Source organism: Bacillus ndiopicus (assembly GCF_000612805.1).
Taxonomy (GTDB): domain Bacteria; phylum Bacillota; class Bacilli; order Bacillales_A; family Planococcaceae; genus Metasolibacillus; species Metasolibacillus ndiopicus.
In genome coordinates, this window is sequence record NZ_HG964408.1 from 57,672 (window position 1) to 173,014 (window position 115,343).

Annotated in this window: 123 protein-coding genes and 2 other annotated features (1 of these 125 only partly in view); of the genes, 102 read left to right on the top strand and 21 right to left on the bottom strand. The window is 38.0% G+C overall.

What is annotated here, in order from left to right; genetic code table 11:
- Positions 1-209: 209 nt before the first annotated feature.
- The 25 genes from folE (at position 210) to TY13_RS15565 (ending at position 19,024) form a co-directional block, all read left to right on the top strand.
- Positions 210-779 carry a GTP cyclohydrolase I FolE gene (gene folE, locus TY13_RS15445; protein WP_042477972.1) on the top strand — a complete coding sequence of 190 codons (570 nt, stop codon included), beginning with the start codon at positions 210-212 and terminating at the stop codon, positions 777-779.
- 55 nt (positions 780-834) lie between these two features.
- Complete coding sequence (gene mtrB / locus TY13_RS15450; RefSeq protein ID WP_042477974.1) at positions 835-1,056, top strand: trp RNA-binding attenuation protein MtrB; 222 nt, start codon at positions 835-837, stop codon at positions 1,054-1,056.
- A 53-nt stretch (positions 1,057-1,109) separates the two neighbouring features.
- Positions 1,110-1,856 (top strand): heptaprenyl diphosphate synthase component 1, encoded by a 747-nt coding sequence (locus TY13_RS15455; protein ID WP_052344360.1) that lies wholly within the window; start codon positions 1,110-1,112, stop codon positions 1,854-1,856.
- A gap of 15 nt (positions 1,857-1,871) precedes the next feature.
- Entirely contained in the window at positions 1,872-2,576 is a 705-nt protein-coding gene (locus tag TY13_RS15460) for a demethylmenaquinone methyltransferase (RefSeq protein ID WP_042477976.1), read from the top strand.
- Positions 2,577-2,595: 19 nt separating this feature from the next.
- Entirely contained in the window at positions 2,596-3,570 is a 975-nt protein-coding gene (gene hepT / locus TY13_RS15465) for a heptaprenyl diphosphate synthase component II (RefSeq protein ID WP_042477978.1), read from the top strand.
- An 85-nt stretch (positions 3,571-3,655) separates the two neighbouring features.
- The gene (ndk, locus tag TY13_RS15470; RefSeq protein WP_042477979.1) at positions 3,656-4,072 is read left to right on the top strand and encodes a nucleoside-diphosphate kinase; all 417 of its coding nucleotides are present in this window, start codon (positions 3,656-3,658) and stop codon (positions 4,070-4,072) included.
- Positions 4,073-4,226: 154 nt separating this feature from the next.
- Positions 4,227-4,436 (top strand): hypothetical protein, encoded by a 210-nt coding sequence (locus TY13_RS15475; protein ID WP_042477981.1) that lies wholly within the window; start codon positions 4,227-4,229, stop codon positions 4,434-4,436.
- Between the two features lie 11 nt (positions 4,437-4,447).
- Positions 4,448-4,675, top strand: coding sequence for a hypothetical protein (locus TY13_RS15480; protein WP_230199459.1), 228 nt, complete (start codon positions 4,448-4,450; stop codon positions 4,673-4,675).
- 12 nt (positions 4,676-4,687) lie between these two features.
- Complete coding sequence (locus tag TY13_RS15485) at positions 4,688-4,921, top strand: hypothetical protein (protein ID WP_052344361.1); 234 nt, start codon at positions 4,688-4,690, stop codon at positions 4,919-4,921.
- A 103-nt stretch (positions 4,922-5,024) separates the two neighbouring features.
- Positions 5,025-5,795, top strand: a complete 771-nt coding sequence (locus tag TY13_RS15490) for a CheR family methyltransferase (RefSeq protein ID WP_042477983.1) — start codon at positions 5,025-5,027, stop codon at positions 5,793-5,795.
- A 257-nt stretch (positions 5,796-6,052) separates the two neighbouring features.
- Positions 6,053-7,234, top strand: a complete 1,182-nt coding sequence (aroC, locus tag TY13_RS15495; RefSeq protein WP_042477984.1) for a chorismate synthase — start codon at positions 6,053-6,055, stop codon at positions 7,232-7,234.
- A 1-nt stretch (position 7,235) separates the two neighbouring features.
- Complete coding sequence (gene aroB, locus TY13_RS15500) at positions 7,236-8,324, top strand: 3-dehydroquinate synthase (RefSeq protein WP_042477986.1); 1,089 nt, start codon at positions 7,236-7,238, stop codon at positions 8,322-8,324.
- Complete coding sequence (aroH, locus tag TY13_RS15505) at positions 8,321-8,683, top strand: chorismate mutase (RefSeq protein ID WP_042477987.1); 363 nt, start codon at positions 8,321-8,323, stop codon at positions 8,681-8,683. Before aroB ends, aroH begins: the two co-directional genes overlap by 4 nt.
- A 20-nt stretch (positions 8,684-8,703) precedes the next feature.
- Positions 8,704-9,804, top strand: coding sequence for a histidinol-phosphate transaminase (gene hisC, locus TY13_RS15510; RefSeq protein ID WP_042478315.1), 1,101 nt, complete (start codon positions 8,704-8,706; stop codon positions 9,802-9,804).
- Complete coding sequence (locus TY13_RS15515; RefSeq protein WP_042477989.1) at positions 9,801-10,898, top strand: prephenate dehydrogenase; 1,098 nt, start codon at positions 9,801-9,803, stop codon at positions 10,896-10,898. The genes hisC and TY13_RS15515 overlap by 4 nt, the downstream gene beginning before the upstream one ends.
- Positions 10,899-10,921: 23 nt before the next feature.
- On the top strand, positions 10,922-11,128 hold the full coding sequence (locus TY13_RS15520) for a hypothetical protein (RefSeq protein ID WP_154661624.1): 207 nt from the start codon (positions 10,922-10,924) through the stop codon (positions 11,126-11,128).
- A gap of 133 nt (positions 11,129-11,261) precedes the next feature.
- The gene (aroA, locus tag TY13_RS15525; RefSeq protein ID WP_042477991.1) at positions 11,262-12,548 is read left to right on the top strand and encodes a 3-phosphoshikimate 1-carboxyvinyltransferase; all 1,287 of its coding nucleotides are present in this window, start codon (positions 11,262-11,264) and stop codon (positions 12,546-12,548) included.
- Positions 12,549-12,846: 298 nt separating this feature from the next.
- Positions 12,847-14,070, top strand: a complete 1,224-nt coding sequence (locus TY13_RS15530; RefSeq protein ID WP_081797031.1) for a tetratricopeptide repeat protein — start codon at positions 12,847-12,849, stop codon at positions 14,068-14,070.
- Positions 14,071-14,085: 15 nt separating this feature from the next.
- Positions 14,086-14,637, top strand: a complete 552-nt coding sequence (locus TY13_RS15535) for a ReoY family proteolytic degradation factor (RefSeq protein ID WP_042477994.1) — start codon at positions 14,086-14,088, stop codon at positions 14,635-14,637.
- A gap of 99 nt (positions 14,638-14,736) precedes the next feature.
- Complete coding sequence (locus TY13_RS15540) at positions 14,737-15,186, top strand: DUF2487 family protein (RefSeq protein WP_042477996.1); 450 nt, start codon at positions 14,737-14,739, stop codon at positions 15,184-15,186.
- Positions 15,187-15,568: 382 nt separating this feature from the next.
- Positions 15,569-16,072 carry a ubiquinol-cytochrome c reductase iron-sulfur subunit gene (locus TY13_RS15545; protein ID WP_042477998.1) on the top strand — a complete coding sequence of 168 codons (504 nt, stop codon included), beginning with the start codon at positions 15,569-15,571 and terminating at the stop codon, positions 16,070-16,072.
- Positions 16,073-16,095: 23 nt separating this feature from the next.
- Positions 16,096-16,770: a menaquinol-cytochrome c reductase cytochrome b subunit gene (gene qcrB, locus TY13_RS15550; protein WP_042478000.1), complete on the top strand. Its 675-nt coding sequence runs from the start codon at positions 16,096-16,098 to the stop codon at positions 16,768-16,770.
- A 39-nt stretch (positions 16,771-16,809) separates the two neighbouring features.
- Entirely contained in the window at positions 16,810-17,607 is a 798-nt protein-coding gene (locus tag TY13_RS15555; protein ID WP_042478001.1) for a menaquinol-cytochrome c reductase cytochrome b/c subunit, read from the top strand.
- Positions 17,608-17,688: 81 nt separating this feature from the next.
- Positions 17,689-18,288: a lipoprotein heptaprenylglyceryl N-acetyltransferase LhaT gene (gene lhaT, locus TY13_RS15560; RefSeq protein WP_042478004.1), complete on the top strand. Its 600-nt coding sequence runs from the start codon at positions 17,689-17,691 to the stop codon at positions 18,286-18,288.
- Between the two features lie 55 nt (positions 18,289-18,343).
- Positions 18,344-19,024: a zinc metallopeptidase gene (locus TY13_RS15565; RefSeq protein ID WP_042478006.1), complete on the top strand. Its 681-nt coding sequence runs from the start codon at positions 18,344-18,346 to the stop codon at positions 19,022-19,024.
- 37 nt (positions 19,025-19,061) lie between these two features.
- Here TY13_RS15565 and TY13_RS15570 read toward each other — a convergent pair whose 3' ends face one another.
- The gene (locus tag TY13_RS15570; protein WP_042478007.1) at positions 19,062-19,928 is read right to left on the bottom strand and encodes a YitT family protein; all 867 of its coding nucleotides are present in this window, start codon (positions 19,926-19,928) and stop codon (positions 19,062-19,064) included.
- Between the two features lie 230 nt (positions 19,929-20,158).
- Between TY13_RS15570 and TY13_RS15575 the strand changes: the two genes are divergently transcribed.
- From TY13_RS15575 to panD, 9 genes are all read left to right on the top strand, one after another.
- Entirely contained in the window at positions 20,159-20,491 is a 333-nt protein-coding gene (locus TY13_RS15575; protein WP_042478009.1) for a nucleotide pyrophosphohydrolase, read from the top strand.
- Positions 20,492-20,493: 2 nt separating this feature from the next.
- Positions 20,494-21,288 (top strand): 4-hydroxy-tetrahydrodipicolinate reductase, encoded by a 795-nt coding sequence (gene dapB, locus TY13_RS15580; protein WP_042478010.1) that lies wholly within the window; start codon positions 20,494-20,496, stop codon positions 21,286-21,288.
- Positions 21,289-21,305: 17 nt separating this feature from the next.
- Positions 21,306-21,710 carry a methylglyoxal synthase gene (gene mgsA / locus TY13_RS15585; RefSeq protein ID WP_042478012.1) on the top strand — a complete coding sequence of 135 codons (405 nt, stop codon included), beginning with the start codon at positions 21,306-21,308 and terminating at the stop codon, positions 21,708-21,710.
- A 25-nt stretch (positions 21,711-21,735) separates the two neighbouring features.
- The gene (gene bshA, locus TY13_RS15590) at positions 21,736-22,872 is read left to right on the top strand and encodes an N-acetyl-alpha-D-glucosaminyl L-malate synthase BshA (protein ID WP_042478014.1); all 1,137 of its coding nucleotides are present in this window, start codon (positions 21,736-21,738) and stop codon (positions 22,870-22,872) included.
- Positions 22,869-24,023 carry a CCA tRNA nucleotidyltransferase gene (locus tag TY13_RS15595; RefSeq protein WP_042478016.1) on the top strand — a complete coding sequence of 385 codons (1,155 nt, stop codon included), beginning with the start codon at positions 22,869-22,871 and terminating at the stop codon, positions 24,021-24,023. The genes bshA and TY13_RS15595 overlap by 4 nt, the downstream gene beginning before the upstream one ends.
- The gene (locus TY13_RS15600; RefSeq protein WP_042478018.1) at positions 24,004-24,984 is read left to right on the top strand and encodes a biotin--[acetyl-CoA-carboxylase] ligase; all 981 of its coding nucleotides are present in this window, start codon (positions 24,004-24,006) and stop codon (positions 24,982-24,984) included. The genes TY13_RS15595 and TY13_RS15600 overlap by 20 nt, the downstream gene beginning before the upstream one ends.
- Positions 24,985-25,467: 483 nt before the next feature.
- Positions 25,468-26,304 carry a 3-methyl-2-oxobutanoate hydroxymethyltransferase gene (panB, locus tag TY13_RS15605; protein ID WP_042478021.1) on the top strand — a complete coding sequence of 279 codons (837 nt, stop codon included), beginning with the start codon at positions 25,468-25,470 and terminating at the stop codon, positions 26,302-26,304.
- On the top strand, positions 26,305-27,156 hold the full coding sequence (gene panC / locus TY13_RS15610; RefSeq protein WP_042478023.1) for a pantoate--beta-alanine ligase: 852 nt from the start codon (positions 26,305-26,307) through the stop codon (positions 27,154-27,156). It abuts the gene before it with no gap.
- Between the two features lie 3 nt (positions 27,157-27,159).
- Positions 27,160-27,543, top strand: coding sequence for an aspartate 1-decarboxylase (panD, locus tag TY13_RS15615; RefSeq protein ID WP_042478024.1), 384 nt, complete (start codon positions 27,160-27,162; stop codon positions 27,541-27,543).
- Positions 27,544-27,610: 67 nt separating this feature from the next.
- On the opposite strand, the gene TY13_RS15620 is transcribed toward panD, so the two are convergent.
- A complete protein-coding gene (locus TY13_RS15620) occupies positions 27,611-28,009 on the bottom strand; it encodes a RidA family protein (protein ID WP_042478316.1) in 399 nt (132 codons plus the stop codon).
- 301 nt (positions 28,010-28,310) lie between these two features.
- Between TY13_RS15620 and TY13_RS20905 the strand changes: the two genes are divergently transcribed.
- The 6 genes from TY13_RS20905 to TY13_RS15645 all read left to right on the top strand — a co-directional run bounded on the left by TY13_RS20905 (position 28,311) and on the right by TY13_RS15645 (position 33,194).
- Entirely contained in the window at positions 28,311-28,451 is a 141-nt protein-coding gene (locus TY13_RS20905) for an RAxF-45 family protein (RefSeq protein WP_195891708.1), read from the top strand.
- A gap of 100 nt (positions 28,452-28,551) precedes the next feature.
- Positions 28,552-30,336 (top strand): ribosomal protection-like ABC-F family protein, encoded by a 1,785-nt coding sequence (abc-f, locus tag TY13_RS15625; protein ID WP_042478026.1) that lies wholly within the window; start codon positions 28,552-28,554, stop codon positions 30,334-30,336.
- 115 nt (positions 30,337-30,451) lie between these two features.
- A complete protein-coding gene (gene abc-f / locus TY13_RS15630) occupies positions 30,452-31,906 on the top strand; it encodes a ribosomal protection-like ABC-F family protein (RefSeq protein ID WP_042478028.1) in 1,455 nt (484 codons plus the stop codon).
- 196 nt (positions 31,907-32,102) lie between these two features.
- The gene (locus TY13_RS15635; RefSeq protein WP_230199460.1) at positions 32,103-32,360 is read left to right on the top strand and encodes a hypothetical protein; all 258 of its coding nucleotides are present in this window, start codon (positions 32,103-32,105) and stop codon (positions 32,358-32,360) included.
- A complete protein-coding gene (locus tag TY13_RS15640; protein WP_042478031.1) occupies positions 32,357-32,743 on the top strand; it encodes a hypothetical protein in 387 nt (128 codons plus the stop codon). Before TY13_RS15635 ends, TY13_RS15640 begins: the two co-directional genes overlap by 4 nt.
- Before the next feature lies 1 nt (position 32,744).
- A complete protein-coding gene (locus TY13_RS15645) occupies positions 32,745-33,194 on the top strand; it encodes an NUDIX hydrolase (RefSeq protein ID WP_042478032.1) in 450 nt (149 codons plus the stop codon).
- Positions 33,195-33,224: 30 nt separating this feature from the next.
- Here TY13_RS15645 and TY13_RS15650 read toward each other — a convergent pair whose 3' ends face one another.
- The 3 genes from TY13_RS15650 to TY13_RS15660 form a co-directional block, all read right to left on the bottom strand.
- A complete protein-coding gene (locus TY13_RS15650; RefSeq protein WP_052344363.1) occupies positions 33,225-34,055 on the bottom strand; it encodes a class I SAM-dependent methyltransferase in 831 nt (276 codons plus the stop codon).
- Between the two features lie 15 nt (positions 34,056-34,070).
- Positions 34,071-34,763 carry an AIM24 family protein gene (locus TY13_RS15655; RefSeq protein WP_042478320.1) on the bottom strand — a complete coding sequence of 231 codons (693 nt, stop codon included), beginning with the start codon at positions 34,761-34,763 and terminating at the stop codon, positions 34,071-34,073.
- A gap of 63 nt (positions 34,764-34,826) precedes the next feature.
- Positions 34,827-35,465, bottom strand: a complete 639-nt coding sequence (locus tag TY13_RS15660) for a hypothetical protein (RefSeq protein ID WP_042478034.1) — start codon at positions 35,463-35,465, stop codon at positions 34,827-34,829.
- Between the two features lie 152 nt (positions 35,466-35,617).
- Between TY13_RS15660 and TY13_RS15665 the strand changes: the two genes are divergently transcribed.
- Positions 35,618-36,058, top strand: a complete 441-nt coding sequence (locus tag TY13_RS15665; protein ID WP_042478035.1) for a MerR family transcriptional regulator — start codon at positions 35,618-35,620, stop codon at positions 36,056-36,058.
- Positions 36,045-36,398, top strand: coding sequence for a DUF4260 domain-containing protein (locus TY13_RS15670; RefSeq protein ID WP_042478037.1), 354 nt, complete (start codon positions 36,045-36,047; stop codon positions 36,396-36,398). Before TY13_RS15665 ends, TY13_RS15670 begins: the two co-directional genes overlap by 14 nt.
- Positions 36,399-36,534: 136 nt before the next feature.
- On the opposite strand, the gene TY13_RS15675 is transcribed toward TY13_RS15670, so the two are convergent.
- Positions 36,535-36,951: a universal stress protein gene (locus TY13_RS15675; protein WP_042478038.1), complete on the bottom strand. Its 417-nt coding sequence runs from the start codon at positions 36,949-36,951 to the stop codon at positions 36,535-36,537.
- A gap of 12 nt (positions 36,952-36,963) precedes the next feature.
- Positions 36,964-38,382: a SulP family inorganic anion transporter gene (locus tag TY13_RS15680; protein ID WP_042478039.1), complete on the bottom strand. Its 1,419-nt coding sequence runs from the start codon at positions 38,380-38,382 to the stop codon at positions 36,964-36,966.
- 242 nt (positions 38,383-38,624) lie between these two features.
- Between TY13_RS15680 and TY13_RS15685 the strand changes: the two genes are divergently transcribed.
- The 8 genes from TY13_RS15685 (at position 38,625) to TY13_RS15715 (ending at position 48,489) form a co-directional block, all read left to right on the top strand.
- On the top strand, positions 38,625-39,140 hold the full coding sequence (locus TY13_RS15685; protein ID WP_042478040.1) for a DUF2179 domain-containing protein: 516 nt from the start codon (positions 38,625-38,627) through the stop codon (positions 39,138-39,140).
- A gap of 106 nt (positions 39,141-39,246) precedes the next feature.
- Positions 39,247-40,341, top strand: a complete 1,095-nt coding sequence (locus TY13_RS19925; RefSeq protein WP_052344364.1) for a sensor histidine kinase — start codon at positions 39,247-39,249, stop codon at positions 40,339-40,341.
- The gene (locus TY13_RS15695; RefSeq protein ID WP_042478041.1) at positions 40,341-40,979 is read left to right on the top strand and encodes a response regulator; all 639 of its coding nucleotides are present in this window, start codon (positions 40,341-40,343) and stop codon (positions 40,977-40,979) included. The genes TY13_RS19925 and TY13_RS15695 overlap by 1 nt, the downstream gene beginning before the upstream one ends.
- A gap of 56 nt (positions 40,980-41,035) precedes the next feature.
- Positions 41,036-41,218: a hypothetical protein gene (locus TY13_RS20910; RefSeq protein ID WP_195891709.1), complete on the top strand. Its 183-nt coding sequence runs from the start codon at positions 41,036-41,038 to the stop codon at positions 41,216-41,218.
- A gap of 199 nt (positions 41,219-41,417) precedes the next feature.
- Entirely contained in the window at positions 41,418-45,023 is a 3,606-nt protein-coding gene (locus TY13_RS20450) for an InlB B-repeat-containing protein (RefSeq protein WP_081797020.1), read from the top strand.
- A 234-nt stretch (positions 45,024-45,257) separates the two neighbouring features.
- Positions 45,258-46,190 carry an ABC transporter ATP-binding protein gene (locus TY13_RS15705; RefSeq protein WP_042478043.1) on the top strand — a complete coding sequence of 311 codons (933 nt, stop codon included), beginning with the start codon at positions 45,258-45,260 and terminating at the stop codon, positions 46,188-46,190.
- 11 nt (positions 46,191-46,201) lie between these two features.
- Positions 46,202-47,407, top strand: a complete 1,206-nt coding sequence (locus TY13_RS15710) for an ABC transporter permease (protein ID WP_042478045.1) — start codon at positions 46,202-46,204, stop codon at positions 47,405-47,407.
- The gene (locus TY13_RS15715) at positions 47,404-48,489 is read left to right on the top strand and encodes an ABC transporter permease (RefSeq protein ID WP_042478046.1); all 1,086 of its coding nucleotides are present in this window, start codon (positions 47,404-47,406) and stop codon (positions 48,487-48,489) included. Before TY13_RS15710 ends, TY13_RS15715 begins: the two co-directional genes overlap by 4 nt.
- 157 nt (positions 48,490-48,646) lie before the next feature.
- On the opposite strand, the gene TY13_RS15720 is transcribed toward TY13_RS15715, so the two are convergent.
- Together TY13_RS15720 and TY13_RS15725 are read right to left on the bottom strand one after the other, a co-directional pair.
- Complete coding sequence (locus TY13_RS15720) at positions 48,647-49,036, bottom strand: GyrI-like domain-containing protein (RefSeq protein ID WP_042478048.1); 390 nt, start codon at positions 49,034-49,036, stop codon at positions 48,647-48,649.
- 58 nt (positions 49,037-49,094) lie between these two features.
- Positions 49,095-49,985: a helix-turn-helix transcriptional regulator gene (locus TY13_RS15725; protein WP_042478049.1), complete on the bottom strand. Its 891-nt coding sequence runs from the start codon at positions 49,983-49,985 to the stop codon at positions 49,095-49,097.
- Between the two features lie 111 nt (positions 49,986-50,096).
- Here TY13_RS15725 and TY13_RS15730 point away from each other — a divergent pair, with 111 nt between their 5' ends.
- The 10 genes from TY13_RS15730 to TY13_RS15775 all read left to right on the top strand — a co-directional run bounded on the left by TY13_RS15730 (position 50,097) and on the right by TY13_RS15775 (position 60,541).
- The gene (locus TY13_RS15730) at positions 50,097-50,987 is read left to right on the top strand and encodes an acetamidase/formamidase family protein (protein WP_042478051.1); all 891 of its coding nucleotides are present in this window, start codon (positions 50,097-50,099) and stop codon (positions 50,985-50,987) included.
- Positions 50,988-51,208: 221 nt separating this feature from the next.
- Complete coding sequence (locus TY13_RS15735; protein WP_042478053.1) at positions 51,209-54,250, top strand: ATP-binding protein; 3,042 nt, start codon at positions 51,209-51,211, stop codon at positions 54,248-54,250.
- Positions 54,247-55,341, top strand: coding sequence for a response regulator (locus TY13_RS15740; protein WP_042478055.1), 1,095 nt, complete (start codon positions 54,247-54,249; stop codon positions 55,339-55,341). Before TY13_RS15735 ends, TY13_RS15740 begins: the two co-directional genes overlap by 4 nt.
- 61 nt (positions 55,342-55,402) lie before the next feature.
- Positions 55,403-55,619, top strand: a binding site (T-box leader).
- A 108-nt stretch (positions 55,620-55,727) separates the two neighbouring features.
- Positions 55,728-57,149 (top strand): proline--tRNA ligase, encoded by a 1,422-nt coding sequence (gene proS / locus TY13_RS15745; protein WP_042478057.1) that lies wholly within the window; start codon positions 55,728-55,730, stop codon positions 57,147-57,149.
- A 66-nt stretch (positions 57,150-57,215) separates the two neighbouring features.
- Positions 57,216-57,782 (top strand): SH3 domain-containing protein, encoded by a 567-nt coding sequence (locus TY13_RS15750; RefSeq protein ID WP_042478059.1) that lies wholly within the window; start codon positions 57,216-57,218, stop codon positions 57,780-57,782.
- Between the two features lie 145 nt (positions 57,783-57,927).
- Positions 57,928-58,647, top strand: coding sequence for an ATP-binding cassette domain-containing protein (locus TY13_RS15755; RefSeq protein ID WP_042478060.1), 720 nt, complete (start codon positions 57,928-57,930; stop codon positions 58,645-58,647).
- Positions 58,644-59,390, top strand: coding sequence for an ABC transporter permease (locus TY13_RS15760; protein ID WP_042478063.1), 747 nt, complete (start codon positions 58,644-58,646; stop codon positions 59,388-59,390). The genes TY13_RS15755 and TY13_RS15760 overlap by 4 nt, the downstream gene beginning before the upstream one ends.
- A 12-nt stretch (positions 59,391-59,402) precedes the next feature.
- Positions 59,403-59,783 (top strand): hypothetical protein, encoded by a 381-nt coding sequence (locus TY13_RS15765; protein WP_042478064.1) that lies wholly within the window; start codon positions 59,403-59,405, stop codon positions 59,781-59,783.
- Between the two features lie 7 nt (positions 59,784-59,790).
- Positions 59,791-60,297: an RNA polymerase sigma factor gene (locus TY13_RS15770; RefSeq protein ID WP_042478327.1), complete on the top strand. Its 507-nt coding sequence runs from the start codon at positions 59,791-59,793 to the stop codon at positions 60,295-60,297.
- Positions 60,287-60,541 (top strand): hypothetical protein, encoded by a 255-nt coding sequence (locus tag TY13_RS15775; protein WP_042478066.1) that lies wholly within the window; start codon positions 60,287-60,289, stop codon positions 60,539-60,541. The genes TY13_RS15770 and TY13_RS15775 overlap by 11 nt, the downstream gene beginning before the upstream one ends.
- Before the next feature lie 39 nt (positions 60,542-60,580).
- Here TY13_RS15775 and TY13_RS15780 read toward each other — a convergent pair whose 3' ends face one another.
- Both TY13_RS15780 and TY13_RS15785 read right to left on the bottom strand, forming a co-directional pair.
- A complete protein-coding gene (locus TY13_RS15780; RefSeq protein WP_042478068.1) occupies positions 60,581-61,375 on the bottom strand; it encodes a GNAT family N-acetyltransferase in 795 nt (264 codons plus the stop codon).
- A 200-nt stretch (positions 61,376-61,575) separates the two neighbouring features.
- The gene (locus TY13_RS15785) at positions 61,576-62,739 is read right to left on the bottom strand and encodes an aminotransferase-like domain-containing protein (RefSeq protein ID WP_042478070.1); all 1,164 of its coding nucleotides are present in this window, start codon (positions 62,737-62,739) and stop codon (positions 61,576-61,578) included.
- Between the two features lie 158 nt (positions 62,740-62,897).
- On the opposite strand from TY13_RS15785, the gene TY13_RS15790 reads away from it, so the two are divergent.
- From TY13_RS15790 to TY13_RS15805, 4 genes are all read left to right on the top strand, one after another.
- Positions 62,898-63,269, top strand: coding sequence for a DUF423 domain-containing protein (locus TY13_RS15790; RefSeq protein WP_042478071.1), 372 nt, complete (start codon positions 62,898-62,900; stop codon positions 63,267-63,269).
- A gap of 181 nt (positions 63,270-63,450) precedes the next feature.
- Positions 63,451-63,978 (top strand): sigma-70 family RNA polymerase sigma factor, encoded by a 528-nt coding sequence (locus tag TY13_RS15795; RefSeq protein WP_052344365.1) that lies wholly within the window; start codon positions 63,451-63,453, stop codon positions 63,976-63,978.
- Positions 63,959-65,062: a hypothetical protein gene (locus TY13_RS15800; RefSeq protein ID WP_042478073.1), complete on the top strand. Its 1,104-nt coding sequence runs from the start codon at positions 63,959-63,961 to the stop codon at positions 65,060-65,062. Before TY13_RS15795 ends, TY13_RS15800 begins: the two co-directional genes overlap by 20 nt.
- Positions 65,055-65,585 (top strand): hypothetical protein, encoded by a 531-nt coding sequence (locus TY13_RS15805; protein WP_042478075.1) that lies wholly within the window; start codon positions 65,055-65,057, stop codon positions 65,583-65,585. Before TY13_RS15800 ends, TY13_RS15805 begins: the two co-directional genes overlap by 8 nt.
- Positions 65,586-65,663: 78 nt before the next feature.
- Here TY13_RS15805 and TY13_RS15810 read toward each other — a convergent pair whose 3' ends face one another.
- Positions 65,664-66,653, bottom strand: a complete 990-nt coding sequence (locus TY13_RS15810; RefSeq protein WP_042478077.1) for a M23 family metallopeptidase — start codon at positions 66,651-66,653, stop codon at positions 65,664-65,666.
- 259 nt (positions 66,654-66,912) lie between these two features.
- Here TY13_RS15810 and TY13_RS15815 point away from each other — a divergent pair, with 259 nt between their 5' ends.
- The 4 genes from TY13_RS15815 to TY13_RS15830 are packed head-to-tail and all read left to right on the top strand — an operon-like array spanning position 66,913 to position 73,407.
- Entirely contained in the window at positions 66,913-67,776 is an 864-nt protein-coding gene (locus TY13_RS15815; protein WP_230199462.1) for a response regulator, read from the top strand.
- Positions 67,773-68,822, top strand: coding sequence for a HEAT repeat domain-containing protein (locus TY13_RS15820; RefSeq protein WP_230199463.1), 1,050 nt, complete (start codon positions 67,773-67,775; stop codon positions 68,820-68,822). Before TY13_RS15815 ends, TY13_RS15820 begins: the two co-directional genes overlap by 4 nt.
- Before the next feature lie 2 nt (positions 68,823-68,824).
- A complete protein-coding gene (locus TY13_RS15825) occupies positions 68,825-70,240 on the top strand; it encodes a glycosyltransferase family 2 protein (RefSeq protein ID WP_195891710.1) in 1,416 nt (471 codons plus the stop codon).
- Positions 70,237-73,407: a hypothetical protein gene (locus tag TY13_RS15830; RefSeq protein ID WP_042478080.1), complete on the top strand. Its 3,171-nt coding sequence runs from the start codon at positions 70,237-70,239 to the stop codon at positions 73,405-73,407. The genes TY13_RS15825 and TY13_RS15830 overlap by 4 nt, the downstream gene beginning before the upstream one ends.
- A gap of 228 nt (positions 73,408-73,635) precedes the next feature.
- Here TY13_RS15830 and TY13_RS15835 read toward each other — a convergent pair whose 3' ends face one another.
- A complete protein-coding gene (locus tag TY13_RS15835; protein WP_042478082.1) occupies positions 73,636-74,193 on the bottom strand; it encodes a flavodoxin family protein in 558 nt (185 codons plus the stop codon).
- Positions 74,194-74,327: 134 nt separating this feature from the next.
- Here TY13_RS15835 and TY13_RS15840 point away from each other — a divergent pair, with 134 nt between their 5' ends.
- Complete coding sequence (locus tag TY13_RS15840) at positions 74,328-75,497, top strand: MDR family MFS transporter (protein ID WP_042478083.1); 1,170 nt, start codon at positions 74,328-74,330, stop codon at positions 75,495-75,497.
- Positions 75,498-75,607: 110 nt separating this feature from the next.
- Here the strand turns inward: TY13_RS15840 and TY13_RS15845 are convergent, their stop codons facing one another.
- Positions 75,608-76,441 (bottom strand): TetR/AcrR family transcriptional regulator, encoded by an 834-nt coding sequence (locus tag TY13_RS15845; RefSeq protein WP_042478085.1) that lies wholly within the window; start codon positions 76,439-76,441, stop codon positions 75,608-75,610.
- Between the two features lie 92 nt (positions 76,442-76,533).
- On the opposite strand from TY13_RS15845, the gene TY13_RS15850 reads away from it, so the two are divergent.
- Positions 76,534-79,623, top strand: coding sequence for an efflux RND transporter permease subunit (locus TY13_RS15850; protein WP_042478087.1), 3,090 nt, complete (start codon positions 76,534-76,536; stop codon positions 79,621-79,623).
- 73 nt (positions 79,624-79,696) lie between these two features.
- On the opposite strand, the gene TY13_RS15855 is transcribed toward TY13_RS15850, so the two are convergent.
- A complete protein-coding gene (locus TY13_RS15855) occupies positions 79,697-80,983 on the bottom strand; it encodes a leucine-rich repeat domain-containing protein (RefSeq protein ID WP_042478088.1) in 1,287 nt (428 codons plus the stop codon).
- 223 nt (positions 80,984-81,206) lie between these two features.
- On the opposite strand from TY13_RS15855, the gene lpdA reads away from it, so the two are divergent.
- Both lpdA and TY13_RS20915 read left to right on the top strand, forming a co-directional pair.
- Entirely contained in the window at positions 81,207-82,544 is a 1,338-nt protein-coding gene (gene lpdA, locus TY13_RS15860) for a dihydrolipoyl dehydrogenase (RefSeq protein WP_042478091.1), read from the top strand.
- A 544-nt stretch (positions 82,545-83,088) separates the two neighbouring features.
- On the top strand, positions 83,089-83,235 hold the full coding sequence (locus TY13_RS20915) for a hypothetical protein (RefSeq protein ID WP_195891711.1): 147 nt from the start codon (positions 83,089-83,091) through the stop codon (positions 83,233-83,235).
- A gap of 244 nt (positions 83,236-83,479) precedes the next feature.
- Here TY13_RS20915 and TY13_RS15870 read toward each other — a convergent pair whose 3' ends face one another.
- Positions 83,480-84,766, bottom strand: a complete 1,287-nt coding sequence (locus TY13_RS15870; RefSeq protein WP_042478094.1) for a replication-associated recombination protein A — start codon at positions 84,764-84,766, stop codon at positions 83,480-83,482.
- 73 nt (positions 84,767-84,839) lie between these two features.
- Entirely contained in the window at positions 84,840-85,259 is a 420-nt protein-coding gene (locus TY13_RS15875) for a DUF3995 domain-containing protein (RefSeq protein WP_042478095.1), read from the bottom strand.
- 195 nt (positions 85,260-85,454) lie between these two features.
- Here TY13_RS15875 and cymR point away from each other — a divergent pair, with 195 nt between their 5' ends.
- The 5 genes from cymR (at position 85,455) to TY13_RS15900 (ending at position 89,527) form a co-directional block, all read left to right on the top strand.
- Positions 85,455-85,874, top strand: coding sequence for a cysteine metabolism transcriptional regulator CymR (gene cymR, locus TY13_RS15880; protein WP_042478097.1), 420 nt, complete (start codon positions 85,455-85,457; stop codon positions 85,872-85,874).
- 12 nt (positions 85,875-85,886) lie between these two features.
- Positions 85,887-87,026 (top strand): cysteine desulfurase family protein, encoded by a 1,140-nt coding sequence (locus TY13_RS15885; protein WP_042478099.1) that lies wholly within the window; start codon positions 85,887-85,889, stop codon positions 87,024-87,026.
- Between the two features lie 95 nt (positions 87,027-87,121).
- The gene (gene mnmA, locus TY13_RS15890) at positions 87,122-88,243 is read left to right on the top strand and encodes a tRNA 2-thiouridine(34) synthase MnmA (RefSeq protein WP_042478101.1); all 1,122 of its coding nucleotides are present in this window, start codon (positions 87,122-87,124) and stop codon (positions 88,241-88,243) included.
- Between the two features lie 44 nt (positions 88,244-88,287).
- Positions 88,288-88,953 carry a tetratricopeptide repeat protein gene (locus TY13_RS15895; RefSeq protein WP_042478103.1) on the top strand — a complete coding sequence of 222 codons (666 nt, stop codon included), beginning with the start codon at positions 88,288-88,290 and terminating at the stop codon, positions 88,951-88,953.
- Positions 88,954-89,011: 58 nt separating this feature from the next.
- Positions 89,012-89,527 carry a TraR/DksA C4-type zinc finger protein gene (locus tag TY13_RS15900; RefSeq protein WP_042478105.1) on the top strand — a complete coding sequence of 172 codons (516 nt, stop codon included), beginning with the start codon at positions 89,012-89,014 and terminating at the stop codon, positions 89,525-89,527.
- A gap of 58 nt (positions 89,528-89,585) precedes the next feature.
- Here TY13_RS15900 and TY13_RS15905 read toward each other — a convergent pair whose 3' ends face one another.
- Positions 89,586-89,876 carry a hypothetical protein gene (locus tag TY13_RS15905; RefSeq protein ID WP_042478334.1) on the bottom strand — a complete coding sequence of 97 codons (291 nt, stop codon included), beginning with the start codon at positions 89,874-89,876 and terminating at the stop codon, positions 89,586-89,588.
- 17 nt (positions 89,877-89,893) lie between these two features.
- Entirely contained in the window at positions 89,894-90,655 is a 762-nt protein-coding gene (hisA, locus tag TY13_RS15910) for a phosphoribosylformimino-5-aminoimidazole carboxamide ribotide isomerase (RefSeq protein ID WP_042478107.1), read from the bottom strand.
- Positions 90,656-90,894: 239 nt separating this feature from the next.
- Between hisA and recD2 the strand changes: the two genes are divergently transcribed.
- From recD2 to mtnN, 14 genes are all read left to right on the top strand, one after another.
- Entirely contained in the window at positions 90,895-93,321 is a 2,427-nt protein-coding gene (gene recD2, locus TY13_RS15915; protein ID WP_042478335.1) for an SF1B family DNA helicase RecD2, read from the top strand.
- 59 nt (positions 93,322-93,380) lie between these two features.
- Positions 93,381-93,590, top strand: a binding site (T-box leader).
- A 79-nt stretch (positions 93,591-93,669) separates the two neighbouring features.
- Positions 93,670-96,330, top strand: coding sequence for an alanine--tRNA ligase (gene alaS / locus TY13_RS15920; RefSeq protein WP_042478108.1), 2,661 nt, complete (start codon positions 93,670-93,672; stop codon positions 96,328-96,330).
- Positions 96,331-96,414: 84 nt separating this feature from the next.
- Positions 96,415-96,687: an IreB family regulatory phosphoprotein gene (locus TY13_RS15925; protein WP_042478110.1), complete on the top strand. Its 273-nt coding sequence runs from the start codon at positions 96,415-96,417 to the stop codon at positions 96,685-96,687.
- On the top strand, positions 96,684-97,100 hold the full coding sequence (gene ruvX / locus TY13_RS15930) for a Holliday junction resolvase RuvX (protein ID WP_042478112.1): 417 nt from the start codon (positions 96,684-96,686) through the stop codon (positions 97,098-97,100). Before TY13_RS15925 ends, ruvX begins: the two co-directional genes overlap by 4 nt.
- Before the next feature lie 189 nt (positions 97,101-97,289).
- Entirely contained in the window at positions 97,290-97,580 is a 291-nt protein-coding gene (locus TY13_RS15935) for a DUF1292 domain-containing protein (RefSeq protein WP_042478113.1), read from the top strand.
- Between the two features lie 77 nt (positions 97,581-97,657).
- The gene (locus TY13_RS15940; protein WP_230199464.1) at positions 97,658-98,176 is read left to right on the top strand and encodes a DUF1292 domain-containing protein; all 519 of its coding nucleotides are present in this window, start codon (positions 97,658-97,660) and stop codon (positions 98,174-98,176) included.
- 469 nt (positions 98,177-98,645) lie between these two features.
- Positions 98,646-99,764: an endolytic transglycosylase MltG gene (gene mltG, locus TY13_RS15945; RefSeq protein WP_042478117.1), complete on the top strand. Its 1,119-nt coding sequence runs from the start codon at positions 98,646-98,648 to the stop codon at positions 99,762-99,764.
- Between the two features lie 444 nt (positions 99,765-100,208).
- Complete coding sequence (locus TY13_RS15950; RefSeq protein ID WP_042478118.1) at positions 100,209-100,841, top strand: O-methyltransferase; 633 nt, start codon at positions 100,209-100,211, stop codon at positions 100,839-100,841.
- Positions 100,842-100,846: 5 nt separating this feature from the next.
- Entirely contained in the window at positions 100,847-101,779 is a 933-nt protein-coding gene (locus TY13_RS15955; RefSeq protein ID WP_042478119.1) for a peptidase U32 family protein, read from the top strand.
- Between the two features lie 18 nt (positions 101,780-101,797).
- Positions 101,798-103,075, top strand: coding sequence for a peptidase U32 family protein (locus TY13_RS15960; RefSeq protein ID WP_042478121.1), 1,278 nt, complete (start codon positions 101,798-101,800; stop codon positions 103,073-103,075).
- Positions 103,076-103,711, top strand: a complete 636-nt coding sequence (udk, locus tag TY13_RS15965; protein WP_042478123.1) for a uridine kinase — start codon at positions 103,076-103,078, stop codon at positions 103,709-103,711.
- Positions 103,712-104,331: 620 nt separating this feature from the next.
- Positions 104,332-104,823: a transcription elongation factor GreA gene (gene greA, locus TY13_RS15970; protein ID WP_042478125.1), complete on the top strand. Its 492-nt coding sequence runs from the start codon at positions 104,332-104,334 to the stop codon at positions 104,821-104,823.
- 225 nt (positions 104,824-105,048) lie between these two features.
- Complete coding sequence (locus tag TY13_RS15975) at positions 105,049-105,750, top strand: YrrS family protein (protein ID WP_042478128.1); 702 nt, start codon at positions 105,049-105,051, stop codon at positions 105,748-105,750.
- Positions 105,751-105,830: 80 nt separating this feature from the next.
- On the top strand, positions 105,831-106,523 hold the full coding sequence (gene mtnN, locus TY13_RS15980) for a 5'-methylthioadenosine/S-adenosylhomocysteine nucleosidase (RefSeq protein WP_042478130.1): 693 nt from the start codon (positions 105,831-105,833) through the stop codon (positions 106,521-106,523).
- Between the two features lie 237 nt (positions 106,524-106,760).
- Here the strand turns inward: mtnN and sigK are convergent, their stop codons facing one another.
- Both sigK and pssA read right to left on the bottom strand, forming a co-directional pair.
- Complete coding sequence (sigK, locus tag TY13_RS15985) at positions 106,761-107,462, bottom strand: RNA polymerase sporulation sigma factor SigK (protein WP_042478132.1); 702 nt, start codon at positions 107,460-107,462, stop codon at positions 106,761-106,763.
- A gap of 163 nt (positions 107,463-107,625) precedes the next feature.
- Complete coding sequence (gene pssA / locus TY13_RS15990) at positions 107,626-108,165, bottom strand: CDP-diacylglycerol--serine O-phosphatidyltransferase (protein ID WP_042478134.1); 540 nt, start codon at positions 108,163-108,165, stop codon at positions 107,626-107,628.
- A gap of 233 nt (positions 108,166-108,398) precedes the next feature.
- On the opposite strand from pssA, the gene TY13_RS15995 reads away from it, so the two are divergent.
- From TY13_RS15995 to TY13_RS16045, 11 genes are all read left to right on the top strand, one after another.
- Complete coding sequence (locus tag TY13_RS15995; RefSeq protein WP_042478136.1) at positions 108,399-109,181, top strand: phosphatidylserine decarboxylase; 783 nt, start codon at positions 108,399-108,401, stop codon at positions 109,179-109,181.
- Positions 109,182-109,239: 58 nt separating this feature from the next.
- On the top strand, positions 109,240-109,758 hold the full coding sequence (locus TY13_RS16000) for a YqeG family HAD IIIA-type phosphatase (protein ID WP_042478138.1): 519 nt from the start codon (positions 109,240-109,242) through the stop codon (positions 109,756-109,758).
- Complete coding sequence (gene yqeH / locus TY13_RS16005; protein WP_042478140.1) at positions 109,758-110,861, top strand: ribosome biogenesis GTPase YqeH; 1,104 nt, start codon at positions 109,758-109,760, stop codon at positions 110,859-110,861. The genes TY13_RS16000 and yqeH overlap by 1 nt, the downstream gene beginning before the upstream one ends.
- A gap of 19 nt (positions 110,862-110,880) precedes the next feature.
- Positions 110,881-111,705: a shikimate dehydrogenase gene (aroE, locus tag TY13_RS16010; RefSeq protein WP_042478142.1), complete on the top strand. Its 825-nt coding sequence runs from the start codon at positions 110,881-110,883 to the stop codon at positions 111,703-111,705.
- A 121-nt stretch (positions 111,706-111,826) separates the two neighbouring features.
- Complete coding sequence (gene yhbY / locus TY13_RS16015) at positions 111,827-112,132, top strand: ribosome assembly RNA-binding protein YhbY (protein WP_042478145.1); 306 nt, start codon at positions 111,827-111,829, stop codon at positions 112,130-112,132.
- 12 nt (positions 112,133-112,144) lie between these two features.
- Positions 112,145-112,726 carry a nicotinate-nucleotide adenylyltransferase gene (locus TY13_RS16020; protein ID WP_042478146.1) on the top strand — a complete coding sequence of 194 codons (582 nt, stop codon included), beginning with the start codon at positions 112,145-112,147 and terminating at the stop codon, positions 112,724-112,726.
- Positions 112,704-113,264, top strand: a complete 561-nt coding sequence (gene yqeK / locus TY13_RS16025; RefSeq protein WP_042478148.1) for a bis(5'-nucleosyl)-tetraphosphatase (symmetrical) YqeK — start codon at positions 112,704-112,706, stop codon at positions 113,262-113,264. The genes TY13_RS16020 and yqeK overlap by 23 nt, the downstream gene beginning before the upstream one ends.
- Before the next feature lie 7 nt (positions 113,265-113,271).
- Positions 113,272-113,616 (top strand): ribosome silencing factor, encoded by a 345-nt coding sequence (gene rsfS / locus TY13_RS16030; RefSeq protein ID WP_042478337.1) that lies wholly within the window; start codon positions 113,272-113,274, stop codon positions 113,614-113,616.
- A complete protein-coding gene (locus TY13_RS16035) occupies positions 113,616-114,353 on the top strand; it encodes a class I SAM-dependent DNA methyltransferase (RefSeq protein ID WP_042478149.1) in 738 nt (245 codons plus the stop codon). The genes rsfS and TY13_RS16035 overlap by 1 nt, the downstream gene beginning before the upstream one ends.
- A gap of 125 nt (positions 114,354-114,478) precedes the next feature.
- Entirely contained in the window at positions 114,479-115,084 is a 606-nt protein-coding gene (locus TY13_RS16040) for a helix-hairpin-helix domain-containing protein (RefSeq protein WP_042478151.1), read from the top strand.
- A 100-nt stretch (positions 115,085-115,184) separates the two neighbouring features.
- Positions 115,185-115,343 carry the 5' portion of a ComE operon protein 2 gene (locus tag TY13_RS16045; RefSeq protein ID WP_042478153.1) on the top strand. 417 nt of this gene lie beyond the right edge of the window, so only the first 159 of its 576 coding nucleotides appear in the window; its start codon is at positions 115,185-115,187; its stop codon lies off the right edge, out of view.

The window sequence follows — 115,343 nt, forward strand, 5'->3', positions numbered from 1 at the left end:
TGAGATGAATATGTTTAATTTGGCGGAGAACAGTGGAACCGCTGAATCCAAATAAAGCCCTTGGTAGATATCACAGATTTTGAAGAGGAGTAGGTCTGCAAAATGCAGATTAGTTAATCATTGACGCTTGGCGTAGTGAAGTCCTCTTATATTAAATGAAAAAACTGGATGAGAGTTAGCAGAGGCGTAATTGATGATGGAGGCTATATATGTCGAATGTTGATTTAAAGAAAATTGAAGAAGCAGTAAAAATGATTTTAAAAGCGGTAGGGGAAGATGTAGAGCGTGAGGGGCTTCTTGATACACCAAAGCGCGTGGCGAAAATGTATGCCGAAATGTTTAGTGGCTTAGAGCAAGACCCACGCGAGTATTTTAGTACAGTATTTCATGAGGAACATGAAGAGCTAGTGCTAGTAAAAGATATTCCATTTTATTCGATGTGTGAGCATCATCTTGTACCGTTCTATGGCAAAGCGCATATTGCGTATATACCAAAGGATGGCAAGGTAGCAGGCCTTAGTAAATTAGGTCGTTGTGTTGAATCTGTGGCACGCAGACCACAGCTACAAGAGCGTATTACTTCAACAGTGGCAGATACAATGATGGAAATGCTACAGCCTAAAGGTGTTTACGTTGTTATTGAGGCGGAGCATATGTGTATGACTATGCGCGGTTTAAAAAAGCCAGGTTCAAAAACAGTAACATCTGTAGCACGTGGAATTTACGAGGAAGACGAAGTAAAGCGTAGAGAGGTTATTTCGTTTATTCAAATGTCTTAATTTCTGTTATTTTGTGATATGATAGATAGAGAAAATCTTGGTGGGGGAAAAACAAATGACACAACCAGAATATATTGTTATTGAGGCGCAGGAAGACGGTGTACATGTAATCGGTTTAACACGTGGTTCTGATACAAAATTTCATCATTCAGAAAAGCTTGATGCTGGGGAAGTGATGATTGCTCAATTTACAGAGCACACATCTGCAATGAAAATTCGCGGAAAAGCAAAAATCCACTCTGCGCACGGAATGATTGAGAGTGGCTCGAAAAAATAATAGGCACCGTATAGCGGGGCTTAGCTACTTTAATGAAATGGAGTAAGAGATCTATGCATGCAACAAATATTCAAAAAGCAATACAACAACTAAAAGAGTCTATTTTCGTGCGTGTTCGTCATAGAGCTTTACTGCAATATACGGGAGCCCCAGTCGTTGATGAAAATCAGCTATTTTTCTTACTTTTACCATTTTTAAACGGAGAACCATGGCATGAAGGTCTACAGGAAAGTGCAACAACTGTAGGAATCGTTCAAGCCTCTTTGTTTGAACATGATAAAATTAAAGAAAAAGATGCTATATCGAAGGAGCAACAATTAACGGTATTATCAGGTGATTATTATAGTGGGCGCTATTATGAAATATTGGCTCATACAGGAAATATAGTACTCATTCAAAAATTAGCACAAGGAATTGTTGAGCGCTGTGAGCAGGAAATTGCCGCATATGAGCATACATATCGAACGATGGAACAGTGGGTTAATAATTTATCTCTAATTGAAACCGCTATAATACGCAAATTTTATGAAGCACATGGCTTTAACAAATACAGTGCAGTTATGGTACACGCTTTAACGATTCAGCGTTTACAGAACGAAATGGACGCTTTCCATAGGTATGCACTAACAGCAGTAGGACGAGCTATGGAAAAATGCTTTGGTCAGCAAGAGCTTAAGCATTTATTGACAGTTGCGATTGAGGAGCAGCAAAAGTTATTAACAGCGGAGCTTGCTGCTTTACAATTATCAGATGAATTACAGCAATTTATTTGGCGAATAGTGAAAGTTGAAACGAGATAGAAAGGTTTTGAAAAAATGGCGAAGTCGAAAGAGGAACGTGTGCACGAAGTATTTGAAAGCATTTCAGAAGGCTATGATAAAATGAATTCTGTAATTAGCTTTCAATTGCATGTGAAATGGCGTAAAGACACGATGAAACGAATGAATGTGAAGCCAGGAGCAAAATGTTTGGATGTTTGCTGTGGGACGGCAGATTGGACAATTGCGCTTGCAGAGGCTGTAGGAGAAAAAGGTATCGTAAAAGGCTTAGACTTTAGTGAAAATATGTTAAAAGTCGGAGCAGCAAAAGTGGAGCCTTACCCACAAATAGAGCTTTTACAAGGCAATGCGATGGAGCTTCCATTTGAGGATAATACATTCGATTATGTAACGATTGGTTTTGGGCTGCGTAATGTACCAGACTATATGCAGGTATTGCGAGAAATGAATCGTGTATTAAAGCCAGGTGGTATGGCGGTTTGTTTAGAAACATCACAATCTGAAATCCCAGGTTATCGTCAACTTTTCCGTTTCTATTTCAAATATATTATGCCGCTTTTTGGAAAACTATTTGCAAAGAGCTATAAAGAATATTCGTGGCTACAAGAATCTGCAAATGATTTTCCAGGAATGAGACAGCTCGCGTTTATGTTTAAGAGTGCAGGGTTTGAAGGAATTGAGTACAAAGGCTATAGTGGCGGCGCAGCAGCGATGCATAAAGGTGTGAAAAAAGAAATTTAGTGGGAGAAGGTTTGTTCAAGTGGAAAAGATGAAGTTAAAATTACTCTATGCTGATTTAAAATCAGATATAGAAATCATCGAAACAGAATTAGAAAAAGCGTTGAACTCGTCTTCACACTTGCTAAACGAGGCTTCACTACATTTGTTGCAGGCGGGAGGTAAGCGCATCCGCCCAGTATTTGTCTTGCTTAGTGCGAAATTTGGCGATTATCAAATTGAGCGGATGAAGCATATCGCTGTTCCTTTGGAGTTAATTCATATGGCTTCACTTGTGCATGATGATGTCATCGATGATTCGAATATGAGAAGAGGTAGACATACTGTGAAGGCACAGTGGAACAATCGTGTTGCGATGTTTACTGGCGATTTTATTTTTGCACGTGCTTTAGAGTATGTAACAGTAATTGACAATCCACGTGCTCATCAAATATTGGCACGTACGATGGTGGAAATTTGTAATGGTGAAATTATTCAAATTGAAGACAAATTTCGTATGAATCAACATATAAAAGACTATTTTAGACGTATTAAACGGAAAACAGCATTGCTAATTGAATCAAGCTGTGAGCTTGGTGCGGTAGTAGGTGGAGTAGATGAACAAAATATTCGCCGTTTAAAGCGTTACGGTTATTTTGTCGGTATGAGCTTCCAAATTATCGACGATATATTGGATTTTACAGCAACTGATAAAGAGCTTGGAAAACCAGCCGGTAGTGATTTATTGCAAGGTAATATTACGTTGCCAATGCTATTGTTAAAAGATGATGCACCAATGCAGCCATATCTCGAAAAAATTATTGCAGGTACGTTAACGGAAGAAGAGCGCATGAAAATGCTACAGTATGTCCGTCATTCAGATGCAATTAAGCAAGCAACAGCGATAAGTGATAAATATTTGCAAAAGGCTTTAAAGGAAGTAGAGGCATTGCCAAAACATCCAATGAAGAAAAAGCTGCGCGATGTTGCTCTCTTTATTGGTAAGCGTAAATTTTAGAAATAGTTGCGTTTACAAGCTTATTTTGGTACTATTTATCGGTAAGTGTAAAACTTTTTTACTCAAGATTAAGGAGTGTTTTATGATGGCAATCGAAAGAACTTTTTTAATGGTTAAACCTGATGGCGTTGAGCGTCAAGTAATTGGCGATATCATCGACCGTTTAGAACGTCGCGGCTTCGAAATGAAAGGCGCTAAATTAATGAACGTATCTCGTGACTTAGCTGAGAAGCACTATGCAGAACATTCAGAACGCCCATTCTTCGGCGAATTAGTAGACTTCATCACTTCTGGACCAGTTTTCGCAATGGTATGGGAAGGCGAGTCTGTAATATCTTTAGCTCGTATTATGATTGGTGCTACAAAACCATCTGAATCTCAACCAGGTACAATCCGTGGTGACTACGCTGTAACAGTATCACACAACGTAATTCACGGTTCTGATTCATTAGCTTCTGCAGAGCGCGAAATCGCACTTTGGTTCGAAGGCGAGTTAGTATAATTAAATTGTAAAAAAGGGCTGTGGGAAAGCAAAATTGCTTCTTCCGCAGTCCTTTTTTCATATATTTTTCCTAATTAACTTACACAAAAGTGAAACGTTTAGTGAGAAATAACGTATAATCAAGTAGTATACTAGTTAGGAAGGATGAGGGGCTATGTGGATTGCAATTGTAGCAATTGTTATAACTGCAATAATAACAGATACGTTTGTAAAAAATAAAAGGCTCGATTTAAAAAGAATAGACAAGGAAATTGAGCTAGAAAAGCTACGTTTAAAAGCATTTGAAAAAGAGACAGAAAAGTTAAAATTGGAATTACAGCATGAGAAGCAAGCCTTGTTGGAAATGAAACGTGAAAATGAGTAAGGAGGAACAAAATGCAAGAATTGATGATTGTTTTGGGCAGCCTAGGATTGCTTGTATCTATCCCCTTAGTAGCCATTGTTACAGCGCATAAGCGAGCAGCAATGAAGCTACAAATCAAAATGATAGAAAAGGAAACAGAGCTTGAGAAATTAAAAATGGAAAATTACACATTCGAAACAGAACGTTTACGATTGGAGTTAGAGCAAGAAAAACAAGTCTTATTAGATATGAAGCGATAGGGGAGAATAGATATGATAGGTATGATTATTGCATTGACTGCTATTATTTTTGGCACGGGCATACCACTAACGGCGATTATAACAACTCATAATCGCTCTAAGTTACGAATGCAATTGGACTTAGCAGACAAAGAAATTGAATTAGAGAAATTACGTTTAGCTACATTTGAACGAGAAACCGAAAAACTACGTTTAGAGTTAAACTACGAAAAGCAAGCATTGTTAGAAATGGAAGACAAAAATTAATAATTTGCTGTGTGTCTAAATAGATTTCGCAATTTATATTTCAGTTGCATAAAAATTCAGTTATAATAAAGAGCACAAAGGTTTGTTGGGGGGCGATGGAGCTATGGCGGATTATGAGCAATTTATTGAAGGTATTAAACGAAAAACTGGTATTGATTTAGCGCTATATAAAGAAGCGCAAATGAAACGGCGTTTAACATCTTTATATGAGAAAAAGGGATTTCGTAATTTTGTAGATTTTTTAGGAGCGTTAGAAAAGGATCGCGATTTAATGAATGAGTTTTTAGATCGCATGACGATAAATGTTTCTGAATTTTACCGCAACGGCAAACGTTGGGAAGTATTGCAAAATAAAATTTTTCCGATGCTACTACAAAGCAATAAGCGCCCAAAGATTTGGAGTGCAGCCTGTTCTACAGGAGAAGAGCCTTATAGCTTAGCAATGGTATTATCACATCATATTCCATTATCCCAAATCGGCATTTTGGCTACGGATTTAGATGAAAATGTTATACAAAAAGCGAAATTGGGCTTATACCCAGAGCGCTCGTTAGCAGAAGTACCAAAAGATGTACAAGCAAAATATTTTGAAAAAGAAGGACAATTTTATAAAGTAAAGGATGAGATTAAACGTACTGTAACGTTTAAGAAGCATAATTTACTTAAAGATCAGTATGAATCAAATTTTGATTTGATTGTTTGTCGTAATGTGATGATTTATTTCACTGAGGAAGCGAAGGATGAAATCTATGCGAACTTTAGTAAAGCGTTGCGTCCAGGCGGTATTTTATTTGTTGGTTCAACCGAGCAAATTTTTAATCCAGCTCGTTATGATTTTGAGGTAGAGGATACATTTTTCTATCGTAAAAAATAATAATCAAGCGAGGGTACATATTTTGAATGTACAATGTACTAGCGTAAACAATTAATTGATAAACCAAACGCTTTTCGTGCATTAAACGAAAAGCGTATTTTTGTATCATTACTTGAAAAATGAAGTACTTATGTCAAAAAAACATTCCGAATTTTCAATGAAAAGGCTTACTTCGGAATTCGTACTGTTATTTTACTGAAAATATGTTATAGTGAAAAATACATATACTTTAGCGAGTTGAAGGGAGAAAGTGTTTTATGCGTTACTTAACAGCAGGAGAGTCACACGGACCACAATTAACAACTATTATTGAAGGGTTACCATCATTGTTGCCATTAACAGCCGAGCATATAAATCATGATTTAAAGCGTCGTCAAGGTGGGCATGGTCGTGGTCGTCGTATGCAAATCGAAACAGATACAGTCGAAATCGTAGCAGGTGTACGTCATGGGAAAACGCTTGGTTCACCCGTTGCATTAGTAGTAACAAATGATGATTGGAAGCATTGGACGAAAATTATGGGAGCAGAGCCGTTGTCAGAAGACGTGGATCCAGATGAAATTAAACGCCAAATTTCTAGACCTCGTCCAGGTCATGCAGATTTAGTCGGTGGGATGAAATATGGACACCGTGATTTACGCAATGTTTTAGAGCGCTCGAGTGCACGTGAAACAACTGTGCGTGTAGCAGCAGGTTCTGTAGCAAAAGCATTATTAAAGGAGCTAGGTATTTCAATTGTTGCGCATGTTACAGAAATTGCAGGTATTAAAGCTGATGCTTCTTTACTTGAAGGAAAAACAGCTAATGAAATTCGTGCAATTATTGAAGAGGATGCATGCTATTGCGTCGATCCAGTAGCATCAGCAAAAATGGTTGAAGTAATCGATGCAACGAAAAAAGCTGGTGATTCAATTGGTGGTGTTGTAGAGGTTATTGTAGAGGGCTTACCAGCAGGTATAGGCTCATATGTACATTATGACCGTAAGCTAGATAGCAAATTAGCAGCTGCAATGCTTTCAATCAATGCGTTTAAAGGTGTGGAATTTGGTATTGGCTTTGAGGCAGCACGATTACCAGGCTCGCAAGTACATGACGAAATTATTTGGGATGAGGAAAACGGCTATACACGCGTAACGAATCGTTTAGGCGGTTTAGAAGGCGGTATGTCAACAGGCATGCCAATCGTTGTACGTGGAGTTATGAAACCAATTCCAACTTTATATAAACCATTGCAAAGTGTTGATATTGAGACAAAAGAGCCATTTAAAGCGAGTGTAGAGCGCTCAGATAGCTGTGCAGTACCAGCTGCATCAGTTGTTGCAGAGCATGTTATTGCCTGGGAAATTGCCAAGGTTATTGTTGAACAATTTCATAGTGACCAGTTGCCACAATTAAAGGCGCAGCTAGATGAAATGAGACGCTACACAAAGGAGTTTTAATATGAATATTTCTGTCAAAACAGCATCGCATACGTATGAAGTTATCATTGGTCACCGTATTTTAGCAGAAGCATTTGCTAAATATGAGCAATTATTTGATAAAGCTGATCAAATAATTGTTTTAACAGATAAGCATGTTTGGCAGGCACAGGAGAAGTATTTTACAGACAATGCATCATTTTCATTTAAAACATATATTATGCCAGCAGGTGAAAGCTGTAAAAGCTTTGAAAACTATGAGGCTGTGCAAACATTTTTACTTGAGCAAAGATCCACAAGAAAATCGTTAATTATTGCATTTGGTGGTGGAGCTGTTGGAGATTTAGCAGGCTTTGTTGCCGCAACCTATATGCGAGGTATTCCATTTATCCAAGTACCAACAACGATTTTAGCACATGATTCGGCTGTCGGTGGCAAAACAGCAATCAATCATAAGCTAGGAAAAAATATGATTGGTGCATTTTATCAGCCACAGGCAGTTTTATATGATACAATGCTTCTTTCAAGCTTACCAGAACGTGAAGTGCTATCAGGCATGGCTGAAGTAGTAAAGCATGCAATGATTTCAGATGCACAGTGGCTAGAGGAAATGCTGGAAGGTGATTTAGTTCACCTTCCTGAACAATTACTAGCGCAATACTTGGCTTCTGGTATTCGTGTTAAAGCAAATATTGTAGAGCAAGATGAAACAGAGCAATCTGTTCGTAAATATTTAAACTTAGGTCATACGTATGGGCATGCCATTGAAGCAGCCGCTGGTTATGGTCGACTAGCACATGGAGAAGCGGTGATGATCGGCTTAGTGTACTGCTTGTTGCTAAGTGAACGTTACGGGAAAATAACACGTAATTTTACGAAGCGATTTTTACATTTTGCTGTGGCGAATGGTTACCCATTTGCAACTGTAAAAGATTATTCATTTGATGAGTTAACAACATATTTACTAAAAGATAAAAAGGCTGAGTATGGTGAGTTGCAATTTGTATTGTTAAAAACAATTGGTGAGCCATTCATGCAAAAAGTAGAGTTAACAGTCTGCCAAGAGGTAGATAATGAGCTGAGAAATTTAATAGCGGAGGTAGTTTCATGATTCGGGGAGTAAGAGGAGCAACAACGATTGAAGTAGACCAGCAAGAGCTGGTGTGGGAAGCGACTGCGCAATTAGTGCAAGAAATGGTAAAAGCAAATAATATTGATATTGAGCATATCGCCTCTGTAACGGTTTCAACAACAACAGATATTACATCAGCATTTCCTGCAAAAGCGGTGCGTACATTAGAAGGTTGGCAATATGTACCGATTATGTGTATGCATGAAATGGATGTGGCAGGTGCTTTGCCGCTATGTATTCGTGTGCTAATGCTTGTGAATACAACGGTTGCACAAAAGGATGTTCAGCATATTTATTTAAATGATGCGGTTAGCCTGCGCCCAGATTTAGTACGTTAGAGAGGAGAATGAAAGCGATGATGAAGTGGAAACAACAAATTTATGATATGAAACCATATCAACCAGGAAAGCCAATCGATGAAGTAAAGAGAGAATACGGGTTAGAGGAAGTAGTAAAATTAGCATCTAATGAAAATCCATTTGGAAGCTCGCCAAAAGTGGCTGAATTTTTAAAGGCGAGTGAAATTAATTATGCGATTTATCCAGATGGCTACGCACAAAATTTACGTACAGCTGTTGCAAATCATTTGGGTGTGAAAGAAACTGAGCTTATTTTCGGTAATGGCTCGGATGATTTAATCGCGATTATTACACGTGCACTTTTATATCCTGGTGTCAACACTGTCATGGCTGATCCATCGTTTTCTCAATACTGGCATAATGCAGATGTTGAAGGGGCAGAGGTGCGTAAAGTTCCGACAGTTGACGGGCGCCATGACTTAGCTGCGATGCTTTCGCAAATCGATGAGCAGACTTCTGTTATATGGATTTGTAGCCCAAACAATCCAACTGGAACGGTTGTTACGGATGATGAATTACAGCAATTTTTAGCGCAAGTACCATCACATGTGCTTGTTGTGCTAGATGAGGCATATATCGAGTATGTTCATGACCCTGCTCATAAAAATACGCTACCATACTATCGTCAATATAATAATCTTATTTTATTACGTACATTTTCTAAAGCATATGGCTTGGCGGCATTCCGTGTTGGATATGGTATTGCACAGGAGGATATTATTGCAAAGCTGGATGCAGTGCGAGGTCCATTTAACAATACTGTGATAAGTCAAGAAGTAGCAGCGCTTGCTTTACAGGATCAAGCATTTATTGAAAATTGTCGTGCAGCGAATGAAAAAGGAAAGGCACAATATGTAGAATTTTGTCAGCGCCATAATTTGAATTTCTATCCATCACAAACGAATTTCATTTTATTTGAAGTGAAAATGGATAGCAATGTAGTATTCCAAGAAATGATGAAGCGCGGCTTTATTATCAGAAGTGGTGCAGCACTTGGAGCACCAGGCTATATTCGAGTTACAATCGGTACAGAGAAACAAAATAGCAAATTTTTAGCACTACTTGAAGAAGTGCTACAGGAACAAGGTGTGTTAGTGTGACGAAAAATGTATTAGTTATTGGGCTGGGGCTGATTGGTGGTTCGGTCGCCCTTGCTATGCAAAAAGCTCCACAAGTGAAGGTGTTTGGTTATGATGCATTTATTCAAACTCGAGCAATGGCTAAAACGCTGCAAGTAGTACATGAAGTTGTAGATGACGTACAGCAAGCGGCTGAGAAGGCAGACCTTATTATTTTCGGCACACCAGTTAATGCGACGCTTGATTGGATGGACAAGATGCAAGCGTGGACACTGAAAGACAATGTGATTGTGACGGACACAGGAAGTACCAAAAGCTTGATTATGGATAAAGCACAGCTACTACAGGCTAAAGGGATTACATTTATCGGTGGACATCCAATGGCAGGTTCACATAAAAGCGGTATTACAGCAGCAAAGCCACATTTATTTGAAAATGCTTATTATATGTTAACGCCATTAGCGAATGAGCAAGAGGCAAACATAGAAAAATTAGAGGCAATGTTAAAATATACACATGGCAAATTAGTGCGAGTGGATGCGAAGGAGCATGACCATATGACCGCTGTTGTTAGCCATTTCCCACATATTGTAGCAGCTTCTCTAGTACATCAACTATATCAGGAAAATGCGCAGTTCCCAATGACAAGCTCCATTGCGGCAGGAGGTTTCCGAGATATTACACGCATTGCTTCAAGCAACCCATTACTATGGCGCGATATTACTGTGCAAAATCGCGAGGAGCTTATTGGACAGCTTGAGCAATGGCTGAAAGAAATGGATGCTGTTAAAAACTTATTAGAAGAAGGCGACATTTCACTAATTGAGCAATATTTCGCAATGGCAAAGGAAGTACGGGATGAGCTACCGATTTCAGCAGGAGCCTTTTACACGTCATTTGATTTGTATGTCGATGTGCCTGACTATCCAGGGGTTATTTCTGAAATAACTGGCTATCTCGCAGAAGATAGTATTAGCATTACAAACATTCGTATTGTGGAGGCTCGTGAAGATATATTTGGTATTTTAGTGATTAGCTTCCAAAACGAAGAGGACCGTGAGCGTGCAGTGAAGTGTATCGCACGTCATGCGAATTTTGAAACATTTATCTCTTAAGCAAAGGGGGCGTCAAACAAGCCGTGCAGTTGCCGACTTGTTTGACGCTGGCGGGTGGTGCTTTATTATTGCATTTCGTTGATGCACAATATGAGCGCTACCTTCAAGCTCTAGAACATATCCTGAAGCAGAAATACATAGAGCGTTTTATTACATTGGATAATCGAGGACATATTTGGAAAGATAAAATGTATGAGGATTGGGTTTGCTCTAGAAAATATAAAGGCTGAACAGCTCTTAGATAATTATGTAACAAATTTCAGTAATCATTGTATACCATTTCCCTATGTTCATGAAATATTGCAATAGTTGACAGAACGACATTTTAATTAGGCTAAATTAAAATACTTAGGAGGGTCCTAGATGGAAGCTACAAAATTACATTATAAAAAGCCGAGCTTGCAAGGAACAATTACTGTACCTGGCGATAAATCAGTATCGCACCGTTCAGTGATGTTTGGTGCGATTGCACAAGGAACAACAACAGTAGAAGGCTTTTTATTAGGAGAAGATTGCTTAAGCACGATTGATTGCTTCCGAAAGCTTGGTGTGCAAATTGAAGTAGAGGGTACAAATGTAACAATTACAAGCGAGGGTATTGATGCATGGCAGGAGCCAACTGAAGTACTTTATACAGGTAACTCAGGTACGACAACGCGTTTAATGCTTGGTTTACTTGCGGGGACAAAGCTTCATACAGTTATGACAGGTGACGCCTCTATTGCAAAACGTCCGATGCGTCGTGTAGCAGATCCGCTACGTTTAATGGGAGCACATATTACGGGACGTGAAAACGGGCAATATACACCTGTTGCGATTCAAGGCAAAGAGCTGACAGCGATTGATTACACGATGCCTGTTGCGAGCGCGCAAGTAAAATCAGCTATATTGTTAGCCGGCTTAAGCGCACAAGGCACGACAATTGTGCGTGAAAGCGAAGTATCACGTGATCATACAGAGCGCATGCTACGTCAATTTGGCGCACAAGTTGATGTGGAGGATGGAGTTGTCTCCTTTGCAGGCGGTCAAAAGCTTACTGCAACACATGTAAAAGTGCCTGGTGATATTTCTTCTGCTGCCTTCTTCCTTGTAGCAGGAGCGATTGCTAAAGATAGCCGTATTGTACTACAAAATGTCGGAATCAACCCAACGCGTGATGGCATAATTAGTGTGTTAGCAGAAATGGGTGCAAATATGTCAATAAAAGTAGAAGATGAATTGGCGGCTGAGCCGACAGCAGAAGTGACTATTGAAAGCTCAATACTTAAAGGCATCACTGTTGAAGGTGAGCTGATTCCTCGTTTAATTGATGAAATTCCGATAATTGCCTTGCTTGCGACACAAGCGCACGGTTCAACAGTTATTAAAGATGCTGAGGAGCTAAAAGTAAAAGAAACTGATCGAATTACCGCCGTTGTAACAGAGCTAAAAAAGCTTGGTGCCAATATTGAAGCGACGGATGATGGCATGATTATCCATGGCCCAACTACCTTGCATGGTGCAGCTTTACAATCTTACGGAGACCATCGTATCGGCATGATGGCAGCAATCGCATCACTTATTACAGAAGGCGAAGTAACGTTAGATGATGCTGATTGTATTGCGGTGTCGTACCCAACATTTTTCGAGCATATAGATACACTGCGCTAAAAATAAAAAGAGGCTGTAGAGAAAGTAGGCTAACTCCTACATTTTCCTACAGCCTTTTACACTTAAAGGAGTAGCTTATTTTCTCATCGTTCTTGTTTTTTTGAAAAATATACCAACATATTAGAAACTACAAAGTATGGAAATACTACTAAAAAAGTTTTTTCATTTACCTGAAACATTCTTTCTACTATGTAAGCATTTTTTCTTGTTAGATGGCTACTTGTCATGTAGCATAGGGAATGACTTAAGAAAGAAAAGGTGAAGTACTGTGGCAAACATTAATCAATTACAACAAGCAATGCAAGATGGGGATTTGCAGAAAATTGACCAGCTGCTAGAGCCGTTTCTAATGAATGCTGAGCCGAATGAGCAATACGAAATGGCTGAGCTGTTTATGCAGTATGGTTATTTACAGCAGGCAAACAAAGCGTTATCGCATTTGCAATTTTTATTTCCAGAAGAAGCGCAGCTAACAATTGATCGTGCAAATGTGATGATGGAAATTGGCGAGGAAGATGAGGCGCTTGAGTTGCTTTTATCTGTCGACACAGAAGCAGCAGAATATCCGCAAGCCTTGCTCGCTTTAGCCGATTATTATCAGATGCAAGGTTTATTTGAAGTTGCTGAAAAACGCATTAATGAAGCTGTATCGCTGCTTCCTAGTGAGCCATTGTTACAATTTGCAAAGGCAGAACTATTGTTTGAAACAGGTCGTTTTACTGAGGCAGCACGTATTTATGAAGAGTTATATACGACAGATAAAGTGTTTGCGGGTGTTTCGTTAGCAGCACGTTTGGCCGAAGTATACCGTGCGGGTGCAGGCTATGAAAGAGCGCTTGATTATTACATGGAGGCGCTTGAGGATGAGGTTTCACCAGATATGTTATTTGGCTCAGCATATGCCGCGTTCCAAACCGAAAAATATGAGCTTGCAACGAAGCAGCTTGAAGATTTAAAAGAGCTTGATCCAGATTATTTTTCTGCGTATTTATTGTTAGCAGAGAGTTATGCTATGTTAGAGGATAATAAACGCGCTTATAAAGCGATTCAAGAAGGGCTAGCGCGCGATGAATATGACAAGGCACTGTTTTTATTTGCAGGTAAAATCGCCTTGAAAAACCATTTACCGAATGAAGCAATTGAACATTTACAGCAGGCGATTGCATTAGACCCTGAATATATGGAAGCAATTTTAGTGCTGATGTCGATTTATAGTAAAGAAGAGCAATATGAAGCCATTATCGATTTATATGAGCAACTAGAAAAGGAACAATTTGATTGGACAGCTTTAGCTCCATATGTAGCGGAAGCTTACAATCAGGATGAACAGTTTGAAAAAGCATACGTTATTTATAAGAAAGCATATAATGATTTTAAGGATGATGAAGCGTTTTTAGAAGCGTATAGTTATTTTCTAATTGAAGATGGAAAACGTGATGAAGCGAAAGAAGTTGTGATGAAATTAATGACATTACAGCCTACAGAGCAACAATGGATAGATTTATACGATAGCTTTGAGTAAAGGGGGCATTGCAGCATGGCATCATCCGTCCCAATTGCAGATAAAAAGATATTTGTGAGATGGTTTTTAAAAAATTATCAATTGAAGCGCAGGGAATGTGTGTGGATTTTAAATTACTTATTGAGTGATGAAAAATTGTTAGAAAATGTATGCTTTGTAGAAGAAGCACATTACTGCCCACGCGCGATTGTAATGTCCTCTGTTGAAAGTAACGGCGTACCGTTTCGCTTTTATAAAGGCAATATTATGACGGCAGATGCAGAAAAATCATTTCATGACTTACGGTTAAATCCAGAAGAGGTGATGTATATTCAAATCAACTTTCCAAATATTCCGCCTCACCAAGTATATTTAGCCGTGTTAGAGGAAAATCCTTATATGCCGAAGTATTTGCATATTAGCGAAAAAGACCGCATTTTAGCAGAGCAATTATTAAAAGATAGTATGCGTGCCTTTCAAGAGGAAAAGCTCTTAAAGGAAATTGACGAGGCGCTTGACCAAGGAGATAAGAATCGCTTTTTTGAATTATCAAGCTTATTACAAGCACTGCAGCATGTACAGAAGTAATGAATAATATGTCTGCATACGTGCAGACATATTATTTGCGCCAAAGAGGGTGGCATGTCAATACGACCGCCTTAAGTTTGGATTATAGGAGGAAGTAAAGTGTTTTTCAATGTGAAGGATGTAGAACAATTTCAAGCACAAAAGCAATTTATTGATACAGTAGTTGTACCGGTATTAAATATAGGTTTAGAACAGGAAAAAATAAGACATAGTAGTTCACAGGCGGAATTTTTAATGTCTTTAACATCATTTATTGAGCAGCAATTTAGAGGAAGATTAATGCTTATCCCACCAATCACTTATTTACAGCAGATGCCACAACAGGTTGATCTTGCTGTTTGGAAAGAATCGCTTGAAAATGCAGGCTTTAAACATATTTTCTTTGTTACCTGTGACCATCATTGGACAAGCATGCAAACTGACTACAATATCATTTGGCTACCAGCTATTCCTTTAGAATCGATGGATGCTAGTATGAAGCAAAAAATTCTAGAGGATCAGCTAAAACAGGTGATTCCAAACTTAACAGCTGAGTGGACGAAACAGTAATTAATTTGCTTCAGTAGTTATTTATGGTGTGAATACAGGAATCTTCTAATATAGAGCATCTCAGCCTAAAAGCACCACATAGGCGCAACGATTAAATGATTATGAAAGCCTCTAAAATATTTTGAAGGGTGCACGAAGATGTATATTTAACTGCCATCAAAGGATAAGATGTTTTTTAAGTTAACTTTCTCTTCCGCTCAGTAGGAAAAAATCAGGATGATAGTTATTTGAGGTGTAATTGATTTGCTTCATGAAATGTTCACAAACTGTCGAAAACGACCGAATGCTGTATTGACCAACTTATTTTATTGATATATCATAGATATGTCCTAGTATTACTATTTGTAAAAGTATTGACCTTTTAGTTAGAGGGGGGAAAAGAGTGAGTAATAATCGAGTAACGCGACGTCAATTTTTAAACTACACTTTAACTGGTGTTGGTGGATTTATGGCGGCGGGAATGGTATTGCCGATGGTACGTTTTGCTATTGATCCGGTATTACAAACAAAAGCAGAAGGCGACTTTATTTTAACAAGTCAAAAAGTGGCTGATATTACAGAAGAGCCTGTTAGTGTTAACTTTACATTTGAACAAGTGGATGCTTGGTATAAATCAGATGTAACAGAGGCGGCTTGGGTATATAAGAGCGGTGATCAAATTGTCGCACTTTCGCCTGTATGTAAACACTTAGGTTGTACAGTAAACTGGGCTGGTGATTCAGAACACCCAGAGCAGTTCTTCTGTCCATGTCACCTTGGTCGTTATGAGAAGAACGGTCAAAACGTAGCAGGTACACCACCTCTTGGCCCATTAGACCAATATGAAGTGGCAGAAAAAGATGGTTTCTTAATGATCGGGAAGAAAATCCCGAATACTTTCAGTTAATTTAGTTAGGGGGTACGATATCAGTGCTAAACAAAATTTATGATTGGGTCGATGAGCGCTTAGATATTACACCTATTTGGCGTGATATTGCCGACCACGAAGTGCCAGAGCACGTAAACCCTGCCCATCACTTTTCAGCATTTGTTTACTGTTTTGGTGGATTAACATTCTTCATTACAGTAATTCAAGTTTTATCTGGTATGTTCTTAACAATGTATTATGTACCAGACGTAGAAAATGCTTGGAAATCAGTTTATTATTTACAAAACGAAGTAGCGTTTGGTGAAATCGTTCGTGGTATGCACCATTGGGGAGCTTCATTAGTTATCGTAATGATGTTCTTACATACGCTTCGTGTATTCTTCACAGGTTCTTATAAAAAGCCTCGTGAATTGAACTGGATTGTTGGTGTAGGTATTTTTGGTGTAATGCTTGGGTTAGGTTTCACAGGATATTTACTTCCTTGGGACATGAAAGCATTGTTTGCAACAAAAGTAGGTATTGAAATCGCAGCATCTGTACCATTTATTGGTGAAATGATTAAGGTTTTATTAGCAGGTGATGCTGAAATTCTAGGTGCAGCAACGTTAACTCGTTTCTTCGCGATTCATGTATTCTTCTTACCTGCTGTATTATTTGCTTTACTTGCAGCACACTTTATCATGATTCGTCGTCAAGGTATTTCAGGACCACTTTGATTTAACAATGTTTTGATGATTTTTTAAGGAGGGGACACTATGCAACGCGGAAAAGGTATGAAGTTCGTTGGTGATTCGCGTATTAAATCGAATAACCGTATGCCGAACAAGCCTAAAGATTATTCCGAGTATCCAGGGAAGACAGAAGCTTTTTGGCCTGATTTCTTATTAAAAGAATGGATGGTAGGGGCTGTATTCTTAATTGGTTACCTATTATTAACTGTCGCTCACCCTTCACCACTTGAAGGACCGGCAGATCCAACTAATGCTTCTTATATTCCGTTACCGGACTGGTACTTCTTATTCATGTACCAATTATTAAAATACACTTATGCTTCAGGTCCATACAATGTGATTGGAGCTATCATTATCCCAGGTTTAGCATTCGGTGCTTTAGCGCTTGTACCATTCTTAGATACAACGCCAGAGCGTCGTCCATCTAAACGTCCATTACCAACAGCATTTATGTTATTAGCTGTTGCGTCAATGATTTATTTAACATGGGAGTCTGTAGCAAACCATGACTGGGAAGCTGCAAAAGCTCAAGGTGTTATTACAGATAAAGATTTAGGATTATTACCTAATGTAGAGATTGATGAAAGCTCTCCAGGTTATGAGATTTTCCAATCACAAGCATCTTGTATTGGTTGTCACGGTGGTGACTTAACTGGTGGTACTGGTGCACCAATGCTTTTAGGTAATGAATTAACTGCTGAAGAAGTAAAAGAAATCGTAATCAATGGTCGTGGCGGTATGCCAGCTGGCGCATTTGATGGTACAGACGAAGAACTTGACCAATTAGCAGAGTTTATCGCAAGCTTAAAAGAAGAGAAATAATTCCAAAAGAGAGTCAGTATCCTGACTCTCTTTTTTAGTTAAACTAAATACATACTTATCAATCGATGAAAGGAGCTTTTTATGCAGCAGTTATTTATTCAATGTTGGCACATACTGACAAATAAAGCATTTTTAATTTTGTTGCTTATTATTAATATAGCTGGGACAATTTATGGTTATTATTGGTATGGCTATCAGCTATCAACTACTGATCCAATCTTTTATATTTTTGTGCCTGACAGCCCTACTGCTAGCTTATTTTTCTGTTTTGCAATTATCGGTTGGCTATTAGGAAAAAATTTCAAATTGATGGAAGTGTTAGCGCTTATAACATTAATAAAATATGGTCTATGGGCAGTCGTTATGAATTTATTAACATTAATTGAAACAGGCTATATTGGTTCTGCTGGTTGGATGCTCGTATTTTCACATTTTATGATGGCTGTCCAAGCTGTTCTTTATTTACCAAAATATCGCTTTGAATTTTGGCATATTGCAGTGGCGGCAATTTGGACATTGCACAATGATATCATAGATTATGTATTTGGTCAGATGCCTTATTACGGTATTTTAGATCAATTTGCGAATGAAATTGGTTATTTCACGTTCTGGTTATCAATTATTTGTATTACAATCGCTTACTTCACATATCAAAGGCGCGATTATTTGCATCAATTGTAAAAACTATTTAAAATAGTATATGGAAATAAGGATAGAGGGGAAGAGAACAAAAAATATGGCAATGTATATAATTTATTTTGCGATTGTGTTAATTTTACCAATCTATGCACAAATGAAAGTTAAAAGCACTTACAAAAAATTTGCTCAAGTACCTGCAGCTAAAGGAATGACTGGTGCTCAAGTGGCACGTTTAATTTTAGATCATCATGGTTTAACAGATGTGCGAGTAGTTCCAACACAAGGCGTTTTATCAGATCACTACAACCCAGCAACAAAAACAGTAGCACTATCAGAGGATAATTACTACAATACATCAATTGCTGGTACTGCTGTTGCAGCACATGAAGTAGGTCATGCGATTCAGCATAAAGAGGCTTACTCATTTTTAACAATGCGTGCGAAACTAGTGCCAGTAGCAAACATTTCTTCAAATGCTTCTTGGATATTTGTTATGATTGGTATTTTTGCACAGCAATCAGGTTTATTATTATTAGGTATTACATTATTAGCAGCTGGAGTATTATTCCAAATTGTTACTTTACCAGTGGAGTTTGATGCATCAAAGCGGGCAATGAATGAGGTTGTTGGGCTTGGCATTATTGGAAATAATGAAGAACGCTCTGCGAAAAAAGTATTAAATGCAGCAGCGATGACATATGTAGCAGCCGCGGCAGTAGCTGTATTAGAGTTACTACGTTTAGTATTAATTTATACAGGCATGCGTTCAGATGACTAATAAAAAGATGTAGGTGCTTTACGCACCTACATCTTTTTTAATGAATCGGTTGCTTTTTATCATCTAATGTAAAGCCTTCACCAGCAACATCGAGTACATCTAAAATGGATACGAACGCATGTGGATCAACTTCGTGAATAATGGATTTTAAACGAACAATTTCATTGCGCCCGACAACGCAATAAATAACATCTTTATGCTCCTTCGTAAAATAACCATGCCCTTCAAAAAATGTGACACCACGCTCCATTTTTTCTGCAATAATAGCGGCAATATCATTAGAATGAGGTGAAATAATAATAGCTCCCTTGGCAGAATATGCCCCATCCTGCACAAAATCAATGACACGTCCCCCAACATAAACGGCAACAAGCGTATACATCATGGAATGAGCATCTAAAAACGTTAGCCAAGATAATAAAATAACAACCGCATCGAAGGCGAACATCGTTTTCCCCATTGACCAGCCCATATATTTATTGATAAGCCTTGCTACAATATCGACACCGCCTGTTGTTCCACCAAAACGGAAGACGATACCTAATCCTAATCCGACAAACACCCCAGCGAAAAGTGAAACAAGAAGTAAATCATCTTGTAAGTTCATTTGGAATTCGTATATTTGGAAAATCTTTAAAAACAACGAAACAGATACAGTACCAACCAAAGTATAAACTAAAGACTTTTTCCCAAGTAAACGCCAGCCTATAATAAACATAGGAATATTTAATAGCAAGTTTAATAAAGCAGGGTCCCAATTTAACATAAAATATAAAATAAGTGTAATACCGCTAAAGCCACCTTCTCCTAATTGGTTTTGCATATTAAAATGAACAAAACCAAAGCTGAAAATGGCGGTTCCTAACATAATCCCGATGATGTTTCGAATCTTGATGCCTTTCATTGTGTTCCCCCGTTGCATATATAATTTTTCAGTAGTTAGCCTTAATATTTGTTTGCTAATCACTAATGAATAAGTTGCTAGGCTCTGCGGAAAGCGCTAACATTGGCGCAAGCAAGCTGCCTACAAAAACCTTTCAGACAGCTTGTTTGCATACCTTTTATTATGTTTCATTTTTGATGTTTTGACAATACGAAGTGAAATCTATAAATTAAAGAGTAGGGAGTGATATGATGACAACAGAAATAACTATGCAGCAATTACAACAGCGTGTTGATGATTATATCGGGCAATTCAAGGAAGGCTATTTTCCTCCTTTTGAGCTATTAGCACGATTAACGGAAGAGTTAGGTGAATTATCACGTGAAGTGCAAGATGTTTATGGACAGAAAAAGAAGAAAGCGACAGAGGATTTAGGAAGCATTGAAGAAGAGCTAGGGGACTTCTTTTTCGTTCTCGTATGCTTTGCAAATGCACAAGGAATAAAACTTGATGAAGCACTTTTACGCGTTCTTCACAAATTTGAAACACGCGATAAAGATCGATGGACAAGAAAGGACGAATAAGCATGATTAAAGTAGCGATTGCAGGTGCACGTGGGAAAATGGGAATAGAGGCTGTACACACAGTAATGAAGCGCGAAAGCCTAGAGTTAGTAGCAGCGCTTGATTACAAGGAAGTTGGCTCAACTCTAGGAGAGCTAGAGCAATTTCCTAACGACTATAAAGTACCGATTTTCACTAGCTTTGAGGAGCTTGTAGCACAAACGAAGCCAGATGTATTAATTGATTTAACGAATCCACAGTCAGTATATGAGCATACGAAACAAGCATTATTACATAAAGTACGCCCTGTTATAGGTACCACAGGCTTTACAGATGAGCAATTAGAGGAGCTAACACAGCTTGCACAGGAACAAAAAGTGGGCTGTATTATCGCGCCGAACTTTGCCTTAGGAGCAGTATTAATGATGAAGTTTGCAAAGGAGGCAGCAAAATATTTCGATGATGTTGAAATTATCGAAATGCATCATGACAAAAAGCTGGATGCTCCAAGTGGTACGGGTGTAAAAACGGCACAAATGATTGCTGAAGTACGTCGAGCGAAAGTGCAGGGCCATCCAGATGAGCACGAGACGATTGCAGGTGCACGCGGTGGAGATTTTGATGGAATGCGCATCCACTCTGTACGTTTACCAGGGCTTGTAGCACATCAACAAGTTTTATTCGGTGGAGAAGGGCAGCTTCTGACGATTCGCCATGATTCATTAAACCGTGAATCATTTATGAATGGCGTTGTGTTTTGTGTTGAAACAGTAGTAGGTATTGAGCACCTTGTATATGGGCTTGAAAATATTCTTTAGAATGGACTGACCAAAAAATGAAAATAGCATTAATTGCACATGACAGAAAAAAAGATGATTTAGTTCAGTTTGCGGTTGCATATAGTGATATATTGGCACAGCATGATTTATATGCTACAGGTACAACGGGAGCACGTATTCAAGAAGCAACAGGATTAGCAATTAAATGCTTCCGTTCAGGTCCTCTCGGTGGTGATCAGCAAATTGGTGCAATGATAGCGAACAACGATATGGATATGGTGTTTTTCTTCCGTGACCCATTGACAGCACAACCACATGAACCAGATGTAACAGCACTCGTTCGCTTATGTGATGTATACCATATCCCACTTGCCACGAATATGGGAACAGCTGAAATTTTATTAAAGGGCTTGCAGGAAGGGCTAGTAGATTGGCGTTTAATCGCAGAACGTAGACAATAGTTTAGATAGATAATGGAGGGGTACAATGAAAAAACTAAAAATTGGTATTACGTGTTATCCAACGGTTGGAGGTTCTGGTGTAATAGCGACAGAACTTGGTAAAATGCTTGCGGAGCGTGGCCATGAAATTCATTTTATTACATCAAGCGTACCTTTTCGTTTAAATAAAATTTACCCGAATATTTTTTTCCACGAAGTTGAAGTAAATAATTATTCTGTTTTTCAATATTCACCGTATGATATAGCACTAGCAAGTAAGATGGCGGATGTAATACAGAATGAAGGGTTAGATATTTTACATGTACACTATGCAGTTCCACATGCTGTATGTGCTGTACTAGCAAAAGCGATGTCGAAAAAAGATGTACGTATTATTACCACATTACATGGAACAGATATTACGGTTTTAGGACAGGATTCGGGTCTGACACAAGCAATTAAATATGGCATTGAACAATCGGATATTGTGACAGCTGTTTCCAATGCACTAAAGGAACAAACATATGAGCTAATCGATACGACAAAGCCAATTGAAACGGTATATAATTTTGTCGATGAAAATATTTTTAAACCAATGAATGCGGAATACTTAAAAGAACAGTTTGGCATTAAGCCACATGAAAAAGTGCTTATTCACGTTTCAAACTTCAGAAAAATCAAAAATTTGCCAGATGTAATTGAAGCATTTATGAAAGTGCGTGTGCAAATAGAGGCAAAGCTAATCCTTGTGGGAGATGGGCCTGAAAAACATCGCGTCATGGAGCAAGTGAAATGCTCACCATATAGCGAGGATATTTTATTTTTAGGAAAGCAGGAAAATATTGCAGAGCTATATGCGATTAGTGATCTTAAGCTACTATTATCGGAAAAGGAATCGTTTGGCTTAGTTTTATTAGAAGCAATGGCATGTGGTGTCCCTGGTATCGGCACGACAATTGGCGGTATACCAGAAGTAATTGAGCATGGTAAAAACGGCTATCTTGTCGCACCACATGATACGGATGCAGTAGCAGCTTATGCACTTTCATTATTACAAGATGACGCTAAGCTTCAACAATTCCGAGATGCCGCTATTCAAACAGCACAAATTAAATTCCAGTCTAACAAAATTATTGAGCATTATGAAAGCTTATATGAACGCTTGTTAGGGATGGAATCATGATGTGGGAAGCGGCAAAGCGTGTTATTGAGAAAATCGAGCAAGCAGGCTTTGAAGCCGTTTTTGTCGGAGGGGCGGTTCGTGATTTTATAATTGGACAGCCAAATCATGATGTCGATATTGCGACAAGTGCTTTACCATCAGAAATTAAAGCCATTTTTAGCGAGACGATTGATGTTGGTATTGAGCATGGAACTGTATTAGTTTTAGATGAGGGTGAGCCAATAGAGGTCACAACTTACCGTACAGATGGACTCTATACAGATCACCGTAGACCAGATGCAGTTACATTTGTTCGCTCTTTAGATGAAGACCTAGCGCGGCGTGATTTTACGATGAATGCAATGGCAATGACGCGAAGTGGCGCGATTATTGATTTATATAATGGGCAAGAGGATATTAACAAAAAAGTGATTCGTGCTGTAGGGCATGCCGAAAAGCGTTTCCAAGAGGATGCGTTACGCATGATACGAGCAATTCGCTTTAGTGCGCAGCTAGGCTTTACAATTGAGGCTACTACATTATCCGCAATTAAATCTTTAGCCGAGCAAATTCAATATGTTGCGAAGGAGCGCATTCATGCTGAATTTAATAAAGTTTGGATAAGCCGTTTCCCAGCACAAGGCATTGCCATGCTAGAACAAACGACATTAAGTCATTTTTTACAAGGCTCATTTACAGCGGCTGATTGGGAGAAATTCCAAACAACAAATCCACTTGTAGGCTGGGCGTATTTTTACGTTTTAAATGAGCAAGAATCTTTTTTCTCCAATTATAAATGCTCAAATAAAGAAAAAATATTTGCCAAGCAAGTGGCAGAGGCCCATGGCAAGCTGCAAGAAGGCTGGCAAGTGCTGGATTACTTCCATTATGATATCGATGTGCTTTATACAGCGTATGATATCGCGAGATGGCGAGAACAGGCAATTGCTTTCTCAAGAGATGAAATTGAAACAAGAAAAGCAGAATTGCCAATAGCTACTACACAGCAGCTTGCAATTAGCGGTAGTGACGTAATAGAATGGGCGCAAAAAAAGGGCGGACCATGGCTAAAAGAGGCATTAGCTGCCGCATTATTAGCTGTACTAACAAAGCAAGTAGAAAACGATAAAGAGCAATTAAAGGAATGGTTTCATGACATCTATAAAGGATAAAATATTGCAACGCTTTTTAGCGGCAGATGGTGAGCCGATTAGTGGGCAACAATTAGCGGATGAGCTGCTTGTATCAAGAACGGCCATTTGGAAGCATATGCAAGCTCTCCAACAGGATGGTTATACATTTGAAGTAGTGAAGAAAAAGGGCTACAAGTTACTTGCTAAATCAAATAAGCTTGATGAGATGCAAATTGCTGCCCATTTGACGACAGCACGCTACGGTCACAAAATTCATCATTATGATGAGGTAGATTCAACACAAATTTTGGCACATGAATTTATTCGTAACGGCGCAGCAGACGGCACTGTAATCATTGCTGAGAAGCAAACAGCAGGGCGTGGTCGTATGCAGCGTCCATGGGATTCAGCTGAAGGACATGGCGTTTGGATGACGACAATTATTCGCCCCAATGTTCTACCACATCAAGCACCACAATTTACACTTGTGACAGCCGTAGCACTTGTTCATGCAATAAGTGATGTATGTCAGAACTTCAAGCCATCGATTAAATGGCCAAACGATATTTTAATTAACGGTAAAAAATGTGCAGGTATTTTAACGGAAATGGTTGCAGAGGCTGATCGTATACAAGCATTGCTAGTCGGAACAGGCATTAACGTCAATCAGCAGCAAGAGGATTTTCCAGAGGAGTTACATAGCATTGCAACTTCGATGGCAATTGAAGAAGGACAAAAAATCGATCGAGCTGTATTTGTAGCAAAATTCCTCGGTCATTTAGAGCATTTTAATGATATTTATGTCAAAGAAGGCTTTGCCCCAATAAAAACACTATGGGAAGCAGCCTCAGGTACTATCGGCAAACATGTGCGTGCAACGACATTGCGTGAAGTAATTGAAGGTCAAGCAATCGGCATCACAGAAGCAGGCGTACTAGAAATTCGCACAGCAAATGGCGAAATAAAAAGCGTATACTCGGCTGATATAGAAGTAAAGTAGTGTTAGGCACAGATAGTTTCCACACAATTCTTTGTAATTCGCAGATAAATGGTGAAAACCGCAGATAACTCAGTGAAATTCGCAGGTAAATGGTGAAAACCGCAGATAACTCAGTGAAATTCGCAGATAAATGGTGAAAACCGCAGATAACTCAGTGAAATTCGCAGATAAATGGTGAAAACCGTAGATAACTCAGTGAAATTCGCAGATAAATCACGAAAATCACAAATAACCCCAAAAAATATCAAAACGTTGTACTGTACGTTTTCGTTAAAACTTGTTATAGTATGCTTGAGGACAGTATCTGTATAGAACTGTACCAGCAATGCAAAAGAATGAGAACAGTCTGCCTTGATCTAATTTGACAGGGACGGAAGAAAACGGAAGCGTGCACAACTTTTAATGTACAACGCAACCCTTCTGTCCATTTTTGGATAGAAGGGTTTTTTTATGTTTTCTTCTCACACAAGAAGGAGGATTCATATGAAAACAACAAGTGATTTTTTGAAAATGAAGCAGCAAGGTGAAAAAATCGTGATGATTACAGCTTACGATTATCCGAATGCTAAATTTTCAGAGGATGCAGCAGTGGACATGATTTTAGTCGGTGATTCTTTAGGGATGGTCGTGCTAGGTTATGAATCAACGATGCGCGTGACAGTTGATGATATGATTCATCACAGCAAAGCAGTGCGACGAGGTGCACCAAACACATTTGTCGTAGTTGATATGCCCTTTGGCTCTTACCATGGTGATATCAATGACACGTTAAAAACAGCCGTGCGCATGATGCAAGAAACTAATGCCAATGCATTAAAGCTTGAAGGCGCAGGTGACGTTATTCCTGTAATTAAAAAGCTAACAGAAGCGGGCATCCCTGTCGTAGCACATTTAGGCTTATTACCACAATCAGCAGGTGTGCTTGGTGGCTACAAAGTACAAGGCAAAACAGCGGAGCAAGCGCAGCAATTAATTGCAGATGCCAAAGCTTGTGAGGCAGCGGGCGCTGCCGCAGTTGTACTAGAATGTATTCCACATCAGCTAACAGAGGCGATTTCACAAGCTTTAATCATCCCAACAATCGGTATTGGTGCAGGGGTAGAAGCAGATGGGCAAGTGCTTGTTTTCCATGATTTAGTGCAATATGGCAAGCACCATATCCCGAAATTTGTTAAAGCATTCTCGTATGTAGGTGATGAAGTAGAGCAAGGCATTACTAGTTACGTGCGTGAAGTAAAAGAAGGAATATTCCCAGCTAAGGAACATCAATTTACAATGAAAGATGAAGAACTTAACCAGCTTTATGGAGGCGTTAAATAAATGAAAGTTGTCACAACAATTGCGGAGCTAAAGCACTATGTTCATCAAGCTAAAAAAGAGCAAAAATCAATTGGTTTAGTACCAACAATGGGCTATTTACATGATGGACATTTGACGCTAGCTCGTACAGCAAAGGCAGAAAATGATATTGTCATTATGAGTATATTCGTCAACCCAACGCAATTTGGACCGAATGAAGATTTTGAATCATATCCGCGTGATTTACCACGTGATACAGAGTTAGCTAAGTCAGCAGGTGTTGATTTAATTTTTGCTCCAAGCGTAGAGGAAATGTACCCATCAGACGGGGGGATAAAGCTAGTAGCAGGACGTCAATCGACGATTTTATGTGGTGCTAGTCGTCCAGGTCATTTTGATGGAGTAGTGCAAGTTGTGGCGAAGCTATTCCATTTAGCTGAGCCTACACGCGCTTATTTCGGGCAAAAGGATGCGCAGCAAGTAGCGATTATTGAAACGATGGTGCGCGATTTTAATTTCCCATTAGAAATTACAACGATTCCAATCGTCCGTGAAGAAGATGGGCTGGCAAAATCAAGCCGCAATGTTTATTTATCTGAACAGGAGCGAGCTGAGGCCCCAGCGATTTTTGCTGCCCTCAATTTAGCGAAGGCGCATTTTTTACAAACGAAAAATGCTGAGGAAGCAATTGCGCTTGCAGAAAAGCATATTACAGAAAATACAGCAGGTCGCATTGATTATTTACAATTTTTAAGCTACCCTGATCTAGCAGTAGTAACACCACAAACAGAAAAGTTTTTACTAGCAGTTGCAGTTTATGTTGGTAAGACGAGACTGATTGATAACTTAATTTTTTCACTAAAAGGGGAATAAACAATGTTTCGCATGATGATGAATAGTAAAATCCACCGCGCACAAGTGACACAGGCAGATTTAAACTATGTTGGCTCTATTACAATTGATGAAGATATTTTAGATGCAGTGGGCATGTTACCAAACGAAAAAGTGCATATCGTTAATAACAATAATGGCGCACGCTTTGAAACGTATATTATCGCAGGTGAGCGTGGTAGTGGCGTTATTTGTGTCAATGGTGCGGCAGCGCGCCTTGTACAAAAAGGCGATATCGTGATTATTATTTCGTACGTCTACGTTGATGCCAACGAAGCACGCGACCATAAACCAACTGTGGCAATTATGGGAGAAAACAACACAATCAAGCAAATGATTAGCTACGAGCCAGAAGCAACGGTGATGTAGGTATTGCGAGAAATTGAATCAAGATAAAAGAGGTATGAGCATAAAGCTCATACCTCTTGTTTTATTATTATGGCTTGGCTGCCCAAATTTCAATTTCGATTTTTATTTCTGGAAGACCAAGTGCAGATAGATAGCCAATTGTCATTGCTGGATATTCTGTTTTGAAAAAGGAATCCCATTCTTCATAAAAATAATCCCAATGAATTGGCTCTGTCGCCCAAACATTTACTTTTATAATATTTGAAGTATTTAAATTCTCTGATTTCAGAGCGGTTTGGATATTATGAAAGGTATTACATACTTGCTCATTTAACGTTATAGGCAAATCGCCATCTAAATCAGTGCCGATCTGTCCTGATAATACAAATAACTCTGCGTTTCTAGGAATCTTTGTTATGTGTGTGTAATTTCCAACTGGCTTTGGCATTGCTGCTGGATTTGTTCTAATAATTTTACTCATTTTAATCACCTCATCATTATTTTGCTGCTGGATTTCCTAAAATTGGGCACAATTCACCCTTAAAACTTTTTTTTAGAAAAAAACAGCAGTTGAATATCCATATCCGCATGATAAAAACGCCAGCATCTTTTTCTTCATAACATGGATACCCTCCTTAATAAATGATTAAAGTAATAAATAAATCATACCAAAAGTTTAGTGAAATGAAAACAAAGATTATATTGTCTAATTAACGTAATATTTCTTCCATAAAGAATTAATATATGCTAGACTAAATGTAATTCTAATCGAACGGAGGTGAAAAAGAATGATTCAAAACGCTATGATGACAGGTGTAAAAGTGGATACTGCGATGTACTTTGCACGTGTAATTACTTTTGATTTTGCGCCTAACGGGATAAGTCTGCCCTTTTTTAAGCAAATCAAAATACGTAACGTAGCGGATTAACCATTCTTTTTCACAATGTTTAGGAAAAGATTGCATGTTAATGTGCAGTCTTTTTTTGTTGTGTAAAAATGCTTTTTCGCACGTTGATGGAGGAATCACGATGCAAATAAAAGCAGAGAGTATTATGAAAACAATCGGAAGTAATGAAATTTTTAATGGACTACAATTGGAAGTTAATGCAAAGGAGCATATCGCCATTGTTGGTCCAAATGGCTGTGGTAAAACGACGTTGCTACGCCTATTAGCTGGTGAAGATACACCGGATGAGGGGCGTATAATTAAAAGTAAAAATGCAACCATCGGCTATTTACATCAAATACCAAGCTATCCGACATATACAGTAAGAGCCGTATTAGAACAAGCCTTTGCCTCTATTTTTGAGCTGAAAGCAAAGATGGAGCACATTGAACAACAAATGCAGGACGGGGAGGTTTCTACAAAGCTTTTACAGCAATATGGGCAAATGCAGGAGCAGTTTATCCAGCAGGGAGGCTATGAAACAGATTCACAACTAGTAGCAATTGCAAATGGCCTAGGTATTGCTTCTTTTTTAAAGCAGCCATTTGAAGCATTAAGTGGTGGCGAAAAAACAAAAGTAATGCTAGGGCAAATGTTATTGCAGAGTCCTTCTATTCTATTATTAGATGAGCCAACTAACCATCTAGATATGCAAGCTATTGAATGGCTTGAAAACTATGTAGAAAGCTTTGAAGGCATTGTCATTGCAGTATCGCATGATCGACAATTTATGAATCAGATGGCACATAAAATAGTTGAGATAGAAGATGGGGAGGCGTTTATTTATCATGGCAACTATGATGCTTTTGTTCAGCAAAAGCAGGAAAAAATTGAACAGCAGTTTGCACAATATGAGGAACAACAGAAAAAAATAAAAAAAATGCAGGAAACAATTAAACGTCTAAAGCAATGGGCAAATGAAGCAAACCCACCAAATGATGGATTGCATCGTCGAGCAAAAAGCATGGAAAAGGCATTAGCACGTATAGAGCGTGTGAAAAAACCGATAAGCATGAAAAAAATGAATTTATCTTTAGCGATGTCGGAGCGTAGTGGCAAGGAAGTACTATCTTATGACAACATTACGCATAGCTATGGACGCACATTATTTACTGATATTCATTTGGCCGTTTATTTTCAAGATAGATTGGCGATTGTAGGCCAAAATGGCTGTGGTAAGTCGACTTTGTTAAAAATGGCGACGGGTGAGGTAGTACCACAGCAAGGTATATGTCAGCTTGGAAGTAATGTCAAAATCGGCTACCTTTCACAGCAATTTGATTATAGCAATACGGAGATGCGTGTCGTAGATGTTTTTCGTTCAAGTGTTGCTGTATCAGAGGCGGAAGCAAGGCATATATTAGCCCAATTTTTATTTTACGGCTATGATGTTTTCAAAAAAATAAAAAATTTAAGCGGTGGCGAGAAAATGCGTTTACGTCTTGCACAGCTAATGCACCAGCAAATTAATTTATTACTATTGGATGAGCCGACGAATCATCTTGATATTGAATCGCGCGAAGTGCTAGAAGATACATTAGAATCCTTTGAAGGTACAATTGTCGCTGTCTCACATGACCGCTATTTTCTGCAAAAACTATTTACAAAAATAGCATGGATTGAACATCAACAACTAACTGTATATGAAGGAGATTATGAGTGGGCAAAGGAAAAACGTACAACAGCCTACCAAGTAATTGAAAAAGCGCCTGTAGAGAAAGTACAACGCAAAAAAGAGCTTTCTACTTTGGAGCAAATTGAAAAACTAGAAATAAAACTAAAAGAACCAACACTTGCTGCGATTCAGCGCGCTAAATTGGAGCAACAGCTAGAGGCACTGTATGAACAATGGCTACTAGAGGAATAGGAGGTGAAATCCATATGTGGTTGCTATTTTTATAAGTCGATACGAGTTGTAAAAAGCTCGTATCGATAGTCACTATCGATACGGAAAATATTCTTTTTTTCGGAGGTAGTGTCAGATGGAACAAATGCAATTTGAAATACAACAATTAACACATAGTTATTTTGATAAAGAAATTTTAAATATCCCTTATTTAGCAGTGCATCAGTTAGAACGGATCGGTATTGTTGGGGAAAATGGTGTAGGAAAAAGTACATTGCTCAAGCTATTGGCTGGGAAAATTCCCCCAACAACAGGTCAAGTGAAAAGCTTTGTCGACGCCTTTTATATGGATCAAATTGATTTACAAGTAACGAATGATATTGATTATGCTTTACAAGGCAAACTAAACATTAAAGAGCAGCATGCTCACTTAAGCGGCGGGGAGCAGACAAAATTGAAGCTTGCTGAACTTTTGTCAACATACGCCCCTTGCTATTTATTAGATGAGCCAACATCGCATTTGGACAGAGAAGGTATTCAATTTTTAATCGATGAGTTGACTTATTACTATGGGACGCTCGTAATTGTCAGCCATGACCGTATGTTGCTAGATGCTGTTGTTGATACCATTTGGGAAGTGAAGGACGGAGAGGTACACGTATATGCAGGTAATTACAGCACATATAAAGAGCAAAAGGAATTAGAGCGTCAGCAGCAACAGCAGGCACATGACGCCTATATTAAGGAAAAAGGGCGACTAGAGGCAGCTGCTGCAGATAAAATGAAGCGTGCTGAGCAAATGGCACAGGCGAAAAACATGTCACGCAAAGAAGCAAAATCCAAGCCGAATCGTATGGTTGAAACAAAATCAAAGGCTACAGGACAAAAGGGCCTGCATAGGGCGGCAAAGGCGATGGAGGAACGTGTACAACAACTGCAAGCTGTAGAGAAGCCAAAAGCAGAGCGAACATTTCACTTTGCACACCAAGCAATCACCGAATTGCATAATAAGGTGCCAATTTTAGCAAATGATTTTACGCTAATGGCTGGTGATAAGCTACTTTTAGAGCGTGTCTCATTTCAATTCCGCCAAGGGCAGAAAATCGCTATAACTGGAACAAATGGCTGTGGCAAAAGTACATTGCTTAAGGCGATAGTAGAAGGGGCAGAGGGCATTGAAATATCACCAAAAGTGAAAATAGGCTATTTCAAGCAAATGAGCTATCAATTTGTTGAATCACAAACATTGCTACAATTTATGAAATCACAATCAGCTTATGATGAAGGTTTTTTAAGAAAAGTATTAGCTGCCATGCATTTTACACAAAACGATTTACGAAAAAGTGTTTGTGATTTAAGTGGTGGAGAGGCAATGCGCCTACAGCTTGCTTTATTGTTTGTCGGTGATTACAATATGTTGTTACTTGATGAACCGACGAATTTTTTAGATATTACATTAATGGAAGCATTGGAGCGCTTTATTTTAGGATACCAAGGCACAGTACTCATTGTGTCGCATGACCAAGCTTTTCTAAAGCAGACGGCGACAGTGCATTATCATTTAGCAGAGCATAAATTGATATTAAAATAATAAAAGAGAAAGATGGAATGAAATTGGTTTTTCATTCCATCTTTTTGGTATGTGCTATAATAAAGATGGAAATATGGGGAATAATATGAAGGGAATTGGAATAATTATTTTCATTGTATGCGTGTATTGCTTTCCTTTTGCATATTTTTCAATGTACCAGGATTTCTCTAATCGTTCAATGCTTGGATACTTGTTCATGATTGTTGCAACTGCGTTATTTGCGGGGCTAAGCAAGAAGTATAGTCATATAAGTATTATCTTTATTGGTAACATAGTATCACTTGTAGTTTCGTATTTTTTTATAGGTACGATGGCAGAAAATGTACGTTGGGATGGCTATTTTAAGCCTTTGACAGCAAATAAATTTTTAATATTAATTGGTATTTTAAATATCATTCCGCAGCTTGTAGTTATAAAATTTGTCAAGAAAAAATGTAGGAGGCAGGTAGAATGAAAAAACTTATATTTTTAATGCTAGTAGCAATTGTTTTTGTAGCAGGCTGCCAAGAAAATGCTAGTGAAACAGCTGTAGTTTTAGAAAAAGCACCGAAAAAAATAGCAGAAGTAATAGCACCTGATTTGACTTTACAAATGGTATCAACTAAAGAAGGACAATATGTTGTTTATTATTCAACAAAAGATGTTGAGATGGCATATGAGGAGGATCCAGATTTTAATAGGTCACTAATTTTAACAGAAAGTACATCCAATTCGGATGAACGCAAAATGTATATTTATAAAATACCTAAAGTAAAGGTAGAGGACAGAACTTTTACAGTTTACATTAATGGTGAGCTTGTGCCGTTTGATATGAACTATCTATTGGGGATGAGATAAATTGGGATATATTAAAGAATTACGAAAAGTAGTTGGAAGTCGTCCGCTTATTATGGTTGGTGCTTGTGTTATCATTCTAAATGAGTACAATGAAATTCTTATGCAGTATCGTAAAGATAACAGCTGCTGGGGATTAATTGGTGGTTCAATGGAGCTGGGAGAATCTTTAGAGCAAGTTGCATATCGGGAGATGCTAGAGGAAACTGGTTTGAAAGCGCAACAGCTTACTTTGCTCAAAACATATTCAGGCGAAGATTTCTACTATCAATATCCACATGGTGATGAAGTCTACTTAGTTGTCACAGCGTTTGAATGCAGAAATTTTATTGGTGAATTAAAGCACGATGAGGAAGAGGCTTTGGAAGTACGATTTTTTCCACTAGATCAACTGCCAGTTAAGTTAAATCCAGCAGACCAGCCCATCCTAATAGATTATTTACGAAAGACATGAAATCCAAGTAGATTTCATGTCTTTTGTTGATTATTTAGCCTTTGCCCTTAAACAAAAAGCGGACATCGGCTTTATTTCACTCACATCTTGCAGTGCCTCAATTTGTGTAAGTAATAGCTGCTTCAACTTTGTAGGCATTTGTGATAATTGCTGTAGCTCATGAGGATAAAGTGAGATAACAGCATCAACCTCCCATTCACCATCTTGCAATTGAGGTGAATAGATAGTACCTTTTTTATCAATTATCCAGCCACTTGCAATAAGGGCTTTTTCGATATTTTTTGGGTAAAACATCGTGCGTACATTCGATTCGCTGCTTAATTTAAAGCTTTCGATAATCGCTTGAATCGACACCGCTGTGAAATGAGGAATTTGCTCAGCAAGTTCAATACAAGGATTCCATTCAGCTAAACAAAGGTATTGGCCCCAATGTTTGATGCGTTTTAATACTTTTGCAAGCTCATCATAGCTAGAAAAATACCAAATACAGTGTGATAACACGATGTAATCAAATTGCTTGTCTTGAAATGTCACAGATTCATTTAATATATCCATATTAAAATCAATCCTTAATTGCTGCCCCAAATCACTTTGTAAAAGGCGTTCTCTAGCCTGTCCTAGTGTTTCGGGTGCACCGTAATGCTCATCAGCAATATCTACACCGTGTACAAAGCCTGTAGGACCAACAGTATAGGCAAGTGCAGCAAGGGTATCGCCTTGCCCACAGCCTATTTCCAATACTTTTGCACCTTTAGGAATTTCCCAAAAATCAATTAATTTTAAGCGATGCACAGTTTGAATTTCTTGAATAGGGTAAGTTGATGCTGACATACCCATCGCTTGTAGTAAATCACCTATCATAAATGCACCTCTTTTTTAGCTTTGAGCCTGCATATATACTTCCTCATACGGTTGAACAATAACGAAACCATCCCCCTCAAAGCGCATTTGGAATGATTCACCACTGCCACGTCCAAGGAATGTTTTAAAGGAAATATCCGTTTGAAATTCGGGCTGTAAATTACCCGACCATGCAACTGTTGCATTTGGGTCTGTAATGACAGGGTTGCCTGGTGTGACGCGTAAAGTTAGTGGCTCATAATGTGTTGTAATTGCCACAAGTCCTGTACCTTCACAGCGAATATTAAATAAGCCGCCAGCCATCATACCTGCTACTTTTCTCATTAATTTAATTTCATGCTTAATTGTTGGCTCGAAAGCGAGTAAATCATTGCCATTCACATAAATCGCTTCATTTTGTAAATGCAAAATAATAATTTTCTTACCGCTGTCTGCTAAATAAAGCTTGCCTCGACCTGTTGCTTTCATTAATGAAGCACCTTCGCCTGTAAGAGCCTTTTTAAATAATGAACCAAGCCCATGCTCTAAAATACCTTCACGCTCAAATTTAATTTGTCCATTGTAAGCGACCATTGAGCCTGCCTTCGCCCAAACAAGGTTGTCTAAATTGACCTCTAACATACGCGGTGTCTCTAGCTCAAAAAAGCCCTCTCCACGATCCACTTGTTCCGTTTGTTTAATAAATTCCGAAATTGAATATTTGCTCATCATGACACGTCCTCTCGTTTTTAACATATACGTAGAAATCTTATGAGAAGTTTCAAAAATAGATTACGATTTTTTTAATAAATAGCTTGAACAATACAATATGTCTACAACAACAACGATTACCCATACCATGGAAATCTGATATAAAAATTCACTTGGGTAAGGGGAATTTTCGAATTGACCAGATGTCAACCATTCGCCTATTGTTGAAAAATAATACCCAAATTGAGAGAGGGATTCTGTGCCCATCATCCAGAAAAGAATTTGTGCGATAATAAAAAATAGCACATGAATCGTTGTCATAGTAATATTTCTTCGCTTTTTGTAATGAGAATTTCTCTCACTTTTGATTATTTGATATTCTTTCGGTGTTAGTAAATTTATGCCTCGATAATTTCCAATTTTCATACGCATCCACCTATCTAATTTTCTAAAATCATTTAGTCCAAAAATGATTGTGTAAACAACAAATAGTGTAGTAAGTATTGTAAAGCTAGAAATTTCTCCTGTGTAATCATAAATTATCCAAGCAATTGCTGCTTCAAAAACAGTTGCAAGTATAAACAATAGAATGAATCCTTTACTAATTGTCCGTTTGTTGAAAAAATATCTTGTAATACCAAATAGTAAAGATGCGCCAATGGAGATGATTTCTGCACCTATAAACAGTATCCATTGGTAGGTATGTAAAAATGCTTGCATAATATCCATCCTTTCAATGCCATTAAAGCATCTTAATGGCATATTTTATGACACACTCTTTGTGTATACGAATAATTGGGTGAGAAATTTCAAAAAACATTTGACCTTGGAGTATAGTCCAATGATAGTGTAAATGGAAAGGGGGAATCATCATGTTAATTAAACAATTTGCTACAAAATATCATATTTCACAAGATACCATTCGATTTTATGAAAAAGAGGGATTATTGAGTCCGCAGCGTTTAGATAATGGTTATCGTTTTTATGATCCGTCCTGTGAAAGAAGTATTAAATTCATTCAAGTGATGAAACAAATCGGCTTTTCATTACAAGAAATCAAATTATTGCTGACTTTAGATGAGCGACCAATGAGTGAGGCATGTAATCAAGCTTCAAATAATTTATTTGTAAAAAAAATTAATACCGTTGAAAAACAGCTTGCTTTTTTGACACTGGCTTTACGGGCATTAAAAATGGCAGAAGGCTTAGTGCAGGAAGGGAAGTATGAGTCAAATAAAATCAAAATTGATAAAACAATTGAGGAAATGTATCTCAAAATAGAGGGAGGGGGACTGTTTGATGACATTACGTAGCTGGATTAAATGGGAGTACGGGATTAGTTTTATTATGCTGTTCATGCTATACATATATCTTGATTTTTCTGTACTATGGTTCTTTTTTTGCTTACTTATACCAGACATATGTATGGTTGGTTATATAGTAGATGAGCGAATTGGTGCAATCATATATAATATTGGACATAGTTTTATTTTACCTGCTGTTTTATTAACAATTGCATTGCTAGCAAACATGGCGTTTTTACTTCCTATTGCAATGATTTGGCTAGCTCATATTTTTATGGATCGAGCTTTAGGCTATGGCTTGAAATATACAACAGGATTCAAAGAAACACATATACAAAAAATTGTCTAGTAATTAGCAAGGAGGGGGGCGTCCGAAAAGCTATTTTGGGATGCCCCCTTTTTTATTGTGACTACCGCAGGAGCACAGTTTTTAGTGGGTACTTATTATAGAAGTAATGGCTGTTCGAAAATTTCGGATAGCCTAACTATTTCACAATCAACGCAGGGCAATGAACACGCTTTATCACCTTGTGGCTGACACTGCCTAGCACCATTTCCTGTAAACCATTTAAGCCGCGGCTCCCAATAATAACTAAATCAACATGATTTTCTTTTGCATATTGAATAATTTCAGGGGCTGGTTCACCTTTTAATATAGTGATTTTGTATGCGATGTTGTGCTCTTTTAGAAGCTGTTCGATTGCTGCTACTTTTCGGCGACGTTCTAATAAAAGGCTGTCAGGTGAGCTATGCAATCTTTCAGCTTTTGCGTTGTCAAAGCTTACAACGTAAACAATATCGACTACCGAGTTTGCTGTGAGCTGTGCAATTTTCACAGCCTCCTGTGCTGCACGCAATGCATTTTCTGAGCCATCTGCTGCTAAAAGAATATGCTGATACATAAAAAATCCCCCTTATGAGAAACTTGTCAATTTTTGATAAAGCGCCTGACTAGCAGGGTTCATACCGATAACCGTAACAGTTTGTCCTTTTTCTTCTAACTTACTGACAACCTTTACAAGTGCGCCAACACTTGATTCGTCCCAAAGGTGGCTACTCGTCAAATCAATGGTAATATGGGGTTCCTCTGCAAGCTCTAGCTTGTCGACAAAGGCTTTTGTGGATGCGAAAAATAGTGGTCCTTCTATTATATATGTAGCATCATTACGTGTAATATTAACCTTTGAAATTTTCGCTACAAAAAACAGGGCACTAATCACAATGCCTGTTACAACACCAATTGCTAAATTACCTGTGTAAAGTACGATAGCAATGGTTATTAGCATCACGAAAACTTCTCCCTTTGGCGCAGTTATCGTATATTTTAATGAGCCCCAATCAAAGGCTGATATAGCTACCATAACCATAATACCTGCAAGCACAGGCATCGGAATATCGACGACAACATCGCCAAGCACAACGATTAAAAATATAAGGAAAACACCAGCGACAAGTGTCGATAAACGTCCACGTCCACCAGACTTCACATTGATCATTGACTGACCAATCATCGCACAGCCTGCCATACCACCGAAAAAGCCGTTGATGATATTAGCAATCCCTTGCCCGCGCGCCTCCATATTTTTATTCGATTTTGAGTCAGTCATATCATCTAAAATTTGTGCAGTTAACAGCGATTCTAATAAACCAACAACAGCAAGTGCTAATGAATAAGGTAAAATAATTAGCAATGTTTCCCATGTTAATGGAATATCAGGCAATAAAAAAGTAGGCAAGCTTGTTGGGACTGCGCCCAAATCTCCAACCGTTTTTAAATCAATATGAAAAATAAATGCTGCGGCTGTTAGCAATATAACAGCAATTAAAGGTGCAGGAATCATCTTGAAAAACTTTGGAATAAAATAAACAAGTCCAATCGTTATAAATAAAAATAAGTAGGTCATGCTATTGCCACCAATAAAATGAGGAAGCTGCGCCATAAATACTAATATGGCTAAAGAATTAACGAAGCCTATCATCACCGCGTTTGGAATAAAGCGCATCAGCTTAGCAATCCCAAAAACGCCAAATAAAATTTGGATAATCCCTGTTAAAATCGTTGCAGCAAGTAAATATTGCAAGCCATAATCTGCGACTAAATCAACAACAACAATCGCCATCGCCCCAGTCGCAGCAGAAATCATCGCTGGGCGTCCACCGACAAAGGCAATAACTGTTGCAATCGTGAACGAGGCATACAAACCTACCATTGGGTCAACCCCTGCCATAATTGAAAAGGCAATCGCCTCAGGTATTAGCGCAAGTGCAACAACAACGCCTGATAAAATATCTGCGCGTATATTGCCGAACCATTGCTGCTTTACAATTTGCATAGTGCAGCTCCTTTCTAGTAATAAGTACGCCTAACATCATATCATAATTATAGATTTTCTAGCAGTTATAAATTTAATGAGCGAAATTGTATGTTTAACGGGCGAAACTAGCGTTTGAATGGGCGAATTTGTTTGGTTAATGAGCGAAAAGGTACTTTAGCCTGTGATGAGGAGAAGAAATTGACTTTCTTCTCAATCCTCCATACAATAGCAGAAAGTTTCCTAATGAAAGGGTTGAAAATATGAACAATATAGTTTTGATTATTATTTTACAACTAATTTACGTGCCGTTTTTAACATTGCGTACAATATTTTTAGTGAAAAATGTAACTTTTCTAGCGGCTATTTTAGGTATGATTGAAATGTTAATTTATGTCTTCGGGCTTTCTTTAGTTTTTAATGGAGATCAAAGTATTTTAGCGATGGTTGTTTATGCTGTAGGCTTTGGTTTAGGAATTTTCCTTGGCGCAAAGATTGAGAGAAAATTGGCGATTGGCTACGTTTATGCAACAATCAATACACAAAAGAAAAATAACGAGCTTGTTGATTTTTTGAGAAATGCAGGCTTTGCCGTAACAATTTATGTCGGCGAAGGGCGAGATAGCGAGCGTTATAAGTATGAAATTTTAACGAAGCGCAATCGTGAAGGGGAGCTGTTCAAAATCGTTGAGCAATTTGAGCCCAATGCCTTTATTATTTCATATGAGCCAAAATCCTTTAAAGGTGGTTTTTTAGTAGCACGTATGAAACAGAAATAGTGAAGGAGCTGTCTGAAAAGTAATTTTGAGACAGCTTTTGTATTTTGTTAATAGAATATATGGTATTATTTGCTATAGATTATTACATACAGAAAGGAATATAGTAATGCCTTATTTTACATGGCGTATTAGTGCTTTATTGCTTCTAGTTACATTATTTCTTGCTCACACAAAACTAACAAATGCTACATTATCGACTGCTTTTTTTATAAGTGCAGGGGTACTGGCTTTTTATTTCTTTATTCCTCTTTTGAAAAGAGGGAGGGTACTGTGCTATGGCTTCAGCATTTTATTGTTGTTTAGCAGTGCATTTTTATCATTAGATATTACATACGCATTGCCAATAATCGCTTATTTTTTCATTGATAGTGCGCTATCGTTAAAGATAAAATCATATGTAGGCTTGCTAAGTATCTCACTGCTTGGATTAATAGCGCTTGTCGCTATGCAAAAATTGCCTTTGTACGGAGCGTTATTAGTAGTAATAAGCATGGGTAGCGCATTTTTATTACGCAATTATGTGCAAGCTACTAGCGAAAAGCAGGTCTTATATGATGAGCTACTCGGGCAATATCGTTTATTGAAGCGTGCACAGGCCACGCAGGAGCAGCTTGTACGCACGGAGGAGCGTACGAATATCGCGCGTGATATGCATGATTCAGTTGGTCATCAGCTAACGGCATTGCTGATGCATGCAGAAATGTTGTCAATGCAGCAAGACCATGCAGCAGTCGAGGAAATAAAGCGCCTTGCAAGAGCAAGCCTTGAGGAAACAAGATATGCAGTGCGACAATTAAAGGCGAGTGAAGTATATGGAATACAATCTGTTTTACAGCTAATACGCAAGCTTGAAATCGAAAGTCGTTTACATATTCGTTTTACAGTTGAAAAAGGAGTACTATCCGTGCCGATATCCAATCAACAAAGCATTGTACTTTACCGAATACTACAGGAATCTTTGACAAACGCGATGAAGCATAGTGATTTTAAGGAAGTAGAAATATTGCTTGCTATTAATCCATTAGCACAAATTCAATTTACAGTGAAAAATAAACTGCTGAAGCAAACGCCAATTGTTTATGGCTTTGGGCTAGATAATATGAAGGAGCGAATTCAACAAGCAGGTGGCACAATACATATTTATCAAAAAACACAGTATTTTGTTGTCGAGGGGGCATTACCAGTTAAGGAGGATACATAATGAAAACACGCATTTTACTTGTGGAGGATCAGGCAATTGTACGCAATGGCTTGAAGATGATTATTGAGCAAGATGAAACATTGTCAATTGCAGCCGAGGCGAGCAATGGAATAGAGGCACTTACTTTATTAGAGCAGCAGTCTATCGATTTAGTTTTAATGGATATTCGCATGCCTGAAATGAATGGTGTTGAAGCGACGAGGCAAATCCGCAGTCGTTTTCCGATGATGAAAATATTAATATTAACGACATTTGATGATGAGGAGTACGCGTACCAAACATTAAAGGACGGGGCCAATGGCTTTTTAGTTAAATCGTCTGAGCCGAAAAAATTAATCACAAGCATCCACAGCGTATTAGCGGGTGGTATGGTACTGCAGGAAGATGTGGCGGCAAAATTAGTGCCAAAGCTATTGCGACAATCAATCAAGCAAGAACAGCCGCCTACAACTTTAACCGAAAGAGAGCTAGAAATTGCGAAATTGGTTGGTGAAGGGAAGACGAACAAAGAAATTGCCGCAGCCTTATTTTTATCCGTTGGTACAGTAAAAAATCATATTACACATATTTTAACTGAATTACAGCTAAGAGACCGTACGCAGCTGGCGATTTATGCGGTGCGTAATGGATTCGTTTAATATATGATGAAGGAAAAGGAGTAATATACATACTATTACTTTGGAGTGCTTCAGGTTTGCTTGCCATTTTTGCCTTTGTTTTTGCAGTGGACAGGTTCTCATGGGTTCATATGCTCATTAGTGCCATTGCATCTATACCCGTTACAGCCTATTTCTTTGGCGTAGAAAATGCTTGGCAGTATGTTGGGTTTACACCTATCATCTTCTTCATATTGACAATCGTTTCATGGTTTTTATAAAAAAGAAAAATGAAAATAATAGAAGCTTGAAATGAGTCGTGCCAATCAACCTGAGAATTGGCACGATTTTTTTATGTTACCCTCGCATAACCTTCAATAATTATTTTTCCAAAATTTTTTATTTTTTAACCTAACTTTAACCTTTGCTCTGTATACTTTCTCCATGTGAAAACAAAATCAATCGAAAGGAGTAACAAATATGCAACGAAAAGCAAAGCGAAAACTCGCATGGATAGCGATAATGGTCTTGTTTATGCAAACGCTGTTTGGTAATCTACCGGCAATGGCGATAGATAGGGATAATACAATAAGCCCTGTAGTCGCACAAATGTCAACGACTTCCGCAGATAGTGCAACCATCACGCAACAGGCAACGACAGCGGATAGTGCGGTGATTTATGTCAAACAAGGAGCAAGTGGAAATGGCACAAGTTGGACAAATGCCTTTGGCGATTTACAGTCAGCACTTGACGAAGCATCCATTAAATTAACAGCAGGAGCAACATCTGTAGAAATTTGGTTAGCACAAGGGACGTATACATCAACAAAACAAATTGACGTAACGGACAATCGTACTAAGACCTTCCAAATGCAAAATAATGTTGCGATTTATGGAGGGTTTAGTGGTAATGGAACCGAGCGCGATTGGCAGATGTATGAAACGACTTTAAGCGGTGATATTGATGTAGCAGGTAATAACTCAGATAATGCTTATCATGTCTTTTATCATCCAGATGGCTTGAATTTAAATGCTACAGCTCTTTTAGATGGTGTAACCATTACAGGGGGAAATGCAAATATTGGAAATAATCTACATTGGAGTGGAGGCGGTATGTTCAATGAAAATAATAGCCCTACGCTCACGAATGTGATATTCAGTAGCAATACTGCACGTTCTGGAGGAGGCATGTATAATGAAAATAGTAGCCCCACGCTCAAGAATGTGATATTCAGTAGCAATACTGCAAGTTCTGGAGGCGGCATGCTCAATACTAGTAGTAGCCCTACGCTAACAGATGTGTCGTTTGATCGCAATAGCGCACCTTCTGGTGGGGGCGGTATGTTCAATTTTATTAGTAGCCCCTCTCTCACAAATGTGACGTTTGATCGCAATACCGCAGATTATGGAGGCGGTATGTTCAATAACAGTAGTAGTCCCACGCTCACAAATGTGACGTTTAATCGCAATAGCGCACCTTCTTGGGGGGGCGGTATGTACAATACTAGTAGTAACCCCACGCTAACAGGTGTGTCGTTTGCTAGCAATAGCGCAGATTATGGAGGCGGCATGTATAATACTGATAGTAGCCCTACGCTTACAAATGGAACATTCAGTAACAATACCGCAGATTATGGGGGCGGCATGTATAATATTAATAGTAGTATCCCTATGCTAACAGGTGTGATGTTTGCTAGCAATAATAGTGCACATTATGGGGGCGGTATGCACAATGACAATCATAGTAGCCCCACGCTAACAGGTGTATCGTTTGCTAGCAATACCGCAGATTATGGGGGCGGTATGTTCAATAACAATTATAGTAGTCCCACGCTCACAAATGTGATGTTCAGTAGCAATACCGCATCTGATAGCTTAAGCGGTGGCATCTACAATAACAAAAGTAGCCCCTCCCTAATAAATATTACAATTAGCGGAAACTCAAGCGCTATTTACGGCGGTGAGGCAAACAGTAAAATTCAAAATAGTATTATCGTAGGCAATGATGGTAAACGAGCACTTACTAACTATAGTGGTATGATTGAAAATAGCTTATTGGATGTAGATACAGGTGGGCAGGTGCTAGCCAAATTTTATCGGTCAACAACGGATATACAACCTGATACGTATACACCAGAAGATATTTTTATTGACCCAAGTCAGCAGGATTATCAACTACGAGCAGGGTCGCCAGCGATTAATACAGGAAACAATGCGCTCAATACACAAGCAACTGACCTTTTAGGCAATCCACGGAGGCAAGGTAGTTTCATAGATTTAGGGGCATATGAGTCAGAGTTTGCGTACCATGCGATGTACGAAAGAAATGGCGCAATAGGTGATAGACCTGTGGATAACATGACTTATAAACAAGGCGATACTGTAACCGTACAAAATCGTGGGAACTTAGCAAAAACAGGTTTTACATTTGCAGGATGGAACACACAAGCAGATGGTCAAGGGCAGGACTATGCTGAAAATGCCTCTTTCACAATGAGCGCACAAAATCAGACATTCTATGCCCAGTGGACAACGAACCCAACCTATACAGTGATCTACGATAAAAATGGCGCAACAGGTGGCACTGTGCCCAAAGACAACGGAGTCTACGAAGAAAATGACCATGTAACCGTACAAGGTAATAGCGGTCAGCTTGTCAGAACAGGATATACATTCAAAGGCTGGAATACGCAAGCAGATGGCCAAGGACAGGAGTATGCTGAAAATGCCTATTTTACAATGGGCGCACAAAATCAAATATTCTATGCTCAGTGGACAGCGAACACCTACCCTGTAACCTTTGAAGCAAATGGTGGGAGTGCCATCGTAGCGCAACAAGTACCGTACAATACGCAGGCAAGTGAACCCACTCCTCCAAGCAAACAAGGGCATACATTTGTTGGGTGGTATAAAGACACAGCATTGACACAGGAATGGAATTTTGCAACGGATATTGTAACAGCAGCCATCACTTTGTATGCGAAGTGGACAACGAATCCAACCTATACAGTGACCTACGATAAAAATGGCGCAACAGGTGGTACTGTGCCAAAAGACAACGGAGTCTACGAAGAAAATGACCATGTAACCGTACAAGGCAATAGCGGTCAGCTTGTCAGAACAGGGTATTCATTCAAAGGCTGGAACACGCAAGTAGATGGTAAAGGAACATCCTATGCTGAAAAAGCAATATTCCCAATGAAGAAAGCAGATGTGACATTGTATGCGGAGTGGAGAGCAAACCCACCAGCAACAGGCGGAGGCAGTAATCCACCACCTGTATCGAATGACAACGACTACTCACCACCAACAAAAGTGACTATCACCTTGCAGACGAATGGTGGAACAGCTTTAAAACCAATCGAAATACCCTATAACACAAAAATAAGTGATATACCTAGCCCAACGAGAGAAGGTTATCGCTTTGACGGTTGGTATCAAGATGAAGCACTAACAAAGCCGTTGACAGAGGAAACGGTTGTGCGAGAAAATAGTACGCTTTATGCGAAATGGACGGCATTGCCTGTGGAAGAGCCGAAGCAACCACAAGAGCCGCAATCAGCAAAGCCAAACGTGATATTTAGAGATGTAGAAAAACATTGGGCAAAAGCAATGATTGAGGAACTAGCGACACTTGGTATTATTCAGGGATATGAAGATGGATCTTTCCGTCCGAATTCACCGATTAGCCGTATGCATGTAGCAGTGTTACTCACAAGAGCCTTTCCACTCGAAACAGTAAGAAACGCTGATGATTTCTCAGATGTGCCGAAAAATCACCGTTACTATGAAGCGATTAAGACACTACAACAGGCGGGCATTGTAGATGGCTCGAATGGGGCATTCCATCCAACAGAAAATATGACAAGAGCGCAATTGGCGAAAGTCCTTGTGGGCGTACTTGGACTGACACCAGAAGGCACAAGCTCATTCAAAGATGTTGCTAGCAAACATTGGAGCGCAGGCTATATTGCAGCATTAGAGCGTGAAGGGATTGCGTTAGGTGATAACGGCAATTTCCGCCCAAATGAGCCAGTAACAAGAGCGCAGTTTGTAGCATTTTTATATCGAATCATGCAAAAATAGCAAGAAACAAAAAACTTGAAGGGATGTTTCTTTCAAGTTTTTTTGTTGTGTAAAACACGTTTATATACTGTTCAGTAAACAATTTTTGAGCTATTGTTTCTCCATTTCATTCCTTATAAATAAATGTACCCAATGGGTTTGTATAAAAAATGACCTCCGTCATGATAAATTGTGACATGCGCTAGTCGTTTTGCCATTAATTGCTTGTTATACTACTAGACAGGGGGGAACGTAATGATTGAAGTAGTAAACTTAACGAAGAATTTTAAAAACATAAAAGCTGTAGACAATGTCAATTTATATATTGAGCCAGGGGAAATCGTTGGCTTGTTAGGGCCGAATGGGGCAGGAAAATCCACAACAATTGCACTTATTTCTACATTGATTCAGCCTACAGCGGGGGACGTGCTTTTCCAGCAACAAAGCGTTATAAACAATCCTAAGCTACTTCGTGATGTATTAGGTGTTGTCCCACAGGAAGTAGCCTTATATAAGGATTTGACAGCGCGGGAAAATTTGCAATTTTTCGGTACGATTCAAAAAATACCAAAAGGGGAACTACAGGGACGAATTAATGCTGTATTAAAGCAAGTTGGTTTAGAGGATGACAGAAAAAAGCTTGTCAAATATTATTCGAGTGGGATGAGAAGGCGGCTCAATATTGGTGCTGCATTATTGCATAAGCCAGCATATTTAATTATGGATGAGCCAACTGTAGGCATTGACCCACAATCCAGAAGCTATATTTTGCAAGCAATTAAGCAACTAAATCAAGAGGACAAGACTGCGATTATTTACACAAGCCACTATATGGAGGAGGTCGAGTTTTTATGTGACCGGCTCTATATTATGGATCAAGGCAAAATCATTGCTGCTGGTACAATGGAAGAAATTAAAGCGATTTTATCCTCAGAAAAAACGATAGAAATCAAGCTCGAACGGCATTCGAAATCCTTTGTAGAAGCACTAACGACACTAAAATTGCTATCGAATATACAAATAGCTGAGGCGCAAATCTCCTTTACTGTGGAGAAAAATACCGATTTTTTATCGGTGATTTTACCGTTATGTGAGGCCCATAATATTGTATTGAAAGGCTTTCATGTGAAGGAGCCGACATTGGAAGATGTATTTTTGCATTTGACAGGTCGCGCTTTACGTGATTAGGGGGGCTATTGATGTTTATAGCATTTATTCGTAAGCAGCTCACATTAATTTGGCGAAGCCCTGGGGAGCTACAGCTTTTACTAGGAATGCCTCTGATCATGATTATGATTATTAATTTTGCATTCGGAGCGTTTATGGAAGAAGACGCTGTGTCAGTCCAAGCTCAAGTTGCTTTAATAGAACAGGACGATGAACAGCTTGCGCTACAGGAATTTGGCGAAATGCAAAATGCCATACTTCCGATTACATATTTAAAGCAAGAGTTATTGCAATTACAGCAGTTTATCAATGTAACAACAATTGAGGCGCAATCATTAGAGGAAGCAAAAAAATCCAATGATTATAGCGCAATTGTTGTGATACCAGAAGGTTTTACAGCGCAGTATTTGACCTCGCTTTTTTTGCAAGGTGAAGCGCCAGCTCTTGAAATTTACTTGAATGATAAACGAGAATTTACACCACTAATTGTACAAAATATTATGGACAGCTATCAGCGCCAATTTACATTGCATAGCGCTTTTGTGCAGCAAGGACTTATCACAGCTAATTCAATTATACCGACAGGGGAATTTTCTTCGACGATTGAGACAGTGAACCAGCGTCCACCTGTTATGCTGAGTGCCTACTATTCTTTTGGATTTAGTGTGATGTTTGTTCTATATTGGGTTGGCATAATGGCAGGGCAGGCTCTTTCAGAAAAGGAGAGCCATATTTTTAATCGAATGGTGCTAGCAAATATTCCACCTGTACGATATTTACTAACGATTTTGTTGTCAACTATTATATTAGTAACATTACAAATGCTCATTTTATTCACTATTGTTCATATTGTATTTGATGTTGCGTTTGAGGGTTTGCTTGGCTATGTTGTAACTACTGTCTGTATCGCAACGACTGTAGGGGGTATGGCGGCTTTCTATTCGGCGCTCAATTACCGCAATAATTCATATGAAGCATCTTCTTTATTTAATACAGTCTTTGTGTCGATTCTCGCCTTGCTTGGAGGCTCATTTTTTAATTTAAGCTTAGCAGTACCTAAGCTTGCTAAATTAGGACATTTTACACCGAATGGCGCAGCATTACAAAGCTATTTATTGCTACAACAGGGTGCATCGTTTGCTCAGCTAGCACCGTATTTAATGACATTGCTATTATTAACACTTGCCTTCTTCTTTGCTGCTGTTCGCATTTTCCCGAAAAAGGGAGGGCTTGCATGATTACAATTTTTAAAACAAAATGCTTATTACTATTAAGAAATCCTATAAATTATATTATTTCAACAGTTGTTATTTGTTTATTTGTCTATTTAATGGGGCATCAGCAAAAGGAGCCTATAGCAATAGCTTCCTTGCTAAATGAGCAGGAAACAGCGCAAGCACTACAGGCATTACAGAAAATTTCTTATTACGACTATTCAGTGCATACAGAACAAAAGGCGCAAGAGCTTGTTGAGGCGGGGGAAGTAAAGGCTGCAATTTTTTTATTTGATGAGCAATTTAGGCTCGTTGTGGCAAATGATTTCATGGATTCTGCCCTTTTGCAAAAGGAGCTCAATATAGTGTATCATGATAGGCTTCAACAAACGGCTTTATTGCAAGCATTTCCAGCGCAACAGGCTCAAGTGAAAGAGATTTTCACACAAGCACAAATAACTCCAGCCTTCCATATACAATATCAAAACTCAAAGTGGGAGGAAGCGCCAATTTATAATCGCCAGCTATCTACCTTGTTCTCGTTCTCATTGTTTATGGTCATTTATACCACGGCGTCAGGAGTTAGTTATATTTTAGCAGAAAGAAATATGGGTGTGTGGAATCGATTAATTGTATCGAGTATTAGTAAATGGCAAGCTTACACAGCTAATCTCGCTTATGCATTTTGTATTAGCTATGTGCAGCTAGTTTTTATATTTAGTATTTTTCGCTATGTGGCGGACGTTGATTTTTATGGGAGCTTTACTTTTACATTGATTCTAATTATTCCATATTTGCTATGCGTTGTAGCGTTGACAATCTTTATTGCGTCGATTACCAATACAATTAGTCAATTTAACACAATGATTATGTTAATTGCTATATCCTTTGCGATGTTAGGTGGTGCATACTGGTTACTTGAAGCAGTCAGCTCACCATTTATTTATTTGCTATCATACATCTCGCCAATAAGATATGGCTTAGAAATATTGAAAGGCGGCAGTACATGGAACGAGCTGCTACAGCCTATTAGTATTTTGCTATTTATGGCTGTCGTTTTGATGGGCATTGGCATCAATATAATGGAGAAAAAAGCAGATACATGAAAAGAGGCTGCCTCTCGTATATTCGAAGAGGCAGCCAATTCGCTGATATATTCAGAAAATCGCCGATAAATTAGCGAAAGCCGCTGATATATTCAGAAAGTCGCCGATAAATCAGTGAAAGCCGCTGATATCTTTCCAAAAGCCGCCGATATATTTTTTACGCCTTCACAGATAGATAAATTTTTACTGTGCCATCTTGTGCATAGTGCTCGAAATCAGTTTTGTAGGCTCTAGCAATATCGCTTTGCCAAATTTCAGTCCATGCAAGAAAAACACCATTTTCTTGTGATGTATCAACTTCAATCACTTCATATTCCCCAGCAGGAATAACGACTGTCTCTTCATTTGCACCGTTCAATTCTGTGCCAATATATAAATCATAGTCGCCTGTAAAGTCACTTTCATAATTATGATAGATGGCAAAAATATCTCCCTGCAAGTCACTAGCCATTACATTTTCCCAAAGCTGCCCAATCGCTTCAGGGGTTGCATTATTTGTACGAATGCCTGTACCAACAATGCGTTTCTCTGTAACAAATTTTTTCATATTAATAACCTCCTTGTTTCTACATCTAGCATAGCGCATAAAATATGACAACTGTCTGTCAGCTTTCCAAAATCTTTTTAATTTCTTCTAGATGCTTCTCTTGAAGCCAAGTTGGTGCAAGGATTTTTACTTTACTGCCAAACATGCGAATAAAGGGAAGAATATCATTTGTTATATCATAGTAAAATGTTGCAACAATATGCTCGGGACCAATAAATAGCTCCTCCTCTGTAAAAAAATCGTAGAGCTTGCCATGTTCGCTTAGCGTAAATTGCAAAACGACTTGCTCAAGCTTAACAGGTCGCTCAGTTGTTGGCGTAGGAAGTGGTTGATTTATATTGACTTCAACAGCTTCCATCGCACGAATTCTTGTCAGCTTAAAAAATCGATAGGCCTCTCGCATTTGACAAAAGGCTTCTACATACCAGCTTCCATTTTGTAAATGTAGCTTAATAGGCAAGATGGTGCGTGTAGTAAAATGACCATTTTGCGCTACGTATGAAATTTCAATTGCTTGCTCGTGTTGAATAAAGGTTAAAAGCTGTTGTATTTTATTTTTTGTCTGCTGCTCTATAATATCTCGGTGCAACGTTGCATTCGACAATGTAAAGCTAGCATGGTGCTCCTCTTGGAAAAGGGCAAGCTTGTGCTGTAAATTTGCAAGTTGCTGTTCTTCAAAAAGCTCATTTCCAAGTGTAATGCCATCCATTACTAATTTCTTCTCCGTATCGCTAAATGTTAATTTATCAAGCTGATAGCGATCAGCCAATGTAAAGCCACCGTTCTTACCTAGATGTGACACAATGGGAATACCTGCTGCGCATAATGAGTCGATATCGCGATAAATCGTTCGTTTGCTTACTTCTAACTTCTCGGCCAATTCCTCCGCAGACACAATACGTTTATGCAATAAAAACACAACGATGGCAAACATTCTTTCAATTTTCATTGTTTCAACCCCCTTTTATACACTACTTCAATTATACAGCTATGCTTGTCGCTCAATTATCTACAGAATAATACGAAAATTTGCTATCATTAAGCTAGGAGGGGATTGAAAATGAAGCATTTTATTTCAAAAGAACATGCCATTTATGCAATGAGTGCAGATAATAAACCTGCGTGTATAGTGCAAAGTGGTGATTCGATTGTGTTTGAGGCATATGATTGCTTTACAGATCAAATTACAAGCGAAGATCAAGTAGTTGAGGCACTTGATTGGAACAAAATTAACCCAGCGACAGGTCCTGTTTTTGTCGAAGGAGCTGAGCAAGGCGATGTATTAGAAGTAGAAATTCATACAATTGATATTGGTGACACTGTGACCTTAATGACGGGTCCTGAATTAGGCGTACTCGGTGATGAGTTAGACACAATGACCATTAAACGTGTGCCAATTGTCGATAACGAGCTACAATTTACCGATGATATAAAAATCCCAGTTAACAAAATGATCGGTGTAATCGGCACAGCGCCAGCAGAAGGTGCTATTAGTTGTGGTGTACCTGATGCGCATGGCGGCAATATGGATACAACAGCTATTACAGAGGGCGCAAAGCTCTATTTACCAGTTAATGTCGAGGGTGCTTTGCTTGCACTAGGAGATTGCCATGCTGCGATGGGCGATGGTGAAGTATCTGTATGCGGTGGAGAGGTACCTGCGCAAGTAACTGTCACGGTACGTGTTTTGAAAAATCATTCTGTGCCAACCCCTTACTTAATTAAGGATGATGCGATTAGTACGATTGCTTCAGCAAAAACATTGGATGAGGCTACGATTATTGCGACGAAAAATATGGTGCGTGTTATTAAGCAATCAACAGCTTTAACAGATGCTGAGGCAATTCATTTACTATCGCTTGCTGGGCAACTGCGCATTAGTCAAATCGTTGACCCTAATAAAACAGCGCGTATGGAATTACCGTTACGTTATTTAAGAAATTTTAGTTAAATATGAAAAAACGCATGAAATCAAGATGATCTATTTGGTTTCATGCATTTTTATTTGAAATGGCTTGGTAAAAGGTTTTTTATCTGATTTTCCTATAGAACTGTTTAGTTTTTGTACAGAAAAGCTTTGTTATAATCAAGCATTATTATAAAATAAATCATACGTCTCTTGCGAGGGCTTATAATTAAAACACCGTCATTATTGCAACAGGGGGGATGTTTATGAGAAAAAATATATTAATCGCCATTGGAGTTTTGTTGCTATTTTTATTTGTATTTTTGCTTGGCAATTGGCGTTATTTTTCCACAACTCACTTGCAGAGTGCTAGCAACGGCATTGCGCATGTTGAGGAAGAACAACTACAGCAACTTACTCAATTAAATGGCGAATGGTCTTTTTATCCCAACCTTTTACTTCCAGCAGAAGAATCGCTTGAACGGTACAAAGATCAACGAGTTAAAATAGAAGTTCCTAGTAGCTGGTACGATTATGTGCAGCCAAATGAGGAGGGCTTGCATACTGGTACATATCATCTGAAAATAGAAGTACCTGTTGATGATCAGTATGGTCTATACATACGTACGATTCGTACAGCCAATCGTATTTTTATTAATGGTGCAGAAGTGGGAGCAAAGGGCAACCCAAGTGCTAAGATGAAGGACTTTCAAACAGAAAATGATGATAAATACATCGTGATGGGGCAAAGTAGTAATAAGGAACTTGATATTTTGATACATGTAAGCAGTTATACTTCCCCAAAGGCAGGTATTATTTATCCAATAGAATTCGGTACAGCTCAGGTAATTCAACGATATTTTTTGATAAAAGGTTTACTTGATATTCTTGTTAGTGCAGGGCATATTATTTTTGGTGTTATTTATCTTATTACATACATACAAAATCGTAGATATAAGGAAGAACTATTTTTTGGTCTCTTTATGTTATTGTTTGGCTTATATTTATCATTTATTAATCAAAAAATATTTTTTTGGTTTGTGCCGATAACAGATGCTAGCGACCAAATCAGACTACAAATAAGTATTTTACCACTTGTGTTGATTTGTGCCTTACTATTTGTATTTTATATGTATCCACAAGTAGCTAATCGAAAAATAATGTATGCGATGATTGCGATACAATGCTTGGCTGTTATATTTTATGGTGTTTTCAATAGTTATGACAGTTTTGGTTATGCCTCTTCAGCTCTAGAGACTATAATGAGGAAAATAAGATATATAGTCGTCATTGGGTGCGCTATCTTATATATTATATGGATGATGGTGAAGGTACTTTGGCTTCGTTTAGAGGGAGCGCGCTATATATTCATTGTCTTTATCTCCAGTTGTTTGTACGCAACTTTATTGATAATTAATTTTTTGACAGGGATGCCTTTGGATTATTGTGAGTTTTTGCTATTTATTTTAGTACTCATTAGCCTTTCATCTTTGCTTAGCTATCGTTCCAATCGCGCTTACCTGAAAATACAAGCATTATCAGAGGAACTACAAACTCATGATGAAATGAAAAATCGTTTTTTACTCAAAACTTCACAGGCATTACGAGCACCATTAAATGCTATTTCCGATGTAGCGAAATCATTAATGGAAGGAATACAAGGTCCTCTTAAACGTGAACAACAGGAGCAAATGATTTTGGTACATAATGTGACACAACGTATGAGACATTTAGTAGAGGATTTACTGTTTTCTTCGAGCCATACAACGGGTCAGCTACATATCTCATATCGTGCTGTACCAGTTCGTGTCATACATGAGGTTGTCAAGGAATTCCATAGTACAATGGATAAAAATAGTAATCTAAATTTAATAGCAGAGGTAGAATCCTCGTTACCAGATATATATACAGATGAATTACGTTTCAAACAGGTGCTCTATAATTTATTGTTGAATGCATTGCAGCATACAACTATTGGGAAAATTGTTGTTCGAGCATTTGTTGAAAGCGGGTATATAGTCATTCAAGTTGAGGATACAGGTTCCGGAATTCCAGAGAAGGATTTAGAACATATTTTTAATGCCTTTTATCAAGTACCAACAAACCAGCCAAAAGAAGGGCTAGGTTTAGGGTTGAATATTGCTAAAAATATTGTTGAAGCATTGAACGGTGATATTCAAGTTGCTAGTACGTTAGGAGTGGGTACAGTTTTTACAGTGAAAATGCCTATAGCGTCAATGGAACAAAGCATTCCTGAGCAATTGCCTGCAATGCTAGTAGCGACAACGGATAAATCAATGCCACTTATTTATCGAGGTAATGATAAAAAAATTGTGCTGGTGGATGACGACTTGTCCCATATGATGATCTTAGCACACGCACTTATTGCAAAAGGCTATACAGTTATTGCATTTGATAATGGCTACGATGCGATAGAATATATTAAGCACAATCAAGTGGATTGTATGCTAATTGATTTATTAATTAGCGGAATATCAAGCTATGAATTATGTAAATATATACGCAAACATTATGATATGTTAGAGCTGCCAATTATTATTTTAACAACGATTATGAAGCATTCAGATGCATTATTAACACTGCAGGCTGGGGCAAATGAATATTTACAAAAACCGATTGATTTGGACGAATTAATAATTAGCATTAACTCTTTGTTAGCAGTGCGTCAGTCAGCGATAGATGCAATTGAAGATGAAATGAACAGCTTATATACGCAAATAACACCCCATTTCGTCTATAATACACTAAACACAGTGATTGGCTTAAGCTATACAGACATGGACAATGCTAGGGAGGCTCTATATTGTCTAGCTACTTATTTTCGAGCAAAATTAAATGTGCACTATCGCAATGGTATGGTATCGCTTGAGGAAGAAATGGAGCTTGTAAAAGCTTATTTATCTATTGAGAAAATGCGTTTTGGTGAGAAATTAACAGTTCATTATAATATTGATGAGTCTATACAATTGATGATCCCTGCATTATCTATTCAACCATTAGTAGAAAATGCTGTTGTGCATGGCATCTCCAAGAAAAAGGATGGAGGAACAATAGAAATTAGCGTACAGCAAATAGAGCAACGTGTTCATCTTAAAATTATTGATAATGGTATTGGAATTGCTAGTGATAAGCTACAGCAACTGCGTAGTGGGAAGGGTCAGCGCATTGGTTTTACAAATCCGTTTAAAAAATTCCAGCTTATGAAACAGGCAAATTTACATATATTTAGCGAAGAAGGGCAAGGAACAACAATTTTAATTGTATTGTCAATGGAGGAGAAAATATGAACGTTATTATCATTGATGATGAACAAGTAGCAATTGATGTTTTGAAAATCATGTTAGAACGACTGACACAATTTCCTATTGAAATTAAAGGGACGTTTACAAATGTGGATGAAGCTATATGTTATATACAACAGGAAACAATAGATATTATATTTTTAGATATTGAAATGAGAGATGTTAACGGTTTGCAAATTGCCAAGAAATTATTAAGTAATCAACCAGATTTGCAAATTATTTTTGTTACAGCACATAGTGAATTTGCAGTTGAGGCCTTTGAAGTACAAGTGGCTGACTATTTATTAAAGCCTGTTCATGAGAAACGGCTAATTAAAGCCTTGTCAAAGGTACAAGCAAATATATCAGATGAAAATATCAAAAAAGGCGAAATTGGGCTATATGCTCATGTATTAGGTTCGGGTTATTTACGGAATGTAGATGGAGAGCTTGTTAAATGGCGTACTCGCAAGACGCGTGAGCTGTTTTTTTATCTGTGGATACATCAGAAAAAGCCATTATCACGTCCTATTATTTTAGATATGCTATGGGAAGATACAGACGTTGAAAAAGCAAGTAATCTTCTAAATGTATCTATGTATCAATTGCGGAAGTTGTTCAAAGAGAATGGTTTACCAGACGCGGTCCAATCCATCAATAATCATTACCAATTAAATATTGAGATAGATAGCGACTATGCTGAACTAATGCGGTTATTACAACAAACTAAACATGACGAAGCATCTATAAGGCAATTATTAAATTGTTATGAGGGAGATTTTCTTGCTGAGGAAGAATACATCTGGACTATTCCGATTCGTCAAGATTTGAAAAAGGAATTTATTGGTATACTGGAGAGCTTTATTAGTAATACAGCACATCTAACTCCTTTATTAAAAATAAATTGCTTACAAAAATTATTAGAGCTAGATGAGTATAACGAGCATTATATGTTGCTATTATTGTCATTTTTTATTGAGCAAAATAAAAAGCATGAATGTATAGAGTATTATCAATATATTAAGGAGAAATTGGAAGAAATAAATGTAGCTGTGCCAAGCGAGATACATCAAGTTTATAGAGATTATATAAAATAAGTATGATTTTTAATAATTGTTTGTAATTGTGTAAGCTGTTTGCTATGATTAAATGCAAATATTTAATTCGTTGATGTGACCAAGTAAATAAAGAATTGTGAAACAGAGAATATAGCGAAAGCTGAGAGCTATATCACCCCTTCTTTATTGAAACCTAGCATGGAGAAGTTATGCAAACATAACCGGCTTGTTACCGTTATACAACCTTAGAGAGCTTTAAGCGATTAAAGCTAAAAATAGGTGGTACCACGTTTTCAAAGCATAAAGACGTCCTAATACAGGATGGCTTTATGCTTTTTATTTTGACTTTTAAGGACATGTATAGTGGAGTTCACATTCAACGGGTGTCAAACACATATGAATTATTAAAGAGGAGTGTATTGTCTATGCAACAAGAAAATGAATTTACAAAATGGTATTTGAAAACAATTCAAGATGCGGAATTAATGGATTATACACCTGTGCGAGGCTGTATTACATTCCGACCAGATGGCTATGAAATTTGGGAGCATATTCAAGCTGCTATGGATCAGCGCTTTAAAGAGACAGGGCATCGCAATGCTTATTTCCCTATGTTAATTCCTGAATCATTTTTTCAAAAGGAAAAGGACCATATTGAAGGTTTTTCACCAGAGTTACCATGGGTAACAGAAGCAGCAGGAGAGCCTTTGGAGGAGCGATTAGCATTGCGACCAACCTCTGAAACAATGATTGGACATCTTTATTCAAAATGGGTGAAAAGCTATCGTGACTTGCCACTCTTGTTAAATCAATGGGCGAATGTCTTTAGATGGGAAAAGAAAACATTACCGTTTATCCGTACATCGGAATTTTTATGGCAGGAAGGGCATACTGCACATGAAAATGAGGAAGAGGCGCGCCAAGAAACGATGCAGATGCTCGCAATTTATAAGGAAGTAGTAGAAAATTTATTAGCCATTCCTGTATATGATGGGACAAAAACAGCATCAGAGCGATTTGCGGGTGCGGTCGATACATTTTCGATTGAAGCGATGATGAAGGATGGCAAAGCAGTGCAAGCAGGTACATCCCATTATTTAGGGACAAAATTTGCGGAGGCCTTTGATATTAAATATCTTAACAGAAATAATGAGCATCATTATGTGCATACAACTTCTTGGGGTACATCTACTCGACTGATTGGCTCAGTAATTATGGTACATGGCGATGAAAAAGGCTTAGTTTTGCCACCGAAAATTGCCCCAACACAAGTTGTGCTAATGCCAGTTGGTCCTTTTAAAAAGCATCCAGAAATTTTAGAGAAGCTCGAGGAAATTCAGCAAGCTTTAAAGGTTAAAGGAATCCGTGTGAAGCTAGATGATACAGATCAAACAGCAGGCTTTAAATTTAACAAATGGGAGCAAAAAGGAGCAGCTTTACGTGTTGAGCTAGGACCTCGCGATTATCAAAACGGGCAAGTGATTGTCAAAGCCCGTGATGAAGAGGATAAACAAACAGTGAATCTAGCACAATTAATCACTGTAATTGAAGAAGAGCTTGAAGTCATGCAGGCACGTCTATTGACAAAGGCACGTGGGTTTAGAGATGCGCACTCTCATATTACAATTGATTCTTTAGCACAGCTACAACAGCATATCGAAGCAACCCCAATACCAGGCTGGATTTTAGCGGGCTGGTGTGGTAGTGCAGACTGTGAGCAAAAGGTAAAGGAACAAACAAAATTTACAACACGCAATATCCCATTCGATCCTCCGGTCCAAAAGACAACATGTATTTGCTGTGAGCAGCAAGCACAGCATACGGTTTGGTTTGCTAGGGCATATTAAATATGGTTGAAATTCCCTTACATTCTTTCTATACTACTAATTAGTAAGATGATAGGGGGAGAATAGATGATGGGGAAAATTGTAAAAGAAAAATTGTTGAAGGTGATGGCTTTTTCACTTATAGTGCTGTTGCTTGGCACAGCACTGCCTGTATATGCGAATGCAGATGCAAATAGTCCGAGTACCAATTACCGAATATATTTACGTGTAGACGAGGTTGATATATTTGACAAGCCTAATGGCAAGAAAATTGCCACAGTCGAGCAATATGTCGATGATGCGGATGGTCCAGCTGATTTTAATCGCTTTATTGTCAATAGCTTTGTAAAGGATAATTATTGGGCAAAAGTAACAGTGACAAAGGTGGACGGTAAAAAAATAACAGGCTATGTCCGAACAAAATTTATTATGCCCAATCTTCATGCGCTCGATTATGTTATTGTAAATCATACAGCAGGTTTAACGTTAAAATCACAGCCTAATGCAAAATCGAAGGGTATTATTACAATTCCATATGGCACAAGAGTGGATATTAATTATGATAAAGAACTTACAGAAGCATGGTATTATGTGACATACGTAGTGAAAGGGAAAAAATATAAAGGCTATCTACCAAGCAAATATTTGCAGTGATTGAACTATTAAAGAAGGCGCTTTTGAATGAACTTAACATTCAAATACGCCTTCTTTGCTTTTTATCTCACAATATAAAAATAAAATGAACTTTTTCATCCCCTTATTTGTATAGTGAGTAAATAAATCGATGGGGGCTCATTTTATGAATCTTTCTTTGCAAGATATTGTAAAAACGTATAATGGTCATGCTGTATTAAAACATTTTACTGCGACATTTCCAGTAGAAGGTTGCTATTTGTTGCTAGGAGAAAATGGCGCCGGGAAATCGACGCTAGCAAAATGCATTGCGGGCGATATTGTTTATGATAGCGGGACAATGCATTATCAGCATAACCGCCCAGTAGCAGAGGATGTAGCGTTACAATACCAAACATTTGATAGCTATAGCCATTTAAAAATTGCTGAGGTCATACGGCTTTTTCAAGCACTAACTAGAGGTTCTGGTGATTTAACAGAGCTGTATAGTTTACTTGAGTTAACTACATATAGCGATATTTTAGTGAAAAATGCTTCAGGTGGTCAGCGCAAAGCACTATCAATTTATTTAGCGTTTTTGTTAAATAAACCGATAATTTTGCTTGATGAGCCATTTGCAGACTTAGATTTGACGAAGAAAAAGCAATTTGCTGCATTTTTGCAAAAAGATATTAAGGAGTCTCAGCGCATTATCATCGTTATTAGTCATGAGGTGGCGGGCTTCGAGAGGCTGTTCGATTCGATTTATATTTTACAAGATGGTCGGTTAGCGGATCACGGCACGTTAAATGCCTTAGAAGAAAAATATCCTAACCCTATGTTTAAAGGGATTGAGGGCATTTATTTTGAAGTAACAGGCAAAGTATTAGGAGGGCGAGTAGGATGATAAAACAAATTACACGTACATTTATATTAGAAAGCATGCGGAACTATGGAGTAGGCTTTGGTAATGTACTACCAGCATTTATTTTCTTAATCATATCCTTTATTATAAAATCTGTTGTCAATGAGGAAACATTTCAATACATGGTGAAGGGGCAGTTTTTGCCTGTTTCAATTTTACTACTGCTATTCTCATTTGCTTTTTCAAGTGCTACGATTTATTTAGCGGATATGAAGGCCAATCGCACATTTGATTGGCTGAAGCGTACAAAGATAGCTGCATCCACTTATTATATAGGGATGGGGATCGGCGTATTCATTTTAGCAAATATTGCATTAGTGTTGTTATTAGCTAGCTATAAACTATTAATTGATATTACATGGAGTAATTTTTTGCTTATATTATTAATGTGCAATTTTGTTTTGCTTGCACTGTATCCATTAAGCTTTATTTTGGCGGGGCTTTTTAAAAATGGCAAAATGGCACAAAGCATGCTTGTACCAACGATGATTTTATTGATGTTTTCGATAACGATGACAACAATGTTTTTAACGCTTGCTGGCAAGAACCCGCAGCACTATTTTATCTTTTTAGTGTGGAATCCAATGCTTTATTTGAATGATGGCCTACAATATTATTTAGGTTTAACGGCAACTACATGGCTTCCTTTGTACCAATATTTTATTATTTTAGCAGGCTGGAGCTTAGTACTTGCGCTGATTGCTCGCAAAGTTTACCACAGATAGGAGGAAAGAATGATGGGAATTGGCTGGATTGTTTCGTTAATTGTTGGAGGGCTGTGGATGATTGTCATTTTAGCGATAATTATACCATTTGATCGAAAGCATATTGTTCGAGAAAATCGAAAAATAAATTATCGCAAAACAACGATTTATTTACGTTGGAATGTTTTTGATACAATAATATTTACATTAGGCTTTTATACAATTATTTGTGTGCAGGCGTTAAATATGCTGATTTCAAAAGGGGAAGATGTAACGAATCCGTATGTGCAATTTTTTACAAATCAATCACAAGTATGGGTGATTATAATTGTTATTTATTCATTTGTACGTATTTCAAGCACATTAAAATCCATCAAAGCCCGTTTGGGGGATGAGCTAGATGATGACAAATGAGGATTTGATGCTCGCGTATCAAATGGGGGATGTTGAGGCATTTACTAAGCTGTATAATCAATTGTATAAGCCTTTGTACAGCTTTTTATTTCGCTATACGGGTGAGGAACAGTTAAGCATTGATATTGTACAAGATACATTTGAGCAGCTACAAAAAAAGCACCTAGATTTTGATGCGCAAAAGGGCACTGTAAAATCATACATATTTCAAATTGGTTATCGTTTATTAATCAATAAGCTTAATCGCAGGAAAAAGTGGCGTAGCTTTTTTCCATTTTTAGTACCTATACAGACGACTTCTTTTTCAACAGAGGATAAACTTGCGGTACAGCAGGCGATTGCCAAGCTGCCAGAAAAGCAGCGCGGTGTCATATTGCTTGCGTATTACCATGATTTACAGCAGGATGATATTGCTAAAATATTGGCGATACCTGTTGGGACGGTTAAGTCGAGATTACATCAAGCATTAAAGCGTTTAAAAGAGGAGTTAAAGGAGGATTTTCATGCTGAATAAGGAATGGGAAAAGGAAGAAAAGCTACAGCGACAATTAGATCAGTTCGAAGTGCAAATCCCAGAAAAACTCGCAACTCATAAAAAAAGCCGATGGGACCGTTTCATTACATATTTAGGCTCACCTGCAAAAGATCCTTTAGAGGAGTGGAGCAGTACAACGACAGGTTATGCAGCCTTGCGTATTATGCCGCTTGCATGTGGGCTAGTGCTAGCGATTATGCAATGGCTGAGTATAGGGAGATAGGGAAGCGTGAGAGCTAGTTTTCTCACGCTTTTTACCGTTTTAGATTTTAAAACGCAGCATATTCCAAAAGCCGATATCCTCAAAGCCTAAGCGCTTGTAAATCGCCCCAGCAGCAGGGTTATCATAAAATAAACAAAGCGACTTGCCTTCATCTAGGATTTCTCCGCATAGCTTTTGCATGCATTTTGTTGCATAGCCTTTTTTCTTGTAGTCTGCGTGTGTCGCAACAGCAACAACCATTGCAGATAGGCTATTTTCAGCGGTAGTAGAGGCAGTTGATACCATGACATCACCCTCACGCATAAAATAAGTACGCCCTGTTTTGCTTTCCAAAACGCGCAGCTTGCCTTCGACTGAAATTGGACTGCCTGCAAATTCAGGAATCGTCTTTAATAGTGCCACATTTTCCTCGATTGTTTCATGTGTTAATAGCTCTATGTTTTGTAAGTCCTGCTCTTCATAAATTTTTTGTAATGCTGTACATTTTGCATAATACAGTTCTTTCTTTTTGAATAGCTCTTTCTGAATTAGTGGCTCTAGCTGATCTGTGACATGCTTTAAGCCAGATAGCTCTGTTGCCTTTTCATCGCTGTTAATAATTGCTGCAAAGCCTTCTACATCAAAGACTCCTTGTGCGTAAGGTATGTAGTTACCCTCGTATTTTAGTAATACTGCAATTAGCTGATTTCCTTCAAATTGTCCCCAAATTTTTTGGAATGGCTGGTCATAGCCAAATGCCTCAATATCGCCAATAATAAAAAGATTTTCAGCAGGCTGTTGCTGGACGAGTGCCATGCAAATGTCATGATCTGCAGCTGTTAAAAGTCGTATCATGGAATCTCCCCCTTAAAAGTAAATTAATGCAATAATAGAGAAAAAGATTGCGAATGTCAACAACATTTAAGTGGAGGGGTTTTAAAACATGGAATAAACTTCGAAAAACATGGAATAAACCTCAGAAAACATGGAATAAAACTAAAACGTAGAATAAAATCAAGCAAACCGAGCTTTCAATGCGAAAGCTCGGTTTTGCCCTATAAAATATTTGCTAATCTTTTAATGCCTTCTTCGATAATTTCAGGTGTTGAGTTTGTGTAATTTAAGCGCATCGTGCTAACATCGCCAGCTTGCACATAAAACGGATTGCCGGGTACGAAGGCTACTTTTTGTTCCATTGCTTTATTAAAAACATCCATTGCGGAACGCCCATCATTCATCGTTGCCCAAATAAACATGCCACCTTGAGGTTTGGTATACGAAACATAAGATGGGAAGTATGTTGCCATTGCCTGTAGCATCGCGTCGGATTGGGTTTTGTACAAGTTTTTAATTTTTTGAATGTGCTGCGATAAATCGTTATTTAATAAATAATCTGCAATAACATATTGCGAGAAAATATTTGTATGCAAGTCTGTTGCTTGCTTCGCTGTTTCAATATGCTGTAACAGCTCTTTATTTTTCGTAATAATAAAGCCAAGGCGCATACCTGGTGTTACGATTTTTGAGAATGAGCCTAGTAACACGCTATTTTCTAGTTTACCTGCACCGATATAAGGTAAATGCTGTCCTTCAAAGCGCAGTTCACCATAGGGGTCATCCTCTATTAAAATAACATCATGGCGTGATACAAGCTCATATACTTGTTGACGTTTTTCTAAAGAGTAAGTAAGACCTGTTGGGTTTTGGAAATTTGGTACGGTATATATAAACTTCACATTCGGCTGCTGTAAAGCATGCTCAAGCTGTTCTAAATTTAGACCATCCTCCTCTAATGTTACAGGATAAAATGTAGGTTCAGCTAAAGTAAATGCTTGAATTGCACCTAAATAGCCAGGCTCTTCGATAATAATGCCGTCCCCTTTATTCACTAGCACTTTTGCTAATAACTCCAATGCTTGCTGTGAGCCTGTTGTTAGTAAAATGTCATCAGGATGTACTTGTAAGTTATATTGACGATTATATTTATCAGCAATATATTGACGTAATGGTAAGTAGCCTTGTGTTGCAGCATATTGGAATAGTTTGGCACCATGCTGCTTCATTGCACGATCGATGGATGTATGAATATCCTCTAGCGGGAATGAAATGGGGTTTGGTAAGCCACCAGCAAAAGAAATAACATCGTTTGCTTCGGTTACCTTTAAGATATTTCGAATAAATGAAGAGGGGGTATTTAAAATTCTGTCTGAGTACTGCATAATGTAAACAACCTTCTTTGTTTGATTTTTGCGAAAATTATAACATTTTTAAATTATCTGCACAATATGCTTCGTGAAAAAAATTACAAGCAAGCTTTTTTAGTTAAATAAGCTTATAATATATTAGTTGAGTTTAATTAAGAAAGAAGGTTGTCATCATGACAGTAGCATTAGTATTAGGTGCTAGTTTCGCTTTGTTAGCGATTGTGCTAGGCGCATTTGGAGCACATGCTTTAAAGGACAAATTTCCTGAACCTAGATATGCCGCGATTTGGGAAACGGCAGTACAATATCATATGTACCATGCATTAGGGCTTGTAGCAGTAGGTATTTTAGGATTTGATGTAATTTTAGGTACAACAACTGTGCTTCAATGGGCAAGTTATTTAATGGTAGGGGGCATCCTGCTATTTTCAGGTAGCCTTTATGTGCTAGCTGTGACAGGTGTGAAAAAGCTAGGTGCCATTACACCACTAGGTGGGCTGCTATTTATTGCGGCATGGGCATGTGTAATAATTGCGATTGTATGACTATTGAGCGTAAGCTTGATAGTCTTTTTTTATGAAATCTAAAAATGTCGGTGGTTTTCAGTGAAATATCGGCGGCTTTCAGCAAGATATCGGCGAAATTAAAAAAATATCAGCTTTTTCTTAAAAAGTGCAAGCTAAATTTAAAAAATTGCAGTCTAATCAGTATAGAGAGGTGAAAAATGTGAATGAACGGCTAATTCAACAAGCACAAAAAGGAGATGATGCAGCATATATTGCGCTCTTTCAGCAGTATGAGCAGGAGCTGTATGCCATGGCTTTTATTTATGCAAAAAATCAGGATGACGCGCTCGATATTGTTCAAGAATGTGCCTACCGTTCTTATAAGGCAATCCAACAATTGCGGGAGGTAGGCTATTTTAAAACGTGGCTCGTTCGCATTTTGATCAATTGTGCGCATGATTTATTAAAAAATCGGCCGCATTATGAGGAATTAGATGATACATATTTAGTTGAGGAACCGATGGAGCTCGATATGCATTTTACTATGCAAAGCATTATGGAAAATTTATCGATTGAGGAAAAGCATGTCGTTTTACTGAAATATTATGAGGACTTTACATTTGAACAAATTGCAGACATTTTACAGCTCAAGCTCGGAACAACGAAAACAATTTTGTATCGTGCATTAAAAAAATTAAGAGCAAAGCTAGAGGAGGAGGACATTGCGGATGAAATCTTTAAAGGATGAACTTCGTCAAATAGAGATGCCAAATCAGCTGCATGAACGAGCTGTAACGGGTATTCAGCGTGCTGCAAAAGAACAACATCGAAAAAAATGGCTACCAAGCTTTTTGGCGATTCCGCTAACAGCAGCAATTGCTTATTTTATTTGGCTTGTATCTACAGGACCGATTACCGAACAAAATAAACAGGCAGCAGGGGTAGCAAAAGAATTATATAACGTCTACTGGATTGCAGGAATCTGTACAGCACTACTACTTGTTATTACCGCGCTACTTAGTACACGTTATAAAAAATGGCGTAAACAATTGGCACTGTTTTTTGTTATTGCTTTGTCATGGATTTGGAATAGTGCTTATTATGAAGCACAGCAGCTACCCCAGCCATATGTTTATCCGATATCGGTTAGCCTAAGGTCGGAGTATGATTTTAAAACCATTTACATTCATGCAATTATCAATAAAAAAGACTTTGAAAAAACGATACAAAATATTGTCATTAACGATGTAAATCTTCCAATAACTGAGGTGAATAGTGTGAGTTTAGAAAGCACAGCACATCATATTTCAACAGATGCAACACTTAATTTAAAGCCCGCAGATATAATCGAGGCGATGAATCGACGCACGCCAATTGAAGCATATGCCTTTTTTTCTGATGGTCAAAAAATTCCTTTTGACGCTGAGTTTATTGAAATAAAAGGGGGAGAGGATTTACAGGGCGATGGAATTGGCATTAGTACAAAGTACCGTATAGAAACGATTAATACAGATATTACAACAATCAAAGCATTTACTCCTCCTTCTGCCGCCAGTAGTTATGAGTTGTGGAATGAAGGGAAACTAATACAGCGCGTTGGTGTAAACGGCGAGGAGGACATAGATTTACTACCATATAAAATGGAAAGTCGCCATTTGAAGCTAGTTTATACGCTAAATGACAAAAGAGAGCTGTATAGCTATCAAAGTCAGTACTATAAGATGGAAACGGCAGATGGCACAATGCTTCATAGTCAGGGTGTTATATTTTTCCCTCCGCTTTCGCGTGATATTGTAAAACAAGTACGACAGGAGATGATGGAGCATGACTGAGCAATGGCAAATCGCGTTAAAATGGCTGAGTAGAGGGTTAATTTGTTCGACCTTCACATTCTTTTTACCTTATATCTATGTATTATCGTTGTTTATCATCTTTTATGGCGTATGGAAAATACCTGAAAAAAGCAAATTAAAAGGGGTTCTTTATATTGTTATGCTTATTATTATGGTGGATGAATTATTTTCAGCAAAATGGTATACACAATATATTATTTTTGAAGATATGATGAGCTGGTTTTTGTTTATATTTAAATATTTAGTGTTACTATTTATTATTTATATGCTACAGCCCCTTTCTGAAAAAACGGATAGCATGCAAGCATTTAAGAAAGTAGAACGATTTGGTATGTTTGTCATAGCAGCTTCTCTTTTCGCATTTTCTTTTGGTATGAACGTAAAGGATGATTTTCAATTAACGATTGTTTTTGGAGCTGCTTTATTTTATTTAGCTGCGTTAATTATGTTGATTCGATTTATAAAAGAAATGATGCGAACGGGTTTGTTATTTTTAAAATAATAATTAGCATGTAAATAGCTTTAAAACAAACAAAGCACATGAAATCAAAGGGAAAAGCTTTAATTTCATGTGCTTTTTTTAATCTCCTTTTTTAGCTTGGCGCTCCCAAATGAGCAGCGATGGGAATGGGTCAAATGCCCATTCATTGCGCCCATCAAATTTATACATACCATAATGTAAATGTGGGGGGAATTTGCCAGATGTTCCTTCCTTGCCATAGCCTGAGCTGCCGACATAGCCGATGACAGTGCCAGGACCTACAATATCGCCAATAGCTAAATCAGGATGGAATGATGATAAATGTGCATAATAATGATACGTATTATTCACATCGCGAATGCCAATGCGCCAGCCACCATAATCATTCCAGCCCATCACTTCAATAGCCCCATATGAAGTGGAATGGACAGGTGTTCCATAGCTTGCAAATAGATCCGTGCCTTCATGCGTTCTTCTGCCACCCCAGCCTCTACTCGCGCCCCAAGTACCTTTATAGCTGTAATTCGCACGAACTGGAATAGGAAAGGCTCGTTCTGCTAAGGCGACTGTATTGTATTTTTTATAAACTCCTGCGATAACATGGATTTGATTAATTATTTGATCATTTTCGTAATATTCCTCTAATGCAGCTTGGAATGTACCAGCTGTCGCGTGAGCTTGGTGCAAGTAGTTGATAAGCGTGCGCAGTACATCTGCATCTTGCGCTGGATCTGCCACGCCGTCATTATTGCCATCTTGTCCATTACCAGCAAAATAAGCGATTGTTGAAGGTGCTGTATCTTGTGCGGAAGGATTAAGAGGGCCAGACCAAAAATGCGAAGGGAATTGTATGGAAATGATACCTTCACGTGTTGCTATATCTTTACGCACTGCTTGAATATTGCGTTCATATTGGTCGATTGCGGCGATGTAATACCATGGGACAATTGGGCTTTCAAATTCATAATAATAGGACATTCGTTGTGCGTATATTTCATCTTGTGAAAGTGCTTGTTGTGCGTTACTATTTGTAGTTACGCACAAACTTCCGAGTAATAATATAAACGCGATTATTGGAAAATTACGCATTGTACATGACCTCCGTTCTATGTGTATAGTATGACCGCTTTTTTTGATGTTATGAGTAGGTAATTAGTTATATTGGATGTTTATAAATATATGGATTTGAGTATTTAATCATAAATTAACTATAAATAATTAATAGGTATACACGATAATAGAAGTACAGAGAACTTTGTATATGCAATAAACGTTGTTTAGTTTTTGTGTAGTGGAGTATGTTACTGTAAGTGGCGCAAAATATTACAAATTTTAAGGAGGGTAAGATGTGGAAGCTCGAATGATATCAGCGAACGTAATGCAACAAAAGGAAGTACAAAAATATTTTACAGTAATGTGTGAGAGCGTTATTCGATCGCATTTAACGATGACTGCAATTTTTTTAACATTATCAGAAGGCTATAAAACAGAAGAGCTTGCTAAGGAAATGTCTGTATTTTTACAGGCTAAATTGCGCAAAACAGACTTGCTCTTTCAGTTAGATAATAATGCTGGTTGGGGTATAATCTTTTTACAAAGTGGTGAAGTAGAGGCAAGGGCCTTTTTAAATCGTATATTTGACATATTAAAAAAAGAATATCCACAACTAACTATTAATGCCTCGATTACAGAAATTCGAAATAACAACATAACTTTCGATGCATTAATTACTGCCAATGAGCAAATATTGAGCAAAATTTCAAATGAAGCTTGGGTGATTGAAGAAATTACCGATTATCAGCAGCCGCCAACAGAGCTTGTAAAAGTAAGCATTATTGAAGAAAACGACATTTTTAGACATGTATTAGAAGTGGCTATAAATCAATTAGAGGTTCCTCATTTTTCCTTAGAAGTTTCCTCTTATGAAGATGGCTATAGCTTTTGGCAATCAGGAAACTATCAATCTGCCCATACACATTTAATTATTGTAAATGATATTTTACCTCGGAAAAACGGCTTTGAGCTTTTGCATAGTTTGAGAATGATGCCAAATGGGAATAAGTTCATTATTTACATGATGTCTGAACGCAACTCTGAAGCGGTGGCATTAAATGCATATGAGAGTGGGGTTGATGAATTTATTATTAAGCCATTTAATTTACGCCTAATTGAAGCGAAAATTAAACGCACGTTTGCGAGGTTATGGCCATGATGATAGAATTAAAAATTTCAACTTTATTGTGGATTATTGCTGTCTTGCTTTTTATGTTACTGTTATTTTTGCTTTATATTATTATACAGCATAATAAGGAAGGGCGATTTAATCGAAGAAGGGATGCTTATGTGGAGGCATATACTGGAGATTGGTATGATTTTTTAATTCGAGATACAGATTTATCTGCTTCGGTTATACCACATAATAAGGCGCAAGTAACCGCAGTAGAAAGAATTTTTTTATCTTACTTGAAAAATCTTCAGCACCCAGAGATTGAAAAGAAAATACAGGACTTTGCAAATGTATATTTAAAAGACTTTTATATAGAAGATTTAAAAAGTCGGCTTTGGAGTATCCGAATGAACGCGTTATATCGCATTGCGGATTTTAAAATCAATTCTCTTATGGATAATTTGGAGAGCTTTGAAAAGAGAAATATTTCGAAAGAGGAGTACTTCCAGTTATTTAAAATATATTCTGTATTACAACCAAGCAAATTTTTAGAGAAACTAGATGAAGTGCAAATTACTTATTCAGAAAGTGAATATCGACGCTTATTTATTTTGCTTTCCGATAATATTTTTACACAGGTTTTCGATAATTTTTATCATTATGATAAAAACATCCAGTTTGCAATTATTGATACAGCAGCAGTAAAACGCAATATGTTGTTTATTAGTAAATTAAAAGAATTGCTAGCGGATGATAGCTTAGAAATTAAAATTCGCGCTCTAAAAGGGCTATATGAAATAGGTATTGTTGATGAAATAGAAACATATATTCCATTTGTCAGCTCTGAAGTGTGGGAAGTCCGATTAATGGTTGCGAAAATTTTTCGCTATGCACCATTATCATACACCTATACGTATTTAGAACAGCTAATACAAGATGAAAATTGGTGGGTACGTTCACAAGCTGCGAAAACAATTATTGAGGACCGGCATGGAGTTGAGATGTTACAACAATTTATTGTTAGTGCTGATGACCAATTCGCGGTTGAATTAGCTCAAGAAACGATTATGAGAAGGCAGGGGGGCAAATAAATATGGTGGATTATATAATGAAGTTTTTCGGTAGTCTCATTATATTTTATATGTTCATCGTTATCGCATCCTACTGTATTATGCTAACAGTTGCCTTGATAACTATGAGAAAGCGCTATCGTTTAGACCCTTCCGAATACGATGATGCACACATTGATGCATTTTATTCGAAACCTATTTCACTACTTGTCCCTGCGTATAATGAAGAGATAGGCGTTGTAGATACAGTTTATTCATTATTAAATTTACGTTATCCACAAACGGAAATTATTATTATTAATGATGGCTCAACTGACAATACACTAGAGACGGTGATAAAGCATTTTAAAATGAAGCCAATAGAACAAATTATAAAAATGGATATTCCGACAAAACAAGTAAAGCAAATTTATCAATCTGAAATATATCCGAATTGTATTTTAGTGGATAAAGAAAATGGTGGAAAGGCAGATGCCTTGAATGTTGGCATTAATATTTCGCAATATCCGTATTTTTGTTCAATTGATGGCGACTCCATTTTAGATGAAAAATCACTGCTACGTGTGATGAAGCCGATTATTTTATCAGATGGAGAAGTAATTGCAGCTGGAGGAAATGTGCGCATTGCAAATGGCGCAAAAATGCAACGTGGCTCTGTTTACGAAACAAATTTGCCATCGAACTATTTAGTTGTAATGCAAATTATTGAGTATTTTAGGGCATTTTTAATGGGGCGAATTGCGTTAAGCCGATTTAATTTAGTATTAATTATTTCTGGTGCCTTTAGTGTATTTTCAAAAAAGTGGGTAGTAGAGGCTGGCGGCTACGCTGCTAATGTTATTGGTGAGGACATGGAATTGGTCGTTAAGCTTCACCGTTTATTAAAGGAAAAAGGCGAAAAAAAGCGCATTGAATTTGTACCAGATCCAGTATGTTGGACTGAGGCACCACAAACATTAGGTGTTTTGCGTAGACAGCGTAGACGCTGGCACCAAGGATTGCTAGAAAGCTTATGGAAGCATAAACGCATGACATTGAATCCTAAGTACGGATTAATTGGCTTTATCTCATTTCCGTATTTTTGGTTAATAGAATGTTTAGGGCCGATTATTGAGCTTGGAGGCTATATTTATCTTATTTTTGCCTTTTTCTTAGGAAATATATATTACGAAATTGCGATAACCTTGTTGCTGTTATTCGTCATTTACGGTGTCATCTTTTCGATTGCATCCATCATATTTGAGGCATGGACAATGAATAGTCATCCTTCAACGCGAGAATTATTACGCATGACAGCATTATCGTTTACAGAAATATTCTGGTATCGCCCGTTAACGCTTATTTGGCGCTTAGAAGGAATTATCAACTTCTTCCTCGGTAAAAGCGATTGGGGCAATATGAAACGACAAGGTATTGCTGGCAAGGAGGAAGGCGCATGAAACGAATTTATTTTGTTATGGTAATTGTTGCGCTAATTTTGATTACACCAATTATTTGGTGGTATTTAGAAGATAATCACGCAGTTCGCGTTGCAATTTTAGATAAAACTGTTCCAAACGAAACTTATCGGGAGCATTTAGGAATTACATGGTTTTTAAACCATTACAAATACCAATTGGATGGGCAACCATACAATGCAGAAGCTGATTATTTTGGAACGATTCCAAATGATGAGACGAAAAAAATTCAAGAAAAGCAATTTCCTACAGACTATAGTGATTACGATGTCATTTATTTAGCAGACACGTATGGTGTGTATGAGGATGATTTACAGGCAGAAAGACGCTTAGGTCGACGGACTGAAAAAATTGTTGGCGGTTTAACATCGGAGGAATGGAAAAACATTGTTAATCGTTTAATGAGCGATAAAAAAAGCATGCTAATTGCTGAATATAATACATTTGCGTCACCTACCTCAGAAGCTGTTAGAAATGAGATGCAGGTTTATTTAGGCATTGAGTGGTCTGGATGGATTGGACGCTATTTTGATGAGCTAGATTTTCGTAAAAATGAGGATATCCCACAATGGGTTATTGATCAATATGGTGAAGATTGGAATTATCAAGGTGGAGGCTTTCTACTTGTAAATGAATGGCAAGAAGAGCTTGTCGTATTAGAGCTAGATAAACATGTAGATGAGGCGGGTATAAAAGTAGCATTATCTGATAAAGGTAAAGAATTTTTAGGCAAGACAGCTAGTGCCAATTATGAGTATTGGTTTGATATAGTGACACCGAAATACTCAGAGGATGTACTCGCAAATTATAAATGGAGTGTGACAAAAGAAGGGGAAGAGCTACTTGAAAAGCATAATATCCCATTGCAATTTGCGGCAATCATTGGGAAAGAAAGACGCTTTTCAAATTCCTATTATTTTGCTGGTGACTTCAACGATATTTCAAAAGCACCATCATTTTATAAAGTAAAAGGTTTGCCAACTGTATATAAATATGCGGAAAAATTTGCAGATCGCTCATTTTACTGGTCAATTTATGTACCAATGTTGCACAAAATATTTGCAAATTATGAAAAGAAAGAAACTGAAAAAGTAGTGAAAAATGATGACTCCTATTATAATGCACGGGTGCAGGGAGAACAATTTGAAGTTTTCAAAGATGGCAAGTGGGAGCAGATTGTTTTTAAAGGTGTCAATCTTGGGATGGGGAAACCCGGTGCATTCCCTGGAGAGGCAGCTATAACCGAGGATGAATATTACCGTTGGTTTAAACAAATTGCGGATATGAATGCTAATACAATACGTGTTTATACATTGCATCCACCCGGCTTCTATAATGCACTTGCGCGCTATAATGAAAAATATTCTGACAAACCACTTTATGTGCTGCACGGGGTATGGATTGAAGAGGAAGGCTTAGAAGCTAACTTTGATGCGTATGATGAAAAAACGTTGGAAGATTTCCAAAATGAGATGAAGCGTATTGTTGATGTTATTCATGGCAATAAGTATGTAGAACCTCGCCCAGGGCATGCTTCAGGTTTATATGAAGCGGATATTTCAAAATATGTAATTGGCTGGGTACTTGGGATTGAGTGGTATCCGGATGTTGTTGTTGGTACAAATGAAAAACATGCATCAATCGGTCAATATAGTGGCACATATTTCGAAACAAAGGATGCCTCACCATTTGAGTATTGGCTTGCAGAACAAATGGATTTAGTAACAATGTATGAGAAGGAAAAATACAATTGGATGCGCCCAATGAGCTTTACAAACTGGGTAACAACAGATTTACTTGATCACCCATCAGAGCCTTCAGAAGATGAAGATTTAGTTGCTGTAAATCCAAACGTTATTTATACGAAAGATTTGATGAATGATATTGGACAATTTGCTTCCTATCATGTTTACCCATATTACCCAGATTTATTTAATTTCGATGAAGGCTATTTAAACTATGTTGATTTCCGAGGAAATAAAAATAGTTATGCAGGATATTTAAATGAATTACATGCCGCACATCGTATGCCAGTTTTAATTGCTGAGTTTGGTATTCCGGGCTCACGTGGTATGACACATGAAAACGTTTATGGCTGGAATCAAGGCTTTATGTCTGAAACAGAGCAGGGAGAAACTTTGCAGCATTTGTATGAAGATATTATGAACGAGGGCTTGCTAGGAGGATTAGTATTCACTTGGCAGGATGAATGGTTTAAGCGTACATGGAATACGATGGACTATGATGATCCAAACCGCCGTCCATTTTGGTCTAATGCACAAACAAATGAGCAGCAATTTGGTCTTCTTAGCTTTGATCGCCTAAAAATAAAAGTGGATGGCAATAGCGAAGAATGGGAAGGGACATCTTTGTATGATTCATCAACTGCTTCAATGGCAGTTGATTATGATGAGCGATATTTATATATTAAATTGCAAGGCGACGTTTTAAAAAATGGTTTACCGCGTATTTTATTAGATGTAGTACCTGAACAAGGTAATCGCTTTGCAACAACTGTTCAAGATGTAGCATTTGCAAATGGAGTCGACTTTATTGTTGAGCTAAACAAAAAGGGAGATTCGCGTGTTGTTGTTGATGAATACTATGATTTTTATGATTATTTTTATGGACATTTATTAAAGATGATTCCACCTCATACAGCAACGCCGATTATGAACAGTGGCAGATTTTCGCCTATTCATTTTGTATTAAACAAAGAGCTTTATTTACCACAGCAGAAGATTACAACTGAGTTTAGCTATTATGAAACAGGCAAACTAATGCAGGGGAATGCTAACCCAGAGTCGGAGGATTATAATTCGCTTGTTGACTATGCTTGGACACAGGATGATGTAATTGAATTACGTTTACCGTGGCTATTAATACAATCAAAAGATCCAAGTCAACGCGAATTTATAGGAAATATACACCGAGATGGTGTTGAAGCAGCAGTAAAAGTGGATGAAATATTTATTGGAGCCGTCTTTGTTGATGATGAAGGTCGCGTAGTAGACTCTTTACCTGAGGTGCAACAAGGGGAACTAGGTCCATTATCGTCCTATACATGGGAAACTTGGCAAATGCCAAAATGGGATGAACGTTTAAAACAATCGTACTTTATTTTGCAAAAGCTATTTGCCAATTATTAAAAATAGAGAGGGCTGTTGGAGATTTTCCAGCAGCCCTTATCCTGTATTAACGGGCTGTACTTTTGTGACGAGTAACCGTAGGAGCAAATCTTTGTTGTACCGAAAGCGAAGCGTCTAACCGCAGGAGCACCAGACCACCACTTCAAAACAGCAGATAAAATCAAGGTGTTAAAGTGGGAGATCAAACAGCCTGTAAAAACCCCATTGATTGAAGGTTCACTTTATTTGTTACTTTCCGCTTTGTAAAGCCTTAAGCTGTTCATTTAAGTAATGAGCTTGTTGTAAAGCTTGCTTATCATCAGCAATTGTACCTGGCTTACGTGCCTCTCCAATAATATAGGAGTAAAATTCCATCTTTAAAAAATCGAATGTGTATTGGCATTGCTGAATAAGTGGTAAGCCTTTAATGCGGGGGTGATCTCCACCTACTGCAATAACGACTGCTTTCATTGTTTTTAAATGCTCTGTAACATTTGGATAACGCGTATCTCGAATGGCATGACTAAAGCGGTCAATTACATTCTTCATTGTACCAGACATGCTGTACCAATAAATGGGCGTAGATAAAACGAGCATGTCACTTCTTAAAATGGCTTCTAATACTTTCGTATAATCATCATCGACAGGATGAAATCCTTCAGGAGTGTGGCGTAAATCTTCAATTGGCTTGATGTTTAGGTCTTTTAAATGAATTGTTTCATAAGTTAATCCTTGTAATGCTAATTGTGCCAATTGCTCACTATTACCATCATTTCTCGTACTACCTGTTAATAATAAAATCTTCATTTACATACCCCTTTTTAATTATTGATTGAAATAAAAACATATAGCTTTTCACATAAATTTAGTATATGCTAAAAAACACTCTGTATTGCCGAAATCATCAGTAAATTTTCAAGTTGAGCAGAAAGGATGCTTCAATGAAACTATTATATTATTTTCATCCACTTGTGTGGATTATTTTATTTGGAACTATTTTTACACGTATTGCCAGCTTTATGACAATGCCCTTTTTGGCAATTTATTTACATAATGTACATGCGGCATCACCAATGTTAATTGGTTTTACTGTAGGTGTTGCCCCGCTTTTTGCGACATTCGGAGGCTTTATAGGGGGTTATTTAACGGATCGCTTTGGGCGTAAAATTGTGATTATTATAACGATATTTGTTTGGGGAAGTGTGTTTTTTGGATTTGCATTGACGACACTTGCTGCTTTTTTTGTCTTTTTAAATGCATTAAATGGATTATGTCGCTCCTTTTTTGAGCCAGCCACACAGGCATTGATGATTGATTTTACGGACAATGATAAAAAACGCCGTCTTTTCTCAGTGCGTTATACAGCGATTAATATTGCGGCTGTAATAGGGCCTTTAGTAGGGGTTATGATTTCGACTTTAGCGAGCCCTATTATTCCGTTTGTTATAACAGGAATCATGTACATTGTTTATGGCTTGTTTTTGGTTATTATATTGAATAAATATGAGATGCGCCAAAAGCTATTAACAAATGAGCAAAATATAAAGAGCGTTTTACACATTGTTTTCTCTGACTATAAATTATTATTATTTTTAGCTGGTGGCACACTAATAGGTCTAGGTTATGCACAGTTTGATTCAACGTTACCTCAACTTATTCAATTAAAATTAGAGGATGGGGTGAAATTATATTCATTACTTATTTCATTAAATGCTGTTGTCGTTTTAATTTTACAGTTACCTATTAGCATGTTGACTGAAAAAGTTTCAATTTTAACTTCGCTCATTACAGGCATCATTTTCTTTGCGCTTGGCTTAATAATGTTTGGGATAGCGAATGCGGCATGGCTATTCATTGTAGCGATTGTTATTTTTACAATAGGAGAAATTTTTACTTTCCCTATGATGAATGCTGTTATCGAAGAAATTGCACCAGAAACGCAGAAGGCAACATATTTAGGCGCATCACAGCTAAAAAATATTGGTGGTTTTATAGGGCCTGTCTTAGGTGGCTGGCTGTTGATACATTTTCAAGAACAGCTATTTTTAATTATTGCGTTGCTTGTGTTAATAAGCATTCCGTTTTATAAACGAGCGTTTCAGCCTTCATAGGCAAACTTTCAATACCAAAAAATTAGCGTTGTTTTTAGCAGCAAGCACTTAAATAAAATGCAAATGGCTGTTGGAAAAGCAGGTGCAAACCAGTTTTCCAACAGCCTTCTCTAATTTTCAATATGCTTTTTAACGAGATAACAAAACCAATTGCAAACTGGATTAGTTTGTAAATTAGCAAGCATACCATGCATAATAGCGGCACGTGGTTGAGAGGATTGGAGCTGCTCAGTGATAATCGTTACTGAATCCTGTAGCAATCCGTCATCCAAATAAGAATGTAATATGTTTGCTTCTTGTAAAATGTTTTCTAATGTAATTAACGCTTCTTCTGTTGAATGTAGAGTAATCATCTCCTTTGTTATAAAAGGAGTTTTTGCATGTGTAGCGATAATCGTAGTTTTTTCTACAAGACTTTTGGAAAGTGCCTGTAAATCATATGGATAGGCGTTGGCCTTTTGAAACATATGCTCAGAGTAGCCAGAAATAAAACCTTTAATAATAATTGCTAAATCGTAAATATGCTGCGCTGATTGAGGATAAAGCTCTAGCAATAAATTTTCAATAAGCTTGTTCATCATCGTGTCGTAAAGTGCCATTTTTTGAATAAGCTCTTCACTGAGGAACTGTGTATGCTCTTTAAAAAATACAGAGGCCAATGTGATATGTTCCTGTATGATAGAAAATATTTGATAGTAGTAATTATAAAGCTTCTGCTCAGGGCTCTTACCTTCATTGACTGATTGGTCAATTCGTGTAGCGACATCTTTCACAAAGTAGTCAATAATGGAAATAATAAGCTCATCTTTTGACTTGAATGATAAATAGAAAGCTCCTTTTGATATGCCGCAAGCATCTGTTATTTGTTGAACGGAAGTAGCGTCAATTCCTTTGGTAGCAAAGAGCTGTGCAGCCGTCTCTAAAATAAGTTGCTTTTTTGACATAATTTTAACCACCTTTCTTAATTGACAACTGACTGATTAGTCATTAGTATAGAATTTGTAATAAAAAGTGTCAAGAAAGGATTGATATACACGTGCATTCTTTAGTGAATTTTGTTTTGAAAAACAAATTAGCTGTATGGTTATTAACGATTATTGTTACCGTTTCGGGTATTTATTCAGGTACGAGAATGAAAATGGAGTCGATTCCTGATATTTCGATTCCTTATTTAATCGTAGTAGGTGTTTATCCTGGGGCAACACCTGAACAAGTAATGGATGAAATGTCCATTCCATTTGAGAAAAAAGTGGAAAGCTTAGAGGATGTGAAATCAGTATTTTCAACATCATCGTCAAACGTTTCACAAGTACAAATAGAGTATGATTATGGCGTTGATATGGACGAGAAAAAGCGCCAATTAGAATCTGCTCTAGATGATATCACTTTACCAGAGGGGGCACAAAAACCTTCTGTTATGGCGATTAGTATGAATATGATGCCGGTTATGGCGTTATCTATAAGTAGTTCAAACGAAGATATCGTTGAATTAACTTCCACAGTAGAGGATATTGTATTACCAAAGATTAATAAAATTGAAGGTGTTGCATCTGCTTCTATTACAGGTCAGCATGTAGAGCAAGTTTCATTTACATATGATGAAGCGAAAATGGCTGAGCTTGGTTTAACAGAAGAAACCGTGAAGCAAATGATTCAAGCAAGCGATATGGCCTTGTCACTAGGTTTGTATGAATTTACAGTTGGTGAGCAAGCTGTTGCTGTTGATGGTAAAGTAAAATCTATCGATGAATTAAAAGAATTATTAATTCCAGTAACACCTTCAGCAGAGAACCCATCACCATTTGTCCGTTTAGGTGATATTGCGAAAATCGAGGTTGAAGGTAAAGTTCAATCGATTTCACGTACAAACGGTGAGGATTCCATCGGTGTTCAGATTGTGAAGGCGCAGGATGCGAATACAGTAACTGTTGTTAATGCAGTAAAAGAATTAATTGATGAGGAAACAAAGAAAATTGATGGTTTAAAAATTGATGTATCGCTTGACCAAGGTAAGCCAATTGAAGATTCTGTATTTACAATGATTGAAAAGGCTGTATTTGGTGGTGCGATTGCAGTATTAATTATTTTACTATTTTTACGTGATTTTAAATCGACGATTATTTCGATTATTTCGATTCCAGTTTCAGTATTTATGGCATTTCTATTATTAAACTGGATGGATATTACGTTAAATATTATGACGTTAGGTGCAATTACAGTTGCAATTGGGCGTGTTATTGATGACTCGATTGTTGTAGTTGAAAACATTTATCGCCGTATCCACTTAAAGCAAGAAAAATTAACAGGTCGTGCATTGATTCGAGAAGCAACAATTGAAATGTTCAAGCCGATTTTTTCATCTACATTAGTAACGGTGGCAGTATTTGCACCTTTAATGCTTGTAGGTGGCATGATTGGTGAGCTATTTATGCCATTCGCATTAACGATGTCATTCGCGTTAGGTGCATCATTGCTAGTAGCGATTACGATTGTACCAGCATTATCTCACTTCTTATTCCGCAAAAAAGTGTATGGCGAGAAAACAGAAAGCCAGCATAAAGAAGTAGGTAAACTAGCAATTTGGTATAAAAATGTATTAGAAAAAGCATTAAATCATAAAATTATTACATCTACAATTGCGATTTTAATGCTTGTCGGTTCACTTGCATTAACGCCATTGATTGGCTTTAGCTTCCTAGGTTCACAGGAAGAAAAGGTAGTATACTTAACATACACACCAGCTACAGGCGAGCTAAAAGATCAAACTGAAGAAAATGTAAAAGTAGTTGAGCAGGAATTAATGAAGCGTGATGATATTGATGTCGTACAAATCTCAATTACTGATGCTAAAAGTGCTGATCCATCAACGATGATGATGGGAGGCGCTGGTGGCGGTGCATTAATGTACTTAATTTTTGATCCAGATATGAAAGACTTCCCAGCTGCTCGTAAAGAGGTAGAGGACTATGTGTTTAATATCGGACAATCTGGTGAGTGGAAGTCACAAGATTTCGGTGCAATGGGCATGGGTTCAAGCGAAGTAAGCTACACATTATATAGCGAAAATCTGGATAATTTGCGCAAATCAGTTGAGCAAGTGGAAGGCGCATTACGTGGTGTTGATGATTTAGAAGATGTTAAATCAGATAACGAAAATCCATACGTTGAGCATGTATTAAAAGTAGAGCAAAAAAATGTTTTGCAATACGGCTTAACAACAGCACAAATTGTCATGGCTTTATCGCCACAAGGCACTGCTGAAACATTAACAACTGTTGAGTATAATGGGAAAGATATAAATGTAATTGTTCAACGTGAGGCAAAAGCAGCAGCAAAATCAATAGATGATATTTTAGCAACAGAAATCCCAACTGCACTAGGCACAACAATGAAGATTGGTGACTTAGTGGAAGTGGAAGAAGGAACGACTTTAAACTCTTTAACGCGTTCTAAAGGTGAATATTTCGCAACGGTGAAAGCGAAAGTTGTTGGTAATGATATTTCAAAAGCGACAGCTGCGGCAGATAAAAAAATTGATGAGTTAGACTTACCAAAAGGTGTAACAACAGGCGTTTCTGGTGTTGCAGCAGATATGGCAGAAGCATTTACACAATTAGGTATTGCGATGCTTGCTGCGATTGCTATCGTCTACTTCATTCTTGTTGTAACATTCGGTGAAGGTTTAGCGCCATTTGCGATTTTATTCTCGTTACCATTCGCAGTAATCGGGGCATTTGGTGGCTTGTTCGTAACAGGTCAAACAATTTCTGTATCGGTTATGATGGGTATGCTAATGTTAATTGGTATCGTTGTAACGAATGCAATCGTTTTAGTTGACCGTATTATTCATATGGAGCGAGATGGTATGACGATGCGTGAGGCAATTTTAGAAGCGGGTATGACACGTTTACGTCCGATTTTAATGACGGCAATTGCAACAATTGGTGCGATGCTACCAATGGCGTTCGGTAACGCGGGTGGCGGTCTAATTTCGAAAGACTTAGCTGTAACAGTAATCGGTGGCTTACTTTCTTCAACATTATTAACATTAGTAGTTGTACCAATTGTGTATGAGCTACTTTCAAAAATGCTTAAGAAAAATCGTAAGGATATCGAAGTGGATTAATATAGAAAAGGGTGTTGGGAAAGGTTTAACCTTCCTAACACCCTTTTCATCTGTTGCAAAAACTACAGAAAAATTAATAAATTTCATATACTAAATCACTTTGAATTTCTAGCTTCTTATTGAAGGGCACATAAATAAACAGTTGACCAGCAGGGGTATCACCTGCATCATAGCCCAATCGAAAATCTCCATTTGCACTAAATTCAAATTCAGACAACACTAGTTCACTCACATCTTCGTCAGGATGCGTTTCGGCAATCAGGTCAAGTGCCCTGAGGCTCAGCTCGTCAAAATGATTCCATGCTTCTTTGATTATTGGTGACAACCATTTCATATCGGCTTTTGTGACTGCTTCTGTACTAACAGGAAGCTCTTGCTCTTTATAGCATAGTGTAGATGTATAGGTAGATGCCGAAACATCATATTGAAACATTCCAACTCCTTTAATAGCATAATCAGGCTCCACAATTAGATTATCGGCATAGTTCACTTGTTCCAATTTGGGGTTATGGGTAGTATCCAGCTTCTCTATTTTGTTCTCTGAGCAATAAAGCTCAGTTAGATGTGTACTATAGCTGAGATTTAGGCTTCTAATATGATTGTTAAAGCATCTTAGTCGCTCTAACCGCGTATTGTTGCTTATGTCCAAATTTTTAAGATGGTTGTTATTGCATCGGATATCAATCAATTCTGGGCAGTTTGATATATCTAGGCTGATTAAATAATTGTTTCCACAATCCAGTCGTACTAGTTGGGAACTGCGTTTCATATTCAAGTCAAACAAAGCGTTGTAACTACAATTAAGCTCTTGCAAATTGATAACCTGTTCTAGGTTTAAATCTGAGATAATATTCCAATAACAATTTATACTCACAAGCATAACATTTTGACTGACATCCAAATCTTGAATGCGGTTAAACCCACAATCGAGGTTTTCCAGCTCAGCATTGTTCGTCAAGTTCAACGAGGAAATTTGGTTTTTGTTGCAGTCTAATACTTTCAATAGTGGGTTGTAATTTGTACATAGCTGAGTCAACTCATTGTATCTACAAGACAAATTCTCCAATTTTGGATTATTGCTAAGATCAAGTGAAGTCAATTTGTTCACTCCGCAATCAAGTATCTTTAAACTGTTATTTCTGCTAATATCAATATCTGACAAATTATTGAATGAGCAATCTAGCTCTTTGAGGGCTGTGAAATGCTCAATTCCTTTCAAGCTTGAGTATTTATGGTTAGCAATTTGCAATGATTCAATTTGATTTACATCACTCAGTAGAATCGTTTTCTGATTGTTACAAAAGGTTTCTAGTATGTAATTTCTGAAGTGTTCATCAATGAAATCTTGAGTTATATCCATAGCGCACCCCTTGGTATAAATATTTAAAAAATTTTTGGTTTAACATCAATTTATTGCTGATTTTGTGCTGTGAAAGTTAAGCTCACAATATTATTATAAATTCATGCTGTTAGATGAACAACGGCATTTGTACCCGCTTAGGTCTAAGGGCATTAGCGATATTGTGTTTGTTATAGCAACTGTACATAGGAAATGGTATCTTAGTAAAAAAGGGGGAGTAGTCATGGAACATTATCAAATAGCTATTATTGGGGCGGGTCCTGGTGGCTATGTTGCAGCAATTCATGCAGCCAAGTGTGGCTTAAAGGTGGCGCTTGTAGAAAAAGATAAAGTTGGTGGTGCTTGCTATAACGTTGGCTGTATTCCATCGAAAATTATGCTAGAGCATAGTAAGCTTGTACAGGAAATTCGTCGCGGTACAGATTGGGGTATTACAGTACCTACAATTGATATTGATTTTCCAAAGTTAATGCAACGTAAAGATGCAGTTGTGGCAGAGCTTCTGGCTAATATTGAAGGCTTTATTGAGAGTGCACAAATTACGATGTATCGAGGAGAAGCGAGTGTTACAGCAGAGCGGAAGGTTATAATGGGCGAGCAGGTATTTACAGCAGATAATGTCATTCTAGCAACGGGCAGTCGTCCCTTTGTACCACCTTTTAAAGGAATTGAAACAGCAAAATATTATACAACAGATACGTTTTTTGCAATAGAAAAATTACCAAAAGAGCTAACGATTATTGGTGGTGGTGTTATTGCGATTGAAATGGCCTTCGCATTAGCGCCAATGGGAACAAAAGTAACCGTTTTAAATCATAGTAAAGATATATTACAAACAGAGGAGCCAGATGCGCGACCTTTAATTCGCCAGCGTATGGCACAGCTAGGCATTGAGCTTGTGACAGATTTTACGTTTGAAGAAATTCGTGGCAATGAAATACATACTTCTAAAGGGGTATTTAAATACGAGAATCTACTATTTGCCACAGGTCGTCGTCCAAATACACAAATTGCGGAAGCTTTGGAATTAAAAATGGATGGTCGTTTAATTGCGGTTAATAATCATTACGAAACAAGCATTCCTAATATTTTTGCAATAGGTGATCTTGTAGGTGGCTTCCAATTAGCACATTCAGCGAGTGCAGAGGGTATGCATGCAGTGGACTATATTTTAGGTAAGCACCCGCGTGTTATCAATCAACAGGAAATTCCACGCTGTGTTTATACACATCCCGAAATAGCAACATTTGGGATGCTAGAGCATGAGGCACCAGCAGATGCAATTGTTACAAAAATGTATTTACCAACAAACCCTAAAGCTCTGCTAGAAGGCAATATACAAGGCTTTATGAAATTCGTAGCAAGCCCTGAGGGAGATATTTACGGGGCTTGCGTCGTTGGAGATGGCGCAACTGAAATGATTAATGCCATGCTCGCTTGTAAAATTACTGGTGGCTCTGTGAAGGATTTAGCGCGTATGATTTTCCCACATCCAACGGTGAGCGAGCACATCGGAGATGCAGCGCGTGCAGTTTTTGGTAAAGCAATTCATTTGAAATAAATATCGTAGTTTGCTATATTATAGTTTAGGTGCCAAACCTACGTAGAGCTTCGGCTTTACAACAGAAGCTTCCACCAACAGCACGGATTTGCTGGGAGGCTTTTGCATAAGAGCAGGGAGATGAGCCCCTGCTCGTTTTTGTATGATTATGAAATTTAAATTATCCTCAATAATATTAATTTAAGAAGCTTCCTTTGTTTATGCCTTTCATCTTAAAATTTTGGTTTTGTAAAAAAAGTAACTACCGCCATTGTGTAAAAAAAGAGATTCCCCAAAATCATAATAATTAAAAAATCATATTCCAAGAAGAAAACTCTTATTAAAATTGTAAAAAAAATAGCTAAAATTATAGTGAATATTAATTTTCCGTATTTGCTAAAATAGGTTTGGAGAATAATAAATGAAAAAGTCAGAAAAATCGGAAAATAAAAATTTATAAAGCCCATCAGCACTCCTCCTGTAATTAATATACCATATTGAGTGATTTTGGTATATACATATAAAAGATTATATGGTAATATACGGTTTATAAGGGGTGATTTTTTTGAAAAAAGTGAAAGTTTTGATTTTGGCAACTTTATTAACACTTGGGGTTACAACAGTTACCCCTTCAGCATCAGCAGCCACTGTGGATGCTTTTGGTTCTAAAGGTCCTTGGTGTACTTATCCATGTACAGACAGCTTCTATTAATACTTATGGTTGCAACTTGTTAATCCTTCAAAATCAACAGTGCTTTCAGTAACTGTTGGTTTTGAAGGATTCTTGCGTACTTCCCGATATAAGCCGAATTTAATTCTCATATCTTCTTTATACAACTACTAAGTCGACGTTTGAATAGGCAGTGTAGCTTTCTAATGAAGTTAAATTAAAATTTAGAATAGCCGGAATTATTTGTTTCGTACAAATTAAGAGTTTTAAATTTTTATAATTGCTTTTACATATTATTCTTAAAAGACTTCAATTTCTCATAAATCCCCGCCATACGCTTTTCCTCTCCTGCAATAACAGGCTGGTAAAATTCCATTCCGACAAGTGCATCAGGCAAGTATTGCTGATTAACCCATCCTCCAAAAGTGCCAATTGGGGTATTATGTGGGTATTGATAACCGACATGTCCAAGTGTTTTTGCACCTGCATAATGAGCATCCTTTAAATGATTTGGAATCTCCCCTATTTTACCGTCATGAATTGCTGCGATGGCGGCATCGAGTGCTTGATAAGCAGAGTTGGATTTATCGCTTAAACACATTTCAATAACGGCGGCAGCAAGAGGAATACGTGCCTCAGGCAGTCCAAGTTTTTGTGCAGCATCCGTTGCCGCGTTGACATGTGCACCAACTGCTGGATTTGCAAGACCTATATCTTCGTAGGCAATGACGAGCAAGCGGCGGCATACCGCAACTAAATCGCCAGACTCTAATAAATGTGCTAAATAATATAATGCGGCATTTGTATCGCTACCGCGAATCGATTTTTGTAAGGCGGATAATAAATTATAAAAATGAGAGCCACCTTTATCGCCATACACACCAATGCGCTTTGCTAAATGTTCAATTGCTCGGTCACTTAGCACTGTCACGCCATCTGTTTCATCAGAGGCATAATAAACTGATTCTAGTAAAGTTAACGCTTTGCGGGCATCGCCATTGCTTGCCTCAGCTATTTTTATAAGCTGCTCGTCAGTAGCAGAAACTTTAAACTTACCAAGCCCACGCTCTTCATCTGTCACTGCTTGTTGCAGTAATACACAAACATCTTCCACAGTTAAACGTGTAAGCTGCAAGATTTCTCCGCAGCGTGAACGAATTGCAGGATTGACGCTATGAAAAGGGTTTTCTGTTGTCGCTCCAATTAAAACAATTGAGCCATTTTCAACATGGGGCAACAATGTATCTTGTTGTAATTTATTAAAGCGATGAATTTCATCTAAAAATAAAATAACCTTTCCAGACATTCTTGCATCCATCACAACTTGCTCGATATCACTTTTTCCTACTTGTGTCGCATTTAAAGAGAAAAATGGCAGCTTTGAGCTACCAGCAATTGCACTGGCAATCGATGTTTTTCCTATACCCGGTGGACCATAGAGCAGCATGGATGGCACATGACCACTAGCAATCATTTTATAAAGGGTACTTTCCTTGCCGATAATGTCTTGTTGTCCTACGATTTCATCTAAATTACGTGGCCGCATTTTATAAGCTAAAGGCTCGTTTTGCATTGATACCACCAACTTTCTTTTATCTTCAGTGTCCTATCATATTGTACTTCTAATAGGAAAGGGTGTGCAATGATTACAGCAATTGAAAATAAACATAGCTTAAAAAAATACAGAAAGGGCTAAATAACCATGTGTCATACTTTGCAAAGCGAGAATGTCTTATAGTTTTGAAAAATCCAACATAACGGAAATCACCGATGGCACGTATAAGAAAGACGATGGCACATACAAGACAAGCTATTGAAGATAGTTTGTTAGCTTGTAAGATTTGTATGAGGCCTCCTTGTATAGCAATAATGCTGCTAGCACAAAACAATAGCAAAGCAACAAGACATGTACCAAATCTTCTTGGGTGAAAAGCTGCATGCTGTGTCCCTACTTTTGAAGGTATTACAACAGAAGTACCCCAATGTCCACCGAAAGCCCAATATATATGTAATAAGGCAATAATCCAGAGCAGTCCTATAGCAACTAGTGATAGAATATAAGTCATTGAATTTCCTCCTTCAAGGGATTAACTATACGCAGAATATCAACTGAATTATCTAATTGCTTTGATTTTTTGTCAATCTTTGCTATGTCTAGACTATTAGAAAAGAATCGAAAATTGAAAGCATTTCCGAGTGGAATAAAAGGAAATATGATATAATGAACGAATGAATGGACTAGAATATTAGAGGTGTTATTTATGAAAATTTCTACAAAAGGTCGATATGGCTTAACAATTATGATTGAATTAGCAAAGCATCACGGAGAGGGACCGATACCATTACGTCAAATTGCGGCAGAAAAAGACTTATCTGAAGCGTATTTGGAGCAGCTAGTATCGCCACTGCGCAACGCAGGTTTAGTAAAAAGTGTGCGCGGTGCATACGGCGGGTATATGCTAGCAAACCCACCAGCTGAAATTTCTGCAGCTGACGTTATTCGTGTGCTTGAAGGGCCGATTCAACCCGTAGAAGGCATTGAAGATGAGGAAGCGCCACAGCGCGAGCTATGGATGCGCATTCGTGACGCGGTGAAAAATGTACTTGATACAACAAGCTTAGAGGACTTAGCGAAATATACAGAGTCTTCACCTACAGATGGCTATATGTTTTATATTTAAGGAGTTTATACAATGACAACAATTTATCTTGATCATGCTGCAACGACGCCAATGTTAAAAGAAGTGCTTGTAGAGATGACTGCTGCAATGGAAACGGTGTATGGCAATGCATCAAGCATTCATACGGCTGGACGCGAAGCGCGTAAAGCATTAGACGAGGCACGCGCAATTTTAGCGAAGCAGCTAGGTGCAACAGCAAATGATATTATTTTGACGAGCGGTGGAACAGAAGCAGATAATATGGCGATTTTCGGTGTGGCCTATGCACGAAAGCACGAAGGAAAGCATATTATTACGACAGAAATCGAGCATCATGCAGTGTTACATGCTTGTGAAAAACTAGAACGTCAAGGCTTTAAAGTAACTTATTTGCCTGTTGATGAAACTGGTCGTGTTGCTGTTAGCGCTGTTGAGAAAGCATTGACAGCTGACACAATTTTAGTAACAGTTATGTATGGCAATAATGAAGTCGGCACATTGCAGCCAATTGAGGAAATTGGTGAACTATTAAAACACCATCCTGCAACATTCCATACAGATGCTGTACAGGCATTTGGCTTAGAAAAAATCGAAGTTGAAAAATTACAAGTCGATTTATTAAGTGCCTCTAGTCATAAAATAGGTGGTCCTAAAGGGATTGGTCTGCTTTATGCAAAAGCAGGGACAAAAATGGACAGCTTAATTTATGGCGGTTCGCAAGAGAAAAAGCGACGTGCAGGAACTGAAAATATTCCGGCTGCTGTTGGCTTTGCAAAAGCAGCACAACTAATGGCAGAAGCGCAGCCAAAAACGCGCAAGGCTTATGAACAGTATAAAGCGATATTGATTGAAGAATTTACGCAGGCGGGAATTGAGTTTACAGTGAATGGTAATGAGGAGCATATGCTACCGCATGTTTTTAATGTGACATTACCAGGCACAGATGTAGAATCATTTTTAGTGAATTTGGATATGGCGGGTGTCTTCGTGTCAAGCGGTTCTGCTTGTACAGCTGGTTCCATCGATCCATCGCATGTGCTTGTAGCTATGTATGGCAAAGATTCAGCAGCATTGCGCAGCTCCATTCGCTTTAGCTTTGGGCAAGGATTAAATGAAGAGCTTGTACGTGATGCTGGAAAACGTACCGTAAATATTGTCAAACGTTTAACGTGATTTTAGTAAGGGATTTAAAATCCCACCGAGGTGTAATTAATTAAAAAATAAATGCTTCGCGCCTTTTACGCGACAGGATTGAAAAGGTGATAATAATGATAGAAACGAGAAAACCATCGGAAATTCGAGTGGTAGTAGGAATGTCAGGAGGGGTCGATTCATCTGTTGCTGCTTACTTATTAAAGCAACAAGGCTATGATGTAATCGGAATCTTTATGAAAAACTGGGATGACACTGATGAAAATGGTGTATGTACAGCTACTGAGGACTATGAGGATGTAATTGCTGTATGTAATCAAATTGGCATTCCATACTATGCAGTGAATTTTGAGAAGCAATATTGGGAAAAAGTATTTACGTACTTTCTTGAGGAATATAAAGCAGGCCGTACGCCAAATCCAGATGTGATGTGCAATAAAGAAATTAAATTTAAAGCATTTTTGGAGCATGCTATGAACCTAGGTGCAGATTATTTAGCGACAGGTCATTACGCGCGCGTTGAACAACGCGATGGTGAAACAGCCATGCTACGTGGTGTTGATAGCAATAAAGATCAAACTTATTTCTTAAACCAATTATCACAGGAGCAATTAAAGCATGTGATGTTCCCAATCGGTCATTTACCGAAGCCAGAAGTGCGTAAAATTGCTGAAGAAGCAGGGCTTGCAACAGCTAAAAAGAAAGACTCAACAGGTATTTGTTTTATTGGAGAGCGCAACTTTAAAGAGTTTTTAAGTCAATACTTACCTGCACAGCCTGGCAAAATGGAAACATTTGATGGCAAAGTAATGGGACAGCATGATGGACTAATGTATTATACATTGGGTCAGCGTCACGGTTTAGGTATCGGTGGAGATGGTGAGCCTTGGTTTGTGCTAGGGAAGGATTTACAGCGCAATGTACTATATGTTGGACAAGGTTTCCACCATGAGGCGCTTTATTCGACGGCATTATCTGCTGTAAAAATGAATTTCACAACGACAGAAGAGCTACCAAAAGAGTTTAACTGTACAGCGAAATTCCGTTACCGTCAGGAAGATTCGCCTGTGAAGGTAGAGCTACGTCCAGATGGCACTGCTTATATCGAGTTTGCAGAGCCGGTTCGTGCCATTACACCAGGACAGGCTGTTGTATTGTATGATGGGGATGTTTGCCTAGGTGGCGGAACAATTGATGAAGTGTTCAAAGATAGTGAAAAATTAACATTTGTTGGGTAAAGGCTGCTGCTATAGCGGTCTTTTGCCATTAGGAGAGATTCACAATGAATTTTAACGAGCAAGGTATTCAAGCCTTTCAAGAAAAAAAATATGAGGAAGCAGCGCAATTTTTTACACAGGCAATTGAAGCTGAGCCAAATGATGCGCTGGGCTACGTCAATTTTGGCAATTTATTAGCCGTGTTAAATGATGTAGAGCGCGCGGAACGCTTTTTCCAAAAAGCGATTACAGTTGATGAAAAATCGGCTACAGCTTATTATGGCTTGGCGAATTTATATTATAATGCAGAGCGTTATATTGAGGCGGCGAAGCTATACCAAAAATCAATTGAGCACGGCATTGAAGGTGCAGATGCTTACTATATGCTGGCGAAATCATTTGAACGCGAGGAGCAGTATAAACTTGCATTGCCATATATGCAACGCGCTGCTGAGCTTGCGCCAACGGATTTGCAAATTCGTTTAGCATACGGCATTTTGCTTTGTGCGCTAGAAATGTTCGATATAGCACAAGGCGAGCTACAGTTTGTGATTGATGAGGATTGGAACAATGCAGATGCGCATTATAACCTAGGTGTGCTGTATGCAGTATCAACAGAGCGTACTAAAGATGCGCTTTATCATTTAAAGCAAGCATTTACATTGCAGCCTGAGTTTGACCAAGCAAAATATATTTATGATATGGTTAATCAACGCGCTAATTTGAATTAATAAAGCGTATACTCCCCGTTCTTTTTCAGCATACTAGTGAAAAAGGGCGGGTTTTGTTATGTTAACGGAAAAACAGCTACAGAAATTGCGAAAAATGTTAGTTGTACAAAAGGATGAGGTAACGAAAAATTTACTTGCGAATGAGCCTACGAGTTTACGCGATTCTGTAGATGAATTATCAATGCTAGCGAATCATCCTGCTGATTTAGGTACAGAATTATTTGAGCGTGAAAAAGATATTACCATTCATGCACATCGCAATGATGAGCTTGCGCAAATTGAAAAGGCACTCGCCCAAATGGATGAAGGCACATATGGTGTTTGTGTTGTCTGCAAACAGCCGATACCATATGATCGATTATGCGCTATTCCTTTCACAAATGTTTGCGTTGAACATAGTGAGACAGTGGAGAAAATAACAGGAGAGCCTGTTTTACATCCTTTTCGTGAGGAGGGCGTAAATGCCCTTGAAATTGCTTTGGAGCAAGGAAATTTAGATGCTTATGATAAGCAAGAAGCAGGGGATTATGTAGATGTGGAGGAATTATCTATACAAGTAGATGATAAAGGTTGAAATAAAAAAGCAAAAAGTTGTCTGAAAGCTAGCACGCTGCTCTCAGACAACTTTTTTACTATGGCAGGCTAATGACCGCATCCAATTTATAGCGTCTATTAAATTCATCAACGAAAACTTCTAAATCAATAGCGACAATAATATACGGCTCTGTTTTGTAGTCACGTAAATAACTACATGTTGCTTTCAATGATTTTGAAAACTCTAACAGCATTAATTCGTTTTCTAAATGAACGCGCACTTCCTGCGATTTATTTCGTAAATTAATTTTGAAATAGCGCTCATCTACAATACGCTCTAAGTTTGTATCTTTAAATGGAAAAATTAAATTTTGATATCGAATATACATATTTGCTAAGCTTCCTTTCAATTTTTCTTCTTACAATACTGTACAACATCTGTATATGCTAAGCTGCCACCAAAAATATCAAGTGCGGAGCCAATTGTAATATGCAGCTTTCCTTCCGTAATGGCTTCGAATTTTTGTAGATCAGCTAATGAGCGAATGCCACCAGCATAGGTCGTAGGGATTGTCGTCCAACGGGCTAAATCTCGCACTAATTCTTCTTGCATCCCACCGCGTTTTCCTTCAACATCTACAGCGTGAATCAAGAGTTCATCACAATAGCTCTCAATCATTTGAATGGACTCAGCATTTACTTCAAAGTCGCTAAATTTTGTCCATTTATCTGTGACTACGAACCATTTACCAGCGCGGCTTCGACAGCTTAAATCAATGACTAAGTGCTCCTTTCCGACAACGGCAACAAGCTCATTTAATCGTGCCAAATCAAGCGTTCCGTCATGAAAAATATAAGAGGTGACAATAACGTGGGAAGCACCCGCTTCGATAAAGCGAGCGGCGTTTTGTGCTGTAATGCCACCACCTATTTGTAGCGCATTTGGATAAGTTTGCAATGCTTGTAGTGCTGCGTCCTCATTGCCAGAGCCTAGCATAATAACGTGACCACCAGTTAAATGGTCTTGCTGAAACATCCTAGCAAAATAGCCAGCATCGTACTCAGAAACAAAGTTTTCAACAACGTTTTTATTGGCATAGCCGAGCGTACTCCCAACAATTTGTTTTACTTTTCCATCATGTAAATCAATGCACGGTCGAAATTCCACCGTAATCACAGTCCTTCCGAAAAAAATTCTATATGTATATCATACCATTGGATAGAGAGCGAACATAGATAAAGATATCAAAGAGATGTTGCAAATTATTAGTCTAGTGAACTTGAAGAAAACTGAAGACAATTGATTGCATAGGAAGTAGAAGGAAATTATGCTAAACTAACTATATAAAAATGGAGCTGTCTAAAAAGGCAATAAAAATTATAACTTCAGGAGAAAGGGGCGCGAAAATAGTGGAAAACTTAAATTTGTTTGAGCAAGAAAAACGCTTTGTATTGGGGCGCCCAATAGTCTCTATTTTTCATAATGCTACGAATATGTATTCTATCGTACGTGTGAAAATCCAAGAAACAAACTTAGCTTATGATGAAAAAGAAATAATCATTGTTGGCTATTTTCCGCCGCTGACAGAGGATGAGTTATATCGATTTACAGGCAATATAAAAACGCACCCGAAATATGGAGTACAGTTTCAAATAGATACGTTTGAAAAAGAAGTACCAGCTACTGAGCAAGGTGTTATTCATTATTTATCAAGCGATTTATTTACAGGGATTGGTCGCAAAACAGCAGAATCAATTGTCGAAAAACTCGGTGTTGATGCACTGAAAAGAATAATGGATGATCCGAATGCGCTGGATGTTATTCCGAAATTATCACAAGAAAAAAAGCAAATGATTGTTGAAGTGATTGAGCAAAATTTGGGCTTAGAGCGCGTTATGATTCAATTAAATGATTGGGGCTTTGGACCACAGCTTGGCATGAAAATTTATCAAATGTACCGTGAAGATGCGATTATTTTATTAAAGGAAAATCCGTATCGCTTAATTGAGGAAGTAGAAGGAATTGGTTTCGGGCGTGCCGATGATTTAGGGGCAAAGCTCGGCATTACAGGCAATCATCCCGACCGTATTAAAGCCGCTATTTTTCATGTTTTAACAACGGCAGCATTATCGGAGGGGCATGTTTATTTAGAGGCAGAGCAAGTATTGCCAACCGTGAAGTCGATGCTGGAACAAAGTCAGCGTGTAGAAATTCCGTTTGAAGCCATTTCGCAAGCTTGTATTGAAATGCGTGAAGAAAGTAAAATTTGTGGTGAAGAAACGCGCATGTACTTGCCATCATTATATTTTAGTGAAGTTGGTATTGCCTCGAAAATTTTAGAGCTTGTAGCAAACAATAAAAAACAGCCACATTTTTCTAAGGATGAGATTTTAAAAGCAATTGGGGAGCTAGAGGAGCGCTATGAGGTGCAGTATGCTCCGTCGCAAGTAGCTGCAATCGAATGCGCGATGCAAAACGCCACAATGATTTTAACAGGTGGTCCCGGAACCGGGAAAACGACTGTTGTTAAAGGGCTTGTGGAGGTATATGCAGAATTGCACGGCTTGTCACTTGATCCAAAAACATATGCCAAAAAGGAGGAGCCATTTCCGATTATACTAGCAGCACCAACAGGGCGTGCAGCTAAGCGATTAGCGGAATCTACTGGCTTACCTGCAATGACAATCCACCGTTTATTAGGATTTACAGGTCAGGAAAAGGAAGAAGAGACAGAGCGTGAAATAACAGGACGCCTTGTTATTGTAGATGAAATGTCAATGGTTGATACATGGCTTGCGCATCAACTATTAAAAAGCTTAGCGAAAGATGTCCAAGTTGTTTTTGTTGGTGACCAAGACCAACTACCACCTGTTGGTCCAGGGCAAGTATTAAAGGACTTACTAGCATCAAAGCAAGTACCGACTGTGGAATTAACAGATGTTTACAGGCAGGCAGAGGGCTCGACGATTATTGATATTGCACATCAAATTAAACAAGGTACAGTGCCGTCAACATTAACACAAAAAACGGCTGATCGTTCCTTTATCCAAGCATCAACTGAGCAAATAGCGAACGTTGTCACACAAATCGTCAAAAGTGCAACAGCAAAGGGGCAGGCGATACGCGATATTCAAGTGCTAGCACCGATGTACAAAGGTCCTGCTGGAATTGATGCACTGAATAAGCAAATTCAGGAGCTAGTGAATCCAAATGACGGTACACGTAAGGAGCTAGCATTTGGTGATACAGTTTATCGCATAGGTGATAAGGTATTGCAGCTTGTCAATCAACCAGATAGCAACGTCTTTAATGGTGATATGGGTGAGGTTGTCGCGATACTCAGGGCAAAGGAAACTGTGGAAAAGCAAGATTTGCTCGTTGTATCGTACGATGGTATCGAAGTAACATATCAACGCGGTGATTTAAATCAAATAACCTTAGCCTACTGCTGCTCTATTCATAAATCACAAGGGTCAGAGTTCCAAACGGTAATTATGCCGATTGTACGTGGCTATTCAAAAATGCTACGTCGCAATTTATTGTATACAGGAATTACGCGTGCGAAAAACTTTTTAATTTTATGCGGAGAGCCCGACGTGTTGGCACAGGGCTTAATGAAAACGGATGATTTACAGCGTTTTACAAGCTTAACGGCACGATTGAACCCAATGGATGAAGATATAACAGATGTGGTGTTAGCTGAATCACAGGAAGCCGATGAAAAAGCTACACAGCATAAGCTTGCTCCGATATTAAATGTTGAAACAGCTCCTTATATCCACCCACTAATCGGTATGGAGAGCATCACACCTTTTGATTTTATGAACGACTAAAATGTCTATATAATACGTTGACAGCATCTATGCAATTGCATATAATTTAGGCATAATAAATGAAAACGATGATGGAACAAGTAGGCTTAATGAATGTTTAGAAAGAGATTTCCTGGCTGCAAAAATCTCCATAAGTTAAAGCTGAACAGCTACTCCAGAGTGCAACTAATCCTTGCCGTTTGCTTACGTTACAAGCGCTTGAGATATAAATTGACGTGTGCAATTTATAAATTAGGGTGGTACCGCGAAACAATGTCTTCGTCCCTTTTCGGGATGAAGGCTTTTTTTGTCTTTATTTCCATCAATAATCTTTTCACACATAGACAACTTTGAGGAGGAATTTTAGTTATGAAAGCAACAGATATTCGACGACTGTATTTAGAGTTTTTTAAAGAAAAAGGACATCATCATGAACCATCAGCACCACTTGTGCCAATTAATGACCCAACATTACTATGGATTAACTCAGGTGTAGCAACGTTAAAGCCATATTTTGATGGTCGTATTATTCCAGAAAATCCACGTATTACAAATGCACAAAAATCAATTCGTACAAACGATATTGAAAACGTTGGTAAAACGGCGCGTCACCATACGTTTTTTGAAATGCTAGGGAACTTCTCAATTGGTGATTATTTCAAAAAAGAATCAATCCATTATGCTTGGGAGTTTTTAACGGATAAAAAATGGATGGGCTTTGATCCAGAGTTACTATCAATTACAGTACACCCAGAGGATGAGGAAGCTTATAACGTTTGGCATAATGAAATTGGCATTCCTGAGGAGCGCATTATTCGTTTAGAGGGCAACTTCTGGGATATCGGAGAAGGTCCATCTGGTCCAAACTCTGAAATTTTCTATGACCGTGGTGAAGCTTATGGTGTCAATACACCAGAGGAAGAGATGTATACAGGCGGGGAAAATGAGCGTTATTTAGAAATTTGGAATCTTGTATTTTCACAATTTAACCATAATCCAGACCATACGTACACGCCGCTACCAAAGCAAAACATAGATACAGGGATGGGCTTAGAGCGTATCGTTTCTGTTGTGCAAAACGTGCCAACAAACTTTGATACAGATTTATTTATGCCGATTATTGAAAAAATCGAGGAATTTGCGAATCGTCGTTATAAACGCCCACATGAAGTTGATTTAAGTGAAATTTTCGGCGCGCAAGAAGATGTTAATACACCATTTAAAGTAATTGCAGACCATATCCGTACAGTGGCATTTGCAATTGGTGATGGTGCATTACCTTCAAATGAAGGGCGCGGCTACGTATTACGTCGTTTATTGCGCCGTGCTGTACGTTATGCGAAGCAAATCGGGATCGACAAGCCATTTATGTTTGAGCTAGTGCCGACAGTTGGTGCAATTATGCAAGACTTCTACCCAGAAGTAACAGACAAGCAAGAATTTATTCAACGCGTTATTAAAAACGAAGAAGTGCGCTTCCACGAAACATTAGATGGCGGCTTAACAATTTTCAATGAAGTAGCAGCAGCACAAAAAGCCGCTGGTGAAACATTTATTCCAGGTGCTGATGCATTCCGTTTATATGATACGTACGGTTTCCCGATTGAGTTAACAGAGGAATATGCGGAAGAAGTAGGTATGACTGTAGATCATGAAGGATTTGAAGCGGCGATGGAGGAGCAACGTGAACGTGCACGTGCTGCTCGCCAAGACGTTGACTCAATGCAAGTGCAAAGTGAAGTATTAGCGAATTTAACAGAACCAAGTAAGTTTGTTGGCTTCGACACATTAACTACAGAAACAAAGGTGACAGCGATTGTTATTGATGGTCAAATAGCAAAGGTCGCTTCAGAGGGGCAAGAAGCATTAATATTGCTTGCTGAAACACCGTTTTACGCAGAAATGGGTGGACAAATTGCAGATCATGGCTATATTTCAAATGATAACTTTACAGCGTTCGTAAAGGATGTACAAAAAGCACCTAACGGACAGCCGTTGCACACAGTTGTTGTGGAATCAGGTGAGTTACATTTAAATGATGTAGTACAAGCAGCCGTGAACCGTGAAGAACGTAATCTAACAATTAAAAACCATACGGCAACACATATTATGCACCGAGCATTAAAGGATATTTTAGGTGAACATGTTAACCAAGCAGGTTCGTATGTAGGACCAGATCGATTACGCTTTGACTTCTCTCATTTTGGTCAAGTAACAAAAGAAGAGCTTGCGCAAATTGAGCGTAAAGTAAACGAAGTTATTTGGGATGATATCGAAGTAGTTATTGCTGAAATGGCGATTGATGAAGCGAAAGCTATGGGCGCAATGGCTTTATTCGGTGAAAAATATGGTGATGTTGTTCGCGTTGTATCTGTTGGCGATTACTCAATTGAACTGTGCGGTGGTGTCCACGTAAAACGCACTTCAGAAATCGGCTTCTTCAAACTTGTTTCTGAAGGCGGTATCGGTGCAGGGACTCGACGTATTGAGGCTGTAACAGGTAAAGGTGCGTACTTAGCAGCGAAGGAAGAAGAAGCAGTTTTAGTAGAAGCGGCAGCACAATTTAAAGCAAATCCAAAAGATTTAGTAGCACGTGTAACAAGCTTACAAGCAGACTTCAAAGAATTGCAGCGTGAAAATGAATCACTATCACAAAAAATTGCCAATGCGCAAGCAGGTGCTATTTTAGATGCAGCACAAAAAATTGGTGATGTAACAGTGCTAGCAACAAAAGTTGATGCAAAGGACAACAACCAACTGCGTCAAATGATGGATGATTTAAAAGAGAAAATGGAAAAGGCTGTTATCGTTTTAGGAGCTGTTGATGGTGAGAAAGTAATGCTTTGTGCAGGTGTGACGAAAGATTTAGTAGGTGGAAATTATCACGCTGGAAATATCGTTAAACTTGTTGCAGAAGCTTGTGGTGGTAAAGGTGGCGGCCGTCCAGATATGGCGATGGCTGGTGCAAAAGACGGCTCAAAACTTGAACAAGCGTTAAATTCTGTGTATGATTATGTAAAAGGCATTTAACTTGTATTCATAATCAAGTATAATAAGAAAAAGCGGAGATGGGCAAAATCCATCTCCTTACTTTCTGAAAGCGAGGTGCTGGTCTTGAGTTCGTTTGATCAAACAATGAAATTTAATTTCCCAGAAGAGTCAATGGAACAAGAAGTAAAGCAAGTGATGTTAAAAGTATACGCATCATTAGAGGAAAAGGGCTATAATTCAACGAATCAAATTGTTGGTTATTTGTTATCTGGTGATCCGGCATACATCCCTCGCCACCAGGACGCACGAAACTTAATCCGTAAGCTTGAGCGAGATGAAATTTTAGAAGAGCTCGTGAAATTTTACATTAGGAAGAATAACGAGGCGACAAAATGAGAATTATGGGATTAGACGTTGGCACAAAAACTGTCGGCGTTGCAATTAGTGATGCGCTTGGCTGGACAGCACAGGGGATTGAAACAGTAAAAATTGATGAGGAGCAAGAGCAATTTGGTCTTGAACGCATTAAAGTGCTTGTGAAAGAATATGCTGTAACGGAATTCGTTATAGGCTATCCGAAAAACATGAACAATACTGTTGGTCCACGAGGTGAGGCTAGTGAGAGATATAAAGCTCTTATAGAAGAAACTTTCGCCATGCCTGTGACACTGTGGGACGAACGCTTAACGACAATGGCTGCGGAACGCATGTTAATCGAAGCAGATGTCAGCCGTAAAAAACGCAAACAAGTCATTGATAAAATGGCAGCAGTTATGATTTTACAAGGATACTTAGATAGTAAAAATTAATTGTTCCGCGTACGCGGAACAATTAATTTTCTGCCCTGAAAGCGAATCGGCAAGGGTAAAGGTATTTTTTGTTTTTACAACTTAGTAGTAATGAAAAAAGTTGCAACGTTTAAAAAAACGCTCATTTCATATAATGAATACGCAACGACAATTAGGCTACGCCTAAATAACATGAAGAGGTGACCAGTGATGGAACAAGAACAACGTCATATTACAATTATTGATGAAAGTGGTAATGAGCAACTTTGCGAAGTAATACACACTTTTGATTCAGAAGAATTCGGTAAATCATACGTTTTATATTCTTTAGTAGGTGCAGAAGAAGATGAAGAAGGGCAAGTTGAAATTTTCGCATCATCATTTACACCATCTGAAAATGGAGAAGATGGCGAATTAGAGCCTATTGAAACAGAAGCTGAATGGGATTTAATCGAAGATGTGTTAAATGCATTAGAAGATGAGTTCGACGACGAAGAATAGTCATTAGAAGCTTGATTGATAGCAGGGGAGGCGGGATGCCAACTCTGCTTTCTTTTTGACAAATAAAGGAGGAATATATGATGGAAGAGCAATTTTTTAAGCTGTTAAATGAAGCTGGCGAGGAAGTATTATGCCGCGTAGTATTTACATTCGATGCGGAGGAACATTCTTATGTGCTGTATACAATAGAGGGAGAAGAAGGTGGAGAAGTTTCGGCGCTACGCTGTGAATTAGACGATAATGGCGAGGTAAGCGATTTTGCTCCACTTGAAACAGAAGCTGAATGGGAAATGGTACAAGAGGTGCTAAATACACTTGTGGATGAATTTTCTGAGGATCAAGTAAATTACATGACATTAACAAATGAGGATGGCGAAGATATTTATTGCCACATTTTACACCGCTTTGAGGTAGAAGGAAAATCTTATTTATTTTATGCGATCGATGAAGAAGGAGAAGAACCTTCGGAAGTATTTGCCTCTGCTTATATTGCAGGCGAAAACGGTGAAGTAACAGAGCTACTACCGATTGAAACGGAAGCTGAATGGGCAATGGTTGAAAAAGTGTTAGCTTCAATGGCTGAGGTAGCTGAATAGGGGTTAATTTATACTGTTTATCGTTTCTTTCATATTAATGCTGTAAAATAGGAAGCGCCATTCAGGATTTTTCCCTGAGTGGCGTTTTAGCTTTAGTAAATTACACTGTTAAAAATGCAATGAAGCGACCTATCTATAATGTAAATTATCTATAGTGAATAAAAAGAGTACGATAGGTGTCTTTTCAAAGAGAGGATAAATAATTTGACTATTAGGAGAGCAGTAAGCAGACGTCTCCAGATAGCCTCTTTTCGGTTGTCACCTTTTGTATTATCTTGTATGATATGAAAGAGAAATAAAGTGAAACTTCAATCAGTGGGGGTTTTCATCCTCCGCTGATTGTTACAGAGGAACACAAGCTAATTACTTCTTATTCTTAGGAAACGCTTATGTGACCAACATCGTGTTGGCCTCAATCGGGTTTTTTACAGATAGTTTTATGCTGAATCAAGATAAAGGGGGTTGACCCGTGGATAATGAATCAAAAAAGCAACAAATGTTTAACAATATGAAACGCAAGAAAAAAGAAGTGAAAATTGTTCGTCGCATCGTAAGTGTTATTGTGTTAATTGCACTTATTGTAATAGGAGTAGGTGGCTACTCTGGCTATAAATATGTAAGCACTGCACTTCAGCCAGTTGATCCGAATGCCACAGCCGAAATTGCTATTGAAATTCCGATGGGATCTGGTGTTACACTAATTTCAAAAATTTTAGAGAAAAATGGCATTGTAAAAAATGGACAGATTTTTAAATACTATGCGAAATTTAAAAATGAGTCACAATTCCAAGCAGGTAATTACAAGCTTACTAAGGCAATGACATTAGATGAAATTATTGAAAGTTTGAAAACAGGTAAAGTTTATCGTGAGCCTGTATTTACAATGACTGTTCCAGAAGGGCTAACATTAGAGCAAATTGCGAAAATTGTGGAAAAAAATACGAATTTCACTGCCCAACAATTTATGGATAAAGTAACGGATACTACATATATTGAAAGCTTAATCGGACAGTATCCGAATTTGCTAACTGAAGAAATATACAATGACAATATTCGCTATGCTTTAGAAGGTTACTTATATCCTGCAACATATCCATTTTATGAGGAAAAACCTTCACTTACGGAAATTATTGAAACGATGCTAGGGGCAACTAATGATATCGTAACGGAATATCAATCTATTATAGAAGAGAAGGAAATGACGGTTCATGAGTTATTGACATTTGCTTCTCTGTTAGAGGAAGAGGCAACAGCACAAACAGATCGTGAAACAATTGCGAGCGTTTTCTATAATCGTTTAGCCATTGATATGCCACTACAAACAGATCCAACTGTCTTGTATTCACTTGGCTCGCATAAAGATCGTGTATTATATGAAGATTTAGAGGTAGACAACCCTTACAACACATATAAAAACAAAGGCTTACCACCTGGCCCAATTGCTGGGGCAGGCAAAGTGTCAATTGAAGCCGCATTGAATCCATCGCAGACAGATTATTTGTTTTTCTTAGCAGATAAAGAGGGTACAAACCACTTTGCTAAAACGTATGAAGAACATCAAGTAAATATCGAGCAATATTTACGTTAAATCAGTTATCATTCAAAAGACATTCTCGATTAATTATAAGTTAAAATGATGAAAGAATACAAAAAACATTATTCGCATTCTTTCGTCATTCGTGCTATCATAGATGGTGGTTTTTAAAGTAAAGATTAAATGATAAGAGGATTGTCAAAGAAATCTACCAAGCCTCAGAAAAGCAAAAAGTTTACGTTTACCTATTCTGCTTTTAAATTTAAGTGATAGACTTTATGGTAAGTGTTTTCAAGCTTTTAAAAGAAAGTAAGTTCTTTTTTAAATGGAAAATACTTCAATAGATGTGTGGAAGGCTGTTGGGAAAGGTAGGTGTTAGCCTACTTTCCTGGCAGTCCTCTCTTCATATGGAGTTATATGACAGGTGGCAGGCGTAAACATCAACGTTTCGCTTTTTCTTTTTGTTAAAATGATACCTGTTTAAAAGGAGTATACACAATGGAATTATCAGATACGTATATCGCATCTTTTATTCAGCCGCGTAATGAATTATTGCTGGAAATGGAAAAGTTTGCGGAGGAGCATCATGTCCCTATTATGCAACTTATTGGAATTGATGCATTAAATCAATTGTTACGCATTCAAAACCCTACGAAAATCTTAGAAATTGGAACTGCAATTGGTTATTCTGCTATTCGAATGGCGCTCGCTTTACCGAATAGCCATATTGTCACAATCGAGCGTGATGCAGAGCGCGTACAGCATGCACGTAATTTTATTAGTCGCTCGGAAGTGGCAGAACGCATTAAAGTAATCGAAGGTGATGCACTTGAGATAGATATCAATTCATTGTCATCTACATACGATGCGGTGTTTATTGATGCGGCAAAGGGGCAATATCAAAAGTTTTTTGAAAAATATTCGCCACTAGTTCCGTCAGGTGGTGTGCTCTACATTGATAATATGTATATGCACGGTTTATCGGATTTGGATATGAAGGAAGTACCGAGAAGAAAACGAACAATGATTCGTAATTTGCACAATTTTACCAATTGGATTATGCAGCATCCTGATTATACAAGTGCATTTTTCCCAATTGGTGATGGTCTATTAATTTGTTTGAAGAGGTGAGCAATGTGAAAAAACCTGAATTATTAGTAACACCCCAATCGATTTTGCATATAAAATCATTAATTGAAGCTGGTGCAGATGCATTTATCATTGGTGAGCAAAAGTTTGGCTTACGATTAGCTGGAGAGTTTACAGTAGCGGAAGTAGAAGAAGCAACAAAAATCATTCATGCAGCTGGTAAAAAAGTTTATGTAGCTGTGAATGCAATTTTCCATAATGATCGAATAGAAGCGTTAGAAGCATATTTACAAGAAATGCAGCGCATCGGTGTGGACGCTATATTATTTGGAGATCCAGCTGTAGTTATGGCTGTACGTGAGCTAAATATTGCGCTTCCTTTACATTGGAGCCCTGAAACGATTGCGACAAACTGGTTCCAAGTAAATTATTGGGGAGAGCGTGGTGCGAAACGAGCTGTCTTAGCGCGCGAGCTTTCAGTGGATGAAGTTATTGAAATTAAAGAACATACAGAGCATGAGATTGAAGTACAAGTACACGGTATGACATGCATGTTCCAATCAAAACGTAAGCTACTAGGAAACTACTTCTTATACCGCGATGAAGTAATGGAAATTGAAAACCGTAAAGATAATAAAAATATGTTTTTACACGATAAAGAACGAAAAAATAAATACCCGATTTATGAGGATATAAATGGTACACATATTTTCTCTCCAAATGATATGTGTATTATCGATGAGTTAACGGAATTATTTGAGGCAGGTATCGATTCATTGAAGTTTGACGGCGTATTACAAAGCTTTGACTATGTTGTAACCGTGACGAATTTATACCGTCAAGCAATTGATGCATACTTTGAACAAGGTGAGGATGCATACGAAGATTTGAAGGACGAGCTTTTAGCGAAAATTGAAGAAATTCAACCAGAGCTACGCCCACTAGACACAGGCTTTATTTATAAAGAAACAGTATATTAAGAAAGGGGTGCTTGCGCAATGCTGCAATTAATTCAAAATGATAAAATTAGCGAAATTATTGATGGCAAACGTGTCATTACAAAAAAGCCCGAGCTATTAGCACCCGCCGGTAGCTTAGAAAAATTAAAAGTAGCTGTTCATTATGGTGCAGATGCTGTATTTATCGGTGGACAAGAATTTGGTTTACGCTCAAACGCGGGTAACTTCTCCATCGAGGAAATGGCTGAAGGTGTTGAATTTGCAAATAAATATGGTGCGGTTATTTACGTAACAACAAATATTTTTGCACATAATGAAAATATGGAAGGTCTTGAAGAGTACTTACAGGCGATTGAAGGGGTTGGCGTGCGCGGTATTATCGTAGCAGATCCACTAATTATTGAAACTTGTCGCCGTGTTGCACCGAAGCTAGAAATTCATCTTTCTACACAACAATCGCTTTCTAACTGGAAGGCAGTGAAGTATTGGAAAGATGAAGGCCTACATCGTGTTGTATTAGCGCGTGAGGTTGGTGCAATTGAAATGCAAAAAATGAAGGATGAAGTTGATATTGAAATCGAAGCCTTCGTTCATGGAGCAATGTGTATTGCTTATTCAGGTCGCTGTACCTTATCTAATCATATGACAGCACGTGACTCAAACCGTGGTGGTTGCTGTCAATCTTGTCGTTGGGACTATGATTTATATGAGCAGGTAGATGGCGAAGAACAGCCGCTATTTAAAGAAGGTGAAGCACCGTTTGCGATGAGCCCGAAAGATTTAAAATTAATCGAATCAATTCCACATATGATTGAGCTAGGTATCGATTCATTAAAAATTGAAGGTCGCATGAAGTCAATTCACTATGTTGCTACAGTTGTATCTGTCTATCGTAAAGTGATAGATGCTTATTGTGCAAACCCAGAAAATTTTGAAATTAAAAAAGAGTGGCTAGATGAATTATCACGTTGTGCAAACCGTGCAACTGCTTCTTCATTCTTCGAAGGTGAGCCAAGCTATAAACAGCAAATGTTTGGTTTCCATGCAGGAAAGGTGAAATGGGATTTTGCCGGGCTTGTACTTGATTATGATGCTGCTACACATATGGTAACAATGGAGCAGCGCAACTATTTCAAACCAGGCGATACAGTTGAGTTTTTCGGTCCGGATATCGAGACATTCCAAATGACAGTGGGACAGATTTGGGATGAGGATGGTAATGAATTAGATGTTGCACGCCACCCATTGCAAATTTTAAAATTCAAAGTTGATCGTCCACTAACAAAATTAAATATGATGCGTAAGGAGAATGACTAAATGGCAAATCGTCCAGTGGTTATTGGTATCGCTGGTGGCTCTTGTTCAGGGAAAACAAGTGTCACACGTGCCATTTACGAAGTTTTTAAAGATCATTCTGTAGTAGTGATTGAACAAGATTATTATTATAAAAATCAAAGTCATATGACATTTGAGGAGCGTCTGCAAACAAATTATGATCATCCTTTAGCATTTGATACAGATCTTCTAATTGAGCATATTAATACGCTACTTGAACGTCAGCCAATTGATAAGCCAGTTTATGATTATGTTAAGCATACGCGCGCTAGTGATGTAATTCATGTGGAGCCAAAGGATGTTATTATTGTTGAAGGTATGCTAGTGCTTGAAGATGAGCGACTGCGTGGCTTGATGGATATTAAATTATTTGTTGATACAGATGCTGATTTACGCATTATTCGTCGTATGCAACGTGATATTCAAGAGCGTGGCCGTACAACAGAATCGGTTATTGAACAATATTTAACAACAGTGCGCCCAATGCACAATATGTTTATTGAACCTACAAAACGTTATGCAGATGTTATTGTTCCAGAAGGTGGAGACAACGGCGTCGCAATCGATTTAATGGTAACAAAAATTAAAACAATTCTTGAAACTGAATCGAATGTATAATATGATAGGGAAGTATTTACATTTAAACACGCAGTTACACTGTGTTGCTATATAATGAAAGCATTTTTAACCATAAATTTCAGATAAACCAACTGAAAATTAGGTCTAGACAAATACAATGGGCGGGCAGCTTCTAATGAAGCCCGCTCATTCATACATTTACTAGCAACATACTTTATCCTGAATCAAGATAAACAGGTGGTGTGAAGTCCACTAAAATAAGAGGAATAGCATCAAAAAACTATACTTTATAGTAATAATGGATGAAACCTTTAGAAAATGTGGCTTTCGGTTAACTATCTCCATTAGCTTGAAAAACATGGACGAGAGTTAGCTATGGTGTAATTGACTAAAGTATGACTTCTAAAAAGTAAACGATTGCATTATTTATGCCTCGGCGTAATTGCGTCCAGATTTTTTCGAGCTGAGGAGGGAAACCTCTTCAAAATCTGTGGCATCTATCAAGGCGTTTTATCTTGATTTAGTTGGTGTTTGTGTACCTATCGAACCAAAATAGCTATTCGTCTTACTACTCTAGAGAGGTAGGAATTTTTGCTGAATCAAGATACAACATGCAAAATACAAATGTACAGTTTTAGAACAATGGAGGAATGAGTATTATGTCAAACGAAAAACAATACCCAATGACTTTGGCTGGGAAAGCTAAATTAGAAGAAGAATTAGATCACTTAAAAACGGTAAAGCGTAAAGAAGTAGTTGAGCGTATTAAAATTGCACGTAGCTTTGGTGACTTATCAGAAAACTCGGAGTATGATTCTGCGAAAGAGGAGCAAGGCTTTGTAGAAGGCCGTATTTCAACAATTGAATCAATGCTTCGTAATGCATTAATTATTACAGAGGACGAGTCACAAGCAAGTGATACAGTAACTTTAGGGAAAACGGTTACTTTTGATGAATTAATTGATGGTAAACGAGCTGATTTTGAAGAATCTTATACAATTGTTGGTTCAGCGGAGGCAGATCCATTAGAAGGCCTTATTTCCAATGACTCTCCAATTGCTAAAGCATTAATGGGGCATAAAGTTGGAGATAAAGTAAAATTAACAACTCCTGGTGGAGATATGGAAGTTGAAATTTTAAAAATTAGCTAATATTAAATAAGAAGAGATTCAATTAGGTAATCCAACATAGGTTCTGTTGAATCAATAGAAAAGGTCCGAAAAGTGATAGTTACTTTTTGGGCTTTTTCATTCATTTCGTTATATATTATAATTGATGGCTTAGTGGATAGTAGGAACTTTGTCTACGAACAGCACGTCAACTTATCATAACCACTACGAATGCAATCGCAAATAATGAATAAAGGGGCGAAATGTATGGAAGATTATGAACAAAATAAAAATTCGCGCTTAGAAAGCAGACAGCAGCGTCGGCAGCAAAAAAGCACTACGATGAATCGGTTACTAAACTACTTAATAGCGCTTGTTATCGTATTAATCGGTATTACGAGCTATATTATTTTTTTCACAGGCGACGACAAAGCTACTGATAAAGGGCAAATTGAACAACAAGCGGATGATGATGTAAATACAAATGAAGTTAGTGAAAAAGATAATAGTATAAATGAAGATTCTAAAAATGAATCAAATGAAGCAGAAGAATCAAGTTCATCTGGTGATTCGCAGCAAACTACCCAATCTCCTGAAGACTCAACACAGGAAAATGATTCGACGAATATAGTATCGCCATCAACGGACCCACTTGTAGAAGAAGTGATAGAAAACCCGAATTGGCAGCCAACGAAAACGGCACAAACGGAACCTCATGTATCAGTTTTTAAAGATGGGCATATTGACTATGAAGAAAAACTAGCAACTATTTTTGCTGTTACACCGCTAACAAAAGATAATAGTATTCTTTGGAGCATTAAAAATAATGGCAGTGCTGATTCAGCAATTGCAGTTATCTCTTCAACTGATAAAACAGAGAAATATCGTGTAAGTATTGTATGGGTTGCAAATGAGGGCTGGAAACCTGTAAAATTAGAGAAGTTAAGCACAATTGAAGGATCATGGTAATATCTTAATCTATGTATTTTGATTCAGAGATTGTACAAAAATCTGCTGAATCAGGATACAATTAATAGGAGGAAATATTGATGAAAATAGCAGTTATCGGTGCAATGGAGCAAGAAGTAGAGCTACTACGCACGGCACTAACAAATACTACTGTAACAACAATTGCAAGTAGTGAGTATACAGAAGGTACATATGCAGGAAAAGAAATTGTGTTATTAAAGAGCGGTATAGGGAAAGTAAATGCTGCTATGTCGACTACCTTATTACTACAACAATTTAAACCAGATGTAGTGATTAATACAGGTTCTGCAGGTGGTTTTGATACAGCACTTGAAGTAGGGGCTGTTGTTATTTCAGATGAGGTTCGTCATCATGATGTTGATGTCACAGCTTTCGGCTATGAAATTGGGCAAATGGCAGGTATGCCGGCTGCTTATCAAGCAGATGCTAATTTAATTGCTATTGCAAAGCAAGCTGTTACGGAAGTGGGAGAGCATCAATATGGTGTAGGCTTGATTTGCTCTGGTGATGTATTTATGGCTGATCCAGCACGTGCTGAGGAGGTTCGTACAAATTTCCCGCAAATGAAGGCAGTGGAAATGGAAGCAGCCGCAGTGGCACAAGTATGTTATCAATTTGGCACACCATTTGTAGTGATTCGTGCATTATCGGATATTGCAGGGAAAGAATCGAATATTACTTTTGACGAGTTTTTACCAACTGCAGCCAAGCATTCTACAGAAATCGTATTAAAGGCGATTACAAAGCTTTAAAACTTAGTAAAGTGTTAAAAAAGTCACAGTCAAGTTACTGTTAAAAATGCTACGATAAAGCCATAATAAAACGAGCAATTGTGAGGAGTAGATATTTATGGTATTTATCGCAATAACGGCAATTATGGCGACAGTCGTATTAATGCTTGTTATTTCAGCGGATATACATGACAACGCGGCATAAGACAAACAAAAAAGCTGAGAGGAAAGTTTGATTCCTCTCAGTTTTTTTGTTTGTCAATCTTTTTGATTATGCTTAAATTGCTGATAGAGCTTAATTAAGGCCCTTTTTTCAATACGCGATACATAGCTTCTTGATATATTTAATTTTTTAGCAATTTCCTTTTGTGTGAGTGGCTCCTGATGTTGTAATCCATAACGGTACGTAATAATCTCTAATTCTCGTTCATCCAATGTATTTAAATAGGCGTACAGCTGCGCAAAGCGCTCCTGCTGCTCTAAAATATCAATTGCGGGCTGCTCATCTAATTGTAGTAAATCGCGAATTTGCAATGATTGCCCTTCGTAGTCAACGCCAATTGACTCAAAAAGTGAAATATCCTTTTGTACTTTTTTTTGGGCTCGTAAATGCATTAATATTTCATTCTCAATACATCTTGCTGCATATGTTGCAAGCCTTGTTTTTTTGTCTGGCGTATAACTAGCGACTGCCTTCATTAAACCAATGGTACCAATCGAAATATAATCATCAAGCTGCTCATGAGGAGGGTGAAACTTTTTTACAACATGTGCGACAAGTCGCATATTGCGCTCAATTAAATCAAGGCGCGCTTGTTCATCACCAGCTAAATATTTTTCTAATACTTCTGCTTCTTCTTCACGAGAAAATGGTTTAGAAAACGCCTGCCCCTTTAAATAGCCAAGCAATGAAGGGAATTCTAACCATAGTTGAATGAGCGAAAAAAATATACCGCTCAAAATGCTTCATCCTTCCGCCTTTTTAGCAGTATATGTCGATTTTTAGCACTTCATGAAAAGAAAGTGCGCGTCTGAAAAGTCTTTGTGGTGCGAGCATATATTTTCTGGCAATAACAGCAAGGGGCAGTCAGGAAAATTTAGATTTCCTGACTGCCCCTATACTTTAAACCTTTTTCAATGTAAATGTGCTGATCATTAATAAAGCTAACAATGGTGATACGATTAAATAAAAGACTGGTGACAAAACTGGCACTAAGAAAAACGTAATTGTTAACACTGTGCCCGCTGCTGTAATTGGTAAACCGACAAAGTAACCAGGTGTTTCTGAACAATTAAAGCGCGCTAAACGGAAGGCGCCACATGTAATGTAAAAAATCGTAATGAACATGCCTGGGAGACCGAAGTTTGAGAAAATAATTTCGTACATTAAAATTGCAGGAGCTACACCAAATGAAATAATATCTCCCATTGAATCGAGCTGTTTGCCAAGCTCGGATTCCTGATTATATTTTCGAGCGACTTTACCATCGTAACGATCTAAAAATGCTGCAATAAAAATAAATAGTACACTATAGTTATATGCTTCGTTTAATGATGCCATAATAGAAGCACCACCAAACGATAGATTTAGAAGCGTAATTAAATTGGCAGCGTTTGATTTTATTTTCTTCAAAGTTAAATCAACTTTCTGGAGAAGAAACATTAGAAACACTCCTTCGACTGAATATTTTTCTATTATACTGCTTTAAGCGATAAAATGATAGAACTTTAAAATATATCTACTTTTCTAATAAGCTGTTACACTATATAATAGCATAGCATCATTTTCATGTATTCTATTTTTTACAAATTTCTTACTTTTCACCGAAAAAGGCATTAAAAGTTTTCCACTATTATTTGACTTCGGTGCGAATCAAACGTGATGGAGGATATAATATGAAAGAAAAAATTTATCAACAACTCATTGAATTAACGAATGGTCAGACAAGTTCTAACATACTCATGAAATTTGCAAAATCAGGCTATAGTAAAAACTTTATTCGAAGCTATAGTAAATTATACGGTATTAATATAGATGAGGTTTCAAAAAAAATGGAGCAATTTAAAAATTTGCATGATTTTTTTACACGCGAGCTGAAAGCAGATGCTCGTCCAATCGATCAAAACCAATCTGTACTTGTTAGCCCTGTCGACGCAAAGCTAGAGATTTTCGGAGAAATTCAGGATAATCTCATTTTAACAGTGAAAGAAAAGCCGTATTCCGTTGTGGATTTATTAGGTAGTGAGCAAGCTGCGAAGCGTTATGACAAAGGGAAATATATAGTATTTTACTTAAGTCCCGCAGATTATCATCGCATGCATAGCCCTGTCGATGCTTATGTCGAGAAGCAATATGTTTTAGGTAAAAAATCATTTCCGGTTAATCAAGTAGGCTTGCAATACGGCAAAAAGCCGATAAGCCATAATTATCGCATGGTAAACGAGCTTGTTTATGGCAATAATGCACATGCGGCTTTCATTAAAGTAGGTGCTACCTTTGTGAATTCCATCGTTTTAACGAATACATCAAAAGAATGGAAAAAGGGAGAAGAGGTTGGCTACTTCTCATTTGGCTCAACTGTCGTTATGCTGTTTGAGAAGGGGACGATTTCTTTTCATGAAAATGTCATACAAGGACGTGCGATTAGAATGGGAGAAGCATTCGCAACTATGTTATAATAGTGTACATTGTGTCTATATTTCTGACAACCCTAATACATTTAAAGGAGTAACGATTTTGTATAATTTTTTATTACCAGATGCTTATGTCAATAGCGTGCATGAAATTACGCCAGAAAGACTACATGAGCAAGGCATTAAAGGTATTATTACTGACCTAGATAATACGCTTGTTGAATGGGACCGTGCAGACGCTACAGAGGAAATTATGACATGGCTGGAGCAATTAAAAGCTGCTGGTATCCGTGTTATTATTGTGTCCAACAACAATGAAGAGCGAGTAAAGCATTTTGCAACACCGCTTGGTATTCCGTATATCCACCGTGCAAGAAAACCGCTTGGCTCTGCTTATTATGCTGGCCTATTAAAGCTGCGTTTACGTCGAGATGAAGTCGCGATGGTAGGCGATCAGCTATTAACGGATATATTTGGTGGTAAGCGTCAAAAGCTGTATACATTTTTAGTGCGTCCTGTAGCTGAATCAGATGGCGTAGTAACGCTCTTTAATCGCTTTATTGAACGCAGAATATTCAATGATTTGAAACGCAGAGGAATTACAACTTGGGAGGAAAAATAATGGTAGAAATGCCACAATGCATAGGCTGTGGAGCAGTTATTCAAACAGAAAATAAAAACGAATTAGGTTATGCGCCTGCTTCATCTTTGGAAAAGGAAACGATTATTTGTCAACGTTGCTTCCGTTTAAAAAACTATAACGAAATTCAACCTGTTAGCTTAACGGATGATGATTTTCTACGTATTTTGAATGGACTTGGTGAGCAACAGGGATTAATCGTTAAAATTGTCGATATTTTTGATTTCAATGGTAGCTGGTTACCTGGTTTGCATCGTTTTGTAGGTAAAAATCCAGTATTGCTTGTTGCAAATAAAGTAGACTTATTACCGAAATCGGTGAAAGAGAAAAAAGTTATTAATTGGTTAAAGAGAGAGGCAAAAGCACTCGGCTTAAAGCCAATTGATGTGATGCTTGTTTCTGCACATAAAGGTCGAGGTATGGCAGAGGTTGTAGAGGCGATTGAAACCTACCGAGAGGGCAAGGACGTTTTTGTCGTTGGCTGTACGAATGTAGGGAAATCGACATTTATTAATCGTATTATTAAGCAGGCAACAGGTGAAGGAGAAGTAATTACGACATCTCATTTCCCTGGCACAACATTAGATATGATTGAAATTCCGTTAGATGATGGGGCGGCATTATACGATACACCGGGTATTATTAACCATCACCAAATGGCGCATTATTTAGATGCGAGTGAATTGAAATACATTATGCCGAAAAAGGAAATTAAGCCAAAGGTCTATCAGCAAAATGCGGGGCAAACGCTATTTATTGGTGCACTTGCTCGCTTTGATTTTATTCAAGGAGAGCGTTCTGCCTTCACAGTACATGTAGCAAATGATTTGCCAATTCACCGTACAAAGCTTGAAAAGGCAGATGCTTTATATGCTGAGCATAAAGGTGAGCTATTAACACCACCGACAAAGAAATTTATCGAACAATTACCTGAGCTTGTGCGTCACGAATTTTCGATTAAAGAAGCAAAAACAGATATCGTCTTTTCGGGGCTTGGTTGGATTACAGCACAGCATGCTAATGTTGTGATAGCAGCATACGCACCAAAAGGGGTACAAGTATTTATTCGCCCATCATTAATTTAATAGCAGAGGATGAGTAGAGATGAAGAAATGGTTTGCAGTAATTGGTGATCCAATTAGCCATTCCAAATCACCAGCAATGCACAATGCTTGGTATAAAGAGATGAATGTGGATGCAACGTATATACCAATTCATGTGGAACCTGCCAATCTACATCAAGCAGTTACCTCGTTAAAATTACTAGGTGCATCAGGCTGGAATGTAACGATACCACATAAGGAAGCAATACTACCTCTATTAGATGAGCTAGATGAGCAGGCGCAAAAAATGGGTGCTGTTAACACGGTTGTCAAAACGGCTGCTGGGAAATATAAAGGCTATAATACGGACGGTGCAGGCTTTGTCCGTTCTTTAGAAGATATGATTGGTCCAGCACATAAGGACAAGTTGGTTTTATTAATAGGTGCTGGTGGCGCTGCGCGTGGTATTGCGTTTGCATTGCTCGCAGAGGGCTATCAACATATTACGATTGCCAATCGCACTTTAGCAAAAGCAGAGGCTATTGTAGAGCAACTTGGCTGTGGACAAGCGATTTCTTTGCAAGAGGCTGAAAACAACCTGCAAAAGTTTGCAATTTTTATCCAAACAACGCCTGCTGGCATGACAAGTGGTACGCTTGACTTGCCATTTTCATTAGACAAGCTCCCACAAGGAGCAATTGCGGCAGATATTGTATATAATCCATTAATGACACCTTTTTTACAAGCTGCCGAAAGCAAAGGGGCAACGATTGTTAATGGACTAGGGATGTTTGTACATCAAGGAGCGATTGCCTACAATTATTGGCTAGGGCATTACCCAAATACATCGAGTACGATTGCTGAATTAACGGCACAATTAAAATAACAAAAATTAATAACAGTTGAATAAAAGTAAGCAAGGGGAAAAAAGCCCTTTGATGCTTGTTTTGTGAAAGCTAACAATTAATGGAGCTTCACTGTATATACCAAGGAGGATTTTTATATTTATGTTAACAGGTAAACAAAAGCGTTTTTTACGTGCTGAAGCACATCATTTAGACCCTATTTTCCAAGTAGGAAAGGGTGGCGTTAATGATGCAATGCTTGCACAATTACGCGACGTATTAGAAGTGCGTGAGCTGATTAAAGTGCGTATTTTAGACAACTGTGAGGATGATAAGCATGAAGTGGCTGAAGCTTTAGCACAAGGTACTAGAGCAGAGCTAGTTCAATTGATTGGTTTAACAGTTGTTTTATATAAAGAATCACGCAAAAATAAAAAAATCGTATTACCAAAGGCGACACAAAAGTAAGGTGAGTAGTTGATGAAACGAGTGGGCATTCTAGGCGGTACATTCAACCCACCACATAATGGTCATTTACTAATGGCGAATGAGGCTTATCATGCGCTTAAGCTTGATGAGGTGCGCTTTATGCCGAATGCAATACCGCCACATAAAGAGATGCGGTTACCCGCGACAGATAAGCAGCGAATGCAGATGCTTCAGCTAGCGATTGCTGGTGTACCATATTTCAAAGTGGAAAAGATTGAATTAGAAAGTGGCGGGGTATCATATACGTATAATACAATGCATTTATTGCAGGAGCGAGAGCCTGATACGCAGTTTTATTTTATTATCGGTGGAGACATGATTGATTCTTTGCATACATGGTACCATATTGAGGAGCTTATCTCTTTTGTGCAGTTTGTAGGCATTAAGCGACCAGGTACAGAAGCAAAAACGACTTACCCGGTGCAAATACTAGAAACACCAGAAATGAATTTGTCTTCTACAGTTATTCGTCAGCGCTGTCAGGATGGTGGACCATTAAAATATATATTGCCAGAAGCAGTAGAGGCGTATATTCGAGAGGAAGGTCTTTATGGAGCGCGAAAAATTACTTAATGCAATAAAACCACGCATGCCAGAAAAGCGTTATATTCATACAGTCGGCGTTATGGAAACAGCTATTCAGCTAGCACAGCGCTATGATGAAGATGTGAAAAAAGCAGAAATAGCAGCTATTTTACATGATATTGCGAAATACGCTGATGAAGAGTGGATGCGTGAAATAGTACGCATCAATCAGCTCGGAGATGAATTAATTTCTTGGGGCTCAGAAATTTTACATGGCCCTGTCGGTGCATGGATAGCGCAAACAGAATTTCAAATTGATGATGATGCAATTTTGAATGCTATTCGCTACCATACGACTGGGCGTGCGAATATGATGAAATTAGAAAAAATACTTTTTATAGCAGATATGATTGAGCCAAATCGCAAGTTTCCTGGTGTTGATAATTTACGTGAAATCGCGCAGCAAGATTTAACAGTCGCAATGCGTGCATGTATTCATCATTCAGTGGCACATTTAATAAAGACGGAGCTAGCGATTTATCCCTGGTCCATTGAATGCTATAACTATTATATAAGAGAGGATTAAATGATTGATGAATGAAACATTATTACAATTAGCATATAAAGCGGCAGATGATAAACATGCGGAGGATATTGTTGTATTAAATATGAACAATATTTCTTTGCTTGCAGATTATTTTATTATTTGCCATGGTAATTCTGATCGTCAAGTACAGGCGATTGCACGTGAACTTCAAGAAAAGGCACATGAGAATGGTCTTGAAGTAAAACGCGTTGAAGGCTTTGATACAGCTCGCTGGATTTTAGTTGATTTAGGCGATGTTGTCGTTCATGTATTCCATAAAGATGAGCGAAGCTTTTACAATTTAGAGCGTCTATGGGGAGATGCGCCACAATTGGACGCACCTGAGCTGTAATGGCTAGCTATGAACGTTTTGCGGAAGTTTATGATGCATTAATGACAGATATCCCATACGACGAATATGTAGAATGGGTAAAAGTCTATGCACCACAAGCTCACTTCCCAACCTTATTAGATATCGGCTGTGGCACGGGTGTCTTAGCTTCCTTATTTGATGATGCAGGCTACCAGGTAAGCGGTATTGATTTATCAGAGGAAATGCTGATGGTTGCAAGTGCTCGTTTTGCAGCTGCGAATAAATCGATTCCATTAATGGCGATGTCTATGGATCAGCTAGAAGGCTTTCATGAGCTAGATGTAGCGATTATTCCGATTGACTCGATTAATTATGTGCGTGAGGAAAAGGCGGTTATTGAAACGTTACAGCGTATCTATGACAGCCTCCGCCAAGGTGGGCAATTATTTTTTGATGTCCATTCGCTTTATAAAATGGATGAAATCTTTTTAGATAGCCCATTCACATACGATGATGGAGAAATCGCTTATGTTTGGCATACAGAGCAAGGAAAAGAACCGCATTCTATTTATCATTACATGACGTTTTTCGCAGAGACGGCTAATGGTTTGTATGAGCGTTTTGACGAGGAACATTACCAGCGCACATTTGCACCGCAGCAATACGAGGCGTGGTTACGTGGAGTGGGCTTTACCGAGGTGCATATAACAGCAGATTGGTCAACCGAACAACCACAGGAAGATAGCGAGCGTGTTTTTATTCGCGCGGTGAAATAATAATGAAGTTAGCTTTTGCTAGCTTCATTTTTTATTTTAAATAAAAAGTACTTTCCATAATAGGGGGAATTTTGTATAGTGAAGATAGCTCCATATGAATTAATCTCCTTTTGGAGAGATGTGAAATGCAGCGATACCTTCAAAAATACGGTAAAAAAGTGCTACTCCCGAGTGCACTTCTTATTGGACTCCTCTATTTTTTTCTTCAACAAAACAATTCAGCAAAAGTGGAAATCATACCTGCAACAGTGCAGCCTGAACAAGCTATCGAAAACAATATTGAAGAAGCTATAACCATTTCAGCAGTTATTGTCGATGTAAAGGGGCAAGTTAAGTTTCCTGGTGTTTACGAACTAACTGAAGAGCATCGTATTATTGATGCGATTCAATTAGCAGGTGGCTATACAGATCAGGCAGATACGAAATTGATTAATCATGCTCAGCGTCTACAGGATGAGATGGTTATTTATGTGCCTTTTCAAGGTGAAGAAGTAGAAGAAAGTGTCAGTTTTACAGCTTCTCAAAATAAAACCTCAACAAAGGTCAATATTAATACGGCAGATGAAGCAGAATTAATGACCATTCCTGGCATTGGTCCTGCAAAGGCACAGGCTATTATTAGCCATCGCAATGAAGCTGGCAAATTTCAATCGATTGAGGATATAAAAAAAGTGTCTGGTATAGGTGAGAAATCGTTTGAGCGAATTAAAGATTTAATTGAAGCAAAATAATAATTATTATTGATAAGGTTTTGATTAAGTAAAAATAACCCCGTTGCGTCAATTACGTGAAAAGACTAAACTAAAATTAAGAAATTTTGGAGGTTATCATATGGAGCGCATTACGTGGGATCAATTTTTCATGGCTCAAAGCCATTTATTAGCGTTAAGAAGCACATGTACGAGGCTTGCGGTTGGCGCCACAATCGTAAGGGAAAAGCGCATTATTGCAGGCGGCTATAACGGCTCCATTTCAGGAGATGAGCATTGT

Excerpts from the sequence above, each read along its gene's own strand:
- panC (WP_042478023.1), top strand. The coding sequence starts at position 26,305 with ATGAAAGTTGTCACAACAATTGCGGAGCTAAAGCACTATGTTCATCAA.
- TY13_RS15565 (WP_042478006.1), top strand. The coding sequence starts at position 18,344 with ATGGCAATGTATATAATTTATTTTGCGATTGTGTTAATTTTACCAATC.
- TY13_RS15640 (WP_042478031.1), top strand. The coding sequence starts at position 32,357 with ATGAAAAAACTTATATTTTTAATGCTAGTAGCAATTGTTTTTGTAGCA.
- TY13_RS15695 (WP_042478041.1), top strand. The coding sequence starts at position 40,341 with ATGAAAACACGCATTTTACTTGTGGAGGATCAGGCAATTGTACGCAAT.
- TY13_RS15785 (WP_042478070.1), bottom strand. The coding sequence starts at position 62,739 with ATGCAGTACTCAGACAGAATTTTAAATACCCCCTCTTCATTTATTCGA.
- TY13_RS15875 (WP_042478095.1), bottom strand. The coding sequence starts at position 85,259 with ATGACTTATATTCTATCACTAGTTGCTATAGGACTGCTCTGGATTATT.
- TY13_RS15535 (WP_042477994.1), top strand. The coding sequence starts at position 14,086 with ATGGCATCATCCGTCCCAATTGCAGATAAAAAGATATTTGTGAGATGG.
- TY13_RS19925 (WP_052344364.1), top strand. The coding sequence starts at position 39,247 with ATGCCTTATTTTACATGGCGTATTAGTGCTTTATTGCTTCTAGTTACA.
- hisC (WP_042478315.1), top strand. The coding sequence starts at position 8,704 with ATGAAGTGGAAACAACAAATTTATGATATGAAACCATATCAACCAGGA.
- alaS (WP_042478108.1), top strand. The coding sequence starts at position 93,670 with ATGAAAGCAACAGATATTCGACGACTGTATTTAGAGTTTTTTAAAGAA.
- aroH (WP_042477987.1), top strand. The coding sequence starts at position 8,321 with ATGATTCGGGGAGTAAGAGGAGCAACAACGATTGAAGTAGACCAGCAA.
- aroB (WP_042477986.1), top strand. The coding sequence starts at position 7,236 with ATGAATATTTCTGTCAAAACAGCATCGCATACGTATGAAGTTATCATT.
- TY13_RS15710 (WP_042478045.1), top strand. The coding sequence starts at position 46,202 with ATGTTTATAGCATTTATTCGTAAGCAGCTCACATTAATTTGGCGAAGC.
- TY13_RS15490 (WP_042477983.1), top strand. The coding sequence starts at position 5,025 with ATGGCGGATTATGAGCAATTTATTGAAGGTATTAAACGAAAAACTGGT.
- TY13_RS15595 (WP_042478016.1), top strand. The coding sequence starts at position 22,869 with ATGATGTGGGAAGCGGCAAAGCGTGTTATTGAGAAAATCGAGCAAGCA.
- mtnN (WP_042478130.1), top strand. The coding sequence starts at position 105,831 with ATGAAAATAGCAGTTATCGGTGCAATGGAGCAAGAAGTAGAGCTACTA.
- TY13_RS15475 (WP_042477981.1), top strand. The coding sequence starts at position 4,227 with ATGTGGATTGCAATTGTAGCAATTGTTATAACTGCAATAATAACAGAT.
- TY13_RS15635 (WP_230199460.1), top strand. The coding sequence starts at position 32,103 with ATGATTGTTGCAACTGCGTTATTTGCGGGGCTAAGCAAGAAGTATAGT.
- yqeH (WP_042478140.1), top strand. The coding sequence starts at position 109,758 with ATGGTAGAAATGCCACAATGCATAGGCTGTGGAGCAGTTATTCAAACA.
- lpdA (WP_042478091.1), top strand. The coding sequence starts at position 81,207 with ATGGAACATTATCAAATAGCTATTATTGGGGCGGGTCCTGGTGGCTAT.
- TY13_RS15530 (WP_081797031.1), top strand. The coding sequence starts at position 12,847 with ATGCAAGATGGGGATTTGCAGAAAATTGACCAGCTGCTAGAGCCGTTT.
- TY13_RS15900 (WP_042478105.1), top strand. The coding sequence starts at position 89,012 with ATGTTAACGGAAAAACAGCTACAGAAATTGCGAAAAATGTTAGTTGTA.
- TY13_RS15830 (WP_042478080.1), top strand. The coding sequence starts at position 70,237 with ATGAAACGAATTTATTTTGTTATGGTAATTGTTGCGCTAATTTTGATT.
- TY13_RS15810 (WP_042478077.1), bottom strand. The coding sequence starts at position 66,653 with ATGCGTAATTTTCCAATAATCGCGTTTATATTATTACTCGGAAGTTTG.
- TY13_RS15935 (WP_042478113.1), top strand. The coding sequence starts at position 97,290 with ATGGAACAAGAACAACGTCATATTACAATTATTGATGAAAGTGGTAAT.
- TY13_RS15905 (WP_042478334.1), bottom strand. The coding sequence starts at position 89,876 with ATGTATATTCGATATCAAAATTTAATTTTTCCATTTAAAGATACAAAC.
- TY13_RS16040 (WP_042478151.1), top strand. The coding sequence starts at position 114,479 with ATGCAGCGATACCTTCAAAAATACGGTAAAAAAGTGCTACTCCCGAGT.
- TY13_RS15730 (WP_042478051.1), top strand. The coding sequence starts at position 50,097 with ATGAAGCATTTTATTTCAAAAGAACATGCCATTTATGCAATGAGTGCA.
- yqeK (WP_042478148.1), top strand. The coding sequence starts at position 112,704 with ATGGAGCGCGAAAAATTACTTAATGCAATAAAACCACGCATGCCAGAA.
- TY13_RS15755 (WP_042478060.1), top strand. The coding sequence starts at position 57,928 with ATGAATCTTTCTTTGCAAGATATTGTAAAAACGTATAATGGTCATGCT.
- aroC (WP_042477984.1), top strand. The coding sequence starts at position 6,053 with ATGCGTTACTTAACAGCAGGAGAGTCACACGGACCACAATTAACAACT.
- abc-f (WP_042478028.1), top strand. The coding sequence starts at position 30,452 with ATGGAACAAATGCAATTTGAAATACAACAATTAACACATAGTTATTTT.
- TY13_RS15800 (WP_042478073.1), top strand. The coding sequence starts at position 63,959 with ATGAAATCTTTAAAGGATGAACTTCGTCAAATAGAGATGCCAAATCAG.
- TY13_RS15770 (WP_042478327.1), top strand. The coding sequence starts at position 59,791 with ATGCTCGCGTATCAAATGGGGGATGTTGAGGCATTTACTAAGCTGTAT.
- mnmA (WP_042478101.1), top strand. The coding sequence starts at position 87,122 with ATGATAGAAACGAGAAAACCATCGGAAATTCGAGTGGTAGTAGGAATG.
- abc-f (WP_042478026.1), top strand. The coding sequence starts at position 28,552 with ATGCAAATAAAAGCAGAGAGTATTATGAAAACAATCGGAAGTAATGAA.
- TY13_RS15775 (WP_042478066.1), top strand. The coding sequence starts at position 60,287 with ATGCTGAATAAGGAATGGGAAAAGGAAGAAAAGCTACAGCGACAATTA.
- TY13_RS15660 (WP_042478034.1), bottom strand. The coding sequence starts at position 35,465 with ATGCAAGCATTTTTACATACCTACCAATGGATACTGTTTATAGGTGCA.
- TY13_RS15820 (WP_230199463.1), top strand. The coding sequence starts at position 67,773 with ATGATGATAGAATTAAAAATTTCAACTTTATTGTGGATTATTGCTGTC.
- TY13_RS15895 (WP_042478103.1), top strand. The coding sequence starts at position 88,288 with ATGAATTTTAACGAGCAAGGTATTCAAGCCTTTCAAGAAAAAAAATAT.
- greA (WP_042478125.1), top strand. The coding sequence starts at position 104,332 with ATGTCAAACGAAAAACAATACCCAATGACTTTGGCTGGGAAAGCTAAA.
- TY13_RS15750 (WP_042478059.1), top strand. The coding sequence starts at position 57,216 with ATGATGGGGAAAATTGTAAAAGAAAAATTGTTGAAGGTGATGGCTTTT.
- cymR (WP_042478097.1), top strand. The coding sequence starts at position 85,455 with ATGAAAATTTCTACAAAAGGTCGATATGGCTTAACAATTATGATTGAA.
- TY13_RS15885 (WP_042478099.1), top strand. The coding sequence starts at position 85,887 with ATGACAACAATTTATCTTGATCATGCTGCAACGACGCCAATGTTAAAA.
- TY13_RS16035 (WP_042478149.1), top strand. The coding sequence starts at position 113,616 with ATGGCTAGCTATGAACGTTTTGCGGAAGTTTATGATGCATTAATGACA.
- TY13_RS15975 (WP_042478128.1), top strand. The coding sequence starts at position 105,049 with ATGGAAGATTATGAACAAAATAAAAATTCGCGCTTAGAAAGCAGACAG.
- TY13_RS15780 (WP_042478068.1), bottom strand. The coding sequence starts at position 61,375 with ATGATACGACTTTTAACAGCTGCAGATCATGACATTTGCATGGCACTC.
- aroA (WP_042477991.1), top strand. The coding sequence starts at position 11,262 with ATGGAAGCTACAAAATTACATTATAAAAAGCCGAGCTTGCAAGGAACA.
- TY13_RS15555 (WP_042478001.1), top strand. The coding sequence starts at position 16,810 with ATGCAACGCGGAAAAGGTATGAAGTTCGTTGGTGATTCGCGTATTAAA.
- TY13_RS15845 (WP_042478085.1), bottom strand. The coding sequence starts at position 76,441 with ATGTCAAAAAAGCAACTTATTTTAGAGACGGCTGCACAGCTCTTTGCT.
- TY13_RS15855 (WP_042478088.1), bottom strand. The coding sequence starts at position 80,983 with ATGGATATAACTCAAGATTTCATTGATGAACACTTCAGAAATTACATA.
- bshA (WP_042478014.1), top strand. The coding sequence starts at position 21,736 with ATGAAAAAACTAAAAATTGGTATTACGTGTTATCCAACGGTTGGAGGT.
- yhbY (WP_042478145.1), top strand. The coding sequence starts at position 111,827 with ATGTTAACAGGTAAACAAAAGCGTTTTTTACGTGCTGAAGCACATCAT.
- TY13_RS15685 (WP_042478040.1), top strand. The coding sequence starts at position 38,625 with ATGAACAATATAGTTTTGATTATTATTTTACAACTAATTTACGTGCCG.
- TY13_RS15940 (WP_230199464.1), top strand. The coding sequence starts at position 97,658 with ATGATGGAAGAGCAATTTTTTAAGCTGTTAAATGAAGCTGGCGAGGAA.
- TY13_RS15600 (WP_042478018.1), top strand. The coding sequence starts at position 24,004 with ATGACATCTATAAAGGATAAAATATTGCAACGCTTTTTAGCGGCAGAT.
- TY13_RS15715 (WP_042478046.1), top strand. The coding sequence starts at position 47,404 with ATGATTACAATTTTTAAAACAAAATGCTTATTACTATTAAGAAATCCT.
- TY13_RS15675 (WP_042478038.1), bottom strand. The coding sequence starts at position 36,951 with ATGTATCAGCATATTCTTTTAGCAGCAGATGGCTCAGAAAATGCATTG.
- panB (WP_042478021.1), top strand. The coding sequence starts at position 25,468 with ATGAAAACAACAAGTGATTTTTTGAAAATGAAGCAGCAAGGTGAAAAA.
- TY13_RS15720 (WP_042478048.1), bottom strand. The coding sequence starts at position 49,036 with ATGAAAAAATTTGTTACAGAGAAACGCATTGTTGGTACAGGCATTCGT.
- ndk (WP_042477979.1), top strand. The coding sequence starts at position 3,656 with ATGGCAATCGAAAGAACTTTTTTAATGGTTAAACCTGATGGCGTTGAG.
- TY13_RS15735 (WP_042478053.1), top strand. The coding sequence starts at position 51,209 with ATGAGAAAAAATATATTAATCGCCATTGGAGTTTTGTTGCTATTTTTA.
- mgsA (WP_042478012.1), top strand. The coding sequence starts at position 21,306 with ATGAAAATAGCATTAATTGCACATGACAGAAAAAAAGATGATTTAGTT.
- TY13_RS15705 (WP_042478043.1), top strand. The coding sequence starts at position 45,258 with ATGATTGAAGTAGTAAACTTAACGAAGAATTTTAAAAACATAAAAGCT.
- aroE (WP_042478142.1), top strand. The coding sequence starts at position 110,881 with ATGAAGAAATGGTTTGCAGTAATTGGTGATCCAATTAGCCATTCCAAA.
- TY13_RS15570 (WP_042478007.1), bottom strand. The coding sequence starts at position 19,928 with ATGAAAGGCATCAAGATTCGAAACATCATCGGGATTATGTTAGGAACC.
- TY13_RS15790 (WP_042478071.1), top strand. The coding sequence starts at position 62,898 with ATGACAGTAGCATTAGTATTAGGTGCTAGTTTCGCTTTGTTAGCGATT.
- udk (WP_042478123.1), top strand. The coding sequence starts at position 103,076 with ATGGCAAATCGTCCAGTGGTTATTGGTATCGCTGGTGGCTCTTGTTCA.
- TY13_RS15650 (WP_052344363.1), bottom strand. The coding sequence starts at position 34,055 with ATGATAGGTGATTTACTACAAGCGATGGGTATGTCAGCATCAACTTAC.
- proS (WP_042478057.1), top strand. The coding sequence starts at position 55,728 with ATGCAACAAGAAAATGAATTTACAAAATGGTATTTGAAAACAATTCAA.
- TY13_RS15725 (WP_042478049.1), bottom strand. The coding sequence starts at position 49,985 with ATGAAAATTGAAAGAATGTTTGCCATCGTTGTGTTTTTATTGCATAAA.
- TY13_RS20450 (WP_081797020.1), top strand. The coding sequence starts at position 41,418 with ATGCAACGAAAAGCAAAGCGAAAACTCGCATGGATAGCGATAATGGTC.
- mtrB (WP_042477974.1), top strand. The coding sequence starts at position 835 with ATGACACAACCAGAATATATTGTTATTGAGGCGCAGGAAGACGGTGTA.
- TY13_RS15840 (WP_042478083.1), top strand. The coding sequence starts at position 74,328 with ATGAAACTATTATATTATTTTCATCCACTTGTGTGGATTATTTTATTT.
- TY13_RS15950 (WP_042478118.1), top strand. The coding sequence starts at position 100,209 with ATGGAATTATCAGATACGTATATCGCATCTTTTATTCAGCCGCGTAAT.
- TY13_RS15960 (WP_042478121.1), top strand. The coding sequence starts at position 101,798 with ATGCTGCAATTAATTCAAAATGATAAAATTAGCGAAATTATTGATGGC.
- TY13_RS15870 (WP_042478094.1), bottom strand. The coding sequence starts at position 84,766 with ATGCAAAACGAGCCTTTAGCTTATAAAATGCGGCCACGTAATTTAGAT.
- TY13_RS15740 (WP_042478055.1), top strand. The coding sequence starts at position 54,247 with ATGAACGTTATTATCATTGATGATGAACAAGTAGCAATTGATGTTTTG.
- panD (WP_042478024.1), top strand. The coding sequence starts at position 27,160 with ATGTTTCGCATGATGATGAATAGTAAAATCCACCGCGCACAAGTGACA.
- ruvX (WP_042478112.1), top strand. The coding sequence starts at position 96,684 with ATGAGAATTATGGGATTAGACGTTGGCACAAAAACTGTCGGCGTTGCA.
- lhaT (WP_042478004.1), top strand. The coding sequence starts at position 17,689 with ATGCAGCAGTTATTTATTCAATGTTGGCACATACTGACAAATAAAGCA.
- TY13_RS15995 (WP_042478136.1), top strand. The coding sequence starts at position 108,399 with ATGAAAGAAAAAATTTATCAACAACTCATTGAATTAACGAATGGTCAG.
- TY13_RS15480 (WP_230199459.1), top strand. The coding sequence starts at position 4,448 with ATGCAAGAATTGATGATTGTTTTGGGCAGCCTAGGATTGCTTGTATCT.
- TY13_RS15670 (WP_042478037.1), top strand. The coding sequence starts at position 36,045 with ATGACATTACGTAGCTGGATTAAATGGGAGTACGGGATTAGTTTTATT.
- TY13_RS20905 (WP_195891708.1), top strand. The coding sequence starts at position 28,311 with ATGATTCAAAACGCTATGATGACAGGTGTAAAAGTGGATACTGCGATG.
- TY13_RS15760 (WP_042478063.1), top strand. The coding sequence starts at position 58,644 with ATGATAAAACAAATTACACGTACATTTATATTAGAAAGCATGCGGAAC.
- folE (WP_042477972.1), top strand. The coding sequence starts at position 210 with ATGTCGAATGTTGATTTAAAGAAAATTGAAGAAGCAGTAAAAATGATT.
- TY13_RS16020 (WP_042478146.1), top strand. The coding sequence starts at position 112,145 with ATGAAACGAGTGGGCATTCTAGGCGGTACATTCAACCCACCACATAAT.
- TY13_RS15805 (WP_042478075.1), top strand. The coding sequence starts at position 65,055 with ATGACTGAGCAATGGCAAATCGCGTTAAAATGGCTGAGTAGAGGGTTA.
- TY13_RS15835 (WP_042478082.1), bottom strand. The coding sequence starts at position 74,193 with ATGAAGATTTTATTATTAACAGGTAGTACGAGAAATGATGGTAATAGT.
- TY13_RS15655 (WP_042478320.1), bottom strand. The coding sequence starts at position 34,763 with ATGAGCAAATATTCAATTTCGGAATTTATTAAACAAACGGAACAAGTG.
- TY13_RS15765 (WP_042478064.1), top strand. The coding sequence starts at position 59,403 with ATGGGAATTGGCTGGATTGTTTCGTTAATTGTTGGAGGGCTGTGGATG.
- pssA (WP_042478134.1), bottom strand. The coding sequence starts at position 108,165 with ATGTTTCTTCTCCAGAAAGTTGATTTAACTTTGAAGAAAATAAAATCA.
- TY13_RS15455 (WP_052344360.1), top strand. The coding sequence starts at position 1,110 with ATGCATGCAACAAATATTCAAAAAGCAATACAACAACTAAAAGAGTCT.
- TY13_RS15680 (WP_042478039.1), bottom strand. The coding sequence starts at position 38,382 with ATGCAAATTGTAAAGCAGCAATGGTTCGGCAATATACGCGCAGATATT.
- TY13_RS15825 (WP_195891710.1), top strand. The coding sequence starts at position 68,825 with ATGGTGGATTATATAATGAAGTTTTTCGGTAGTCTCATTATATTTTAT.
- TY13_RS15485 (WP_052344361.1), top strand. The coding sequence starts at position 4,688 with ATGATAGGTATGATTATTGCATTGACTGCTATTATTTTTGGCACGGGC.
- rsfS (WP_042478337.1), top strand. The coding sequence starts at position 113,272 with ATGAATGAAACATTATTACAATTAGCATATAAAGCGGCAGATGATAAA.
- TY13_RS15665 (WP_042478035.1), top strand. The coding sequence starts at position 35,618 with ATGTTAATTAAACAATTTGCTACAAAATATCATATTTCACAAGATACC.
- TY13_RS15575 (WP_042478009.1), top strand. The coding sequence starts at position 20,159 with ATGACAACAGAAATAACTATGCAGCAATTACAACAGCGTGTTGATGAT.
- TY13_RS15460 (WP_042477976.1), top strand. The coding sequence starts at position 1,872 with ATGGCGAAGTCGAAAGAGGAACGTGTGCACGAAGTATTTGAAAGCATT.
- dapB (WP_042478010.1), top strand. The coding sequence starts at position 20,494 with ATGATTAAAGTAGCGATTGCAGGTGCACGTGGGAAAATGGGAATAGAG.